General features: G+C 70.7%; 100 protein-coding genes and 1 tRNA gene (2 of these 101 running past the window's edge). 55 read left to right on the top strand and 46 right to left on the bottom strand.

Annotation, left to right across the window (positions count from 1 at the left end):
- On the top strand, nt 1–782 hold the 3' portion of the coding sequence (locus E1B00_RS12465) for an alpha/beta hydrolase (RefSeq protein ID WP_139449267.1). 946 nt of this gene lie to the left of the window's left edge; 782 of the gene's 1728 nt are visible here — the last part of the coding sequence; its start codon lies beyond the left edge, outside the window; the stop codon is at nt 780–782.
- On the opposite strand, the gene E1B00_RS12460 is transcribed toward E1B00_RS12465, so the two are convergent.
- Nucleotides 740–1654, bottom strand: coding sequence for a hypothetical protein (locus E1B00_RS12460; RefSeq protein WP_139449265.1), 915 nt, complete (start codon nt 1652–1654; stop codon nt 740–742). The two genes, E1B00_RS12465 and E1B00_RS12460, sit on opposite strands and share 43 nt — an antisense overlap.
- Nucleotides 1654–2085, bottom strand: coding sequence for a PepSY domain-containing protein (locus E1B00_RS12455; RefSeq protein ID WP_139449263.1), 432 nt, complete (start codon nt 2083–2085; stop codon nt 1654–1656). Before E1B00_RS12455 ends, E1B00_RS12460 begins: the two co-directional genes overlap by 1 nt.
- A gap of 107 nt (nt 2086–2192) precedes the next feature.
- Between E1B00_RS12455 and E1B00_RS12450 the strand changes: the two genes are divergently transcribed.
- The 6 genes from E1B00_RS12450 (at nt 2193) to E1B00_RS12425 (ending at nt 10228) form a co-directional block, all read left to right on the top strand.
- Complete coding sequence (locus tag E1B00_RS12450) at nt 2193–2507, top strand: PepSY domain-containing protein (protein WP_246048702.1); 315 nt, start codon at nt 2193–2195, stop codon at nt 2505–2507.
- Entirely contained in the window at nt 2507–3169 is a 663-nt protein-coding gene (locus E1B00_RS12445) for a response regulator transcription factor (RefSeq protein ID WP_139449261.1), read from the top strand. Before E1B00_RS12450 ends, E1B00_RS12445 begins: the two co-directional genes overlap by 1 nt.
- Nucleotides 3166–4488 carry a sensor histidine kinase gene (locus E1B00_RS12440; protein WP_139449259.1) on the top strand — a complete coding sequence of 441 codons (1323 nt, stop codon included), beginning with the start codon at nt 3166–3168 and terminating at the stop codon, nt 4486–4488. Before E1B00_RS12445 ends, E1B00_RS12440 begins: the two co-directional genes overlap by 4 nt.
- 186 nt (nt 4489–4674) lie before the next feature.
- On the top strand, nt 4675–5766 hold the full coding sequence (locus E1B00_RS12435; RefSeq protein WP_176693243.1) for a PAS domain-containing sensor histidine kinase: 1092 nt from the start codon (nt 4675–4677) through the stop codon (nt 5764–5766).
- The gene (locus E1B00_RS12430; RefSeq protein ID WP_139449256.1) at nt 5763–8840 is read left to right on the top strand and encodes an EAL domain-containing protein; all 3078 of its coding nucleotides are present in this window, start codon (nt 5763–5765) and stop codon (nt 8838–8840) included. The genes E1B00_RS12435 and E1B00_RS12430 overlap by 4 nt, the downstream gene beginning before the upstream one ends.
- Before the next feature lie 104 nt (nt 8841–8944).
- Complete coding sequence (locus tag E1B00_RS12425) at nt 8945–10228, top strand: phospholipase D-like domain-containing protein (RefSeq protein ID WP_139449254.1); 1284 nt, start codon at nt 8945–8947, stop codon at nt 10226–10228.
- Between the two features lie 69 nt (nt 10229–10297).
- Here E1B00_RS12425 and rpmG read toward each other — a convergent pair whose 3' ends face one another.
- From rpmG to E1B00_RS12375, 10 genes are all read right to left on the bottom strand, one after another.
- Complete coding sequence (rpmG, locus tag E1B00_RS12420) at nt 10298–10462, bottom strand: 50S ribosomal protein L33 (protein ID WP_034224346.1); 165 nt, start codon at nt 10460–10462, stop codon at nt 10298–10300.
- 13 nt (nt 10463–10475) lie between these two features.
- Nucleotides 10476–10712, bottom strand: a complete 237-nt coding sequence (rpmB, locus tag E1B00_RS12415; protein WP_139449253.1) for a 50S ribosomal protein L28 — start codon at nt 10710–10712, stop codon at nt 10476–10478.
- 280 nt (nt 10713–10992) lie between these two features.
- The gene (locus E1B00_RS12410; RefSeq protein ID WP_139449251.1) at nt 10993–11319 is read right to left on the bottom strand and encodes a lipid-A-disaccharide synthase N-terminal domain-containing protein; all 327 of its coding nucleotides are present in this window, start codon (nt 11317–11319) and stop codon (nt 10993–10995) included.
- 4 nt (nt 11320–11323) lie between these two features.
- Nucleotides 11324–12049, bottom strand: a complete 726-nt coding sequence (locus E1B00_RS12405; protein ID WP_139449249.1) for a glycosyltransferase family 2 protein — start codon at nt 12047–12049, stop codon at nt 11324–11326.
- A gap of 76 nt (nt 12050–12125) precedes the next feature.
- Nucleotides 12126–13100: an NAD-dependent epimerase/dehydratase family protein gene (locus tag E1B00_RS12400; protein WP_139449247.1), complete on the bottom strand. Its 975-nt coding sequence runs from the start codon at nt 13098–13100 to the stop codon at nt 12126–12128.
- Nucleotides 13101–13116: 16 nt separating this feature from the next.
- Nucleotides 13117–14022 (bottom strand): ParB/RepB/Spo0J family partition protein, encoded by a 906-nt coding sequence (locus E1B00_RS12395; protein ID WP_139449245.1) that lies wholly within the window; start codon nt 14020–14022, stop codon nt 13117–13119.
- On the bottom strand, nt 14019–14801 hold the full coding sequence (locus tag E1B00_RS12390) for a ParA family protein (RefSeq protein WP_139449243.1): 783 nt from the start codon (nt 14799–14801) through the stop codon (nt 14019–14021). Before E1B00_RS12390 ends, E1B00_RS12395 begins: the two co-directional genes overlap by 4 nt.
- A gap of 73 nt (nt 14802–14874) precedes the next feature.
- The gene (rsmG, locus tag E1B00_RS12385) at nt 14875–15570 is read right to left on the bottom strand and encodes a 16S rRNA (guanine(527)-N(7))-methyltransferase RsmG (RefSeq protein WP_425456508.1); all 696 of its coding nucleotides are present in this window, start codon (nt 15568–15570) and stop codon (nt 14875–14877) included.
- A gap of 136 nt (nt 15571–15706) precedes the next feature.
- Nucleotides 15707–16150, bottom strand: coding sequence for an SPFH domain-containing protein (locus E1B00_RS12380; protein ID WP_139449240.1), 444 nt, complete (start codon nt 16148–16150; stop codon nt 15707–15709).
- A gap of 138 nt (nt 16151–16288) precedes the next feature.
- Nucleotides 16289–17905: a sensor domain-containing protein gene (locus E1B00_RS12375; RefSeq protein WP_139449238.1), complete on the bottom strand. Its 1617-nt coding sequence runs from the start codon at nt 17903–17905 to the stop codon at nt 16289–16291.
- Nucleotides 17906–18010: 105 nt separating this feature from the next.
- On the opposite strand from E1B00_RS12375, the gene E1B00_RS12370 reads away from it, so the two are divergent.
- A complete protein-coding gene (locus E1B00_RS12370; RefSeq protein WP_139449236.1) occupies nt 18011–19012 on the top strand; it encodes an NAD-dependent epimerase/dehydratase family protein in 1002 nt (333 codons plus the stop codon).
- Here E1B00_RS12370 and E1B00_RS12365 read toward each other — a convergent pair.
- From E1B00_RS12365 to E1B00_RS12355, 3 genes are read right to left on the bottom strand one after another with little or no spacing between them, the layout of a single operon-like run.
- Complete coding sequence (locus tag E1B00_RS12365; protein ID WP_139449235.1) at nt 18982–21609, bottom strand: GGDEF domain-containing protein; 2628 nt, start codon at nt 21607–21609, stop codon at nt 18982–18984. The genes E1B00_RS12370 and E1B00_RS12365 overlap by 31 nt on opposite strands.
- A 43-nt stretch (nt 21610–21652) precedes the next feature.
- Entirely contained in the window at nt 21653–23167 is a 1515-nt protein-coding gene (locus E1B00_RS12360; RefSeq protein ID WP_139449233.1) for an ATP-binding cassette domain-containing protein, read from the bottom strand.
- Complete coding sequence (locus E1B00_RS12355) at nt 23164–24006, bottom strand: ABC transporter permease (protein ID WP_176693242.1); 843 nt, start codon at nt 24004–24006, stop codon at nt 23164–23166. The genes E1B00_RS12360 and E1B00_RS12355 overlap by 4 nt, the downstream gene beginning before the upstream one ends.
- Nucleotides 24007–24194: 188 nt before the next feature.
- On the opposite strand from E1B00_RS12355, the gene E1B00_RS15685 reads away from it, so the two are divergent.
- The 7 genes from E1B00_RS15685 (at nt 24195) to E1B00_RS12325 (ending at nt 29501) form a co-directional block, all read left to right on the top strand.
- Complete coding sequence (locus E1B00_RS15685) at nt 24195–24608, top strand: post-PEP-CTERM-1 domain-containing protein (protein ID WP_176693241.1); 414 nt, start codon at nt 24195–24197, stop codon at nt 24606–24608.
- Entirely contained in the window at nt 24595–26235 is a 1641-nt protein-coding gene (locus tag E1B00_RS12350) for a PA domain-containing protein (protein ID WP_176693240.1), read from the top strand. The genes E1B00_RS15685 and E1B00_RS12350 overlap by 14 nt, the downstream gene beginning before the upstream one ends.
- A 94-nt stretch (nt 26236–26329) precedes the next feature.
- Nucleotides 26330–27319, top strand: a complete 990-nt coding sequence (gene hemB, locus E1B00_RS12345; RefSeq protein WP_139449228.1) for a porphobilinogen synthase — start codon at nt 26330–26332, stop codon at nt 27317–27319.
- Between the two features lies 1 nt (nt 27320).
- Nucleotides 27321–28163 carry a shikimate dehydrogenase gene (gene aroE, locus E1B00_RS12340; protein ID WP_139449227.1) on the top strand — a complete coding sequence of 281 codons (843 nt, stop codon included), beginning with the start codon at nt 27321–27323 and terminating at the stop codon, nt 28161–28163.
- Nucleotides 28163–28423 carry a YkgJ family cysteine cluster protein gene (locus tag E1B00_RS12335; protein ID WP_139449225.1) on the top strand — a complete coding sequence of 87 codons (261 nt, stop codon included), beginning with the start codon at nt 28163–28165 and terminating at the stop codon, nt 28421–28423. The genes aroE and E1B00_RS12335 overlap by 1 nt, the downstream gene beginning before the upstream one ends.
- A gap of 18 nt (nt 28424–28441) precedes the next feature.
- The gene (locus E1B00_RS12330) at nt 28442–28672 is read left to right on the top strand and encodes a DUF350 domain-containing protein (protein WP_139449224.1); all 231 of its coding nucleotides are present in this window, start codon (nt 28442–28444) and stop codon (nt 28670–28672) included.
- A 7-nt stretch (nt 28673–28679) separates the two neighbouring features.
- Nucleotides 28680–29501, top strand: coding sequence for a transglutaminase-like domain-containing protein (locus E1B00_RS12325; RefSeq protein WP_139449222.1), 822 nt, complete (start codon nt 28680–28682; stop codon nt 29499–29501).
- A gap of 46 nt (nt 29502–29547) precedes the next feature.
- Here E1B00_RS12325 and E1B00_RS12320 read toward each other — a convergent pair whose 3' ends face one another.
- Together E1B00_RS12320 and E1B00_RS12315 are read right to left on the bottom strand one after the other, a co-directional pair.
- Nucleotides 29548–29925, bottom strand: coding sequence for a hypothetical protein (locus E1B00_RS12320; protein ID WP_139449221.1), 378 nt, complete (start codon nt 29923–29925; stop codon nt 29548–29550).
- Between the two features lie 161 nt (nt 29926–30086).
- A complete protein-coding gene (locus E1B00_RS12315) occupies nt 30087–30620 on the bottom strand; it encodes a gamma carbonic anhydrase family protein (protein WP_139449219.1) in 534 nt (177 codons plus the stop codon).
- Nucleotides 30621–30679: 59 nt separating this feature from the next.
- On the opposite strand from E1B00_RS12315, the gene E1B00_RS12310 reads away from it, so the two are divergent.
- Together E1B00_RS12310 and E1B00_RS12305 are read left to right on the top strand one after the other, a co-directional pair.
- Nucleotides 30680–32098 carry a coniferyl aldehyde dehydrogenase gene (locus tag E1B00_RS12310; RefSeq protein ID WP_139449217.1) on the top strand — a complete coding sequence of 473 codons (1419 nt, stop codon included), beginning with the start codon at nt 30680–30682 and terminating at the stop codon, nt 32096–32098.
- A 35-nt stretch (nt 32099–32133) separates the two neighbouring features.
- Entirely contained in the window at nt 32134–34176 is a 2043-nt protein-coding gene (locus tag E1B00_RS12305; protein ID WP_139449215.1) for a M3 family metallopeptidase, read from the top strand.
- 4 nt (nt 34177–34180) lie between these two features.
- Here E1B00_RS12305 and E1B00_RS12300 read toward each other — a convergent pair whose 3' ends face one another.
- From E1B00_RS12300 to E1B00_RS12285, 4 genes are all read right to left on the bottom strand, one after another.
- The gene (locus tag E1B00_RS12300) at nt 34181–35137 is read right to left on the bottom strand and encodes a bifunctional helix-turn-helix transcriptional regulator/GNAT family N-acetyltransferase (RefSeq protein ID WP_139449213.1); all 957 of its coding nucleotides are present in this window, start codon (nt 35135–35137) and stop codon (nt 34181–34183) included.
- Between the two features lie 104 nt (nt 35138–35241).
- The gene (locus tag E1B00_RS12295; RefSeq protein WP_139449211.1) at nt 35242–35874 is read right to left on the bottom strand and encodes a methyltransferase domain-containing protein; all 633 of its coding nucleotides are present in this window, start codon (nt 35872–35874) and stop codon (nt 35242–35244) included.
- Nucleotides 35875–35903: 29 nt separating this feature from the next.
- The gene (gene ltaE, locus E1B00_RS12290) at nt 35904–36923 is read right to left on the bottom strand and encodes a low-specificity L-threonine aldolase (protein WP_139449209.1); all 1020 of its coding nucleotides are present in this window, start codon (nt 36921–36923) and stop codon (nt 35904–35906) included.
- A gap of 70 nt (nt 36924–36993) precedes the next feature.
- Entirely contained in the window at nt 36994–37533 is a 540-nt protein-coding gene (locus E1B00_RS12285) for a cytochrome b (RefSeq protein ID WP_246048700.1), read from the bottom strand.
- A gap of 122 nt (nt 37534–37655) precedes the next feature.
- Here E1B00_RS12285 and xth point away from each other — a divergent pair, with 122 nt between their 5' ends.
- Nucleotides 37656–38432: an exodeoxyribonuclease III gene (gene xth / locus E1B00_RS12280; protein WP_139449772.1), complete on the top strand. Its 777-nt coding sequence runs from the start codon at nt 37656–37658 to the stop codon at nt 38430–38432.
- 46 nt (nt 38433–38478) lie between these two features.
- Complete coding sequence (locus E1B00_RS12275; RefSeq protein ID WP_220396283.1) at nt 38479–39036, top strand: DUF1801 domain-containing protein; 558 nt, start codon at nt 38479–38481, stop codon at nt 39034–39036.
- Here the strand turns inward: E1B00_RS12275 and E1B00_RS12270 are convergent.
- Both E1B00_RS12270 and E1B00_RS12265 read right to left on the bottom strand, forming a co-directional pair.
- Nucleotides 38999–41215, bottom strand: coding sequence for a S9 family peptidase (locus E1B00_RS12270; RefSeq protein ID WP_139449207.1), 2217 nt, complete (start codon nt 41213–41215; stop codon nt 38999–39001). The two genes, E1B00_RS12275 and E1B00_RS12270, sit on opposite strands and share 38 nt — an antisense overlap.
- 10 nt (nt 41216–41225) lie before the next feature.
- Nucleotides 41226–41987 carry a glucose 1-dehydrogenase gene (locus tag E1B00_RS12265; RefSeq protein ID WP_139449206.1) on the bottom strand — a complete coding sequence of 254 codons (762 nt, stop codon included), beginning with the start codon at nt 41985–41987 and terminating at the stop codon, nt 41226–41228.
- A gap of 114 nt (nt 41988–42101) precedes the next feature.
- On the opposite strand from E1B00_RS12265, the gene E1B00_RS12260 reads away from it, so the two are divergent.
- The 8 genes from E1B00_RS12260 (at nt 42102) to E1B00_RS12225 (ending at nt 52353) form a co-directional block, all read left to right on the top strand.
- On the top strand, nt 42102–42884 hold the full coding sequence (locus E1B00_RS12260) for an SDR family NAD(P)-dependent oxidoreductase (protein WP_220396282.1): 783 nt from the start codon (nt 42102–42104) through the stop codon (nt 42882–42884).
- 1 nt (nt 42885) lies between these two features.
- Nucleotides 42886–43929: a saccharopine dehydrogenase family protein gene (locus tag E1B00_RS12255; protein ID WP_139449202.1), complete on the top strand. Its 1044-nt coding sequence runs from the start codon at nt 42886–42888 to the stop codon at nt 43927–43929.
- A gap of 79 nt (nt 43930–44008) precedes the next feature.
- The gene (locus tag E1B00_RS12250; protein WP_139449201.1) at nt 44009–44227 is read left to right on the top strand and encodes a DUF3185 domain-containing protein; all 219 of its coding nucleotides are present in this window, start codon (nt 44009–44011) and stop codon (nt 44225–44227) included.
- 21 nt (nt 44228–44248) lie between these two features.
- Complete coding sequence (locus E1B00_RS12245; RefSeq protein WP_139449199.1) at nt 44249–44812, top strand: TIGR00645 family protein; 564 nt, start codon at nt 44249–44251, stop codon at nt 44810–44812.
- Between the two features lie 161 nt (nt 44813–44973).
- Entirely contained in the window at nt 44974–47934 is a 2961-nt protein-coding gene (locus tag E1B00_RS12240; RefSeq protein WP_139449197.1) for a bifunctional diguanylate cyclase/phosphodiesterase, read from the top strand.
- A gap of 27 nt (nt 47935–47961) precedes the next feature.
- Entirely contained in the window at nt 47962–50139 is a 2178-nt protein-coding gene (gene uvrD / locus E1B00_RS12235; RefSeq protein WP_139449195.1) for a DNA helicase II, read from the top strand.
- Between the two features lie 97 nt (nt 50140–50236).
- Nucleotides 50237–51331 (top strand): TRAP transporter substrate-binding protein, encoded by a 1095-nt coding sequence (locus E1B00_RS12230; RefSeq protein ID WP_176693238.1) that lies wholly within the window; start codon nt 50237–50239, stop codon nt 51329–51331.
- A 107-nt stretch (nt 51332–51438) separates the two neighbouring features.
- Nucleotides 51439–52353 (top strand): c-type cytochrome, encoded by a 915-nt coding sequence (locus E1B00_RS12225; RefSeq protein ID WP_139449191.1) that lies wholly within the window; start codon nt 51439–51441, stop codon nt 52351–52353.
- Here the strand turns inward: E1B00_RS12225 and E1B00_RS12220 are convergent, their stop codons facing one another.
- The 4 genes from E1B00_RS12220 to E1B00_RS12205 are packed head-to-tail and all read right to left on the bottom strand — an operon-like array spanning nt 52354 to nt 54983.
- Entirely contained in the window at nt 52354–52779 is a 426-nt protein-coding gene (locus E1B00_RS12220) for a GNAT family N-acetyltransferase (protein WP_139449189.1), read from the bottom strand.
- On the bottom strand, nt 52772–54154 hold the full coding sequence (locus tag E1B00_RS12215) for a TRAP transporter large permease (protein WP_220396281.1): 1383 nt from the start codon (nt 54152–54154) through the stop codon (nt 52772–52774). Before E1B00_RS12215 ends, E1B00_RS12220 begins: the two co-directional genes overlap by 8 nt.
- Nucleotides 54151–54672 (bottom strand): TRAP transporter small permease subunit, encoded by a 522-nt coding sequence (locus E1B00_RS12210; RefSeq protein ID WP_139449187.1) that lies wholly within the window; start codon nt 54670–54672, stop codon nt 54151–54153. Before E1B00_RS12210 ends, E1B00_RS12215 begins: the two co-directional genes overlap by 4 nt.
- Nucleotides 54663–54983, bottom strand: a complete 321-nt coding sequence (locus E1B00_RS12205) for a DUF2782 domain-containing protein (protein WP_139449185.1) — start codon at nt 54981–54983, stop codon at nt 54663–54665. Before E1B00_RS12205 ends, E1B00_RS12210 begins: the two co-directional genes overlap by 10 nt.
- A 106-nt stretch (nt 54984–55089) precedes the next feature.
- Between E1B00_RS12205 and polA the strand changes: the two genes are divergently transcribed.
- Nucleotides 55090–57822: a DNA polymerase I gene (gene polA / locus E1B00_RS12200; RefSeq protein ID WP_139449183.1), complete on the top strand. Its 2733-nt coding sequence runs from the start codon at nt 55090–55092 to the stop codon at nt 57820–57822.
- A 258-nt stretch (nt 57823–58080) separates the two neighbouring features.
- Here polA and hemF read toward each other — a convergent pair whose 3' ends face one another.
- The gene (hemF, locus tag E1B00_RS12195; RefSeq protein ID WP_246048698.1) at nt 58081–59145 is read right to left on the bottom strand and encodes an oxygen-dependent coproporphyrinogen oxidase; all 1065 of its coding nucleotides are present in this window, start codon (nt 59143–59145) and stop codon (nt 58081–58083) included.
- Between the two features lie 68 nt (nt 59146–59213).
- On the opposite strand from hemF, the gene E1B00_RS12185 reads away from it, so the two are divergent.
- Nucleotides 59214–60167, top strand: coding sequence for a chorismate transformation FkbO/Hyg5 family protein (locus E1B00_RS12185; protein WP_139449182.1), 954 nt, complete (start codon nt 59214–59216; stop codon nt 60165–60167).
- Between the two features lie 70 nt (nt 60168–60237).
- On the opposite strand, the gene E1B00_RS12180 is transcribed toward E1B00_RS12185, so the two are convergent.
- Nucleotides 60238–62628 (bottom strand): S9 family peptidase, encoded by a 2391-nt coding sequence (locus E1B00_RS12180; protein ID WP_425456507.1) that lies wholly within the window; start codon nt 62626–62628, stop codon nt 60238–60240.
- Nucleotides 62629–62746: 118 nt separating this feature from the next.
- On the opposite strand from E1B00_RS12180, the gene E1B00_RS12175 reads away from it, so the two are divergent.
- On the top strand, nt 62747–63001 hold the full coding sequence (locus E1B00_RS12175; RefSeq protein WP_139449180.1) for a YcgL domain-containing protein: 255 nt from the start codon (nt 62747–62749) through the stop codon (nt 62999–63001).
- A complete protein-coding gene (locus E1B00_RS12170) occupies nt 62994–66278 on the top strand; it encodes an ankyrin repeat domain-containing protein (protein ID WP_139449178.1) in 3285 nt (1094 codons plus the stop codon). Before E1B00_RS12175 ends, E1B00_RS12170 begins: the two co-directional genes overlap by 8 nt.
- 6 nt (nt 66279–66284) lie before the next feature.
- Here the strand turns inward: E1B00_RS12170 and E1B00_RS12165 are convergent, their stop codons facing one another.
- Nucleotides 66285–68093 (bottom strand): monovalent cation:proton antiporter-2 (CPA2) family protein, encoded by a 1809-nt coding sequence (locus E1B00_RS12165; RefSeq protein ID WP_139449176.1) that lies wholly within the window; start codon nt 68091–68093, stop codon nt 66285–66287.
- Nucleotides 68094–68224: 131 nt separating this feature from the next.
- Between E1B00_RS12165 and E1B00_RS12160 the strand changes: the two genes are divergently transcribed.
- The gene (locus E1B00_RS12160) at nt 68225–69028 is read left to right on the top strand and encodes an energy transducer TonB (RefSeq protein ID WP_139449174.1); all 804 of its coding nucleotides are present in this window, start codon (nt 68225–68227) and stop codon (nt 69026–69028) included.
- Between the two features lie 58 nt (nt 69029–69086).
- On the opposite strand, the gene rho is transcribed toward E1B00_RS12160, so the two are convergent.
- Both rho and trxA read right to left on the bottom strand, forming a co-directional pair.
- Nucleotides 69087–70802, bottom strand: coding sequence for a transcription termination factor Rho (gene rho, locus E1B00_RS12155; protein WP_425456506.1), 1716 nt, complete (start codon nt 70800–70802; stop codon nt 69087–69089).
- Between the two features lie 176 nt (nt 70803–70978).
- Nucleotides 70979–71305, bottom strand: coding sequence for a thioredoxin TrxA (trxA, locus tag E1B00_RS12150; RefSeq protein ID WP_139449170.1), 327 nt, complete (start codon nt 71303–71305; stop codon nt 70979–70981).
- A 171-nt stretch (nt 71306–71476) separates the two neighbouring features.
- Here trxA and rhlB point away from each other — a divergent pair, with 171 nt between their 5' ends.
- The 7 genes from rhlB (at nt 71477) to E1B00_RS12115 (ending at nt 78227) form a co-directional block, all read left to right on the top strand.
- Complete coding sequence (gene rhlB / locus E1B00_RS12145; RefSeq protein ID WP_139449168.1) at nt 71477–73177, top strand: ATP-dependent RNA helicase RhlB; 1701 nt, start codon at nt 71477–71479, stop codon at nt 73175–73177.
- Between the two features lie 123 nt (nt 73178–73300).
- Complete coding sequence (gene ftsE, locus E1B00_RS12140; protein WP_139449166.1) at nt 73301–73987, top strand: cell division ATP-binding protein FtsE; 687 nt, start codon at nt 73301–73303, stop codon at nt 73985–73987.
- Nucleotides 73984–74964, top strand: a complete 981-nt coding sequence (gene ftsX / locus E1B00_RS12135; RefSeq protein WP_139449165.1) for a permease-like cell division protein FtsX — start codon at nt 73984–73986, stop codon at nt 74962–74964. The genes ftsE and ftsX overlap by 4 nt, the downstream gene beginning before the upstream one ends.
- 4 nt (nt 74965–74968) lie before the next feature.
- A complete protein-coding gene (locus E1B00_RS12130) occupies nt 74969–75808 on the top strand; it encodes a response regulator (protein WP_139449162.1) in 840 nt (279 codons plus the stop codon).
- A 4-nt stretch (nt 75809–75812) separates the two neighbouring features.
- Nucleotides 75813–76532, top strand: coding sequence for a uracil-DNA glycosylase (gene ung / locus E1B00_RS12125; protein ID WP_139449160.1), 720 nt, complete (start codon nt 75813–75815; stop codon nt 76530–76532).
- Nucleotides 76533–76652: 120 nt separating this feature from the next.
- Nucleotides 76653–77528: an RNA polymerase sigma factor RpoH gene (gene rpoH, locus E1B00_RS12120; protein ID WP_139449158.1), complete on the top strand. Its 876-nt coding sequence runs from the start codon at nt 76653–76655 to the stop codon at nt 77526–77528.
- A 231-nt stretch (nt 77529–77759) separates the two neighbouring features.
- Nucleotides 77760–78227, top strand: coding sequence for a DUF1203 domain-containing protein (locus tag E1B00_RS12115; protein WP_139449156.1), 468 nt, complete (start codon nt 77760–77762; stop codon nt 78225–78227).
- Here E1B00_RS12115 and E1B00_RS12110 read toward each other — a convergent pair.
- The gene (locus tag E1B00_RS12110; protein ID WP_139449154.1) at nt 78200–79483 is read right to left on the bottom strand and encodes an NAD(P)/FAD-dependent oxidoreductase; all 1284 of its coding nucleotides are present in this window, start codon (nt 79481–79483) and stop codon (nt 78200–78202) included. The genes E1B00_RS12115 and E1B00_RS12110 overlap by 28 nt on opposite strands.
- A gap of 7 nt (nt 79484–79490) precedes the next feature.
- Entirely contained in the window at nt 79491–81683 is a 2193-nt protein-coding gene (locus E1B00_RS12105; protein WP_139449152.1) for a primosomal protein N', read from the bottom strand.
- Between the two features lie 425 nt (nt 81684–82108).
- Between E1B00_RS12105 and E1B00_RS12100 the strand changes: the two genes are divergently transcribed.
- Both E1B00_RS12100 and E1B00_RS12095 read left to right on the top strand, forming a co-directional pair.
- Nucleotides 82109–82993: a sigma factor-like helix-turn-helix DNA-binding protein gene (locus tag E1B00_RS12100; RefSeq protein ID WP_139449150.1), complete on the top strand. Its 885-nt coding sequence runs from the start codon at nt 82109–82111 to the stop codon at nt 82991–82993.
- Nucleotides 82983–83645 carry a DUF3106 domain-containing protein gene (locus tag E1B00_RS12095; RefSeq protein ID WP_139449148.1) on the top strand — a complete coding sequence of 221 codons (663 nt, stop codon included), beginning with the start codon at nt 82983–82985 and terminating at the stop codon, nt 83643–83645. Before E1B00_RS12100 ends, E1B00_RS12095 begins: the two co-directional genes overlap by 11 nt.
- Here the strand turns inward: E1B00_RS12095 and E1B00_RS15680 are convergent.
- Together E1B00_RS15680 and E1B00_RS12085 are read right to left on the bottom strand one after the other, a co-directional pair.
- Nucleotides 83639–83935, bottom strand: a complete 297-nt coding sequence (locus E1B00_RS15680; protein ID WP_176693237.1) for a DUF4286 family protein — start codon at nt 83933–83935, stop codon at nt 83639–83641. The two genes, E1B00_RS12095 and E1B00_RS15680, sit on opposite strands and share 7 nt — an antisense overlap.
- 17 nt (nt 83936–83952) lie before the next feature.
- Nucleotides 83953–85137, bottom strand: a complete 1185-nt coding sequence (locus tag E1B00_RS12085) for a DUF3667 domain-containing protein (protein ID WP_176693236.1) — start codon at nt 85135–85137, stop codon at nt 83953–83955.
- 60 nt (nt 85138–85197) lie between these two features.
- On the opposite strand from E1B00_RS12085, the gene E1B00_RS12080 reads away from it, so the two are divergent.
- The gene (locus E1B00_RS12080) at nt 85198–86559 is read left to right on the top strand and encodes an MATE family efflux transporter (RefSeq protein WP_246048697.1); all 1362 of its coding nucleotides are present in this window, start codon (nt 85198–85200) and stop codon (nt 86557–86559) included.
- A gap of 60 nt (nt 86560–86619) precedes the next feature.
- Nucleotides 86620–88485 carry a signal peptide peptidase SppA gene (gene sppA / locus E1B00_RS12075; RefSeq protein ID WP_139449141.1) on the top strand — a complete coding sequence of 622 codons (1866 nt, stop codon included), beginning with the start codon at nt 86620–86622 and terminating at the stop codon, nt 88483–88485.
- A 63-nt stretch (nt 88486–88548) separates the two neighbouring features.
- Here sppA and E1B00_RS12070 read toward each other — a convergent pair whose 3' ends face one another.
- Nucleotides 88549–88773, bottom strand: coding sequence for a hypothetical protein (locus tag E1B00_RS12070; RefSeq protein ID WP_139449139.1), 225 nt, complete (start codon nt 88771–88773; stop codon nt 88549–88551).
- 59 nt (nt 88774–88832) lie between these two features.
- Here E1B00_RS12070 and E1B00_RS12065 point away from each other — a divergent pair, with 59 nt between their 5' ends.
- Complete coding sequence (locus E1B00_RS12065) at nt 88833–89609, top strand: SDR family oxidoreductase (protein WP_139449137.1); 777 nt, start codon at nt 88833–88835, stop codon at nt 89607–89609.
- A 9-nt stretch (nt 89610–89618) separates the two neighbouring features.
- Here the strand turns inward: E1B00_RS12065 and E1B00_RS12060 are convergent, their stop codons facing one another.
- Nucleotides 89619–90164, bottom strand: coding sequence for a DUF4124 domain-containing protein (locus tag E1B00_RS12060; protein ID WP_176693235.1), 546 nt, complete (start codon nt 90162–90164; stop codon nt 89619–89621).
- An 83-nt stretch (nt 90165–90247) separates the two neighbouring features.
- Here E1B00_RS12060 and E1B00_RS12055 point away from each other — a divergent pair, with 83 nt between their 5' ends.
- The gene (locus tag E1B00_RS12055) at nt 90248–91825 is read left to right on the top strand and encodes an amidohydrolase family protein (RefSeq protein WP_139449133.1); all 1578 of its coding nucleotides are present in this window, start codon (nt 90248–90250) and stop codon (nt 91823–91825) included.
- Nucleotides 91826–91849: 24 nt separating this feature from the next.
- Here the strand turns inward: E1B00_RS12055 and E1B00_RS12050 are convergent, their stop codons facing one another.
- The 5 genes from E1B00_RS12050 to E1B00_RS12030 form a co-directional block, all read right to left on the bottom strand.
- On the bottom strand, nt 91850–94351 hold the full coding sequence (locus tag E1B00_RS12050) for a DNA topoisomerase I (RefSeq protein WP_139449131.1): 2502 nt from the start codon (nt 94349–94351) through the stop codon (nt 91850–91852).
- Nucleotides 94352–94511: 160 nt separating this feature from the next.
- Nucleotides 94512–95180: a pilin gene (locus E1B00_RS12045; protein ID WP_139449129.1), complete on the bottom strand. Its 669-nt coding sequence runs from the start codon at nt 95178–95180 to the stop codon at nt 94512–94514.
- Between the two features lie 88 nt (nt 95181–95268).
- On the bottom strand, nt 95269–95742 hold the full coding sequence (locus E1B00_RS12040; protein ID WP_139449127.1) for a DUF494 family protein: 474 nt from the start codon (nt 95740–95742) through the stop codon (nt 95269–95271).
- A gap of 35 nt (nt 95743–95777) precedes the next feature.
- Nucleotides 95778–96893 (bottom strand): DNA-processing protein DprA, encoded by a 1116-nt coding sequence (gene dprA, locus E1B00_RS12035; RefSeq protein WP_139449125.1) that lies wholly within the window; start codon nt 96891–96893, stop codon nt 95778–95780.
- A gap of 64 nt (nt 96894–96957) precedes the next feature.
- The gene (locus E1B00_RS12030; RefSeq protein WP_139449123.1) at nt 96958–98064 is read right to left on the bottom strand and encodes a LysM peptidoglycan-binding domain-containing protein; all 1107 of its coding nucleotides are present in this window, start codon (nt 98062–98064) and stop codon (nt 96958–96960) included.
- 138 nt (nt 98065–98202) lie between these two features.
- Here E1B00_RS12030 and def point away from each other — a divergent pair, with 138 nt between their 5' ends.
- The 6 genes from def (at nt 98203) to E1B00_RS12000 (ending at nt 105583) form a co-directional block, all read left to right on the top strand.
- The gene (gene def / locus E1B00_RS12025) at nt 98203–98715 is read left to right on the top strand and encodes a peptide deformylase (RefSeq protein WP_139449121.1); all 513 of its coding nucleotides are present in this window, start codon (nt 98203–98205) and stop codon (nt 98713–98715) included.
- A gap of 7 nt (nt 98716–98722) precedes the next feature.
- Complete coding sequence (gene fmt, locus E1B00_RS12020) at nt 98723–99643, top strand: methionyl-tRNA formyltransferase (RefSeq protein ID WP_139449762.1); 921 nt, start codon at nt 98723–98725, stop codon at nt 99641–99643.
- The gene (rsmB, locus tag E1B00_RS12015) at nt 99640–100950 is read left to right on the top strand and encodes a 16S rRNA (cytosine(967)-C(5))-methyltransferase RsmB (RefSeq protein WP_139449119.1); all 1311 of its coding nucleotides are present in this window, start codon (nt 99640–99642) and stop codon (nt 100948–100950) included. Before fmt ends, rsmB begins: the two co-directional genes overlap by 4 nt.
- A 36-nt stretch (nt 100951–100986) precedes the next feature.
- Entirely contained in the window at nt 100987–102678 is a 1692-nt protein-coding gene (locus tag E1B00_RS12010) for an ArnT family glycosyltransferase (RefSeq protein ID WP_139449117.1), read from the top strand.
- Nucleotides 102679–102746: 68 nt separating this feature from the next.
- Entirely contained in the window at nt 102747–104126 is a 1380-nt protein-coding gene (gene trkA, locus E1B00_RS12005) for a Trk system potassium transporter TrkA (protein ID WP_139449115.1), read from the top strand.
- Nucleotides 104126–105583, top strand: coding sequence for a potassium transporter TrkG (locus E1B00_RS12000; protein ID WP_139449113.1), 1458 nt, complete (start codon nt 104126–104128; stop codon nt 105581–105583). Before trkA ends, E1B00_RS12000 begins: the two co-directional genes overlap by 1 nt.
- Before the next feature lie 3 nt (nt 105584–105586).
- Here the strand turns inward: E1B00_RS12000 and E1B00_RS11995 are convergent, their stop codons facing one another.
- The 3 genes from E1B00_RS11995 to E1B00_RS11985 are packed head-to-tail and all read right to left on the bottom strand — an operon-like array spanning nt 105587 to nt 108490.
- Nucleotides 105587–107077: a PH domain-containing protein gene (locus E1B00_RS11995; protein ID WP_139449111.1), complete on the bottom strand. Its 1491-nt coding sequence runs from the start codon at nt 107075–107077 to the stop codon at nt 105587–105589.
- Nucleotides 107061–107570, bottom strand: coding sequence for a PH domain-containing protein (locus E1B00_RS11990; RefSeq protein ID WP_139449109.1), 510 nt, complete (start codon nt 107568–107570; stop codon nt 107061–107063). The genes E1B00_RS11995 and E1B00_RS11990 overlap by 17 nt, the downstream gene beginning before the upstream one ends.
- Nucleotides 107567–108490: an LpxL/LpxP family acyltransferase gene (locus E1B00_RS11985; RefSeq protein ID WP_139449107.1), complete on the bottom strand. Its 924-nt coding sequence runs from the start codon at nt 108488–108490 to the stop codon at nt 107567–107569. Before E1B00_RS11985 ends, E1B00_RS11990 begins: the two co-directional genes overlap by 4 nt.
- Nucleotides 108491–108552: 62 nt before the next feature.
- On the opposite strand from E1B00_RS11985, the gene dtd reads away from it, so the two are divergent.
- The 4 genes from dtd to E1B00_RS11965 form a co-directional block, all read left to right on the top strand.
- Entirely contained in the window at nt 108553–108990 is a 438-nt protein-coding gene (dtd, locus tag E1B00_RS11980) for a D-aminoacyl-tRNA deacylase (protein ID WP_139449105.1), read from the top strand.
- Nucleotides 108991–109099: 109 nt separating this feature from the next.
- Entirely contained in the window at nt 109100–110950 is a 1851-nt protein-coding gene (gene rpoD, locus E1B00_RS11975; protein WP_139449103.1) for an RNA polymerase sigma factor RpoD, read from the top strand.
- Between the two features lie 85 nt (nt 110951–111035).
- Nucleotides 111036–111111, top strand: a tRNA-Ile gene (locus tag E1B00_RS11970).
- A 71-nt stretch (nt 111112–111182) separates the two neighbouring features.
- On the top strand, nt 111183–111199 hold the start of the coding sequence (locus E1B00_RS11965; RefSeq protein ID WP_220396280.1) for an energy transducer TonB. It continues 916 nt past the right edge of the window; 17 of the gene's 933 nt are visible here — the first part of the coding sequence; it begins with the start codon at nt 111183–111185; its stop codon lies off the right edge, out of view.

The following is a 111199-nucleotide window of genomic DNA, read 5'->3' as shown; positions in this document are numbered from 1 at the left end:
CCGACGCGCCGCTGCTGGTGACGCGCCTGCGCGTGCAGGGCTATCTGGACCAGGCCTGGCAGCTTCTGGATCCGGAAGGCGACGACCCGGCGCGCCGCGGCATGGTGCTGGTCGGCCACAGCATGGGCGGCGTGGTGTCACGGCTGTTGAGCGTGGACACCGGCGACACGCTCTGGAACGCCGCGTTCACCGTGCCGCCGGAGCAGTTGCCGGGCGAGGCCGCGGACCGCGAGGGCATCCTCGCCACGTTCCGCTTCACGCCCTACCCCGGTGTGACGCGCGCGATCTTCATCGCCGCACCGCATCGCGGCAGCCCGACGGCCGACGGCTGGCTGGGCCGGCTGACGCGCTTGCTGGTCGGGCGGCGCGTGCCCGAGGTGCAGGCGCTGCGCCGCCTGGCGAACCGCCATCCGGACGCGGTGCGGGAAGAGGTTCGCGAGAGCTATCGCCTGGGCGCGCTCAACTCCATCGCCACGCTGCAAAGCGCACAGCCGGTGCGCCGTGCCGGCGAGAAGCTGATGCCGGTGCCGTGGATCCCGCACCACAGCATCGCCGGCGCCCTGCCGGGGCGTGAGCCGAAGACCGATGGCGCGGTGCCGCTGGAGAGCACGCAGCTGGCGAGCGCCGCGTCGACCCTGGTGATCGCCACCGGGCACGACGTCTACCGCCACGACGAAGCGATCGCCGAGGTGCTGCGCATCCTGCACCTGGAGCTGGCCGCCGCCGAAGCGGCGGCGGCTCAGGGGGCAGCCGTCATGCCGCCGGCACCGGCGTCGGAATAGCGACCGACCCACAGCGGCGTCGGCCGCTTCTCGGAGCCGACCAGCACCGTGCCGGGCGTCGGCGACAGCGCCATGGCTTCGGCCTTGCGCATCGCCGGGCGCGCCAGCACGGCGGGGTCGCGCTGCAGCACCTGCGACCAGTGCTCGCCGTCGGCGCGCCGCCACAGGTACAGGCCGCTGTAGGTGAGCACCGCCAGCTCGCGGCCGTCTTCGCTCAGGTCCAGGCCGGTCACGGCGCCCTCGATGGAGCCACTGCGCGGCGAGCCGAGGTATTCGGCAGTGGCCGGGGCGCTGCCCGCGGCGGCCAGCGGCACGCGGTACAGCCGCGCCGGCTGGTCGCGCTTGCTCAGCACCAGCAGATCGCCGCTGGCCTGGTCCACCGCGATGCCCTCGGCGTCGCGGGCGCCGTCGGGGTAGCGGAAGCGCAGCGACCAGGCGATGCGCGCATGGGTCGCCTGCGCGTCCGGCTCGGGCACGGCGTGCACCACGACGTGGTCGCGGCGCGCGCGGTTGTCGCCGACGTCGCCGATCAGCAGCCAGTCGCGTTCGCGCTGGCGCCAGCGCGCCAGGGTTTCGGTGTCATGCAGCCAGGCGCCCGACACCCAGACCCGGCCCAGGGCCTGGCCTTCGCTGCCCAGGCGGTAGAGCCGGGCGAAGCTGCCGCTGTCGTTGATGCTCCACAGCACGCCGGGCTGGCGGTGCGAGGCGACCAGGCCGCTCATTTCCGCCAGCGCCCGGTCCTGGACGCGGTGCGCGCCCTCCGGAAACGGCTCGGCCCCGCCGCCCGAACAGGCGGCGAGGCAGAGCAGGGCCAGCGGCAGCAGGCTCCGTCCGGGCGCGGCGCCCGGGGGAGTGGGGCCGGGGCCGGCCATCAGTCGTCGTTGTCGTGGCGGACGTTGAGGATGCGGCCGTCGTAGCCGCTGATGCGCAGTTCGACGCGCATGCCCTGCGCGTCCAGCGCCTCGGCGTCCCACAGCGCGCCTTCGCGGTCGAGGTCGTGCACCTGGGTATAGCCGGCGCGCTCGAGCGAGGCCAGCACCTGCGGCAGCTCGATCAGCGGGCGCGTCGACATCGCGTCGAACACTTCGCCGCTGGCGGCGTCGATCGCCACTTCGCCCCAGAGGCCGTTGGCGCGGCGGACTTCGGCTTCCCACAGGCCGTCGTCGTATTCGAGCTCGCGGACTTCGGCGTAGCCGGCGGCGTTGAGGGTGCGGGTGACGTCGGCCGGGCTGCCGATCGAAGCGAAGGCGGCGGTGCTGAGACTGGCCAGGGCCAGGGCGGTCGTCAGGCGGGTCTTGTTCATGGGGGTCTCCGTGGGCTGCGTCGGATGACGCGGTGAGGGCCAGTTTCCGGAGCCGGCCTAACGCGGGAATGATCGCTCCGTTCACCCAAGAGTTAGGCCGCTGGGGCATGCTGCCGCCCATGCGCGCCTGCCTGCTCCTGCTGCCCCTGCTCTGCCTGCTGCCCCTGGCGGCCCCGGCCCAGTCCACGCTGTCGGACCGGGACCACGAGCGCGTGCGCGCCGCCGTCGCGCGCGGCGAGATGGTGCCGCTGGCCGACGTGCTGGCCGACGCCCAGCGCCGCCACCCCGGCACCGTGCTCGAGGTGGAGCTGGAGGACGACGAATACGAAGTCGAGATCCTCGGCGACGACGGCGTGATCCGCGAACTCGAGTACGACGTGCGCACCGGCGCGCTGCTCGAGGTCGAGATCGAGGTCGACTGATGCGGGTGCTGCTGGTCGAGGACGACGCCGAACTGGCGCAGCGCCTGGCCGCCGCGCTCACCGAGGCCGGCTACGCGGTGGACCACGCCGCCGACGGCGTGGACGCCGAATTCCGCGGCCAGACCGAAACCTACGACGCCGCCGTGCTCGACCTGGGCCTGCCCGGCATGGACGGCCTGAGCGTGCTCGACGCCTGGCGCGGCAACGGCCGGCGCCTGCCGGTGATCGTGCTGACCGCGCGCGGCCGTTGGCACGACAAGCTGGCGGGTTTCGACGCCGGCGCCGACGACTACCTGGTCAAACCCTTCGCCACCGAAGAGCTGGTGCTGCGCCTGCGCGCGATCATCCGCCGCAGCGGCGGCCACGCCCATCCGCAGTTGGCCTGCGGCGCGCTGGCGCTGGACGACAACGCCGGCCGCTTCACCCTGCGCGACGAGGTGCTGGCGCTGACGGCGCAGGAGCACCGCATCCTGGCCTACCTGATGCACCGCCGCGACGCGGTGGTCAGCCGCAGCGAGCTGGGCGAGCACGTGTACGAGCAGGGTTACGACCCGGATTCGAACGTGCTGGACGTGCTGATCGGGCGCATCCGCCGCAAGATCGGCGCAGAGCGCCTGGTGACCGAACGCGGCAAGGGTTTCCGGCTGGTGGAGCTGCCGTGATCGACCGCCGCTCGCTGCGCCTGCGGCTGCTGCTGGCGGGTGGGCTGGGCGTGCTGGTGGCGTCGCTGGCGGTGGCGCTGTGGCTGGGCCAGGCCTTCGCCGAAGCGAGCGAACGGGCCTTCGACCGCGAGCTCGCCGACGAGCTGCAGACCCTGATCGTGATGGGCGAAGTGGACGAGGCCGGCGGCTTCGCGCTGCAGAGCGAACCCGAGGACCAGCATTACGCGCGGCTCTATTCCGGCCATTACTGGCGCGTGATCGCCGGCGACCGCCAGTTCCAGTCGCGTTCGCTCTGGGACGGCAGCCTCGACGTCGCCCTGCCGACCGCGCCGGGCCGGCCGCAGGTGCGCGAGGTGCGTGGTCCGCGCGACGTCGAACTGCGTGCGCTCGTGCAGGCGGTCGCCTACCCGGGGTTGGACCAGCCAGTTGTCTTCCTGGTCGCCGCCGACCGTGCCGAGCTCAGCGCCGAGGCCGCCGATTTCCGCCTGCTCGCCGGCGGCGCAGTGGCCCTGGTCGCGGTCACGCTGCTGGCCCTGCTCGCCCTGCAGGTCGGTTTCGCACTGCGGCCGCTGACGCGCCTGGCCGATACCGCCGCGCGCGTGCGCCGCGGCGAGAGCGCGAGTTTCCCGACCGAGGGCCTGCCCTCGGAAGTGGCGCCGCTGGCCAACCACCTCAATGAGCTGCTCGAACATCACGACCGCTCGGTGCAGCGCGCCCGCACCGCCGCGCAGGACCTGGCGCACGCGCTGAAGACGCCGCTCGCCGTGCTGGCGCTTGAGGCCGAGCGCCCCGGCCCGCAGCTCGCGCCGCGCGTGCAGGCCGAGGTGGCGCGCATGCGCGCTTCGGTGGATCGGCACCTGGGCCGCGGCATCGCCGCCGACCCGCGCGGCCGCACGCCGGTGGCGCCGGTGGTGGACGCGCTGCTGGCGCTGATGCAGCGCGTGCACGGCGCGCGCGGCCTGCGCTTCGAACGTGTGGCCGGCGACGATGCGGTGTTCGCGGGCGGGCGCGAAGACCTCGAGGAAATGCTCGGCAACCTGCTCGACAACGCCGGCAAGTGGGCCGAGGCCGGCGTGCGCGTGGAGGTGGCGGCCGACGCCGGGCGCCTGCGGATCGCCGTACGCGACGATGGCCCGGGCCTGCCCGCGGAGGCTCGCGACCAGGTGACCCGGCGCGGCGTGCGCCTGGACGAGCAGACGCCCGGATCGGGCCTGGGCCTGGCCATCGTCCAGGACATCGCCGGCGGCTACGGCGGCCAGCTGCGGCTGGCGGACGGCGCGCCGGGCCTGGTCGCCACCCTCGACCTGCCGGCCGGCTGATCCCACCCGGACCGGCGATTGCCGGTCGGACCGCGCTTTCCCGTGTGCACGAGGAATGCCGGTCGAAACTGCGCCGGTTCAGAGACCGGTTCAGGCACGCCCGGACCGGTGGGGACTAGACTCGACGCGTCGACCGCGCCACCGGATCGGCGGCCGGTCCGCCGAGAGGGAACCAGGATGCCCGGGATGATCGACAGGACCCTGAACGACCTGATCGAGGCCATGCCCGATGCCATCGTCATGATGGATGGCGAAGGGCGGATCGCGCTGGCCAACGGCCAGGCCGAAAAACTGTTCCGCTATCCACGCGCCGATCTGGTCGGCCAGCCAATCGAGACCCTGCTGCCCGAGCGTTACCGCGCCAAACACGCCGGGCACCGCAACGGCTTCTTCGCCCAGCCGCGCACCCGCGGCATGGGCGCCGGACTGGAGCTGTACGGTCGCCGCGGCGACGGCGAGGAGTTCCCGGTCGAGATCAGCCTCAGCCCGGTCAACACCGCCGCCGGCCCGATGGTGCTCAGCGCGATCCGCGACGTCACCGCGCGCAAGCGCGTCGAAGCCTCGCTGCTGCAGGCAAGCCGGCTCAAGAGCCAGTTCCTGGCCAACATGTCGCACGAACTGCGCACGCCGCTCAACGGCATCATCGGCTTCTCCGAGCTGATGGTGGACGGCAAGGCCGGCGAGCTGAGCGCGCGCCAGCGCGCCTTCCTGCAGGACATCCTCGACAGCGGCCGGCACCTGCTGCACCTGGTGAACGACCTGCTGGACATCTCCAAGATCGAGGCCGGGCGCATGGAGCTGCACGAGGAAGAGTTCGTGCTCGCCGACGCGATGCAGGAGGCCTGCGCGGTGCTGGCGCCGGCGGTCGCGGAAAAACGCCTGGACCTGGCCTGGTCGGTCGAAGCGCCGCTGGACCGGGTGCGGCTGGACCGGCAGAAGTTCAAGCAGGTGCTGCTCAACCTGGTCTCCAACGCGGTCAAGTTCACCGACGCCGAAGGCGTCATCCGCATCGTCGCCTCGCGCCCGCAGCCCGAGGAGCTGGTGCTTAGCGTGCGCGACAACGGCATCGGCATCGCCGAGGCCGACCAGCGCCGGCTGTTCGTCGAGTTCGAGCGGCTGGACCCGGCGGAAACCAGCCGCCGGCCCGGCACCGGCCTGGGCCTGGCGCTCACCCGCCGGCTGGTGGAGCTGCAGGGTGGCCACATCGGGCTCGAAAGCGAGCTGGGCCACGGCAGCTGCTTCATCGTGCGCCTGCCGCTGCGAGGGGACGCGGCATGAGCCGGATCCTGATCGTCGACGACAACCCCACCAACCTGCGCCTGGCCGCCAGCGTGCTCGAGCTGGAGGGCCATCAGGTCGACCAGGCCGCCGACGCCGACCAGGCCCTGGACTACCTCTCCGGCACCGTGCCGGACCTGATCCTGATGGACATCGCCCTGCCCGGCACCGATGGCCTGACCCTGACCCGCCGCATCAAGGCCGAGCCGCGGCTCGCGGCGATCCCGGTGGTGGCGCTGACCGCATTCGCGATGAAGGGCGACGACCAGAAGGCGCGCGAGGCCGGCTGCATCGGTTACGTGACCAAGCCGATCGACACCCGCGAGTTCGGCCGCCAGCTCGCCGGTTTCCTGGCGCCGCCGGCGCAGCGCCTGCTCATCGTCGACGACAACCCCACCAACCTGCGGCTGCTGCGCGCCCAGCTCGAGGCCGAAGGCAAGCAGGTGGTCGAGGCCGCCAACGGCGTCGAGGCGCTGGAGCTGCTGGCGGACACACCCGTGGACGGCGTGATCTCCGACATCCTGATGCCGCGCATGGACGGTTACCGCCTGTGCCTGGCGCTGCGCCGCCATCCGCGCTTCGGCGCGCTGCCCTTCGTGCTCTACACCAGCACCTACAACTCGCCGGCCGACCGAGATCTCGCCACTTCAGCCGGCGCCGACGCCTACGTCGCCAAGCCCGCGCCGGTCGGCGTGCTGCTGGCGGCGCTGGATGCGGCCCGCGGCCGGCAGCGCGCGCCGTCGGCGCCGGGCGCCGAGCTTGAGACGCCGGTACTCAAGCAATACAGCGAGATCCTGATCCGCAAGCTCGAGGAAAAAAGCGAGCAGCTGGGTCTGGCCTACGAAGGCCTGGCGCAGATCGAGGCGCGGCTGTCGGGCCTGGTGGAGTCGGCGCTGGACGCCATCATCGCCATCGACCAGCAGCAGAAGATCGTGCTGTTCAATTCGGCGGCCGAGAAGCTGTTCGGCTGCCCGCGCGAGCAGGCGATGAACCGCTCGCTGGACCAGTTCATACCGGTGCGTTTCCAGCGGGCGCACCACAGCCAGGTGGAGAAGTTCGGCGAAGGCGCGGACACGGGACGGCGCATGGGCGCGCGCATGGTCTGGGCCCAGCGCCTGGACGGCACCGAATTCCCGGTCGACGCCTCGATATCGAAGCTCGCGACCTCTCACGGCTGGTTGTACACGGTGTTCCTGCGCGACATCAGCGAGCGTTACCAGGCCGAGCAGGCGCTGGCCAAGAGCGAGGCCCGACTGCGCCGCGTCAACCGGGTGCTGTCGGTGCTCAGCGGCATCAACACCCTGATCGTGCGCGCCGGCAACCAGGAAGAGCTGCTGACCGAGGCCTGCCGCATCGCCGTGGATTCGGGCCACTTCCCGCGGGCCTGGATCGCCCTGATGGACGGGCCCGACGACCGGCTGCGCTTCCGCGCGGGGCAGGGCGACGACCCGGCCTTCTTCACCGAACTCGAACAGCTGCTCGCCGACCAGGACTCGCCCCGCTACGCCGCCTGGCTGGCGGCGGTGAAGGGGCGCCAGCCCCTGGTCATCAACGACCTTGCCGCCGAGCCGCTGATGCTGCCGTCCACGCGCGCGTCCGGCGCGCGCTCCCTGGCCGCCCTGCCGCTGTCCATCGACGGCGCGGCGGCGGGCGTGATGGTGCTTTACGCGGCCGAGCCCGGCTTCTTCGACAGCGAGGAGATGAAACTGCTGTCGGAGCTGGCCGGCGACGTCTCCTACGCACTCGAACACCTGCGCAAGTCCGAGCAGATCCACTACCTGGCCACGCACGACGAGCTGACGGGACTGCCCAATCGCAGCGCCTTCTCGGACCGGCTGGCGCGTTCGCTCAAGGACCGCAACGGCGCGGGTGCCCAGATGCTCTCGGTGCTGGTGATGGACCTCGAACGCTTCCGTCTGGTCAACGAAACCCTGGGGCGCGAGGCCGGCGATGAACTGCTGCGGCAGGTCGCGCGGCGGCTGACGGCGGCGGAGGACAGCGTCGCGCGCCTGAATGGCGACGTGTTCGTGATGAAACTGCGCGATCCGCAATCCGCGGCCGAAGTCGCGCATGCCGTCAACGCCCTGGTCGAGCGCTGCTTCGGCGCGTCCTATGCCGTGGCCGGCGAAGAGCTGCGCATCGGCTGCCGGATCGGAATCGCGGTGCATCCCAGTGACGGCAGAGATGCCGAGACCCTGCTGCACAACGCGGAGGCGGCGCTCCGGCGCGCGCGCGTGACCTCGGAGCGGCTGGCCTTCTACGCGCCCGAGCTCAACGCCCGGGCCGCCGAGGCCCTGAACCTGGAATCGAGGCTGCGGCGGGCGATCGAGCGCAACGAATTCGTGCTGCACTACCAGCCCAAGGTGGGAATGGCCGACCGCCGGATCACCGGCGTCGAGGCCCTGATCCGCTGGCGTTCGCCCGACCAGCCCCACCTGGTGCCGCCCGGGCAGTTCATCCCGGTGCTGGAGGAATGCGGCTTGATCGGCGAGGTCGGCGACTGGGCGCTGCGGCAGGCGCTGGCGGACCAGGACGACTGGTGGTCGCGCGGGCTGGTGGCACCGCGGGTGGCGGTGAACGTGTCGCCGCTGCAGCTGCGGCGGCCGGGTTTCGCCGAATCGGTGGCGGCGCTCACCTCCGGCAGCAGCATGGCCGAGCTGGAGCTGGAGATCACCGAGTCGGTGATCATGGAAGACGTGGAGCGCAACATCGTCGCGCTGTCCGCCGCGCGCGACGCCGGCATCACGGTGGCGGTGGACGATTTCGGCACCGGCTATAGTTCGCTGGCCTACATCGCCAAGCTGCCGGTGAACGCGTTGAAGATCGACCGCTCCTTCATCGTCGGCATGACCGATGGCCCCGAGGGCCTGGCGATCGTCTCGAGCATCATCGCGCTGGCGCATGCGCTGCGGCTCAAGGTCGTCGCCGAAGGCGTGGAGACCGAGGAACAGGCGCGGCTGCTGCACCTGCTGCGCTGCGACGAAGCCCAGGGCTACCTGTTCACCCGGCCGGTGCCGGCCGCCGATATCGTCGCGCTGCTGATGCAGCGCAAGCCGCTGGGCGGCCCGAAATAAGGCGCGACCGCGTGTAAAAATTTCCCTTGCCGCGAGGCGGCGCGACCGGCGACGGCAGCCGCCGATGCTGGCAGACTCGGGGCCACGACGGACAGGAGACGGGCATGGCCTGGAGCAGGCGCCGGCTGTGGACGGTGGCGGTCACCGCGCTGGCCACGGTGGTCATCGTGCTGTTTTCGTTCAACTTCACCCGGCCCGAGAAGACGCTCGACCGCGCGGTCGAGCACGACTACGCCGTCGCCGACCCGCAGTTCCGGCGCGAGCTGGGCGTGCTGCTGGGCCCGGCGGTGCTGGCGGGCAACCAGGTCGATCCGCTCAACAACGGCGACGAAATCTTCCCGGCGATGCTCGAGGCGATCCGCGCGGCCGAGCGCACGATCAACTTCGAGACCTACATCTACTGGTCCGGCGACGTCGGCCTGGAGTTCTCCGAGGCGCTGGCCGAACGCGCGCGCGCCGGCGTGCAGGTGAACGTGGTCATCGACTGGGTCGGCGGCCTGAAGATGGATTCCTCGCTGGTGACGGCCATGCGCGCGGCCGGCGCACGCGTGGAGCTGTTCCGGCCGCTGCGCTGGTACAGCTTCTCGCGGCTGAACAAGCGCACGCACCGCAAGCTGCTGGTGGTCGACGGCGAGACGGCCTTCACCGGCGGCGTCGGCATCGCCGACCAGTGGGGCGGCCATGCCCAGGACCCGCTGCACTGGCGCGACATGCATTTCCGCGTGCGCGGACCGGTGGTGGCGCAGATGCAGGCGGCCTTCATCGACAACTGGATCAAGGTCACGGGTCGCGTGCTCAACGGCGACGAATACTTCCCGTCGCTCGCGCCGGCCGGGGCGATGGACGCGCACATGTTCATCAGCTCGCCCGAGGGCGGCAGTGAAAGCATGCACCTGATGTACCTGATGGCGATCGCCGCCTCGCGCGAGTCGCTGGACATCCACGCCTCGTACTTCGTGCCCGACGAGCTGGTGGTGCGGGCGCTGCGGATGGCGCTCAAGCGCGGCGTGCGGGTGCGGGTGCTGGTGCCGGGGGAGCACATCGATTCGGAGACTGTGCGCATCGCCTCGCGGGCGATCTGGGGCGAGCTGCTGAAGGCCGGCATGGAGATCCACGTCTACCAGCCGACGATGATGCACGTGAAGACCCTGATCGCCGACGGCCTGCTGGTGTCGGTGGGCTCGACCAACTTCGACATGCGCAGCTTCAGCCTCAACGACGAGGCCAGCCTCAACGTCTACGACCGCGGTTTCGCGGCGCACATGACCCGCGTCTTTGAAAACGACCTGCGCAGCGCGAAGCCCTACACCTACCAGCAGTGGCTGGACCGCCCGTGGCACGAGAAGTTCAGCGAGATGGTGATCTGGCCGATCAAGTCGCAGCTGTGAGCGGCCGGGCAAAAGAAAACCCGCCACGGGGGCGGGTTTCCTGGGGGGAAGCGATCGAAGCCCGGGGGCTTACTTGATCTTGCCTTCCTTGTACATCACGTGCTTGCGGACGACGGGATCGTACTTCTTGATCTCCATCTTGTTCGGGGTGGTCTTCTTGTTCTTGTCGGTCGTGTAGAAATGACCGGTGCCGGCAGAAGACGTCAGGCGGATCTTGTCGCGCTTGGATGCCATGGTTCAGTCCTCCTCAGATCTTTTCGCCGCGGGCGCGCATTTCGGCCAGGACGGAGTCGATGCCGTTCTTGTCGATGGTGCGCAGGGCGTGCATGGAAAGGCGCAGCTTCACCCAGCGGTTCTCAGAGGCAACCCAGAAGCGGCGCTCATGCAGATTGGGAAGGAAACGGCGGCGGGTCTTGTTGTTGGCGTGCGAGACGTTGTTGCCGGTCTGCACGCGCTTGCCGGTAACTTGGCAAACTCGGCTCATGGTCAAACTCCTGGGTCGGACTGGCCGCCCATAGCCCGGGCGGCGGCGGCCCCGCGCGGCTGGCCTTTCGGCTGGCTGGCGCATGCGATGCGGGATGTTGCGGGCGCTCCGCCACCGGACGGGATCGCATTCCCGGGGCCGGAGACCAAAGGCAGGGTGCGGAGCGAGCCGCGCATTATGCCCATCAAACCCTTGCCGGGCAATCACTTAGGCGCGGAAATCGCGGCGGGGCGGCCCGGGCGCTTGTCCCGGGCCTGAAAAAACAAGGACTTGGCGGCCCTCAGTGCTCGGCCCGGTCCCGGTTCCAGCCCCGGTGCTGGATGTCCAGCCACAGGCTGTAGGCGGCGGTGAAGGTGGGGAACAGGTTCTGCAGCACCCCCACCGAGTCCTGCTTGGCCGAGAACAGAAAGTAGCTGAGCGTCATCAGGGCGCCGACCAGGCTCATGTACCAGAACACCCGCGGGATCACCGGCTTGCCGGCCCGGCGCGAGGCGACGAACTGCACCACCCAGCGGCCGCCGAACATCAGGGCGCCGGTGTAGCCGATCAGCTTCCAGGCGGTCACGTGCAGGCCGGTCCACTCCAGCCAGAGGATTTCGGCATTCATCGGCTCACTCCAGTTCGCGCACGCCGGTGAGCCGGCTGCGCTTGATCAGCCAGGCCACGCCCATCAGGTCGCGGATGCCGACGAGGGCCCGGCCCAGGTTGGTGTACTTGGAGGCGCCGGCGCCGCGGGGGCGGTGGTTCACCGGCACGCTCACGGTCTTCCAGCCGGCACGCTGCATCAGGGCCGGCAGGTAGCGGTGCATGTGGTCGAAATACGGCAGGTCCAGGAAGGCCGCGCGTTCGAACAGCTTGGTGCCGCAGCCGGTATCGGGCGTGGCGTCGTGCAGCAGGCGCGAGCGGATGGCGTTGGCCCAGCGCGAGGCCCACTTCTTGCTGCCGGTGTCCTGGCGGTTGACCCGCCAGCCGGCGTAGAGCTTCACATCGGCCGCGCCGGCGTCGCGGGCGGCCAGCAGCTTGGGCAGGTCGGCCGGATCGTTCTGGCCGTCGCCGTCGAGCGTGGCGATCCATTCGCCGCGCGCGGCTTTCACGCCCGTGCGGATGGCGGTGCTCTGGCCGCTCTGGCGCTCGTGGCCCAGCACGCGCAGCTCCGGCACCTGCGCCAGGGCGGACTGCAGCGCGGCCCGGGTGCCGTCGCGGCTGTGGTCGTCGACGAAGATGACCTCGAAGGGCGTCACGCCGCGCAGGGCCGCGACGATCTCGTCGAGCAGCGCCAGCACGTTGCCCTCTTCATTGAAGGCGGGAACGACGACGGACAGCGGCGGTGCACTCACGCGGAACTCCAGGGACGGGCCAGTTGCGGCGGCATAGTCTCAACCCGGGTGTTAAATCTTTCTTGAACGTCCGCAGTCAGTGTGCGCTGAAATACTCCCGGCACCAGGCCACGACCTCGGGCAGCCCGGCCTCGATCGGCGTCGCCGGCTCGAAGCCGAAGGCCGCCTTCGCGGCCCGGGTGTCGGCCATGGTTTCGACCATGTCCCCCGGCTGCATCGGCCGGTAGGTCTTGTCGGCGGGCCGCCCCGCGGCCTGTTCGATCACGGCGATGAAGCGCTCCAGCTCGACCGGGGTGTGGTTGCCGAGGTTGAACACGCGATGCGGCGGCGCGTCGGGCCCGCCGTCGGCCGGCGGGTGGTCGAGCGCGCCCAGCACGCCAGCGACGATGTCGCTGACGTGGGTGAAGTCGCGGCGCATGCGCCCATGGTTGAACACTTCGATGCCGCGGCCCTCGAGCACCGCGCGCGAGAACAGCACCGGCGCCATGTCCGGCCGGCCCCAGGCGCCGTACACGGTGAAGAAGCGCAGCCCGGTCGCGCGCAGCCGGAACAGGTGCGCGTAGGTATGTGCCATCGCCTCGTTGGCGACCTTGGTGGCGGCGTAGAAGCTCAGCGGCTTGTCCACGCGCTGGTCTTCCGAAAACGGCGGCGTGGCGCTGCCGCCGTACACCGACGAGGACGAGGCGTACACCAGGTGCTGCACGCCGCGGTGGCGGCACAGCTCGAGGATGTTGGTGAAACCGGTCAGGTTGCTGTCGACGTAGGCCTGCGGGTTCTGCAGCGAGTAGCGCACGCCGGCCTGGGCGGCCAGGTGCAGCACGCGGGTCGGCTGCTCGCGGTCGAACAGGGCCTCGAGCCCGGCGCGGTCGGTCAGGTCGAGTTCGGCGATCGCCACGTCCGGGCACAGCGCGGCGACGCGGTCGCGCTTGATCTGCGGGTCGTAATAACGGTTGTAGTTGTCCAGGCCGACCACGCGCTCGCCGCGGGCCGCCAGGGCCCGACAGGCATAGGCGCCGATGAAACCCGCCGCGCCGGTGACCAGGATCGTCATGCCCGTATGCCCTGGCTCAGCGGCGCAGCAGCTCGAGGATGCCGTCGAGCGCGTCGAGGCCGTGGTAGGCGATCACCAGCTTGCCGCGGCCGCCGCGGCCGTGCTGCACGGCGACCTTGGCGCTGAGTTTTTCCGACAGTTCGCGCTCGAGCGCGGCGATGTCGGCGTCGGTCTTCTTGCCGGCGGGTTTGGCCGGCTTCTTGCCCGGCAGCTGGCCCTTGCCCAGCAGCTGGGCGCGGCGCTCGACCTCGCGCACCGACCAGCCTTCGGCCACGGCTTCCTTGGCCAGCGACAGCGCGGCGGCGGGTGCCAGGGTCAGCAGGGCGCGGGCGTGGCCCATCTCCAGCTGCTTGTTCTCGAGCAGGGCGCGGATGCCGTCGGGCAGCTCCAGCAGGCGCAGCAGGTTCGACACCGCGGCGCGCGAGCGGCCGACGGCCTCGGCGGCCTGCTGATGGGTGAGGCTGAATTCGTCGATCAGGCGGCTCAGCGCCTGCGCTTCTTCCAGCGGGTTGAGGTCCTCGCGCTGGATGTTCTCGATCAGCGCCATGGCGATGACGGCGCGGTCGTCGACCTCGCGCAGCACCACCGGCACGTCGTCCAGGCCGGCCTGGGTGGCGGCGCGCCAGCGGCGTTCGCCGGCGATGATCTCGTAGCGTGGGCTGCCGTCCTTGTGCTTGCCGATCTCGCGCACGACGATCGGCTGGATCAGGCCCTGGGCCTTGATCGATTCCGCCAGCTCGGTGAGCTTGTCCGGGTCCATGCCGGTGCGCGGCTGGTACTTGCCCGGCTGCATCGCCTGGATCGGCAGGGTGCGCAGGCCCTCGCCGGACGCGGCCGGCTCGGCCTCGGGCGCGGCGCCCTTGTTGCCCGTGCCCAGCAGGGCCTCCAGGCCGCGGCCCAGGCCGCGCTTCTTGGTGCTCATGCCAACTCCTTGGACAGCTTCTTCTCGCGCCGCACGATCTCGCCCGCCAGGCCCAGGTAGGCGATGCCGCCACGCGACGCCCGGTCGTAGCCGACGATGCTCTGGCCGTGGCTGGGCGCCTCGGCCAGGCGCACGTTGCGCGGGATGATCGAACGGAACACCTTGTCGCCGAAATGTTTGGTCAGCTCGGCCGACACCGCGTTGGCGAGGTTGTTGCGCACGTCGTACATGGTGCGCACGATGCCCTCGATCTCGAGCGCCGGGTTGAGCTTGCCCTTGAGCGCGTTGATGGTGTCGACCAGCGAGCTCAGGCCTTCGAGCGCGAAGTATTCGCACTGCATCGGCACGATCACGCCGTCGGCGGCGGCCAGCGCGTTGAGCGTCAGCAGCGACAGCGAGGGCGGACAGTCGATCAGGATGTAGTCGTAGTTGCCGCGCTGCGGCCCCAGCGCCGTCTTGAGCCGCTGCTCGCGCGCGCTTTCGTCCATCAGGCGGATCTCGGCCGCGGTCAGGTCGATGTTGCCGGGCAGCAGGTCGTAGCCTTCGGGGGTCTTGACGATGGCGCCGGCGGCGTCGCATTCGCCCAGCAGCACCTCGCAGGTGGAGTTGGCCAGTTCGCGCTTGTCCACGCCGGACGCCATGGTGGCGTTGCCCTGCGGGTCCAGGTCCACCAGCAGCACCCGGCGCGGCGTCACGGCGAGCGCGGCGGCCAGGTTGACGGCGGTGGTGGTCTTGCCGACGCCGCCCTTCTGGTTGGCTATGGCGATGATGCGACCCATGCAGGCTCCTTGCGCCGGACCCGTGCGGGCCGGTGGGTGGGGGTTCGAACGGGAGGTTGGCCCGAGCGGGGGATTATGCCGCCTCGGCCGGGTCGCGGGTGACGGTGACCAGGTGGCGGTCGCCCTCCAGGCCGGGAACCGTGAGGGCCTGCACCGATTCGACGCGCCAGCCGGGCGGCAGCGCCGCGATCTCGGCGTCGGGCCGCTGGCCCTTCATCGCCAGCAGGCGGCCGCCGGGCGCGAGCAGGTGGCCGCCGACCGCCAGGATGCCGGCCAGCGTGTCCATGGCGCGGGCGGTGATCTGGTCGTAGGCGCCGGGCTCGGCCACGGCCTCGGCGCGCGAATCGAGCACCCGCACGTTGTCCAGGCCCAGCTGGCGCACCACTTCGCGCAGGAAGCGGGTCTTCTTGCTGATGCTTTCCACCAGGGTGACCTGCAGGCCGGGAACCGCCAGCGCCAGCGGAATGCCCGGCAGGCCGGGGCCGGTGCCGAGGTCGGCCAGCTTGCCGGGCGCGACGTGCGGCCACATCGACAGCGAATCGAGCAGGTGCTTGGCCAGCATCTCGCGCGGCTCGCGCACGGCGGTGAGGTTGTAGGTCTTGTTCCAGCGGTCGAGCAGGGCCAGGTAGTCGAGCAGACGGTCGGCCAGCGGCCGGGGCGGCAGGCCGAGGGCGCTCAGGCCGGACTCGAGCTCCGGCAGCAGGTGGGTCAACGGATTCATGCCGCGCATTGTCGCGGAAAAGTCCGGGGTCAGAGTGCACTTATCCACGTTGCCGCGGCGGCCGCAGGCTCGGATAAATGCACTCTGACCCCGGATTCAAGGGGCGTCTGGCTACGTTTCCGGCAGGACACGACGGCGTCCGTGATGGCCGCATCCTGCGGAAACGTAGCCGCACGCCCCTGGATCAGGCGGCGTGCAGCGAGCAGCGGATGACGCGCAGGCCCAGCCGGGCGACGCGCCGGTTGAGTTCGGCCTTGAGGGCTTCGGCCATCGGCCGGGTGGAGTCGGCCAGGGCCTGCAGGGAGGCCAGGGCGTCGCGGGCCTGGTCGCTGACCAGGGCGTCCACGCGGTCCAGGGCTTCGCCGGCCTGGGCCGGGTCGAGGATCTGGTAGTGCAGCTCGGCGTGGGTACCGCGGCTGCCGGCCACGTCCAGGTGGTGGCCGATCAGGCAGACCGGTTCGCCGAGGCGGTCGAGGCCGGGCACGGTCCAGCGCCAGCCCGGGCCCAGGGCGCGCACGAAGCGGCCGAAGCGGTGCACGGTGACCACGCAGTTGTCGGGGATGCGGCGCAGGCCCGTCAGCCACGCGATCGGGGCCAGGGGCAGGGGGAGCGGCAGCAGGGAGCTCATCATTGCCATATTTACCGGGGGGTTAGGCAGTGTTGCTGAAGTATAGCCTTTGAAACGTGACCGGTTTCACAATACGGTCAGAAGCGGGTTGACAGCCGGACTGCCCGGGCCGCGCGGGCGGGGCCCCGGGGGGCGGGCTCAGCCCGGGTAGACAGAGACGCCCAGTGACCGGCTCTTGGCCTGGTACATGGCGGCGTCGGCGGCCCGCAGGTAGTCATCGGTGGTGGCGAGGCCCGGCTGACTCATGACCACGCCGATGCTCGCGCCGCTGGCCACGGTGTGCGGGCCGATCCGATAGGGGGCCGCGAGCACGGCGGCGATCTGCCGGGCCCGGGCCGTCGCACTGGCGAGATCGACGGCCTCCAGCAGTACGTTGAACTCGTCGCCACCGGTGCGGGCGACCAGGTCCGCCGCGCGCACGCTCGATTCGAGCCGGCGTGCGACCTGCTGCAGCAGTTGGTCGCCGGCGTGGTGACCCAGGCTGTCGTTGACCGCCTTGAACCGGTCCAGATCCAGCATCAGGACGGCGAACATCGTGGCCTCGTCCGGCGCCTGCCCATCCCGCAGGCCGTCCTGGTGCAGCGCGATGGCGTGCTCGAGGCGGACGCGGAACAGCGGCCGCCCGGGCAGGTTGGTCAACGAGTCGTAGGAGCTCGCGCGTTCGGCCAGGTCGCTCAACGATCCCGCCATGCGCACCGCTGCGCCGCCCTCGAACCGGGCGACCCCGCGCCAGTTGACCCAGATCAGCCGGCCAGAGCCGTGGCGGGCCCGGAAATCCACCGAAAAGTTCGGGCAGTGGCCCGACAGATGCCGGCGATAGGCAGCCTGCACGCGTTTGCGATCCTCCACGTCGATGATCTGCTCGAGGAACGTCCAGCCGCGCGCGTGCAGGTTGCCGATGTCGCCCAGTCCGACAATCTCGTGGAATCGCGGAGAGGCGTGCAGCACGTCCGTCCTCAGGTCCCAGTCCCAGATGCCGTCATTGGACCCGCGCGTGGCCAGCGCATAGCGGTTGTCGGACTGGGTCAGCTCCAGCTCGGTGTTCTTCTGCCGGCTGACGTCGATCATCAGGCCGATCATGCGGTTCGGCCGGCCCGGTTCGACGATCGCCCGGCACAGGTCGCGTACCCAGACGGTCGCGCCGTCCTTGGCGATCAGGCGGTAGCTCATCTCGTAGGCATAACTGTGCGTCGCGCGGTAGGCGGCGTCGTCGATGGCCCTTGCCTGCTCGAAGTCGTCGGGGTGCACGCGCGAACGCCAGAACCCCGGGTCCGACCGCCACTCCTCCACCGTGTATCCGAACAGCCGCTCGACCTGCGGGCTGAGGAAGGTGTTGCCGACGCCGAACTCGGCTTCCCACACCACGCCGTCGATCGTCTCGAGCAGCCGCAGGAACCGCTGGCGGACTTCCACCAGCACCTGCTCGGTGACCTCGGTGATCTCAAGAAGCACGCCCTGGCGACCGAGCACGCGGCCGGCGGTGTCGGATTCCGCCTGCAGCTGCAGGCGCACCCAGCGATAGTCCGAATCGGCGAAGCGGAGCCGGAATACGGGCATGCCCGACCGGACGGTTCCCCGGTCGTCGGGGTGCACGAAGTCGAGCAGCGACCGTCCGAGCGAACCGTCCAGGGGATGGCCGGTGAGCTTGTGCCAGGCGGGGTTCAAGAACGTGAGGGTCCACTGCGCATCCGTCTGCACCACGGCCTCGGGTAACAGCTGCAGCAGTTGTCCGGACAGCGTCGAATCAGGCGGCATTTGGCTATAGTCACCGAAGGCTGAACGTACAGTCCAGCGCGTGCGGCCTGCCGGGCGCCATGCCAGGGATGGGGCGCCCACCCTCACCTCACGCCGAGAATCGCCATGCCCACCCTGCTCGTCACCGGCGCCACCGGATTCCTCGGCCGACACCTCGTGCGCGAACTCGTCGCGGCCGGCAACCTCGTCCGCGGGCTGTCCCGCTCGGCGTCGGGAGACGCGGCCCTGGTGGCGCTGGGCGCCCAGCCAGTGCGCGGCCATCTCGGCGACACCGCCGCCCTGGCCGCGGCGACCGCCGGCTGCGAGGCCGTCTTCCACACCGCCGCCGACACCAACAACTGGGGACCGGGCGACGCCGCGCAGACCGACACCAATGTCGGCGGCACCGCCCGGCTGATCGCGGCGGCGCGCGCCGCCGGTGTCGCCACCTTCGTGCACACCTCGAGCGTGTCGGCCTACTCGCACCGCGTGCACGGCACACTGCGCGAGGACGTGCCGCAGCGCGGCGCCGAATCGTGGATCAACTACGAGCGCACCAAACACGCGGCCGAGCGCCTGGTGCGCGAATCCGGCCTGCCCTTCCTGGTGTTCCAGCCCGCGCACATCCTGGGGCCGGGCGACTACAACAACTGGTCGAACCTGATCCGCCTGATCGACGCCGGCAAACTGCCCGGCGCGCCGCCGGGCTCGGGCGCCTTCGCCGACGTGCGTGAAGTCGCGCGCGCGCAGGTGCGGGCCTGGCAGGGCCCGCGCCGCGACGAGGCCTGGCTGCTGGGCGGCGAACACGCGACCTTCCTGGCCCTGATCCAGGAAGTTGGACGGCAGCTCGGCAAGCCGACGCCGTCGCGGCCGATGCCGGCACCGGTGCTGCGCATCTATGCCCGGGCGCTGGACCTGGTGTCGCGGATCACGCGCAGGCCGCCGTCGGTGACGCCGGTGGCGGCGGCGTTCACCAGCCACCACCTGAAGGTCGACTCATCCAAGGCCGAACACGAGCTCGGCTACCGCAGCACGCCGCTGCCGCAGCTGCTGGCCGACACCATCGCCTGGCTGCGCGCCGAGGGGCTGATGCCCGCTCAGGCGGTGCCGCCGTCCGACATGCCGTAACGCGCCAGGATCTCGCTGGCCGAGGCCGGCCGCGAGAACAGGTAGCCCTGGCCCAGGCTCAGGCCGAGCAGGCGCAGCTGGTAGCGTTGTTCTTCGGTCTCGATGCCTTCGGCGATCACTTCCAGGCCCAGCGAATCGGCCAGCAGCCGGATCGCGCGCACGATCGCCGTGCTGCCCCCGCTTTCGCCGCTGCGCAGTTCCGCCACGAAGCTGCGGTCGATCTTCAGTCCGTGCAGCGGGAATCGGTGCAGGTAGCTTAGCGAGGAGTAGCCGGTGCCGAAGTCGTCGAGCAGGGTCAGCACGCCGGCCTCGCGCAGGCGGCCCAGGCAGGCCTGCACCTGTTCGGGCTGTTCCAGCAGGGCTCCCTCGGTCACCTCCAGGCGCAGGTGTGCCGGCTTCACTGCATGCCGCGCCATCATCTCCAGCAGGCGTGACTCGAAGTCGGGCGCGCGCAGGTGCCGCGGCGAGACGTTGAGCGTGATGTAGGCGTTGCGTGCCGACAGCCGCTTGGTGTCGCGGCAGACCAGCTCATAGACCTGCCAGTCCATGTGCTCGAGGCTGCCGGTCTCCTCGGCGATGCCGATGAAATCGCCCGGCGCGCTGAGCCCGCGCACCGGGTGGTGCCAGCGCATCAGGGCCTCGAAGCCGACCAGGCCGCCGTCGGCCAGGCTGATGATCGGCTGGTAGTGCGGCTCGAACTCCTGGCGCTGCAGCGCGCGGCGCAGGTCGCCCTCGAGCTCGAGCAGCTTGAGGGCGGCCTCGTGCAGGTGTTCGTCGAACAGGGCGTAACGCTGGCGGCCGGTGGCCTTGGCGCGGTACATCGCCACGTCGGCGTCGCGCAGCAGTTCTTCCGGGCTGCGGTAGCGGCCGTCCACCAGCGCGATGCCGATGCTGGCCGAGGTGTAGAGCTCCTTGCCGGCGATGCGCATCGGCTCGGCCAGCGAGCTGATCACGCGGTCGGCCACCGCCACCGCGTCGTCCGCGGTGTGGATGAAGTCGAGCACGATCGCGAACTCGTCGCCGCCCAGGCGCGCCACCATGTCCGGGTCGCGCACGCAGCGGCCGATGCGGCGCGCGGCCTCCTTCAGCAGCTCGTCGCCGACCAGGTGGCCGACCGAGTCGTTGACCACCTTGAAGCGGTCGAGGTCGAGGAACAGCACCGCGAACAGCTGGGTCGGGTCGTAGCGGTAGCGCGACAGCGCCATGCCCATGCGGCCCAGCAGGTGGCTGCGGTTGGGCAGGCCGGTGAGCGTGTCGTGCATGGCCTCGTGCTTGAGCTTGTGCTCCATGCGCTCGCGCACCGAGATCTGGTCGAGCAGCTCGCGGTTGGCGTCGGCCAGCTCGCTGGTGCGCGAGGCCACGCGCTGCTCGAGCTCGGCGTAGGCCAGGCGCAGCGATTCGTTGGCCTGGCGGCGCTCCAGCGCCTGGGCGATGTGGAAGGAGACGAAGCTCAGCAGCTCCTGGTCGCGCTTGGTGTACAGGTAATCGGGCGTGTAGGACTGCACCGCGATCACGCCGACCGGCTGGCCGCCGATCTGCAGCGGCACGCCCAGCCAGCACACCGAGGGCGTGCCGAAGGACTGCACCTTGCCCTCGGCCACCAGGTCGTGGATGCCGTCGCGGTCGGCCAGCAGGGGCTGGCCGCTGGCCAGAACGTATTCGGTCAGGCCCTTGGCCAGGCGGCGGCGCGGGCGCTTCTGGTCGCGCTCGTCCACCGAGTAGGGGAAGTCGAGCTCGCGGCCGTCGTCGGTGAGCAGGGCGATGAAGAAGTTCCGCGCGTCGAGCAGGGCGCTGACGATGCCGTGCACCTCGGCGTAGAACACCTCGATGCTTTCGCTGCGGCCGGCCTGTTCGGCGATGCGGAACAGCGCCGCCTGCAGCCGCTCGCTGCGCTCGCGCTCGGCGATCTGCTGGCGCAGCTCGCGGGTGCGTTCGTCCACGCGCCGCTCCAGCTCTTCCTGGGCGTCGCGCCGGGCCAGGGCGGTGAGGATGTGCTGGGCGACGTAGCCGAGCAGGGCCCGGTCGTCCTCGCTGTAGCGGGTTTCCGGGTCGTAGCTCTGCACGACCACGGCGCCGCGCACCACGCCTTCGTCCACCATCGGCACGCCCAGCCAGTCCTCGCTGTCCGGGCCCAGGGTCTCGTCGCGCGGAACGTTCAGGGCGCGGCGCACGTCGTCGGACGGGCCCAGCACCGGCCGGCCGTGGCGGATCAGGGCCAGGGTGAGGCTGTTGCCCATCTGCGACGCCGGCAGTTCTTCGGTCGGATCCGGCTTGATCGGGTCCAGGCTGTCGGCGAAGTAGATGAAGCGCATCGTGTCCGTCTCGGGCGAGTAGCGGACGATGTAGAAGTTCTCGGCGTACATCAGCCGGCCGACGATCTCGTGCAGGCCGTGCAGCACGGTCGCGGCGTCCTGGTCGGAGCTGGCCAGGTCGGAGATGGCGAACAGCGCGCGCTGCAGGCGTTCGGCGCGGCCCAGCCGCTCGACGTCCACCCGCAGGCGTTGGACCTCGGCGGCGAGCGCGGAGGTGTCGTCGGTGCGAGGCAGGGCCTGGACCGTGGGTTTTAGCTCGCCTGGAGACAGCGGGTGATGCGGCATCGGTCTTCGTACTCCCCCTCCCCGGGGGTTCGGCCCGAGTGTATCAGCCGGCCCGGGCCGTTCCCGCCAGCACGGTCGCGGTATCGCCGACCGCGACCAGGCGGCCGTCCCTCATCAGGGCGGTACGGTCCGCGAGGGCATGGGCGGCCGCGAAGTCGTGGGTGATGAACAGCAGGGCCAGGCCGCGCTCGCGCTTCAGGCGCGCCAGCAGGGCCAGCACGCCGGCCCGATGGTGGGCGTCGAGCGCCGATACCGCCTCGTCGCAGACCAGCAGGTCCGGGCCGGTGGCCAGGGCTCGAGCGATCGCGACGCGCTGACGCTGGCCGCCCGAGAGCTGATGCGGGTACCGGTCGGCGAGCGCCGCGTCCAGCCCCACGGCCGCCAGCCCGGCCAGCGCCTGCGCGCGGCGGGCCGCCGGATCGCCGAGGCCGTGGATGCGCAGCGGTTCGGCGACCAGGTCGACCAGGCGCATGCGCGGGTCCAGCGACGCGTAGGGGTCCTGGAACACCACGCCGATGCGCCGCCGCAGCGCCCGCAGCCGGTGGCGGTCGGCACCGAGCAGATCCTCGCCGTCGAGCAGGATGCGGCCGCCCAGGCCCTGTTTCGCCAGCCGCAGCACGGCCCGGCCCAGGCTGCTCTTGCCGCTGCCGCTCTCGCCGACCAGGGCCAGGCACTGGCCGCGGTGCAGCTCCAGGCTGGCCTCGGCCACCGCCGGCGCCGCAGCGCGCGGATAGGTGACGCTGACCGACTGCAGCTCCAGCAGCCGCGCGCCGGCGGGTGCCGGCGCCAGCACCGGCAGCCGGTCGGCGGCCAGCAGTTCGCGGGTGTAGTCATGCTGCGGCCGGGCGAACACCGCGCCGCACTCGCCGCGCTCGACGACCTCGCCGCCGCGCAGGATCAGCACCTGGGCCGCGTGTTCGGCGACCGCGGGCAGGTCGTGGCTGACCAGGAGCACGGCCAGGCCGAGGTCGCGGCGCAGGCCGTCGAGCAGCTGCAGCGCCTCCTGCGCCAGGCGCGGGTCCAGCGCCGAGGTCGGTTCGTCGGCGAGCAGCAGTCGTGGCCGCCCGGCCAGGGCCATGGCCAGCAGCGCGCGCTGGCGCTGGCCGCCCGACAGCTGGTGCGGGTGCCGGGCCAGCAGGGTCGCCGGATCGGGCAGCTGCAGGCGTTCGAACAGCGCGATCGCCTCGCGCCGCGCCGCGCCGGCGTCGAGGCCTCGCAGCACGCGCAGGCTCTCGACCAGTTGGGCACCAACGCTGCGCAGCGGATGCAGGCTGGCCTGCGGGTCCTGCGGCATCCAGGCGATCACCCGGCCGCGCAGCGCGTGGTGCGCGCGGCTGCCGAGCTCGAAACGCTCGCCGTCCACCAGCAGTTCGCCGCGCGCCTGCAGGCCGGGCGGCAGCAGGCCGAGCAAGGACAGCACGGTCAGGCTCTTGCCGCTGCCGCTTTCGCCAACCAGGCCCAGGCACTGGCCGGGCGCGATGTCCAGGTCGATCGGACCCAGCAGCCGGCACGCGCCGGCCGACACCTGCAGTCCGCGCAGCGCCAGCCGCGCGCTCATGCCGGCGCCCCGCGCACGTCCAGCCAGTCGCGCAGGCCGTCGCCGAGGAACTGGAAGGCGGCCAGCGTCGCCACCAGGAAACCGGCCGGGAACAGCAGCGACCAGGGCGCCGTGTCGAGCTCCTGGCTGCCTTCGTGCAGCAGGCTGCCCCAGCTGGCCGAAGGCTCGTCCAGCCCCAGGCCCAGGAAGCCGAGGAAACTTTCGACCAGGATCGCCTGCGGCAGGATCAGCCCGAGATAGACCAGGGCCAGCGGCAGCAGGTTGGGCAGCAGGTGCCAGCGCAGCACCTGGCCAAAGCTGGCCCCGGCGGCGCGCGCGGCCAGCACGAACGGCGCCTCGCGCAGGCGCGCGGCCTCGGCCCGCACCACCCGCGCCAGGTCGATCCAGACATAACCGCCGATCGCCGCCAGCAGCAGCCACAGCGAGCGCCCGAACAGCGCCAGCAGCAGGATCACGATCAGCAGGAAAGGCAGCGCCGAGAGCACGTCGAGCAGCCGCAGCATCGCGCGTTCGGTGCGGCCGCCGGCATAACCGGCGATGGCGCCGTAGGCCAGGCCGATCGCCAGCGCCACCACCGTCGCCAGCGCGCCGATGGTCAGCGACAGCCGGCCGCCGGCGAGCGTGCGCGCCAGGATGTCGCGGCCGATCGCATCGGTGCCGAACCAGTGGCCGTTGGCCAGGGAGGGCGCAGACGACAGCGCGCCCCAGTCCGGGCGGTGGGGGTCGTGGCCGCCCAGCAGCGGTCCCAGCCAGCAGGCCGCGGCCAGCAGGGCGATCAGCGCCAGGCAGGCGCGGGCGCCGGACGGCAGGCCTTGACGCGGTCCTAACGAGGTCTTCATTCCACGCCGATGGGGCCGGAGTAGGCTCCGCTGCGGGGGAGCGGGGACCAGCGAGGGAGCAGCATCGGTCCGGCGCGCCTCCATTCGTTGCAGGGGTCGAAAGAGAAGTGACGTGCCGGCCCCGGGCCGGCGCCGCACAGCGTCCTTGCTTTTGCTTCCTGCGTCCACCCTCTGTTCTGGAGAAAGGCATGCAGATGTCCGCACTCAAGCCACTCGCCGTCCCCCTGGCGCTGGCGCTCACCCTGTCCGTCCCGGCCTTCGCGGCCGATACCGCATCCTCCGAACCCGGCAGCAAGACCGGCATCGACCGCGAAACCGGCCGTCTGCGTGCGACCACCGCCGCCGAGGACCGCGAACTCGAACGCGATGCCGAACGCCTGCGCCAGTCCGCGCGCGCGAAGGCGGGCCCCGGCGTCGGCGGCCTGCTGCGTCCGGCCACCGAAGCCGAGGCGCAGCAGACCCTGGTCCGCCACGCCGACGGTTCGGTGTCGATGCTGGTTCCCGAAAGCCTGGACAGCCAGGTACTGGTCACGCGCGACGCGCAGGGCCAGCTGGTGGTCTCCCACGCCGGCGACGTGGAGGTGGACCATGTCGAGGAATAAGTCCGCACTCGCCATCGCCCTGGTGGCCGCGTTCGCCGCCGCCCCGCTGTCCGCCGCCGAACTGGTGGTCGTCAACCTCGACGCCGGCACCGGCGCCGGCCTCGATGACCCGACCCCGCGCGCCCCCGAGGGTGGCAACCCGGCCACCACGCTGGGCGAACAGCGGCAGGTCGTCTACGCGTACGCCGCCCGCATGTGGGGCGCGATCATGCAGAGCGAGGTCCCGATCATCGTCGGCGCCCGCTTCATCCCGCAGGCCTGCACGGCCACCGGCGCGGTGCTCGGCTCGGCCGGCACCACCTCGGTGTTCCGCGACTTCCCCGGGGCGATCGCGCCGGGCACGTGGCACAACGTGGCGCTGACCGAGGCGATCGTCGGCTTCGACGCCAACCCCGGCGCGCTCGACATCAGCTCGCAGTTCAACAGCCGCATCAGCGGCGACCCGGCCTGCCTCGGCGGCGCCGACTGGTATTACGGCCTCGACGGCCAGACACCGGCCGGCAGCGTGAACTTCCTCAACGTGGTGATGCACGAGATCGGCCACGGCATCGGCTTCCAGAGTTTCCTCAACGTGAGCACGGGCTCGATGTTCGCGCCGGATGCCGCCAACCCGTCCGGTTATCCCGATGTTTACCTGCGCAACGCCTTCAACAACACGCTGGGCAAGGCCTTCCCGGTGATGAACAACGCCGAGCGCGCGTTCTCGGTGCGTGACGCGGGCCGCACCGTGTGGACCGGCGGCAACGTCGCCTCGGCCGCGCCCGACTTCCTCGACCCGCGGCTGGCGATCAACATCAGCGCGCCGGCCGGGCTCGAGGGCCCGCGCGAAGCCGGCCGTTCGACCCTGGGGCCGTTCGTGACGCCGGGCAGCTTCAGCGGCGAGGTCGTGGTGGCCGACGATGGCATCGGCGCCGGAGGCGACGCCTGCGAACCGCTGGCGAACGCAGCGGCCGTGGCCGGTCGGATCGCCCTGGTGGACCGCGGCACCTGCACCTTCGACGTCAAGGCGTTGAACGCGCAGTCGGCGGGCGCCAGCGGCGTGCTGGTCGCCAACAACGTGGCCGGGCTGGTCGAGCCGGGTGGTGTCAACGCGGCGGTGGCGATCCCGGTGCTGGGCCTGAGCCAGGCCGATGGCAACGTGGTGCGCGCTGCGTCGCCGGGCGTGCAGGTCGAGGCCATCACCGACCCCGACCGCCTGGTCGGCGCCGACGACGCGGGCCGCGTGCGGCTCAACACGCCGACCACGCTCGCCCCGGGCTCGACCTTCTCGCACTACGACACCGCGCTGAGCCCGAACGCGCTGATGGAACCGTCGATCACCGGCACCCTGCGCGCCGACCTCGATGTGGACCTGACGCCGGCCCTGTTCCGCGACACCGGCTGGGGCACCAACCCCGGCAACGCCCGGCTGGGCAACTGCGACACCGGCGTGCCGGTGGTGGACCCGGCCGGCGTCGCGGTGGGTGCCAGCATCGAGGCGCGCAGCCTGATTTGCCGGGCCTTCGCCCCGAACCACGGCAAGTACGTCGGCTGCATGGCCGCGTACGCCGACGGCCTGGTGGCCCAGGGCCTGATCGAAGGCCGCGACAAAGGCCGCGTGACCAGCTGCGCCGCCCGCAACAAGTAGTTCCCCGGAGCCGGGGGCCGGTCACCGGCCCCCGCGCCTCCGCGGCGCCAGGCGTATCATTCCGGCACGCGAACTGCACCGGAATCCGCCCGCCATGTCCTTCCCCTACACCCGCCTCCGCCGCATGCGCCGCGACGACTTCTCGCGCCGGCTGATGCGCGAGCACCGCCTGAGCGCCGACGACCTGATCCTGCCCGTGTTCATCCACGAGCTGCAGGGCCGGGCGCCGGTCGCGTCGATGCCCGGCGTCGAGCGGCAGTCGGTGGACGAACTGCTGCGCACGGCCGAGCAGGCGGTGAAGCTGCGGATCCCGGCGATCGTGCTGTTCCCGGTCACCGCGCCGGAGGCCAAGTCGCTCGACGCCGCCGCCGCCTGGGATGAAAACGGCCTGGCCCAGCGCGCCATCCGCGCGCTGAAGAAGAACTTCCCCGACCTCGGCGTCATCACCGACGTCGCGCTCGATCCCTACACGACCCACGGCCAGGACGGCCTGGTCGACGCCGGCGGCTACGTCACCAACGACGACACCGTCGAGGCGCTGGTGAAACAGGCGGTCTCGCACGCCGAGGCCGGCGCCGACGTGGTCGCGCCCAGCGACATGATGGACGGCCGCATAGGCGCCATCCGCGAGGCGCTGGAAGGCGCCGGCCACGTCAACACCCGCATCCTGGCCTACGCGGCCAAATACGCCTCGGCCTACTACGGCCCCTTCCGCGACGCGGTCGGCAGCGCCGGCGCCCTGGGCAAGGGCAACAAGTACACCTACCAGATGGACCCGGCGAACTCCGACGAGGCCCTGCGCGAAGTCGGCCTCGATCTGGACGAGGGCGCCGACATGGTGATGGTCAAGCCGGGCCTTCCCTACCTCGACATCGTGCGTCGGGTGAAAGACCACTACGGTGCGCCGACCTTCGTCTACCAGGTCAGCGGCGAGTACGCGATGCTCAAGGCCGCCGCGCTCAACGGCTGGCTGGACGAACGCGCCTGCGCGCTCGAGGCGCTGGTGTCGATCAAGCGCGCCGGTGCCGACGGCGTGCTCACCTATTTCGCGCTCGACGCGGCGCGCTGGCTGAAGGAGGAGTGACATGACCGCTGCTTACGCCGTGTTCGGACACCCAGTGGCGCACTCGCTGTCGCCGCGCATCCACGCCGCCTTCGCGCGCCAGACCGGAGTCGAGATGCAGTATGTCGCGATCGACGCGTCGCCCGGGGACTTCCAGGGTGCGATCGAGCGTTTCTGGCGCGCCGGCGGCCGCGGCGCGAACATCACCCTTCCGCACAAGGAGGCGGCGATGGCGCTTTGCGCGACCCACAGCGACCGCGCCCGGCGTGCCGGTGCGGCCAACACCATCACCGCGGCGCCGAACGGCTGGCACGCCGACAACACCGACGGCGTCGGCCTGGTGCACGACCTGACCGAGCGCCGCCGCCTCGACCTGCGTGGCCGCCGCGTGCTGCTGCTGGGCGCCGGCGGCGCCGCGCGCGGCGTCGCGCCGGCCCTGCTCGATGCCGGCATCGGCGAGCTGTGGATCGTCAACCGCACGCCGGAAAAAGCCGACGCGCTGTCCGACGCGCTCGGTGAACCGGGCCGCGTGCACACGCGTTATCCCGCCGACCTGCCCGACCTGGGCGCCTTCGACATGCTGGTCAACGCCACCTCGGCCGGCCGCGGCGCCGGTGGCCTGGACCTGCCCTTCTCGCTGGCGACCGCGCGCACGCTGGCGGTGGACCTCAGCTACGGTGAAGCCGCCATTTCCTTCCTGGCCTGGGCCGGTGCCGCGGGCTGCGAACACCGTCTCGACGGCCTGGGCATGCTGGTCGAGCAGGCGGCGGAAAGTTTCGCGCTCTGGCACGGCCAGCGCCCCGACACCGACGCGGTTTACGACGCCCTCAGCGCACGCGCCGACGCCCTGCTGACCGCCGACTGATGGACTGCCGCGCCCGCTGCGGCGCCTGCTGCATCGCGCCGTCCATCAGCTCGCCGATTCCCGGCATGCCGCAGGGCAAGCCCGCCGGCGTGCCCTGCGTGCAGCTGGACGACCAACAGCGCTGCCGGATCTTCGGTTCGCCCGAACGCCCCGCCGTCTGCGCCTCGCTGCGTCCGCACGAAAGCATGTGCGGCACCGGCCGCGACGCCGCGATGGCCTATCTGTCGAAGCTGGAACAAGATACGCGTACGCCGGCCTGAGCCCGGCCGGAGCCCCGCATGACCACCGACTTCCTGATCGCCACCTTCTTCAACCTCGGCGTCAACATCGTGCAGACCCTGGTCGCGCTGGTGGTGGCGGTGCTCGGGCTGCAGTTCATCGACCGCAAGCTGCTCAAGCACATCGACATCGAGCAGGAGCTGCAGAAGGGCAACCTGGCGGTGTCGATCTTCGCCTCGACCATCCTGCTGTTCGTGGCGGTGGTGACGGTGTTCGGCCTGCGCGGCTGAGCGGCCGATGATCGGCGGCGATCGCGGCAGCGGGTCCCTGGTCTGGATGGCGCTGCTGGCGGCGCTGTTCATGGGCCTGCGCGCCTGCGACCGGCCGTTGGCGCCGGTGGATGCCGGTGGCGTGCCGCTGGACTGGCAGGCGACCGTTCCGGACGATCCGGGCGCCGATTTCGCCGCCCCGCCGGAGACGCGCCGCATCGAACTGCCGGGCGGCGAACAGCTGCACGAAGGCCAGGTCGCCGAGGCGCTGGCCGCGGCGGGACACGCCCGCACCTGGTCGTCCTTCACCTGGCAGGTCGAAGACGCGCCCGTCACCACCATCGCGCCGGGCCTGGACCGCCGGCACCACTTCGCCAACGCCTACCTGGTCGGCTACGTGCCGTTCGCTCAGGTCGAGGCCTGGGTGCCCCTGGCGGCGCTGGCGCAGCGCAAGCGCTACCAGTTCGACCACGAGCAGTACCCGGGGGCGCCCGAGCTGTGGCAGACCTCGCGTGAGGCGTTTTTCCATCCGCGCGGTGATTGCGAGGACCACGCGCTCGCGCTCGCCGACTGGCTGATCGGCCTGGGCCACGATGCGCGCGTGGTGATCGGCACGATGCGCGGCGGCGGCCACGCGTGGGTCGTGCTGTTCGACGGACCGCGCACGTATCTCCTGGAAGCTACCGACAAACGGCCGGCGCGCGCCCTGCCGCTGGCCTCGCAGCTTCCGGACTACCGGCCCGAGGCGATGTTCAACCGCGAGCAGTATTGGGTGAACTCAGGCAGTCCGCTCACCACCGACTACCGCGGCGAGCGCTGGCAGCCGCGCTCGCGTTTCCGCCGCGGCTGAGCGCAGCGACGTCGCCCGGCCCGCGTGGGGCCGGGCGACCGCACGCTTACTCGGCGTCGAACTTCACGCGCACGGCCTGCACGGTGTTGTGCACCAGGCGCACCTCGAACAGCTGCGCGCCGTCGCGGCGCTTGAGCAGCACGTCCTCACCGTCGTCGCGCTCGACGTAATAGTCCTGGCCCACCGCGATGGTGAAGGCCTCCGTGGCCTTGTCGGCGATCTCGTTCTCGCCATCGGCCCGGCCGATCGTGACCACCACGTCGGTCGGCACGCCGCCGTCCGGGGTCACGGCGAAGACCAGCTCGCCGTCGGATTCGGCGGCGCCGCTGAACTCCAGCCGCCATTTGTTCGAGGGCACGGCCTGGGCGGCGCTGGCCAGCAAGGCCAGGATCAGCACGGAAACGATACGGCTCACACGGTTCATGGCGTTCTCCTTGGGGGAAGGGAGGAACGCGGCCGGCAGGCGGCCGGCACAGCGTCCGCGGCCAGTCTGGGCGGCGGAAAATTTACCGGAGATGACGCGCGGGCGCGGACATGAACGCGCGCCGCCGCCTGTCTTCACGCCGCCGCGATGCGGAGGCGGAATCAGCCGGCGAGGTATTCGTCCTTCAGGCGCACATAATGTTTGGCGCTGTAGTAGAGCTGCTCGATCTCGCGGTCGGAGAGCCTGCGCACGGGCTTGGCCGGATTGCCGAGCCAGAGCTCGCCACTTTCCACCGTCTTGCCCGGCGGCACCACGGCGCCGGCGCCGACGAAGCCGTGGTCCATCACCACTGCGCCGTCGAGCACGGTGGCGCCCATGCCGATCAGCACCGCATTGCCGATGGTGCAGGCGTGGATGATGGCGCCGTGGCCGATGGTGACGTCGTCGCCGATCAGGGTCGGCCAGCCGCCGGGACGGGTGAACGGGCCCTCGTGGGTGACGTGCACGATGCTGCCGTCCTGCACGTTGGTGCGGGCGCCGATGCGGATGTGGTTGACGTCGCCGCGCACCACGCAGCCGGGCCAGATCGAGGCGTCCTCGCCCAGGTGCACGTCGCCGATGACGCAGGCGGCGGGGTCGACGTAGGCGCGGGCGCCGAGGGTGGGGACGATGCCCCGGAAGGGTCGCAGGTTCATGCCGGCATTCTACCCCCGGGCCTGGCGCCGGGACGCCCGGATCGCCGTACACTGGGCCCATGGACACGCCCGCCCACCCCGACCAGGACCTGCGCCCGCTGCTCGCGCAGCTGCGCGCCGCGCACCGCCGCCAGCCGCCGGACTACGCCCAGCGCATGGCCGACCTCGAACGCCTGGCCGAGGCCGTGCGCCGCCACCGCGACGAGCTGACCAAGGCGGTCTCGGCCGACTTCGGCCGCCGCTCGCGCCACGAGACTCTGGCCGCCGACGTGATGACCACGCTCGACGAGATCAAGCACCTGCGCGCGAACCTGCGCCGCTGGATGCGCCCGCAGCGCCGAGGCGTCAACCTGACCTTCCTGCCCGCGCGCGGCGAGATCCGCCAGCAGCCGCTGGGCGTGGTCGGTATCGTCGCGCCCTGGAACTATCCGATCCAGCTCGCCCTGATCCCGCTGGCCGATGCCATCGCCGCCGGCAACCACGTGATGGTCAAGCCGTCCGAGCACACGCCGCGCACGTCCGAACTGCTCGCGCGACTGGTCGGCGAAGCCTTCCCGCCCGATCGCGTGGTGGTGGTGCAGGGTGACGCGACGGTCGGCGCCGCCTTCACCCGCCTGGCCTTCGACCACCTCCTGTTCACCGGTTCGACCACGGTGGGCCGGGCGGTGATGGCCGCCGCCGCGCCGAACCTGACGCCGGTGACGCTGGAGCTGGGCGGCAAGTCGCCGGCCCTGATCGCGCCGGGTTATCCGATCGAACACGCGGCCGAACGCATCGCCGCCGGCAAATGCTTCAACGCCGGCCAGACCTGCGTAGCGCCCGACTACGTGCTGGTGCCGCGCGCGCAGCGCGACGAGTTCGTGCGCGCGTACCTGGCCAGCGTGAAGCGCCGTTACCCTGCCCTGGCCGCCAATCCCGACTACAGCGCGGTGGTGAACCACCGCCAGGCCGAGCGCCTGCGCGCCTGGCTCGACGACGCCCGCGACCGCGGCGTCACGGTGATGCAGCACCGCCCCGACACCGACCCGCCGCCGCCCGGCGTCGAGGTGATCCCGCCCACCGTGCTGCTGGATCCGCCGGATGAGGCGATGGTGATGAAGGAGGAGATCTTCGGGCCGCTGCTGCCGGTGAAGTCCTACGACGAGCACGGCGCCGCCATCGCCTACATCCAGGGCCGCGACCGGCCGCTCGCCTTCTACGCCTTCGACCGGGACCGCAGGCGCCTGCAGCGCACGCTCGATTCGATCGTCGCCGGCAGCGTCTGCGTCAACGACACCATCATCCAGTTCGGCCAGCACGACCTGCCGGTCGGCGGTGTCGGCCCCAGCGGCATGGGCCACTACCACGGCCACGCCGGTTTCCTGACCTTCAGCAAGCCGATGTCGGTGATGTACCAGTCGCGCCTGAACGGGATGAAGGTCTTCGATCCGCCCTACGGAAAGCTGGCCGATTTTGTCGTGAAACTGCTGACCCGCTGACTTGAATCGGCCGTTCCGGCCGCCATTTCCAGACCATGACCCAGACCAACCCCCTGCTCGCCGCCGGTGAGCTGCCCGCCTTCTCCGCGATCGCGCCGGAGCACGTCAATCCCGCCATCGACGAAGTGCTGGCGGGTTTCCGCGCCGCCGTCGACCGCCTCACCGCCGATCCGGCCGCGCGTGACTTCGCGACGCTGATGGCGCCGCTGGAGCGCTGGGAAGAACGCCTCGGGCGCACGTTCGCGCCGGTCTCGCACCTGCACGGCGTGAAGGATTCGCCCGAACTGCGCGAGGCCTATTCGGCCGCGCTGGAGAAGCTGACCGAACACGGCACCGAGCTGGGCCAGAACCGCGGCCTGTACGCCGCCGTGAAGGCGCTGGCCGACGCGCCGGCTTTCGCCGCGCTCGACCGCACCCGCCGCACCGTGGTCGAGGACAGCCTGCGCGGCTTCCGCCTGTCCGGCGTGGCGCTGGAAGAGCCGGCGCGTTCGCGCTTCAAGGACATCCAGAACCAGCTGAGCAAGGTCGAGACCGAATTCGAGGAAGCGGTGCTCGACGCCACCGACGCCTGGACCCGGCCGGTGACCGAGGCCGAGCTGGCCGGCCTGCCCGAATCCGCGCGCGCCATGCTGCGCGCCATGGCGCAGGAAAAAGGCCTCGAAGGCCACCTGGCCACGCTCAAGGGCCCGGTGGTCCAGGCCATCCTGACCTTCGCCGACACCCGCGCGCTGCGCGAAGCGCTCTACACCGCCTACAACACCCGCGCCTCCGACCAGGGGCCCGGCGCCGGAGCGCACGACAACAGCCGGCGCATCGAAACCATCCTCGCGCTGCGCCACGAAGCCGCGCAGCTGCTCGACTTCGCCTCCAGCGCCCACGTGTCGCTGGCCGACAAGATGGCCGGCACGCCCGAGCGCGTGCTGGGCTTCCTGCGCGAGCTGGTCGCCAAGGCACGGCCGGTGGCGCAGCGCGAGCTGGCCGAACTGCGCGAATTCGCCGCCGCCGAACTCGGCATCGCCGACCTGCAGCCCTGGGACGTCGCCTACAGCTCGGAGAAGCTGCGCGAACGCCGCTTCGCCTTCAGCGAGGAAGACCTCAAGCCTTACTTCCCACTGCCGGCGGTGATGCAGGGCCTGTTCACCGTCGCCGAGCGCGTGTTCGGCGTGCGCCTGGTCGAACGCCCGGGCGTGGACACCTGGCATCCGGACGTGCACTTCTTCGATGTCGTGGATGCGGATGGCACGGTGCGCGCGGGTGTTTATCTCGACCACTACGCGCGCGCCGGCAAGCGCGGCGGCGCGTGGATGGACGTCTGCCGTTCGCGCCTGAACGACGGCGAGTCGGCGTTCAAGCCGGTCGCTTACCTGACCTGCAACTTTGCACCGCCGGCGGAAGGCAAGCCGGCCCTGCTGACGCACGACGACGTGATCACGCTCTTCCACGAGTTTGGCCACGGCATCCACCATCTGCTCACCGAAGTGGACTGGCCCAGCGTCGGCGGCATCCATGGCGTCGAGTGGGACGCGGTCGAGTTGCCCAGCCAGTTCATGGAGAACTTCGCCTGGCAGCGCGAGGCGCTGGACCTGTTCGCCAGGCACCACGAGACCGGCGAACGCCTGCCCGACGACCTGTACGCCAAGATGCTGCAGGCCCGGCATTTCCACGCCGGCCTGTACCTGGTGCGCCAGCTCGAGTTCGCGCTCTACGACTTCCGCCTGCACCTGGAATACGACCCGGCCCGCGGCGCCCGCGCGCTCGAGCTGCTGGCCGAGGTGCGCGACGAGGTGTCGGTGCTCAAGCCGCCGGCCTGGAACCGCAGCCCGCACGCCTTCACCCACATCTTCTCTGGCGGTTATTCCGCGGGCTACTACAGCTACCTGTGGGCCGAGGTGCTCAGCGCCGACGCCTTCAGCGCCTTCGAGGAGGCCGGCGTGTTCGACGCCGCCACCGGCGCGCGCTACCGCCGCGAGATCCTCGCGGTCGGCGGCTCGCGTCCGGCCCTGGAAAGTTTCGTCGCCTTCCGCGGCCGCGAGCCCGAGCCCGACGCCCTGCTGCGCAGCTACGGCCTGGCGGCCTGAGGCCTCACCCGCCGCGGTAGATCATGTAGACGTCGGCCCGCTGGTAGTGCGTGCCGGGTTTGACGCCGGGCTGCATCTCGAAGCCGACGCTTTCGTAGAGCTTCAGCGCGGCCTGCAGCTTGCGCTGGGATTCCAGGAACAGCTCGGTGCCGCCGGCGCGGCGGAACTCGGCGATCACTGCCTCGATCAGCCGGCGGCCCAGGCCCAGGCCCTGGTGGCCTTCGGTCACCGCCATCTTGGTCAGCTCGTACACGCCGGGTGATTCCGGCATCAGGGCGCAGGTGCCGACCACCTCGTCGCCGACCAGGGCGAAGAAGATCTGGCCGCCGGGGTCGAGGATGTGCTTCTCCGGCTCGGACAGCACCGCATGGTCGATGGGTTCGATCTTGTAGTACTTGCCCAGCCACTCGGCGTTGAGGCGATAGAAGTGCTCGCGGAATTCGGGCCGGAAGCGCTCGATGCGCACCTGCGCCGCCGCCTGCTCCTGCAGCCGCACGCGGCGCGCGAATTCGGCCGGCAGCGGCTCGGCGTCCAGGCTCTGCTCGTAGCGCGACAGCGTGTCCAGCAGGTCGCCGCCGATCGCCTGCAGCCGCGCCTCGACGGTGTTGCGCATCGCCAGCCACAGCGGCCGCGCCGCCTTGAGTTCCGCCTGCGCCCGGGCGCTGAGCTGCAGCATCCGCTGCCGGCGGTCGCCGCCGCGGCCTGGCTCGAGCCAGCCTTCGCGGCTGAGCTTGTTGGCCAGCTGGCTGACGGCGGAATGGGTCAGGCCGATCTCGCGGGCGATCTCGCCCACGGTCAGCGGGCCGCGCTGCTGCAGCAGGCGCAGCAGCGGGAACCAGCGCGCCTGCAGACCCAGGCCGTGTTCGCGGTAGGCCTGGTCCACCAGGTCGTAGGAACGCTCGCTCAGGACCTTGAGGCGGCTGGCGAGGGCGAGGGCGCCCTGGTCGGAAAGGAAGCTCATGAAAGGCTCCGGCATGTGTTGCGTAAGCGCTAACATATTGCCGGAGCCAGGACATGGCAAGTGCCGGATCCGCCATTTCGACGGCTCCGGCCCTGGCCGGGACTTCAGGGTTTGACCGCCTCCAGCTCCCACAGCAGCCAGGCCGGGCCGAGCTGGGCGCGCTTGCCGCGCAGGAAGCGGATCCAGCGGCGCAGGCTGCGGGCCGCGCGTTTGGCCGGGCCGTGGTTCTGCGGCGAGCCGGCCGCGGCGCTGTAGGCGCTGGCGCGTTCGGTGCGCTGCACGCGGATCACCCGGAAGCGGCCGCGGAAGCCGTACATGCGGCCCAGCGGCGTCTCGCCGCAGAAATAGGTGTGGCTTTCATCGGTGATGATGTTGACGTGGGTCGGGTCGACGAAAGCCTCCGGGTGCGGATAGGCCGGCGTCAGCGCATAGAGCCGTCCGCCCGGCGCCAGCACCCGCCAGATCTCGTCCATCAGCTGCACGAAGGGAAAGCGCGTGCCGCCGCGGCCGTCGGGGAACAGGCGCGGCACGTGCTCGAGGTAGTCGAAGGCCGAGACCGAGCCCAGGCTGCTGTCGGCGAAGGGAATCGGCTCGAGCACGAGGTTGGCGACGCGGTGTTCGTAGGCGACCGCGCCCTCGGGCGCGCGGATGTCGACACCGTAAAGGGTGCCGCGGCCGTAGGGATTGCGCGGGTGTTCGCCGCAGCCGAGGTCGAGATGGGAATCGGGAAGGCTCATGGCGCGATTATGCCCGGCCCGCGCGCGCTTCAGCCGAAGAAGCCGCGGAAGCCGGCGATGGTGCGGGCCAGGCCGGCGTCGTCCACGTCCAGGTGGGTGACCAGGCGCAGGCGCGGTCCGCGACCGGCGGCGATGCGGATGCCGGCCTCGGCCAGGTGCGTGGCGAGCGCGGCTTCGCGGCCGGCGGGCACGGTGACAAAGACCAGGTTGGTGAAGGCGCCTTCGACCACCAGCCCGGGCAGCGAACGCAGCGCCGCCGCGAGCTCCGCGGCGCGGCGGTGGTCGTCGGCCAGGCGCAGCACATGGTGGTCGAGCGCGTGCTGCGCCATCGCCGCGAGGATGCCGGCCTGGCGCCAGCCACCGCCGAGCACCTTGCGCCAGCGGCGCGCCTTGTCGATCAGCGCCGCCGGCCCGACCAACACCGAACCGACCGGCGCACCCAGGCCCTTGGACAGGCAGACCGACACGCTGTCGAAATGCCGCGCGATCTCCCGCGCCGGCACGCCGTCGGCGACCGCGGCGTTGTACAGCCGCGCGCCGTCGAGGTGGTAGGCCAGGCCGTGTTCGCGCGCCAGCGCGCCGGCCGCGGCCAGGTAGGCATGGGGCAGCGGACGGCCGTGCCAGGTGTTCTCCAGCGCCAGCAGGCGGGTGCGGGCGAAGTGCGGGTCGCCCACCGGCTTGATCGCGGCGCGCACCGCATCCAGCGGCAGGGTGCCGTCCACCGCATGCACGATCGGCTGCGGCTGGATCGAGCCCAGCACCGCGGCGCCGCCGCCTTCGTACTTGTAGGTGTGCGCGTCCATGCCGACCAGGTATTCGTCGCCGCGCTCGCAGTGCGCCATCAGCGCCAGCAGGTTGCTCTGGGTGCCGCTGGGCAGGAACAGCCCGGCCTCGAAGCCGAGGTCGCCGGCAAGGCGGTCCTGCAGCGAGTTGACGCTGGGGTCGTCGCCGAACACGTCGTCGCCGACCGGCGCGCGCAGCCCGGCCTCGCGCATCGCTGCGGTGGGCTGGGTGACGGTGTCGCTGCGCAGGTCGACCCAGGCGGTCATCGGCGGTCCTCGGGGATGTGTCGGGCGAGCCGGAAGGATGCCGGCCGCCCGTGCGGACGTCCACCGCGGCTCAGCGCATCCGCACCAGGGTGTCGTCGCGGCGCAGCAAGTGGTGGTAGAGCGCGGCCGCGACGTGCAGGCCGATGACCCAGTAGAACAGGCTGCCGAGGGTGCCGTGCAGGTCCTCGAGGCGGTGTGCCAGGTCCGGGTCGGGTGCCATCAGCGGGGGCAGCACCGCTTGCGTAAACGGAACCATGACCTGTTTGCCGTCGGTCCAGGCCGTCATCAGGCCCAGCACCGGCTGCACCAGCAGGAACGCGTACAGCGCCAGGTGCAGCAGGCGCGCCGGCCAGGCCTGCCAGGCCGGCAGCGCGGGCGTGATCGGCGGGGCGCCGCGGCGCAGGCGCAGCCAGATCCGCGGCAGCACCAGGGCCAGCACCGCCAGCCCGGTCCAGAAATGGCCCTGCACGGCCAGTGTGCGCGCCAGCGAGCCGCGTTCGAAACAACCGCGGGTTTCGATGGCCAGGTAGGCCACGGCCACCAGGACGAACATCAGCCAGTGCAACCGGCGCTGGGCCGGGGAATAGCGGGTGGATTCGGTCGTGGTCACGCATGGCTCCTGGGATGCCGGTAACCCCTGCAGCGTATCGCCGCCACGGCCGCGGCGCTTGACCGGGATCAAGGGTTCGATGCGGTGGCAGGAACGGTTAGCATTCGCCCATGGACACGCCCATCACCATCGCCAGCTGGAACGTCAACTCGCTCAACGTCCGCCTGCCGCACCTGGAGCAGTGGCTCAAGACCGCCGCGCCCGACATCGTCGCGCTGCAGGAAACCAAGCTCGAGGACAGCCGATTCCCCGACGACGCGCTGGCCGCGCTGGGCTACCGCAGCGTGTTCTGCGGGCAGAAGACCTACAACGGCGTGGCGATCCTGGCGCGCGAGCCGATCCACGAGGCCAGCTGCGTCATGGCCATCCCGGGTTTCGCCGACGAGCAGAAACGCGTGCTGGCGGCCACCGTCGGCGACCTGCGCATCGTCGACCTGTACGTGGTCAACGGCCAGGACGTGGGCACCGAAAAGTACGACTACAAACTGCGCTGGCTCGACGCCGTGCACGGCTGGCTGGCGGCAGAGATCAAGCAGCACCCGAACCTGGTCGTGCTGGGCGACTTCAACATCGCGCCCGACGACCGCGACGTGCACGATCCCGCGGTCTGGAACGACAGCAGCATCCTCACCTCCACCGCCGAACGCGCGGCGCTCAAGCGCCTGCTCGACCTCGGCCTGCACGACAGCTACCGCCTGCACCACCAGGACGGCGGCGTGTTCAGCTGGTGGGACTACCGCGCCGCCGGCTTCCGCCGCAACCTCGGCCTGCGCATCGACCTGTGCCTGGTCAGCGACGCGCTGAAGTCCCGCTGCGTCGGCGCCAGCATCGACCGCGAACCGCGCGAGTGGGAGCGGCCAAGCGACCACGCGCCGGCGCTGGTGCAGATCGCGCGCTGACGGGCGCCGCAGCCTTCGCCATCGCCGCGAACGGAGGGGTAACGAGATGGCCATGCAGAAGATAAAGCCCGCCGAGAGCCCCGATGCTTATGTGGCGGCGCTGGGCGGTTGGCGGCGCGAGCTGGTCGAGTCGCTGCGCGATGCGGTGCGGAGCGCCGGAACGTTCGACGAGATGATCAAGTGGGGTCACCTGGTGTACCTCGACCACGGGCCCGCGCTGCTGATCCGCGCCGAAGAGGAGCGGGTGCTGTTCGGATTCTGGCGCGGACAGCGTCTTCGTGGGATCGAGCCGATGCTCAAGCCCGGCGGCAAGTACGAGATGGCGTCGATCGAGCTGCGCGAGGGCATGGGGCTGGCCCCGGCGGTCGCGAAGAAGCTGGCGAAGGCGGCGGCCGCGCTCAACCGCCAGCTCGGGGATCCGGCCGCGCTAGTGCCGAGCAGGGGCGGCGCGAAGAACGCAACGGCGAAGAAAGCGACGACGAGAAAAGCGGCATCGTTAGGAACCGCGACCGCCACGCGCGCAAGCAAGGCCGCGACCCAGAAGGCCGCGGCCCGCAAGCCGCCGCTCAGCCCTTCAGGCAGCGCGCGAAAAAGGCCTCGCTGAGGCGGTAGCGGTGCAGCAGGTCGGCGCCCTGCAGGCCGTGCTTGGCGCCGGGGTAGGTCATCAGCTCGAAGGGCGTGCCGCGCTTCTGCAGCTCCGACATCAGCTTGGTCGAATTCGAGAACAGCACGTTGTCGTCGGCCATGCCGTGGATCAGCAGCAGCTTCGAGCGCAGGCCGTCGAGGTGGGCGAACACCGCACCCTGGCGATAGCCCTCGGCGTTGCGCGCCGGGTGGTCCATGTAGCGCTCGGTGTAGTGGGTGTCGTACAGGGCCCAGTCGGTCACCGGCGCGCCGGCGATGCCGCAGGCGTAGCGGTCGCTGGCCTGGGCCAGCAGCATCAGGGTCATGTAGCCGCCGTTGCTCCAGCCGTGCACGCCGATGCGTTCGCCGTCGACCCAGGGCTGGCGGCGCAGGAAATCCACGCCGGCCTTCTGGTCCTCGACTTCCACCGTGCCCTGCTTTCCGTACAGCGCGCCGCCAAACCGGGCGCCGCGCCGCGGCGTGCCGCGGTTGTCGAGCGAAAACACCACATAGCCGTTCTGCGCCAGGTACTGATTGAAGAAGTGGTCGCCGCGGCTGGGCCAGCCGCGGGTCACGGTCTGTGCCGCGGGGCCGCCGTAGACGTAGACGACCACCGGGTACTTCTTGGCCGGGTCGAAACCTTCGGGCTTGATCAGGCTGTAGTGCAGGGTCTCGCCGCTGGCGGCCCGGAGTTCGCCGAACTCGACCGGGCGATGCGCCGCGCGATAGCTCGCATAGGGATGCGCCGGGTCGCTGGGGTCGTTGGCGACCAGGGTGGCGAGTTTCTCGCCGCTGGCCTTGAACAGTTCGGTCTGCGGCGGCGTCGCCGGGTTCGACCACAGGTCGACGAAGACGCCGGCGTTGGCGCTGAACACGGCCTCGTGCATGCCCGGCTGCGCGCTCAGGCGGCGCGGCTCGCCGCCGGCCAGCGGCACCGCGTAGACGTGTTTTTCCAGCGGCGAATCCTTCGTGCCGGCGACATAGGCGAAACCCGCGGCCTCGTCCACGCCCAGCAGCGCGTCCACGGTCCAGTCGCCCGCCGTCAGCGCGCGCAGCGGGCGGCCGTCGGCCTCGTGCAGGTAGAGGTGTTCGAAGCCGCTGCGTTCGGAGATCCACAGGAAGCGGCCGTCGGCGAGGAAACGCAGGCCGTCGTGCAGCGGCACCCAGGTGCTGGAGGTCTCGGTCAGCAGGGTGCGTTGCGTACCGGCGCCCAGGTTGGCCTCGATCAGCTCGAGGCGGCGCTGGTCGCGGGTCTGGCGCTGGAAGGTGAGCCGCTGCGGGCCGCGCCAGTTCACGCGCGCGAGGTAGATGTCCGGGTCGGCGCCCAGGGAGATCTCACGGCGCTCGACCGTCCCGTCCAGGGTCGCCACGTGCAGCGACACGCGCACGTTCGGGTCGCCGGCCGCGGGGTAACGCTGCTCGACCACTTCGGTGCGGTCGGGATAGACCTCGTAGCGCTTCTGCACCGGCACCGGCGACTCGTCGATGCGCGCGTAGGCGATGGCGGAATCGTCCGGCGCCCACCAGTAGCCGGTGTGGCGGCCCATCTCCTCGTCGGCGACGAATTCCGCGACGCCGTTGCCGACCACCTCGCTGCCGTCGTCGGTCAGGCGGATCTCGCGGCCGCTGGCCAGCTCGATCACCCACAGGTCGCGCCCGCGCACGAAGCTCACATAACGCCCGCGCGGCGACACTTTCGGATCGGTCGCGAATCCGTCGCCCGTGGTCAGCTTGCGCACCGGATTGGGCTGCGAGATCCGCAGGTCGTACAGATACAGCTGGCCGCCCAGCGGGAACAGCAGCGACTCGCCGTCGGGCGCCCACTGGTATTCGACGATGCCGCGGAAGGCGGCGATGCGCTGGCGCTCGCGCCGCGCCTTCTCCTCGTCCGACAGCGTTTCGTCGGGTAGCACCACCGCCGAATCCACCAGCAGGCGCTGCTGGCCGTCGGCGACGCTGTATTCCCACAGGTCGAGCCGGAAGCGGTCGCTGTCCTTGCCGCGCAGGAAGGTGACGCGGCTGCCGTCGGGCGAGATCGCCGGTTTCATCAGGGTCGGGCCCGACAGCGGCGCGCCGCCGGTGATCGCTTCGAGCGTGAGTTTCTGGGCGTGCACGGCGGGGGCGAGGCTCATGGCGGCGAACAGGAGTATCGATTTCATGGACAAGGGCTCAGGACAGGTAGCCGCCGTCCACCGGCAGCGCGGCGCCGGTGAGGTAGGACGAGGCGGGCGAGGCGAGGAAAAGCACGGCGGGCGCGATCTCGTCGGGCTGGGCGACGCGGCCCAGCGGGATCAGGCGCAGCATCATCTCCAGGATCTTCGGGTTGCCGGTCAGCGCCGAAGCAAACTTGGTGTCGGTCAGTCCCGGCAGCACCGCGTTCACGCGCACGCCCAGCGGCGCCAGTTCCTTGGCGAACCCTTCCGTCATGTTGACGATGCCGGCCTTGGTCATCGAATACACCAGCTGGCCCGGCGCGGCGCGCCTGGCGTTCACCGAGGCGATGTTGACGATGCTGCCGCCGCGGCCCTTCATGCGCTTCGCGGCCTGCACCGTGGTCCAGAAATACCCGCGCAGGTTCACTTCGACGGTCTTCTCGTAGGCGTCGAGCGTCATGTCCACGGCCGGTCCGAAGTAGGGGTTGGCGGCGGCGTTGTTGATCAGGATGTCGACCGTGCGGCCAGCGCCGTCGAGCGTCGCGAACAGGCCCTCGATGGCGGCGGTGTCGCCGACGTGCACCGCGTGCGCCTCGGCCGAGCCGCCGTTGGCGCGGATGTCGGCGGCCACGGCCTCGCAGCCCTCGAGCTTGCGGCTGGTGCAGATGACGTGGGCGCCGAAGCCGGCCAGCAGCTTGGCGATGGCCTCGCCGATGCCGCGGGAGGCGCCGCTGACCAGGGCGGTCTTGCCGGAGAGGTCGAACAGGGAATCGGGCACGTGAAGACTCCGTGGAATGCGCGGGGAACGTACGGCTTGGTATGCTCCGGAGCCTAGCACAGGCCCTTCCGGGACCTGGCTGCATCCGGGGAAGCAATGATGGCGCAACGTCGCGTGTTGATCACGGGGGCCGGCAGTGGCCTGGGCCTGGCCTTGGCCCAGCGCTACGCGAAGGCGGGCGACCGCGTCGCCTGCGTGGACCTGGACGCGGCCCGCGCCGAACTCGCGCGCGCCGCGCTGCCGGGCAGCGGCCACCTGGCGATCGCCGCCAATGTGGCCAGCGACGACGCGATGGAGCAGGTGCACGAACGCATCGCCGGCGAATGGGGCGGCATCGACGTGCTGGTCAACAACGCCGGCATCGCCACCGGCGGCGCCATGGTCGAAACCACCATGGCCGAATGGCGCAACGTGCTGGAGATCAACCTGCTGGGCGTGGTGCGCGGCTGCCGGCTGTTCCTGCCCGGCATGATCGCCGCCGGCCGCGGCCAGGTGATCAACACCGCGAGCTTCGCCGGCCTGGCCGGCGCGCCCAGCATCATGAGCTATGGCGTGTCCAAGGCGGCCGTGGTCGCCCTGTCCGAGCAGCTGCGCGTCGAACTGCACGACAAGGGCATCCGGGTCAGCGTGTTGTGCCCGGCCTTCTTCCGCACCAACCTGCTCGAGAGCTGGCAGGGCAATCCGCGCCTGAAGTCCTTCGCCGACAAGATGATGGAGACCTCGCCCGACACGCTCGACAGCGTCTCGGACGCGGTGTTCGCGGCGGTCGAGCGCGGCGAGTTCCTGGTGCTGCCGACCAAACGCGAACCGATGCGCTGGCGCCTCAAGCGCTGGTTCCCGAACCTGTATTTCAACCAGGTGCTCAAGCTGGTCAAAGCGCGTTCGGCGGGGCACTGACATGGACTGGATGATCTACGGCGCCAACGGCTACACCGGCAAGCTGGTGGTCGACGAAGCGGTGAAGCGCGGGCTGCGGCCGGTGCTGGCCGGCCGCAACGCCGCCGCGCTGCAGGCGCTGGCGGCGCCGCACGGCCTGCCGGTGCGCGCCTTCGGCCTGGACGATCCGCACGTGGTCGCCAAGAACCTGCACGGCATGGGCCTGGTGCTGCACTGCGCCGGGCCGTTTTCGGCCACCTGCGCGCCGATGCTCGAAGGCTGCTTGGCCGAGGGCGTGCACTACCTGGATATCACCGGCGAGATCGACGTGTTCGCGCACTGCCATGCGCAGCACGTGCGGGCCAGCGAGAAGGGCATCGTGGTGATGCCGGGTTCGGGCTTCGACGTGGTGCCGACCGACTGCTTGGCCGCGATGCTCAAGCGCGACCTGCCGACCGCGACGTCACTGGTGCTGGCCTTCGAGGCCGGCGGCGGGCCCAGCCCCGGCACTGCCAAGACCAGCGTCGAAGGCCTGGGCAAGGGCGGCCGCGCCCGCATCGACGGCGTGCTGACCCGCGTGCCCCTGGCCTGGAAGACACGCAGCTTCGAGCGCGACGGCGAACAGCGCTTCGCGATGACCATCCCCTGGGGCGATGTCTACACGTCCTTCGTTTCCACCGGCATCCCGAACGTCGAGGTCTACATGGGCGTGCCGCCATCCACCGCGTCGCGCCTGCGCCGCCTGCGGATGCTGGGCCCGCTGCTCGATACCGGCCTGGTGCAGCGCTGGCTCAAGCGCCAGGTCGAGAAGAAGGTGCGCGGCCCCTCCGACAGCACGCGCGGCAAGACCGGCTGCGTGGTCTGGGGCGAGGTGCGCGACGCCGAAGGCCGCGAGGCGCGGCGCCGACTGCGCACGCCCAACGGCTACGAGATCACCGTCACCGCGGCCCTGGGCATCGTGGCGCGCCTGCGCGACGGGGAGCGTCCCGGTGGCGGCTATTACACGCCCTCGAAGCTGATGGGTGCCGACTACGTGCTCGGCCTGCCTGACGTGCGGCTGGACTGAGGGCCGCGGCGCTTGGCAGGGCCGCACATTGCCTCTACCCTTCGCTGGCCCGTCCCCGGGCACACCTGGAGTTGAAACCATGCGCACCCCTGCCCTCGTCATCGGCGTGCTCCTGCTCATCATCGGCGGCCTCATCACGGCCGGCGTGTTCAAGTTCCAGACCACCGAGAAGGTGGCCGACATCGGCCCCATCGAAATCAGCAAGACCGACACCAAGACCCCGCCCATCAACCTCGGCTGGATCCTGCTGGGCGCCGGCGCGGTCGCCGTGGTGATCGGCGCGGTCAGCAAGAAGTAAGCCCCCAGCCACGGAATCCACATGCCGCACGACAGCCACGACGTCCCTTCCACCAAGCTCGGCCCGCTGCCCACGCTGATCTTCGCGTCGCGCTGGCTGCAGTTGCCCCTGTACCTGGGCCTGATCGTTGCCCAGGGCGTCTATGTGTTCCTGTTCATGAAGGAACTCTGGCACCTGGTGCACGACGCCACCGGGCTGACCGAGCAGAAGATCATGCTGGCCGTCCTGGGCCTGATCGACGTGGTGATGATCTCGAACCTGCTGGTGATGGTGATCGTGGGCGGTTACGAGACCTTCGTCTCGCGGCTCGGGCTGCAGGGGCATCCGGACCAGCCGGAGTGGTTGAGCCACGTCAACGCCAGCGTGCTGAAGGTGAAGCTGGCGATGGCCATCATCGGCATCTCCTCGATCCACCTGCTCAAGACCTTCATCGACATCAGCAACCTGGGCGCCGAGGGTTCGAAGTTCACCGAGGCGGGCGTGCTGTGGCAGACCATCATCCACATGGTCTTCATCCTCTCGGCGATCGGCATCGCTTGGACGGACAAGCTGATGTCGCAGGCGGGCAAACCTAAAGGGCACTGATCCGGCCCACTAGTCGGACTGGCCTGAGGCCAGGCCGCCCTGCGTTGGCAAACAGACCGGCCCGGCCCTGACGGGGCCGGTCTTCCACCCGAGGTGACCGCCTGACCCCCCGCCGCGCTGCCGCCGCCGACCGCCTCCGCCATCCGGACAGCCTCCGGGGCGTGCTGGGTTATGGCCTGCTGCTGACCCTGCTGCTGGCTTCGGCGCTGGGTTTCGTACTCTGGCGCGATTACCAGGGCAAGCTCGAATCGGCGGCCCGGCAGTCCGAAGCCCTGGCGCAGGGCAGTGCCCGCCTCATCGCCTTCCAGCTGCGCAACCTCGACCGGGCGATGCGCGGCATCGTCGCCGATGTCGAGACGTTGGCGCAGGCGGCGCCGGACCGCGTCATCGGCCTGGAGCCTGCCTTCATCCGCGGCGTGGTCGAACGCCATGCCGAACTCGAGTCCATCGTGCTGGTGGATGCGGCGGGCCGTGCCCTCACGCCCGGCGGCGACGAACCGCGGCTGGCCGCCTGGGCCGGCATCGCGCGCCGCCAGATCGGCGCGTCCGGCCTGAGCCTGGGACCGCCGCGCCGCGAGGCCGACGGCGGCGAATGGCTGCTGCCCATGGCCCGGCCGCTGCCGGCGGCGGTGGGCGGCGGCTGGGTGGTGGCGCGCCTGCGCGTGTCGGCCCTGCAGGACGTGGTCGAAGGCATGGCGCTGGGCCCGCACGGCGTCGCGGCGCTCGTCGCACGCGATGGCACCGTGTTGGCGCGCAGCCGCGACGCCGAGCGCCAGGTGGGCCAGCGTTACCCGGAGCTGCCCGTGCTGCGCGGCGACCCGCCGCCGGGCAGCCACGGCGTTGTCGAAGAACGCAGCGGCATCGACGGCGTGACCCGGATCCGCGCGTATCGCGCGCTCGACGACTATCCCCTGCTGCTCTCGGTCGGCCTGGCGCGTCAGGACGTGCTGGCGTCCTGGTGGCCTTTCGTCGGTGTCGCCCTGCTGGCCGGCCTGCTGTACGTGCTCGGCTGGCTCTACCTGGTGCGCAGCCTGCTGCGCGGCAACGCCCAGCAGCGCATCCTGCTCGACGAAGTCGGGCGCAGCGAGGGCCTGCTTCACGAAGCCCAGCGCATTGCCGGGCTGGGGTCGTGGACGGTGGTGCGCAACCGCAACTGCGTCGAATATTCGCCGGAGGCCAAACGCATCCACGGCCTGCCCGACGACGGCGAGCCGGTCGACCTCGCCACGGCGCTGAGCCTGGTGCACCCCGACGATCTTCCGCTGGTGCAGGCCTGGCGCGCGCGCTTCACCGATACCGAGCCGGTGGAATGCGAGTTCCGCCTGGTCCGGCCCGACGGTACGCAGCGGGTCGTGCGCTGCCGAGGCCGCACCGTGCACGACGAAGACGGCGGCGTGCGCGAGGCCGGCACCGTGCTCGATGTCTCCGAGCGCGCGCGGGCGCACGAGGCGCGCAACGCCGCCGAACGCCAGTACCGCTTCATGTTCGACCGCAACCCGCTGCCGTTCTGGGTTTATCGGCGCGACACCCTGCAGTTCATGGCGGTCAACGACGCTGCGGTGGCCAGCTACGGCTACAGCCGCGGCGAGTTCCTGGGCATGACCCTGTTCGACATCCGCCCGGCGGAGGACGCCGAGGACCTCAAGCGCGCCGTGCGCCGGCGCGAGGAGGGCGGCCGCGGCCAGCTGTGGCGGCACCGACGCAAGGACGGCAGCCTGATCGACGTGCGCATCTATGCCGCCGACATGGAGTTCGAGGGACATTCCTGCCGCCTGGTGCTGGCCGAAGACGTCACCGAGCGGCTGCGCGTGCAGCGCGACCTCGCCCATCGGGCCAGCCACGACGAACTGACCGGCCTGGGCAACCGCGTCGCCGTGCTGGAGCAGCTGGCCGGCCTGATCGCCCGGGCGCGCGAGCAGCGCAGCCGGGTGCTGGTCCTGCACCTGGACCTGCGCCAGTTCAAGCTGGTCAACGACAGCCTGGGCCACGAGGTCGGCGACGAAGTGCTGAAGGTGGTGGCGGGGCGGCTGTCGCAGCTCGATCCCGACCTGGTCGTCGGCCGCCTGGGGGGCGACGAGTTCGCGCTGCTGGCGCCGAGCACGGCCGCCGACGGCGTCGCCGCGGCCGAAGTCCTGGCGGCTCGCGTGCACATGCTGCTGTCGGAGCCGGTCGAGGTGATGGAAACGCTGCACTACCTGCACCCCGACATCGGCTACGCCCTGCACCCCGACGACGGCGAGGATCCCGATCGCCTGCTGCACAAGGCCGGCGTCGCCAACCACGAGGCCAAGCGCCGCGACCGCCCGCAGACCGTGCGCTACCAGGCCGAGCTCGACCGGCGGGTGCAGGGGCGGCTGCAGATGGTGGCGCGCCTGCACGAGGCGATCGAGCGTGAGGAATTCGAGCTGCATTTCCAGCCGCAGTATTTCGCCTCGGGCCGCGAGCCGGTCGGGCTGGAGGCACTGGTGCGCTGGCGCCATCCCGAACGCGGCCTGGTGCCGCCGGGCGAATTCATCCCGGTCTGCGAAGACAGCGGCCTGATCGTGCCGTTGGGCCGCTGGGTGCTGCGCGAGGCCGCGCGCCACCACCGCCTGCTGGTCGAGGCCGGCTGGCAGGGCCTGACGATCGCGGTGAACGTCTCGGCGATCCAGTTCCGCAGCGGCGAGCTCGAGGCGGACGTCGGCGCCCTGGTGCAGGAGTTCAGCCTGCCGCCGGGCGTGCTCGAGCTGGAGCTGACCGAGAGCATCGTGATGGACGACCCCGAGGCCGCCATCGCCGTGCTCGAGCGCCTGCGCCAGTTCGGCGTGATGCTGTCGATCGACGATTTCGGCACCGGTTATTCGAGCATGGCCTATCTGCACCGGCTGCCGGTGGACAAGCTCAAGATCGACCGCAGCTTCATCGCCGACGTCGAGGAGGACAGCCACAACGCGGCGATCTGCGAGTCGGTGCTCAGCCTGGCGCGCAGCTTCGGCCTGAAGGTGATCGCCGAGGGCGTCGAGACCCGGGCCCAGATGGACTGGCTGCGCCAGCGCGGCTGCGACGAGGTCCAGGGCTTCCTGCTGGCCCGGCCCATGCCCTTCGCCGACGTGCTGCGGCACCTGGGCCATCCGCCGCGGTGACCGCGCCGGCGCCGGTACAATGGCGCCATGGATGTTTCCCACCTGCTAGACGAACTCAATCCGGCCCAGCGCGAAGCGGTTTCCGCACCGCCCGGCCACGTGCTGGTGCTGGCCGGCGCCGGCTCCGGCAAGACCCGCGTGCTCACGCACCGCATCGGCTGGCTGAACGAAGTGGTCGGGGTGCCGGCGCACGGCATCCTGGCGGTCACCTTTACCAACAAGGCGGCGGCGGAAATGCGTGGCCGCGTCGAGGCGCTGCTGCGCCACGGCAGCCGCGGCATGTGGATCGGCACCTTCCACGGCCTGGCGCACCGGCTGCTGCGCCTGCACTGGCAGGAGGCCGGCCTGCCCGAATCCTTCCAGGTGCTCGACCAGGACGACCAGGTGCGGCTGCTCAAGCGCATCGCCGCCGACCTCGAGCTGGACGAGGGCCGCTTCCCGCCACGGCAGATGGCCTGGTGGATCAACGCGCAGAAGGACGAGGGCCGGCGCCCGAAGCATATCCAGCCGGCCGGCGGCGATCTGTTCGGCTCGACCATGCTGCGCGTCTACGAGGCCTACCAGGAGCGCTGCCAGCGCGCCGGCCTGGTGGATTTCGCCGAACTGCTGCTGCGCGCGCACGAACTCTGGCTCGAACATCCGGCGCTGCTGCACCACTACCAGCAGCGTTTCCGGCATCTGCTGGTCGACGAGTTCCAGGACACCAATGCCATCCAGTACGCCTTCATCCGCGTGCTGGCCGGCGAGACCGGCGAAGTGTTCGTGGTCGGCGACGACGACCAGGCCATCTACGGCTGGCGCGGCGCCAAGGTCGAGAACGTGCAGCGGTTCCTGCACGACTATCCCGGCGCGCGCACGCTCAAGCTCGAGCAGAACTACCGCTCCAGCGGCAACATCCTGGCCGCGGCCAATGCGGTGATCACCCACAATCCGGACCGCCTCGGCAAGCAGCTGTGGACCGCCGACGGCGAGGGCGAGCCGATCGACCTGTTCGCGGCCTACAACGAAGTGGACGAGGCGCGATTCGTGATCGAACGCATCCAGTCCTGGATCCGCGACGGCGGCAGCGCCGGCGACAATGCGATTCTCTACCGGTCGAACGCGCAGTCGCGGGCGATGGAAGAACAGCTGGTGCAGGTCGGCCTGCCCTACCGCGTCTACGGCGGCCAGCGCTTCTTCGAGCGCATGGAAATCAAGGACGCGCTGGCCTACCTGCGCCTGGTCGCCAACCGCGACGACGACGCCGCCTTCGAGCGCGCGGTCAACACCCCGCCGCGCGGCATCGGCGGCAAGACGCTCGACGAAGTGCGCCGGCATGCGCGCGAACAGGCCGTGTCGCTGTGGCAGGCGTCGGTGGCGCTGTCGGGCGGCGGCGCGCTGCCGGGTCGCGCACGCAACGCCCTCAAGGCCTTTTCCGACCTGGTGGACGGCCTGCAGTCGGGCATCGCCGATTCGCCGCTGCACGAGCAGTTCGACCACGTGATCAACACCTCGGGCCTGCGCGCGCACTATGCCGCCGAGTCCAAGGGACAGCTCGACTCGCGCACGGAGAACCTGGACGAACTGGTGTCGGTCGCCAGCCGTTTCGAGCGTCGCGACGACGAGGCCAGCCAGCAGATGAGCGAGCTGGTCGCCTTCCTCAGCTATGCCGCGCTCGAGGCCGGCGAAGGCCAGGCCGAGGCCGGAGAAGACGGCGTGCAGCTGATGACCCTGCACAGCGCCAAGGGCCTGGAGTTCCCGCAGGTGTTTCTGGTCGGCATGGAGGAGGGCCTGTTCCCCAGCGGAAAGTCCACCGAAGAAAGCGGGCGGCTGGAGGAGGAGCGGCGCCTGGCCTACGTCGGCCTGACCCGCGCGCGCCAGAAGCTGGTGCTCAGCTATGCCGAGTCGCGGCGCCTGCACGGCATGGAGATGTTCGGCACGCCATCGCGTTTCCTGCGCGAGATACCGCCGGCGCTTCTGCGCGAGGTGCGGCCGAAGGTGAACATCAGCCGCCCCGTTTCCTACGGCGCGCCGCGCGCGGCGGCGCTGGAGGCCGCGCCGGGCATGAGCCTGCGCCTGGGTCAGCGGGTGCTGCACCCGAGCTTCGGCGCCGGCGTGGTGATGGACGCCGAGGGCAGCGGCGCGCATGCGCGCGTGCAGGTCAACTTCGAACGTGGCGGCGCCAAGTGGCTGGTGCTCGGCTACGCCAACCTCACCCCGGCCTAGCCAAGTCCGGGGTCGGATGAACTTAACGATTGAAGCGCCAGATTCAATCGTTAAGATCATCCGACCCCGTACCCCCAGCCTGCTTCCGGAGCCATTGATGAAACGACGTGAACTTCTGCGCGGCGCCGGTCTGGCCGCCGTCGCCACCGGGCTGGCGGCCTGCACGCCGCGCGAACAGGGAGCCGCCGCCGGCGTGTCGGCCGAACGCCTGCAGTGGAAGATGGTCACCTCCTGGCCGACCAACTTCCCGGGCCTGGGCACCGGCGCCGCGAAACTAGCCGAGATGATCACCACCGCCACCGGCGGCCGCCTGACCGTGAAGGTCTACGGTGCCGGCGAACTGGTGCCGGCCTTCGAGGTGTTCGACGCGGTCAGCCGCGGCACCGCCGAGATGGGCCATTCCGCCGCCTACTACTGGAAGGGCAAGGCGGCCGCCGCGCCCTTCTTCTGCGCCGTTCCCTTCGGCCTGAACGCGCAGGAGATGAACGGCTGGCTCTACAGCGGCGGCGGCCTGGAGCTCTGGCGCGAGCTGTACGCGCCCTTCGGCCTGGTGCCTTTCCCGGCCGGCAATACCGGCGTGCAGATGGCCGGCTGGTTCCGCAAACCGCTGGAATCGCTGGCCGACCTCAAGGGCCTGAAGATGCGCATCCCGGGCCTGGGCGGCGAAGTGATGGCGCGGGTCGGTGCGGCGCCGGTGAACGTGCCGGGCGGCGAGATCTTCAGCGCGCTGCAGTCGGGCGCGATCGACGCGGCTGAGTGGGTGGGACCGTACAACGACCTCGCTTTCGGACTGCATCGCGCTGCGAAGAACTGCTACTACCCGGGCTGGCAGGAACCCGGCCCGACGCTGGAATGCATGATCAACCGGGCGGCGTTCGAAGCGCTCCCGGCGGACCTGAAGGCGATCGTCGAAGCCTGCTGCCGCGCGCTCAACGACGCGATGCTGGCCGAATACACCGCGCGCAACCAGCAGGCGCTCGACGCGCTTGTGCGCGAACACGGCGTGCAGCTGCGCCAGCTGCCCGACGACGTGATGCTGGCGTTGCGCAAGGCCTCCGACAAGGTGCTCGAGGAAGTCGCCGCCTCGGACCCGATGGCGCGCCGCGCCCTCGATTCCATGCGCGCCTTCCAGGCGCAGGCCAAGGCCTGGCACGCGGTGTCGGAAGAGGCCTACTACGCCACCCGTGGCTGACCGCGCCCGACCCCTGCCGAAGGTCACGGAACGACGTTTCCAGCCCAATCCTCGCTGAACGCGCCCCGGCCGGCATCGGCCGGAACCTGCGTATTCCGGGGCCTGGAATGGAGAACACGATCATGGGCAAGTGGTTCAAGCGGTCGGCCTGGTTGGCCGGCCTGTTCATCGGTCTGATGGCGACGCTGTACGCGGCGGCCTGGGCCAAGACCGAAAACGCGCTGGCAAAGCGCTACGAGATCGCCGACGCGCCGCTGCAGTTCCGCGGCGATGCCGGCGAGCTCGCCCGCGGCGCGCATCTGTACACCGTGCTCGGCTGCGTCGAGTGCCACGGCGAAGGCGGACGCGGCAAGGTGGTGTTCGACGCCGGCCCGGTCGCGCGCGTCACCGCGCCCAACCTCACGCCGCCCGCCGTGGCCGAACGCTACAGCGCCGACCAGCTGGCGGCGGCGATCCGCCACGGCGTCGGTCCCGACGGCCGTCCGCTGCGCTTCATGCCCGTCGGCGACTTCAAGGATCTTTCCGATGCCGACACCGCGGCCCTGGTCGCGCACCTGCAGATGCTTCCGGACTCGGACAACGCGCCGCCGCCGTTCGAGATCCGGCCGCTGGGCCGCGTGCTCTATCTGCTGGGCAAGCTAGAGCTGGTACCGGCGGAACGCCTGGACCACACGCCGCGCGTGCGCACCTCGCCGCCGCAGGGCCCGAACGCCGAATACGGCGCTTACCTGGCCCAGACCTGCACCGGCTGCCACGGCCAGGACCTGGCCGGCCAGCGCGTGCCGGGCACGCCGCCGGAGCTGCCGGAAGCCGCGAACCTCACGCCGCACGCCAACGGCCTGGCGGGCTGGACCGAGGCCGACTTCGTCAAGGTGATCCGCCAGGGCCAGCGTCCGGACGGCCGCGAGCTGCACGGCTTCATGCCGTGGAAGGTCTATGCCGCGATGACCGACGACGAGCTGCGCGCGATCTGGCTGCACCTGTCGGCGCTGCCGCCGGCGCCCGGCACCGGCAAGGGCTGATCAATCCAGGTAGGCGTCGGGCTTGTAGCGTTCCATGAAGGTCTGCGGCCGCGCCAGCGGCGTGAAGCCATATTGCGCGTAGAGCGCATGCGCATCCGAGGTGGCCAGCGCGAAGCGGCGCAGCTTCTGCGTATCCGGGTGCGCCATGATCGCCGCCATCAGCGCCTTGGACACGCCCCGGCCGCGCGCTTCCGGCAGCACGAACACATCGGCGAGGTAGGCGAAGGTGGCCCGGTCGCCGATCACGCGCGCGTAGCCGACCTGCCGGCCGTCCAGCAGCGCGCTGAAACACAGCGAGTTCGCGGCCGCGCGTTCGACCACCGCGCGCGGGATGCCCGGGCACCAGTAGGCCTGGGTGCTGAGGAAACCGTGCACGACGTCGAAATCGATGTCGGCCGGGTCGGTGCTGATGCGCAGTTCAGCCATACAGCCACTCCGGAAGGGCGGTCGCCAGGCCCGGGAAGGTCGCGACCAGGGCCAGCACCAGCAGCTGGATCACGATGAAGGGGACCACGCCGCGGTAGATGTCGCCGGTGCGCACTTCCGGCGGCGCCACGCCGCGCAGGTAGAACAACGCGAAGCCGAAGGGCGGCGTCAGGAACGAGGTCTGCAGGTTGACGGCCATCATCACGCCCAGCCATACCGGGTCCACGCCCAGGGCCAGCAGCGCCGGTCCGACGATAGGCACGACCACGAACACGATCTCGATGAAGTCGATGACGAAGCCCAGCAGGAACATCAGCAGCATCACCGCGACGATCGCGCCCCACTTGCCGCCGGGCAGCGAGGCCAGGGCCTCGTGCACGAGGTCGTCGCCGCCGTAGCCGCGGAAGACCAGCGAGAACAGCGCCGCGCCGACCAGGATGGCGAACACCATCGCGGTCACCTTCACGGTTTCCCGGCCGACCTCGAACAGGCGCACCGCGCCGAGGCGGCCGTAAAGAGCGGCGAACAGCGTCGCGCCTACCGCGCCCACCGCCGCCGCTTCCGTCGCCGTGGCGTAGCCACCCAGGATCGAGCCCAGCACCAGCGCGATCAGCGAAAGCGCCGGCAAGATCGCCTTGGCCAGCTGCGCGAGCGAGCGCGACTGCGTTTCCTTCAGCGCGGGGGCGCGCTCCGGCTGCCGCCAGGCCACCCACAGCACGTAGGCCAGGTAAAGCGCCACCAGCGCCAGGCCCGGCACCAGCGCGCCGGCGAACAGGTCGCTCACCGACACCGTCTCGGGCGCGTAGATACCCTGCTTGAGCTGGGCCTGCTGGTAGGCGTTGCCGAGCTGGTCGCCGAGCAGCACCAGCACGATCGAGGGCGGGATGATCTGGCCCAGCGTGCCGGAAGCGCAGATGGTGCCGCTGGCGAGGCGCGGGCAGTAGCCGTGGCGCAGCATGGTCGGCAGTGAGATCAGGCCCATCGCCACCACCGTGGCGCCGACGATGCCGGTGGAGGCGGCGAGCATCGCGCCCACCAGCAGCACCGCCACCGCCAGGCCGCCGCGCACCCGCCCGAACAGCGCCGCCACCGCCTCGAGCAGCGATTCCGCGATGCGCGAACGCTCGAGCATCACGCCCATGAAGACGAACAGCGGCACCGCCACCAGGGTCTCGTTGCCCATCACGCCGAATAGGCGGTTGGGGAAGGCTTCCAGGAAGCTGGGGTCGAAGTTGCCCATCAGCAGGCCCAGGCCGGCCGCCAGCAGGGCCACGCCGCCGAGCACGAACGCCACCGGAAAACCGCTGGCGAGGCCCGCGAACAGGCCCAGCACCAGCAGCACGATCATCAGGATGTGCTGGTCGTGCAGGCTCATGCCGCCCCGCCGGCCAGGGCGCGGCGCAGCGCGCGCAGGGTCTGCGCCAGGCCCTGCAGGGCCAGCAGGGCCGCCGAGAGCGGCATCAGCGACTTGAGCAGGTACCAGCCGGGCAGGCCGCCCGGATCGCGCGAGCCTTCATCCGCCGCCCAGCTGGCGGCCACGTAGTCCCAGCTGATGATCACCATGAACACGCAGAAGGGCAGCAGCAGCGCCAGCCCGGCGCCGAACTCGACCCAGGCGCGGGTGCGCGCGCTCCAGCGCTGCGAGAATACGTCCACCCGTACGTGCGCATCGTGCTTGAAGGCATAGGACAGGCCGAGCAGGAAGATCGACGCGTGCAGCCACAGCACGGCCTCCTGCGCCGCCACCGAGCCGGCGCCGAAGCCGTAGCGGGCCAGCACGAGGCCAAAGACCACCGCCACGACGGCAACGGCGAGTACCGCCGCGATCCGTCCCGCGGCTTCGCTCAGCGCATCGGCGAGGCGCTCGATCGGCGCCACGGCGCTCAATCCCATTCGTAGATCGTCCAGTACACCGGCGAGACCTTGGGCAGGCGGTCGTCCCGGTTCAGGCGGCCATTGCCATCGGTGTCGTGCAGGTAATAGGCCGGCCCACGTTCGGGCGTGACCTTGACCATGTAGAGCTGGCCGTTCTGGCGGTATTCCTCGACCCGGTCGCCGTTCTCCTCGACGCGGATGGCGACGGTGGGCGGCTCGTCCTGCATGGCGGGCGCCTCGGCCTTCTCCGGGATCGGCACGTCGCCCGACCGGCCCGTGTCGGCGTCCTGGGCGAGCAGGGCCAGCAGCAGCGGAAGCAGGGGGGACATGGCGGATTCTCCTGTGACGCGGGGGGCTTGCAGAATGGCAAATGCGCCGGGGGCGCTCAAGGCCCCGCCGGCTTAGAATCGCGTTCTGCCCATGCCAGGCCACGCCATGTCCCGCCTCGTCCTGATCGACGGCTCGTCCTACCTCTACCGCGCCTTCCACGCGCTGCCGCCGCTGACCGCGCCCGATGGCTCGCCCAGCGGCGCCCTGTTCGGCATCGTCAACATGCTGCGCGCGACGCTGAAGGAGAACCCGGACTTCACCGCCTTCGTGGTGGACGCCTCCGGCCCGACCTTCCGCGATGCGCTTTACCCCGAGTACAAGGCCAACCGGCCGCCCATGCCCGACGAACTGCGCGCCCAGGTCGAGCCGATGATGCAGATCGTCGAGGCCCTGGGTTTTCCGATCCTTCGTGTGTCGGGCGTCGAGGCCGACGACGTGATCGGCACGCTGGCCCTGCAGGCGCACGCCGCCGGCATCCCGGTCACCATCTCCACCGGCGACAAGGATTTCGCCCAGCTGGTGCGGCCGGGCATCACGCTCACCAACACCATGACCGGCAGCGTGCTCGACGACGCCGGCGTGTTCGAGAAGTTCGGCGTGCGCCCGGACCAGGTCGTCGACCTGCTGGCCCTGATGGGCGACACCGTCGACAACGTGCCCGGCGTGGACAAGTGCGGCCCCAAGACCGCGGCCAAATGGCTGGCCGAATACGGCACGCTGGAGGCGGTGATCGCCGGCGCGGAGAAGATCGGCGGCAAGATCGGCGAGAACCTGCGCGCCGCACTGCCGCGCCTGCCGTTGAACCAGCAGCTGGTGACGATCAAGACCGACGTGCCGCTCGACCAGGGCCCGGCCGACCTGAAGCTGCGCGCACGCGACGTCGAGGCGCTGCGCGGGCTCTACACCCGCTACGGCTTCAACGCCGCGCTCAAGGAACTCGACGGCGGAGCGGCCGCGCCGGCGCGCGGCGCGAAGGCCGCCGCACCCGCGGCGGCTCCGGAAGCCGCGCCGGCGGCCGAACTTTCCGCTCCGGGCGAGTACGAATGCGTGACCACGCCCGACCGCCTGCAGCACTGGCTCGCCCAGCTGGCGGCGGCGCCGCTGGTCGCCTTCGACACCGAAACCGACTCGTTGGACCCGATGCGCGCCAACCTGGTCGGCCTGAGCTTCGCGATCGAAGCCGGCAAGGCCTGCTACATCCCGGTCGGCCACGATTACCCGGGTGCGCCGGCCCAGCTGCCGCGCGACTCGGTGCTCGGGGCGCTGCGCCCGGTCCTGGAAGATGCCGGCAAGGCGAAGCTCGGCCAGCACGGCAAGTACGACCTGCACGTGCTGCGCCGGCACGGTGTGACCGTGCGCGGTTATGCCGAGGACACGATGCTCGAGAGCTTCGTGTACAACGCCGGCGGCCTGCGCCACGACATGGATACGCTGGCGCAGAAGTACCTGGGCTACGAGACCATCAAGTACGAACAGGTGGCCGGCAAGGGCGCCAAGCAGATCCTGTTCTCGCAGGTGGCCCTGGATGACGCGACGAAATACGCCGCCGAGGACGCCGACATCACCCTGCGCCTGCACCAGGTGCTGTCGGCGAAGCTGGCCGCCGTGCCCTCGCTGCAGTCGGTCTACCGCGACATCGAGATGCCGCTGGTGCCGGTGCTCGAGCGCATGGAGTTCACCGGCGTGCTGGTGGATGTGGCCGAGCTGCGCCGGCAGAGCGCCGACCTGTCGCAGCGCATGCTGGCCGCGCAGCAGCGCGCGCACGACATCGCCGGCCGCGCCTTCAACCTCGATTCGCCAAAACAGCTCGGAGCGCTGCTGTTCGAGGAACTGAAACTGCCGGCGCTGGTGAAGACGCCGACCGGCGCGCCCTCCACCAACGAGGAGGCGCTGGAGGCGATCGCCGACCAGCACGAGCTGCCACGCCTGATCCTGGAGTACCGCGGCCTGGCCAAGCTGCGCAACACCTACACCGACAAGCTGCCGGAGATGGTCAATCCCGACACCGGCCGCGTGCACACCAGCTACCACCAGGCCGGTGCGGCCACGGGCCGCCTGAGTTCGAACGACCCGAACCTGCAGAACATCCCGATCCGCACCGAGGACGGCCGCCGCATCCGCACCGCCTTCATCGCGCCGCCGGGCAAGCAGATCGTCGCCTGCGACTATTCGCAGATCGAGCTGCGAATCATGGCCCACCTGTCCGAGGACCCCGGCCTGCTGCGCGCCTTCGAGAGCGGCCAGGACGTGCACCGCGCCACCGCCGCCGAAGTATTCGGCACCACGGTGGACAAGGTCACGGGCGACCAGCGCCGCGCCGCCAAGGCGATCAACTTCGGCCTGATGTACGGCATGAGCGCCTTCGGCCTGGCGCGTCAGCTCGGCATCGGCCGTGGCGAGGCGCAGGACTACATCGCGCTCTACTTCGCCCGTTACCCCGGTGTGCGCGACTACATGGAGCGCGTGCGCCAGCAGGCGCGCGAGCAGGGCTATGTCGAAACCGTGTTCGGCCGCCGCCTGCAGCTCAACGAGATCCACTCGCGCAACCAGGCCCAGCGCGCCGGCGCCGAACGCGCCGCGATCAACGCGCCGATGCAGGGCACCGCTGCCGACATCATCAAACGGGCCATGGTGAGCGTGGACGCCTGGCTTGCCGGGCAGGGCGGGCGCGCGACGATGCTGATGCAGGTGCACGACGAACTGGTGTTCGAGGCCGAGGCCGACTTCGTCGACGTGCTGGTGCCGGAGGTGCGCCGCCGCATGGCCGCTGCGGCGGAACTGAAGGTCGCGCTGGTTGTGGACGTGGGAACCGGCAAAAACTGGGACGAAGCGCACTGAACGAGTGACGGATTTCGCCTTGTTTTTCAGGTGTTTGCCAGCGAATGAACGCGTCCTGAATCCAACATTTGCTTAACGTGCCCGTTCACGAACTTCTCATGCTGGCGGATGTCTACTAGGCGCGTCGGATGCAAGGTCCGGCGCAAGGATCACTCCCTCCCCTGAGTGGATCCACCCGGAGCCAGGTTCTCCCCAACCTAGGTCTCCACCTGCCCCGCGGACTTCCCCTGGTCCGCGGGGTTTTTATTTGCGCGGCGCTCAGGCCGGCAGTTCGGCCAGCCAGTCGCGCGGCCGGAGGTAATCGGAAAGCCGCGCCTCGGCGCTGCCCGGTTCGGGCATCCAGGCGTATTCGAAGCGAACGCGCGGCGGCAGGCTCATCAGGATCGATTCGGTGCGGCCGCCGCTCTGCAGGCCGAACAGCGTGCCGCGGTCCCAGACCAGGTTGAACTCGACGTAGCGGCCGCGACGGTAGAGCTGGAACTCGCGTTCGCGCTCGCCGTAGGGCGTGCCGTGGCGGCGGCGCACGATCGGCAGGTAGGCGTCGAGGAAGGCGTCGCCGACCGCGCGCGTGTAGGCGAAGCAGCGCTCGAAGCCGTCGGCGTGCAGGTCGTCGTAGAAGAGCCCGCCGACGCCGCGCGCTTCGTCGCGGTGCCGGAGGAAGAAGTAGCGGTCGCACCAGGCCTTGTGTTCGGCGTAGCGGGTTTCGCCGAAGGGCGCGCACAGGTCGCGCGCCACCGTGTGCCAATGCCGGACGTCGGCATCCACCGGGTAGAAGGGCGTCAGGTCGAATCCGCCGCCGAACCACCAGATCGGGTCGCGGCCTTCCGGCCGCGCCTCGAAGAAGCGCACGTTGGCGTGGGCGGTCGGCACATGCGGGTTGCGCGGGTGGATCACCAGCGACACGCCGACCGCGCGCCAGGGCGCGCCGGCGAGCTCGGGCCGGTGCGCCGTGGCCGAGGGCGGCAGGGTGGCGCCGGAAACGTCGGAGAAGCCGACCCCGGCCTGCTCGAACACCGCCCCCTCCTTGAGGACGCGGGAGCGGCCGCCGCCGCCCAGGGACGGGCCAGTGTCACGGGAGGCAGGATGCCGGGAGTGACCGCCGCCCAGGGACGGGCCAGTGTCACGGGAGGCAGGATGCCGGGAGTGACCGCCGCCCAGGGACGGGCCAGTGTCACGGGAGGCAGGATGCCGGGAGTGACCGCCGCCTTCCGGACGGATCCACTCGTCCTGGGCGAAGCGGCCCCCGTCCACCCCCTCGAAACCGGCGCAGAGGCGGTCCTGCAGGTCGCGCAGGTAGGCGTGGACGGCGGCGAAATCGGACATGGCGGGGCCGGAAGCGGGGGACGCGACATGATAGCCGCCCGTGCCGGCCGCTATAATCGCGCCCAGCAATGACTCCCGCCGCCCTCGCCCCCGCCCGCCTGCGCATCCTCACCGAGCGTCAGGACGAGGCGCTCATCCCGTTCACCTTCGAAGCCGCCGCCGAATCGCCGCTGGCCATCGCCTGCGCGCCACTGGCCGGGCCCCGGGCCGAGGCCTGGCTGGCCGGCGCGATCGGCGAATCCGCGGAAACCCGCGGCGCGGCCTGGGCCCACGGCGAGCACTACGCCCTGGTCGCCGTGGTCGTGGACGAAGCCGGAGGCGACATCGAGGCTGCCGCGACCTGCGCCTACGAACGCCTGCTGGTGGCCGTGCGTCCGTCCGCGCATCCCTACCTGCTGCGGATCTGGAACTACTTCGCGGCGATCAACCGCGGCGACGGCGACGACGAGCGCTACCGGCGCTTCTGCGTCGGCCGCGCCGGCGCCGTGGACGGCATGTTCAACGACCCGCCGCCGGCCGCCACCGCGATCGGCACCGTCGGCGAACCGGGCCGGCTGCAGGTGGTCGCGCTATGTTCGCGCGCGCCGGCGCTGGCGCTCGAAAATCCGCGCCAGACCCCGGCCTGGCGCTATCCGCGCGAACACGGCCGGGTGTCGCCCGGCTTCTCGCGCGGCGCCGTGCTCGATGCCGACACCGCCACGCCGCGCCTGCTGGCCTCCGGCACCGCCAGCATCGTCGGCCATGTCTCCCAGCACCTCGGCGACTTCGCCGAGCAGCTGCGCGAAAGCCTGCGCAACCTCGAGGCGCTGATGGCGGAAGCCGCGGTCAAGACCGGCCGAACGTTCCGGCCCGAAGGCTGCGAGGCCCTGCGCATCTACCTGCGCCACGACGCCGACCTGGCGGCGGCCCAGTCCGTGATGGCCGGCAGCGGCATCCCCACCGAACGCATCAGCTACCTGCGCGGCGACGTCTGCCGGCGCGAGCTCGACGTCGAACTCGAAGGCGTATTCGCCGCCAGCTGATACCGGCGGGCTTCCCAGAATGAAAAGGGGCGGACCGTTGCCGGTCCGCCCCTTCGTATTGCGCGGAGCCTCAGGGTTTGAGGCTGCGCTCGAACAGCTGCAGGATGCGCCGGTACTGGTCGTACCAGCTTTCCGGATGCTGGTAGGCGTGGCGCTCCAGCGGATAGCTGGCCATCTCCCAGTGGTCCTTCTTGAGCTCGATCAGGCGCTGCGCCAGCCGCACCGAGTCCTGGTAGAAGACGTTGTCGTCGATCATGCCGTGGCTGATCAGCAGGTGGCCGCGCAGGTTCTGCGCGTATTCGATCGGCGAGGACTTGCGGAAGGCCTCGGGGTCGAGCTCGGGCGTGTTGAGGATGTTCGAGGTGTATTCGTGGTTGTAGCTGGTCCAGTCGGTGACCGGGCGCAGCGCGGCGCCGGCCTTGAACTCGTCCGGCGCCCGGAACAGCGCCATGAAGCTCATGAAGCCGCCGTAGCTGCCGCCGTAGATGCCGACGTTGGCGGCGTCGCCCTGGTGCTGCGCCACCATGTACTTCACGCCGTCCAGGTAGTCCTCCAGTTCCGGGTGGCCCATCTGGCGGTAGATCGCCGTGCGCCAGTCGCGGCCGTAACCCTCGGAGGCGCGGTAGTCGAGGTCGAGCACGATGTAGCCGCGTTCGACCAGCAGCTGGTGGAACATCTGCTCGCGGAAATACACCGGGAAACGCGCGTGCACGTTCTGCAGGTAGCCGGCGCCGTGCACGAACATCACCACCGGGTACTTGCGGCCGGCCTCGAGCGTCGCCGGGCGGTAGAGCTTGCCCCAGATCGTGCCGGCGCCGTGCGTGGACGGCACCTTGACGATCTGCGGCGCCAGCCAGTCACGCGACTTGTAGTCTTCGCTGCGGGTGTCGGTGAGCTTTACCGCCTCGCCGCCGGCGACCGGCTGCACCGCCAGCTGCGCCGGCGTGTGGTGCGCCGACCAGCGCAGCAGCAGGCGCGAACCATCGGGCGAAAGCGCGTACGACTCGACGCCGTCGAGCGCGGTGACTTCGCGCACTTCGCCGCCGGTGCTGGGCACCGCGCAGACTTCGTAGTCGCCCGGCCACTCGCGGTTGCAGACGAAATAGGCGGTGCTGCCGTCGGGCGACCACTGCGGCGAGGAGGCTTCCCAGCTGCCGCGCGTCAGCGCATTGGCGCGCTGGCCCGGCACCACGGTGTACAGGTGCGAATAGCCGGTTTCCTCAGACAGGAACCAGAGCGTGCGACCGCCCGGCAGCCAGCCGAAATCGTTGAAGTTCCAGTTGATCCAGGCCGGGTCGGTGAGCCGGTGCGTGGGCACCAGCTTGCCGGCGCCCAGGTCCACGGTGGCGATCCAGCGGTCCTTGTTGTCGACCGCGCGCGCCATCACCGCGGCATTGGCGCCGTCGTCGCTCCAGCTGATGCCGTCCAGGCGCACCGGGCGGTCGCCCTTGAGCGCATCGAGCTTGGCGGCCTTGCGCAGGTCGGCCAGCGGGTCGCTGCCGATGCCGGGCAGGTTCGACAGCGCCAGGTCGCGCACGCTGCCGTCGCGAAGGTCCACCAGCTTGAGCTGCTGGCCCTGCGGCGGATTGCGGCCGACGCGCACGCGCACGTCCTCGGCTTCTTCGTAACCCGATTCGGTGACGTACTTGGGCATCTTGCCGCCGCGGCCGCGGTCGCCGCCCTTGGGCTGGACCACCACCAGCAGCCAGCGGCCGTCGGGCGAGAGCGCGGTGTTGGCGATCTCGATCTTGTCGCCGAGGAACACCGGCGCGGCAGCGCGCGTGGGGTCGGCCTTGCGGTTGGCTTCGGCCTGGTCGCGCAGCTGTTCGCGGAACTGTTTTTCGCGCGCCAGCGCCGCGCTCAGGCGCAGCTGGTGGTCGCGCAGGGCGTCGGCGTCCGGGGCGGCGGCGGGATCCTTCTCGGCACGCGGCAGCGCCACCGGCTGCGCGAGGCGGGTATCGGGCGACCAGCGGAACCAGTCGTTGCCGACGCGCCAGATCACGCCGCGGCCGTCAGCGGCGAAGCGGGCCTCGCCCTCGGCCTCGGCGCTGCGGGTCAGCTGGGTCAGGGCGCCGCCGAGTTCGCGCAGGAAGACGTCGCCGTTGCGCACGAACACCGCGCGACGTCGGCTGGCGTCGAATTCGACCTGGGCGGTGTCCAGCGTCGCCAGGTCGGCGCCTTCGACCTTGACGGCCGCGCCGCCGGCGATCGGCTGGCGCCAGGTGTCGCGCACCGGCGAGCCGGCGCGCTTGAGCGTGAAATAGGCCTGCTGGCCGTCGAGCGCCCACCACGCGGTTTCCACCGGCGGGCCGATCCAGTCCGGATGGGCCATGGCCTGGTCCAGCGTCAGGGCCGGCGCCGATGCCGGTGTCGAAGACGGGCTTTGTGCGCCGGCCATCGTCGCGCAGGCGGCGAAGGCGACGGCGGTCAGCCGGGCGAGGGCGGTGGGGCGGTGGCGCATGGCGGCTCCGGGGTTCAGGCAGGCCGGCAAGACTAACAAAGGCGGCCGCGCCGTCGCCCGTGCTGCTTCTCCCATGCGCCGTTTGCGGCGACAATCCCCGGATTCCGCCGGCGCGCCCATGCAAACCTTCATCTACAAGTCCCTGCGCAAGCCCGATACCTATCTCTACCTGCGCAAGCGGGACGATTTCGCCGTGCTGCCCGAGGCGGTGCGGGCGCCGCTGGGCGATCTGGTCTTCGTGATGGAGCTGGCGCTGACCGAGGAGCGTAAGCTGGCCCGCGCCGACGCCGCCGTCGTGCGCCTGAACCTGGCCACGCACGGCTTCCACCTGCAGTTCCCGCCCACCGTGCTGGACCCGATGGTCGATGGCTGAAGCCCGCCGTCCCGGTCTCGCCTGGGCCTGGCTGGCGCTGGGCGCCGGCCTGTCCCTGTTGCCGCTTTGGGCCCATCCGGCAGCGCTGCTGGGCACCTGGTTGGCCCAGCCGGCCCTCGTGCGGGGCCTGGCGCTGCAGCGTGGCCTGCGTGTCGATGCCGGCGGCCGCGACGATGTCCTGCCGCTCGCGGCGCTGTGGGCCGTGGGTTTCGCCGGCCTGGCCCTGGCGGCGGGCTGGCCCCTGTCGGCGCTGCGCGACACCGGCTCGCTGGCGGCTGCGCTGGCGCTGAGCGGCATGGTCGGCGCCGCCCTGCTCTGCCTGTGGCGGGCCTGGCCGGCCTTCGGCCTGGCCGGGCGTGAAGGCGGCCGGCTGCCGGCGCTGGTGGCTGCGGTCGGCTCCGGAGGACCGGCCGACGCCGGTCGCGGCTTCGTGGTCGCCGTGGCCGTGCTGGTCGTGCTGGCCGGCGGCCTGCTGCTGGCCTGGCCCGGCCTGGTGCCCGCGGGCTGGCGTCCGGCCGCGGTGCTGGCGCAGCTCGCGAGCACGCTGCTGGCCCATGCCCTGGTCCAGCGTTTTGGCGCCGCGCCTTCACCGCCGCCGGTGCTGTCGCTGCCGATCTACGGCGACGAGGTCGACGACGAAGTTCCCGCGCCAATCGCAGTGGACGACGAAGATCCCGATGCGCAGCTGTATGCCGCCGCGCGCGCCGGCCGGATCGAGGCCGCCCTGGCGGCGCTGGAGGCCGGTGCCGACCCCGCCGCCGAACCGCTGCCCGAAGATCGCGACCAGCGCACGCTGCCGATGCTCGCCGCGCTGCTGGGCGACCTGCGCCTGCTGCGCGAGCTGATCGCGCGCGGCGTGGACCTCAACGAGGAGCACGGCGGGCTGACGCCGCTGCTGGCCGCCACCCGCGACAGCTGGCACGGCCGTCCGGAAGCGGTGATGACCCTGCTCGCCAACGGCGCCGACGCCCGCCGCGCCGACGCCGACGGCAACACGCCGCTGCACCACGCCGCACGCAGTACCGATCCGGCAGTCGCGGCCCTGCTGCTCGACGCCGGCGCTTCGCTCGAGGCGCTCAACGCCGAAGGATTCAGCCCGCTGGGCATCGCCTGCGCGGCCGGCAACTGGCGGCTGGCGCGCTTCCTGATCGAGCGCGGCGCCAAGCCCGAGCCCAAGGACGGCCAACCGGCCCTGCTGGCCGCGGTCGCCGGCGACGATGATCCAGCCGGCGTGCAGCTGCTGCTGCGGCACAAGGCGCGCGTGGATGCCCGCGGCGCCCGTCAGCGCACGGCCCTGCTGCTGGCCTGCGCGGCCGGCAACGCCGATATCGTCGGCGAGCTGCTCGACGCCGGCGCCGACCGCAACGCCCGCGACGCCGACGACATGACGCCGCTGCTGGAAACCGCCCGCGGCGGGCACGCTGCGGTGCTGTCGCGCCTGGCGCAGGCCCGTCCCGACGTCACGACGGCGGACGCCCGCGGCCGCAACGCCCTGGTGCTGGCGGCCGAAGCCGGCGTGCCGCCGGAGTTCCTGCGCCATCTGATCGCGCTCGGCGTCAGCCCCGAACAGCGTGACGGAGACGGCCGCCGCGCGCTCGAACACGCGCTGGGCAGCGGTCGCTGGCCCCTGGTCGCCGTGCTCGATCCGACCTACCCGCTGCCGGCGAGTGTCGCCGAAGGCCTGTCCGAGGGCCATTTCGAAAAGACCCCGCGCGAACTGCTGCGCGAGGCCCTGCTCGCCGACCGCCGCGAATCCGCCGAAGCCATGCTGCGCCTGGGCGCCGGCCCGGACGAACGCGGCATGGCCTCGCTGCTGCTGGAGTTCGCCGGTGAAGGCGACGGCGTCGCGCTGGAGTGGCTGCTGCGCCATGGCGCCAGCGCCGACCGCATCATCGATGGCGAGGACAGCGTGCTTTTCCACCTGCTCGGCCGCGGCGGCCATGCCGCCGGCGCGCTGCACCGCCTGCTCGAGCGCGGCCAGCCGGTCGGCGGCGTCGGCGGCCTGGCGCGCTGGCTGCAGGCCTGCATGGACGCCGAACACACCAGCCGCGGCCACGAGCAGATGGCGCTGATGCTGCTCGATCGCGGCGCCGACGCCTTCGGCGGTGCGCCCTCCGACCCGCCGCTGGGCCTCGCGATCCGGCTCGGCTGGCTGCGCCTGGCCGAAGCCCTGCTGGCCGCCGGCGCCGACCCGAACGCCCGTGACAGCCGCGGCCACACCGCGCTGCACTGCGCTGCCACGCTGGGCCGCGAAGGCGCGCTGCGCGTACTGATCCGCCATGGCGCCTCGCCGGCGCTGTCGGCGCCCGACGGCCAGACGCCGCTGGGCCTGGCGCTGGCGGCGGACCGGCGCGAACTGTCGCACTGGCTGGAATGGCGACAGTGGCAGCTGCCGGGCCGCGCCCTGCAGCCGGCCGACCTGCCGTCGGCGGCCATGGCGGGCGACGCCGAAGCGGTGCTGCGCCTGCTCGAGCTGGGCTTGCCGGTGGACGGTATCGACGCCCAGGGTTGCAGCGCCCTGCTGCGCGCCGCCGGCGGTGGCCACGACGTGGTGGTGGCCCTGCTGCTCGAACGCGGCGCCGACACCGCGCTGTCGGCCCGCACCGGCGCCACGCCGCTGTCGGCGGCGATCAGCATGCGCCATGTCGGCGTGGTCGATCAGCTGCTGCGCGCCGGCGCGGCGCCCGACCTGCCGCTGCCGGGCGACGTGACGCCGCTGATGCTCGCGGCCGCGCTGGGCCAGCCCGAACTGATCTCGCGCCTGCTCGCGCACGGTGCCGACGCCCAGGCGCGCGACGCGCAGGGCCTGGGTCCGCTGCACTGTGCGGCCCTGCATGCGTTCTCCTCGCGCGACCGCCAGCGCGTGCTGGCCCTGGTGGACGTGCTGCTGTTGGCCGATGTCGGTGCCGACGAAGCCAACGGCAGTGGCCAGACGCCGCTGCTCCTGCTGCTGGGCGCGCGCGCCGAACCGGGCACCGCCTGCGACGAGGACGTTCTGCTGGCGGCGCTGGAGCGGCTGCTGGGCGAAGACGTCAGCCTCGACGCGCAGGACCAGCGCGGGTTCACCCCGCTGCACCTGGCGGCCATGCACGGCCTGCCGCGGGTCGTGCAGCGCCTGCTGCGCGAAGGCGCGAATCGCCAGGCCCGCGATTCGCTCGGGCGCACGCCGCACGACATCGCGGTGCTGCGCGGTTTCGTCGACGTGGCGGCGGAGTTCGAGCCGGCGCGTGGCGGGGCGCCGTCGCTGGCGCGGTTCCTGCGTGATCCGCGGAACTGACCGCGGCTAGCGCCCCGCGTCGCCGTCGTCGTCCGACGGAACGTCCGCCTCGAACAGCGTCTCGAGCTCGCGCTGCGCCTCCTGCGCCGAGGCCACCAGGGCCGCTTCGTCGTCGTAGACGAGGTGCTGCTGGCGCAGCAGCTTCTCGTCGTGCTCGCGGAAGCGTTCGGTGTTGCGCGCGGCCTCTTCCGGCGGCACGCCCAGGGCCTCCATCACGCGGCGGCCCATGACCAGGCTGGAATGGAACGTCTCGCGCGTCACCTGCACGTCCATGTCCATCAGCTTGAAGGCGTGCTGGCGGTTGCGCGCCCGTGCGTAGATCTTCAGGTGCGGGAACAGGCGCTTGACGATGCGCGCGGTGCGCACGTTGGCTTCCGGATCGTCGGTGGTGAGCACGAACACCTCGGCGCGGTCGGCGTGCGCGGCGCGAAGCAGTTCGGGCCGGGCCGGGTCGCCGAAGTAGATCTTGTTGCCAAAGCGGCGCAGGAAATCGACCTGGTCGGCGCTGGTTTCGAGCGCGGTGAACGGGATCTTCTGCGCCCGCAGCATGCGCCCGACGATCTGACCGACGCGGCCGAAGCCGGCGATGATCACCCGCGGGTGTTCGTGGTCGATCGGGTCGTGCGCGCGCTCGGGCCCGGCGTCGGGTTCCCGGGTCAGCCAGCGGGAGACGCCGATCAGCAGCAGCGGCGTGGCCGCCATCGACAGGCCGACCATCGCGAACAGCTGGTCGCGCAGCGCGGCGTCGATCAGGCCCGCCTTCAGCGCCTCGGCGAACACCACGAAGCCGAACTCGCCGCCCATCGACAGCACGGTCGCCAGCATCAGTGCGCGCCGCAGCGGCAGGCCGCCCGCCAGCGTGCCGGCCAACACGAGCATCGTGCCCTTGAGCAGCAGCAGGCCGCACACGCCAAGGGCGATCAGGCCCGGGTTGTCGCCGATCACGTTCAGGTCGATGCTCATGCCGACCGCCATGAAGAACAGGCCCAGGAACAGGCCCTTGAAAGGCTCGATGTGCGATTCGAGCTCGTGCCGGAATTCGGAATCGGCGAGCAGCACGCCGGCGAGGAAGGCGCCCAGGCCCATCGACAGCCCGGCGAACTGCATCAGCCAGGCATTGCCCACCACTACCAGCAGGGCCGTCGCGGTGAACAGTTCGACCAGTTTCGCCCGCGCGACCAGCCGCAGCAGGAATCGGATGACGAAGCGCCCGCCGATCACCACCGCCGCGATCACCACCACTGCGTTGAGCACCGCGTCCAGCGGCGGCACCGAGCGCTCCAGCGCCTTGGCCTGGCCCAGCAGCGGGATCGCCGCCAGCAGCGGGATCGCCACCAGGTCCTGGAACAGCAGGATGGCGAAGGCGACGCGACCGTGTTCGGCGCTCAGCTCCTTGCGCTCGGCCAGCAGCTGCAGGCCGACCGCGGTGGACGACAGCGCCAGGCCCAGGCCCACCACCACCGGCGCCTTCCAGCCCGGCAGCAGGAAGAAGGACAGCCCGGCCGCCAGCGCCAGTCCGGTCAGCAGGACCTGCAGGCCGCCGGTGCCGAACACCTGCCGGCGCATCACCCAGAGCCGTGGCGGGCTCAGCTCCAGGCCGATCACGAACAGCAGCATCACTACGCCGAATTCGGACGCGGCCAGCACGTCCTCCGGGTCGGGCACCAGCTTCAGCCCGTCCGGGCCGATCGCGACGCCGGCCACCAGGTAACCCAGGATCGCGCCGAGTCCCAGGCGCCGGAACAGCGGCACGGCGATCACCGCGGCGACCAGGAAGACCAGGATGATGCCGAGGTAGCCGTCGGATCCGTGCATGGACCGATTATGCGCCAACGGCGTGATGCGCTGAATCGCCAGCCCACCCGGCCGGGATCCGGTCCGCGCGTTGAAACCGGGCAGGGAGCAATGCTGTACTGCGGTCCTGTCCACACCATCGGGAATCGGGAATGAGAGCTGTCTTCGCCGCACTGTTGCTGGGCTGTTCGCTGGGTTCGCCGCCGGCCGCCGCTGCGCCCGACCTGGAGATCTACACCGCCGGCACGACCGGCGAACTCACCATCGACGCCGAGGGCCGGGTGGTCGACCTGTCGCTCGACCGCAAGAAGCTGGGCGACGAGGTGATGCAGGGTTTCGAGCAGCAGATCCGGACGTGGCGGTTCGAGCCGATTGTCGAAGACGGCCGGCCGGTGCGCGCGAAGGCCTACATGTCGCTGCGCCTGCTCGCGATCCGGCAGCCCGGCGTCGACGGCATCCGACTGGCGTTCGAAAGCGTGCGGTTCCGCGATCCTCCCGCCGGCGACGAGGGGGTCGACGAGGCGATCTCCGACAGCCTGGCGCCGCCGCGCTACCCGACGCCGCAGGTCAAGCAGGGAATCGGCGCCCAGGTGGTGCTGATGCTGCGGCTGGATGAACAGGGCCGCGTGGCGGAGGTGGCGACCGAAAGCGTGGACCTGTTCGGCAACGACGTCGGTCGCCGGCCGGGGCAGCACGCCGCCAGCTTCCAGCAGGCCTCGGAGAAAGCTGCGGCCGAGTGGCGGATTCCAAGGTTTTCCGGCCAGGTGGTTTCCGTGCCGGTGCGCTATTCGACCATGAGCGCGCGCGGCGAGCGCTGGATGCGCACGCGCAGCGTGCCGGTCGACGTGCCGGCATGGGTGGAGCTGGAGCGGTCTTCGGCCGGCGTGGTGAGCCTCGGCCCCGACGGCTCGCGGTCGTCGGAACGCTGGAAACTCCTGACCTCGCTGGACGGCTGACGCCCCAAAAGAGAAGGCCCCGCGCGAGCGGGGCCTTCTGCTTTCCGGAGCCGGAACCTTAGCGCTTCATCGAACTGAAGAACTCGTCGTTGGACTTGGTGTTCTTCATCTTCTCGAGCAGGAACTCCATCGCGGCCAGCTCGTCCATCGGGTGCAGCAGCTTCCGCAGGATCCAGATCTTCTGCAGCATGTCCGGCTCGATCAGCAGCTCCTCGCGGCGGGTGCCGGAGCGGTTGATGTTGATGGCCGGGTAGACGCGTTTCTCGGCGATGCGGCGGTCCAGGTGCACTTCCGAATTGCCGGTGCCCTTGAACTCCTCGTAGATCACCTCGTCCATCTTCGAGCCCGTTTCCACCAGGGCTGTCGCGATGATCGTCAGCGAGCCGCCTTCCTCGACGTTGCGGGCCGCGCCGAAGAAACGCTTCGGGCGGTGCAGCGCGTTGGCGTCGACGCCGCCGGTCAGCACCTTGCCGGAGCTCGGAACGACGGTGTTGTAGGCACGGGCCAGGCGGGTGATCGAGTCGAGCATGATCACCACGTCCTTCTTGTGCTCGACCAGCCGCTTGGCGCGCTCGATCACCATCTCGGCGACCTGCACGTGGCGCGCGGCCGGCTCGTCGAAGGTGGACGAGATGACTTCGCCGCGCACGCTGCGCTGCATTTCCGTCACTTCCTCCGGGCGCTCGTCGATCAGCAGCACGATCAGGTGCACGTCCGGATGGTTGTGCAGGATGGCCTGGGCCACGTTCTGCATCAGCATGGTCTTGCCGGCTTTCGGCGGCGAGACGATCAGGGCGCGCTGGCCCTTGCCGATCGGCGACATCAGGTCCATCACGCGGCCGGTGATGTCTTCCGACGAGCCATTGCCGCGCTCGAGCCGGAAGCGCTCGCGCGGGAACAGCGGCGTCAGGTTCTCGAACAGCACCTTGCCCTTCGACGCCTCCGGCGGTTCGCCGTTGATGGTGTCGACGATGTTGAGCGCGACGTAGCGCTCGCCGTCCTTCGGGCTGCGGATGCGGCCGGCGATGTGGTCGCCGGTGCGCAGGTTGAAGCGGCGGATCTGGCTGGGCGAGATGTAGACGTCGTCCGGGCCGGCCAGGTAGCTCGCATCGTCCGAGCGCAGGAAGCCGTAGCCGTCGGGCAGGATCTCGAGCACGCCGTCGCCGGCGACGCCGGCGGGGTGGCGGGTGAGCACCTTGAGCAGGGCGAAGTTGACGTCCTGCTTGCGCATGCGGGCGACGCCCTCATGCAGATTCAGCTTGTCGGCGATCTCCAGCAGCTTGTGCGCCGGCATCCGCTTGAGGTCGTTGAGGCTGTAGACCGGGAAGTCGGGCGGCAGCTGCGGCATCGGGCGGTCGTTGCGCTCGCCGCCGCCGCCGTTGTTGCCGTTGCCGCCTTCCTCGTCGGCGCCGCCGCCACCGCCGCCGCCTTCGCGGTTGCGGAAGCGGTCGCGCTTGTCGCGGAAGCGGTCGCGGCGATGGCGGTTGCGGCCTTCGCGGAAGCCGCCTTCTTCGCCGCCGCCTTCACGCGGGGCGCCGCCCTGGCCTTCCTGTCCGCCACCCTGCGGCTCGCCGCCGCCACCGCCGCCCGATGAGGCGGGCGCAGCCGATGGCGCCTGGCTTTCGGCGCTGCGTTCGGGGGCGGGAGAGGGAGCAGAGACGGGTGCGGGAGCGTCGCTGGAAGGGGCATTGCCGGGATTGGCGGCACGCGGCTTGCGCGGGCGCTTCTCGGCGCTGACGCCGGATTCGTTTTCGTTTTCGGACACGGAATTCACCTCGCGAACGCGAGCGTGGGGGAGGAAGGGGATCTTGCAGAAGAACGGCGCCAGGGGCGCCTGAGTGAGGTAACGCTACCACCGCCAGGGCCGCGCCGACAAGCCGCGCGATGTTCATGTCCCGGCCGGAGCCGGGCTCGCGGGCGCGCCTGGCGGGCGCCCGCGACCGGTTTTGCTCAGAGCGCCTTGTCGATGAACTGGGCGAGCTGGGCCTTGCCGACGGCACCGACCTGGGTCGCCTGGACCTTGCCGTCCTTGAACATCAGCAGGGTCGGGATGCCGCGCACGGCGTAGGCGCGCGGGGTCATCGGGTTGTGGTCGATGTTGAGCTTCACCACCTTCACCTTGCCGGCGTAGGTGTTGGCGAGCTCGTCGACCATCGGGCCGATCATCTTGCAGGGGCCGCACCACTCGGCCCAGAAATCCACCAGCACGGGCGTATCGGACTTGAGCACCTGGGCCTCGAAGTCGGCATCACCCACATGAAGCACCTGGTCGCTCATGCGTCAAACTCCTGATTTTCTTGGGGGATGCGGCCGGTTGCGGCCGCCGTTGGGGTAAACTGGGGCGCTTTCGACCGACTTTCAACCGTCTAGCCGCCGCCCCGGATGCCCGCAGTTTGCGACCCGCCGGGCTGGCCGCGCAAGCGCAGAGCCGCGCACCCAGAGAGACCCATGTCCGATAAACCGCTGACCGATATCGCGTTTTCCAACTTCGAGCTGCATCCGGCGCTGCAGGCCGGCCTCGAGTCCGCAGGCTTCACCCGCTGCACCCCCATCCAGGCCCTGACCCTGCCGATCGCCCTGGCAGGGCGCGATGTCGCCGGCCAGGCCCAGACCGGCACCGGCAAGACCCTGGCCTTCCTGGTCGCCCTGATCAACCGCCTGCTGACCCGCCCGGCCCTGGCCGACCGCAAGCCCGAGGACCCGCGCGCCCTGATCCTGGCGCCGACCCGCGAACTGGCCATCCAGATCCACAAGGACGCGGTGAAGTTCGGCTCCGACCTGGGCCTGCGCTTCGCCCTGGTCTACGGCGGCGTGGACTACGACAAGCAGCGCGAGCTGCTGCAGCAGGGCGTGGACGTGATCATCGCCACCCCCGGCCGCCTGATCGACTACGTGAAGCAGCACAAGGTCGTCTCCCTGCACGCCTGCGAAGTCTGCGTGCTCGACGAAGCCGACCGCATGTTCGACCTGGGCTTCATCAAGGACATCCGCTTCCTGCTGCGGCGCATGCCGATCCGCACCGAGCGCCAGACCCTGCTGTTCAGCGCCACGCTCAGCCACCGCGTGCTGGAGCTGGCCTACGAGCACATGAACGAGCCCGAGAAGCTCGTGGTCGAGACCGAGTTCATCACCGCCGCCAAGGTCCGCCAGGTGGTCTACTTCCCGTCCGACGAGGAGAAGATCCCGCTGCTGATCGGCCTGCTGACCCGCAGCGAGGGCCACCGCACCATGGTGTTCGTGAACACCAAGGTCTGGGTCGAGCGCGTGGCGCGCGGCCTGGAGCGCGCCGGCTTCCGCGTCGGCGTGCTCTCCGGTGACGTGCCGCAGAAGAAGCGCGAGACCCTGCTGGCGCGCTTCCAGAAGGGCCAGCTCGACATCCTGGTCGCCACCGACGTGGCCGCCCGCGGCCTGCACATCGACGGCGTCTCGCACGTCTACAACTACGACCTGCCGTTCGACGCCGAGGACTACGTGCACCGCATCGGCCGCACCGCGCGCCTGGGCGCCGAGGGCGACGCGATCAGCTTCGCCTGCGAGCGTTACGCGATGAGCCTGCCGGACATCGAGGCCTACATCGAGCAGAAGCTGCCGGTGGCCCAGGTCGAGAAGGAGCTGCTGATCCCCGTACCGCGCGCCCCGCGCGCGCCGGTCGAGGGCGACGACGGCGAAGGCGAGAGCGTCAGCGCCATCTTCCGCGAAGTGCGCGAGGCCAAGGCCGCCGAGGACGAACGTCGTGGCGGCCGCGGTGGCCGCAGCGGTTCCGGCGGCGGTGGCCGCGGCGGTCCGGGCGTAGGTTCGCGCGAACGCAGCGGCCCGCGCCCCGGCGCGCACCGCGAGCGCAAGCCGCCCGTGGTGGCCGAAGCCGCCGCGGACGCCGCGCCCGAGCGTCCGGCCCAGCGCCCGGCGCCCTCGTCGCCGATGCAGGTCGATCCGAACGCACCGGCACGCAAGCGCCGCCGCCGTCGCGGCGGTCGTCCCGTCGGTGATGCCGCAGCCGGCGCCGAAGCGGCTGGCAAGCCGCGCGCCGAGCGCAAGCCGGAAGGTTCGGCGGCGCCCGCCGCGCCGGCGTCCGAGAAGCCTTCGCTGCTTGGCCGCATCAAGGCCGGCCTGAAGTCCCTGGTCAAGCGTTCGCCGCCTTCGGGCCACTGATCCGCCGATCGGTCGGGAGGGGCTTCAGCCGCGGTGCTTTCTCCGGAAGCATCGGGGCTGAAGCCCCTCCTACATCTGGTGCCGTCTGCTAGATTGCCCGTGTCCCCGCCACCCGCGATCCGAATGGCCCTGCTCCGCTTCGACAACGTCACCAAGGCCTATCCCGGCAATCCACCCGCGCTGAGCGAGGTCAGCTTCAGCGTGGACGAGGGTGAGATGCTCTTCGTCACCGGCCACTCCGGCGCCGGCAAATCCACCCTGCTGCGCCTGGTGCACCTGTCCGAGCGGCCCAGCCGCGGCACCGTGCTGGTGAACGAACGCAACCTGGCCAAGGTCCGCGGTGGCAAGGTGCCGCTGCACCGGCGCCAGGTCGGCGTGGTGTTCCAGGACCATCGCCTGCTCACCGACCGCAGCGTGTTCGACAACGTCGCCCTGCCGCTGCTGATCGCCGGCACGCCCGGCGCCGAAGTCGGCAAGCGCGTGCGCGCGGTGCTCGACAAGGTCGGCCTGGGCGAACGCGAACGCTCGCTGCCGCTGCAGCTGTCCACCGGCGAGCAGCAGCGCGTGGGCATCGCCCGCGCCATCGTCGCCCAGCCGCAGCTGCTGGTCGCCGACGAACCCACCGGCAACCTCGACCCGCAGCTGGCGGGCGAGATCATGCAGCTGTTCGCCTCGCTGCCTGCGCTGGGCACCACGGTGATTGTCGCCAGCCACGACCTGGGCCTGGTCAAGCGCATGCGCCGCCGCGTGCTCGTGCTCGACCACGGCCGGCTGATGGACGACATCTCGCCCGAGGACCTGGCGGCATGAACACCAAGGTCGCCAAACCCGCCGCCAAGCCCGCGGCCGCCGAGCGCGTGAAGTCCGGCGGTGTCGGCGCGCGCTTCCGCGCCTGGCGCGAACAGCATCTGTATTCCCTGGTCTCGAGCCTCGGCCGCCTGGCCCGGCGCCCCTTCGCCACTGGCCTGACGGTCGGCGTGATGGCGATCGCGATCGCGCTGCCCCTGGGTCTGGGGCTGGCCCTGGGCAACATCGAGCGCTTCTCGGGCAGCGTCAGCGAGTCGCGCGAGATCGGCGTGTTCCTGAAGTTCGAGGTCACCGAGGACCAGGCGCGCGAGCTGGCCACCGGCATCGGCCAGCGCCCCGACGTCGCTGCCGTCACCGTGCGCACGCCGGAGGAGGGCCTGGAGGAATTCCGCGCCATGAGCGACCTTGCCGGCGCGCTCGACGTGCTCGAGGAGAACCCGCTGCCGACCGTGCTGGTGGTCCAGCCCAAGGGCGACGGCGACACCCTGGCCGCCGACCTGCGCGAACTGCCGCAGGCCGACATCGTCCAGCACGATGCGGTCTGGCGGCAGCGGCTGTCCGCCTGGCTGGCCTTCGGCGAACGCGTGGTGCAGGTGGTCGCGGCCCTGCTGGGCCTGGGCGTGCTGCTGGTGGTCGGCAACACCGTGCGCCTGGACATCGGCGCCCGCAGCGAGGAGATCGGCGTGCTGCAGCACCTGGGCGCCACCGACGCCTTCGTGCGCCGCCCCTTCCTTTACCTGGGCGCCTGGTACGGCCTGGCCGCGGGCCTGCTGGCCGGCGCCCTGCTGCTGGTGGCCGGCGCCCTGATGCAGGGCCGGCTCTCGGCCCTGGTCGCCAGCTACGGCAGCCAGTTCGCCCTCTCCGGCCCCGGTTGGCGCGGCAGCCTGGCCCTGCTGGCCGGCGCCGTGGCCATGGGGTGGCTGGGCGCGTGGCTCGCAACCGGGCATCATCTACGCCGGACCCGTCCCACGGACGTGTGAAGACATGAACAGCCCCGCCTTCCGCAGCTTCGACACCACCAGCCCGCGCATCATGGTCGTGGACGGCTCCAAGGTCGTGCGCAAGATGATCGAGGGCGTGCTGCGGCAGCAGCTGCCCGGCATGGAATTCGTGGGCTGCGAATCGGGCGACGAAGCCAAGGCCGCGCTGCAGGCCGGCGCGGTCAACCTGGTCACCACCGCCCTGCGCCTGCCGGACATGGACGGCCTGGACCTGGCGCGCTACCTGCGTGAGCACACGCCGCAGGCCTACATCCCGATCATCGTGGTCTCCGGCGACGTGCAGGAGCGGCTGGAAAGCCGTTCGATCAGCGATGACGTGACCGACTATTTCGACAAGTCGCTGGGCTTCAATGCGCTGGCGGCCTTCATCAAGGGCTACGTGGCGCCGGAATCCGAGTCCGGCGGCGAGGTCCTGTACGTCGAGGACAGCCGCGTCGTGGCCATGGCCACCCGCCGCATGCTGGAAAAACACGGCCTCACCGTCATCCACGCCACCGGCGTCGAGGACGCGATCGCGCACCTGGAAACCGCCAAGGCCCAGGGCAAGGTGCCGGGCCCCGACGTGGTGCTGACCGACGTCTACCTGAAGGGCGAACTGACCGGCAAGGACCTGCTGCACTCGATCCGCCATGATTTTGGCTACGCCAAGGGCCTGCTGCCGGTGCTGGTGATGACCGGCGACGCCAATCCGGCCAACCAGAGCGACCTGCTGCGCGCCGGTGCCAACGACCTGGTGCAGAAGCCCATCGAGGAACGCCTGCTGGTGACCAAGCTGCTGTTCCAGCTGCGGGTCGGCCGGATGCTGCGCGCCAAGCTCGGCTGAAGGCGTGGGCGAGGACCGGACCCGCCTGGAGCCTTCCTGGAAGGCGCGCATCGGCGACCACCTGCAGCGCCCGGACATGCAGGAACTGTCCGCCTTCCTGCGTGAGGAAAAGGCCCGCGGCAAGCGCATCTTTCCGCCCGGCCCGCAGATCTTCGCGGCCTTCGACGCCACGCCCTTCGACCAGGTGAAGGTGGTGATCCTGGGCCAGGACCCCTACCACGGCCCCGGCCAGGCCCACGGCCTGTGTTTTTCGGTCCTGCCCGGCGTGCCGGTGCCGCCCTCGCTGCAGAACATCTACAAGGAACTCAAGGCCGATCTGGGCCTGCCCGTGCCCGATCACGGCTGCCTGCTGCCCTGGGCCCGGCAGGGCGTGCTGCTGCTCAATGCGGTGCTGACGGTCGAGGATGGCCGCGCCGGCGCCCACCAGGGCAAGGGCTGGGAAGGCTTCACCGATGCCGCCATCCAGGCCCTGGACCGCGAGCGCGAGGGCCTGGTCTTCCTGCTCTGGGGCAGCTACGCCCAGGCCAAGGGCAAGCTGGTCGATGCCCGCCGGCACTGCGTGCTGCGGGCCCCGCACCCCTCGCCGCTGTCGGCGCACCGGGGCTTCTTGGGCTGCGGCCATTTCGGCAAGGCCAACCGCTGGCTGCAGGGCGGGGGGCGGGCGCCGGTGGACTGGAGCTTGCCGCCCCGGGCCGAGGTCGAGGCCCTGCTGGCCGGCCCTTGAACCGGTGGTGTCCGGCCCCAGATGAATCCGACCGGCCGGAACCTAGCTGTTCCATGAATGGAACGTACAGGGAACTTCCGGCCTATTTAGCGCTCCAAGTCGGGTGCTAAACTCCTGCCCATGAAAGAGGACCGCATGACCACCACTGCCCTGATCGCCAACAACCTGCCGATCCCGAGTGCGCTGGGATCGCTGGACGCCTACATCGCGGCGGTCAACCGTGTGCCCGTGCTCACCGTCGAGGACGAGCAGGCACTGGCCCGCCGCTACCGCGACGAAGAAGACCTGGACGCCGCCAAGGCGCTGGTCATGTCGCACCTGCGTTTTGTCGTGCACGTGGCCCGGGGCTACCAGGGTTACGGCCTGGGCATGGGCGACCTGATCCAGGAAGGCAACATCGGCCTGATGAAGGCGGTGAAGCGCTTCGACCCGGACCAGGGCGTGCGCCTGGTGTCCTTCGCCGTGCACTGGGTGCGCGCCGAGATGCACGAGTTCATCCTGCGCAACTGGCGCATCGTCAAGGTCGCCACGACCAAGGCGCAGCGCAAGCTGTTCTTCAACCTGCGCAAGTCCAAGAAGCGCCTGGGCTGGATGAACGATGCGGAAGTGACCGCCGTGGCCAAGGACCTCAACGTCTCCAAGCGCGAAGTGCTGGAGATGGAGTCGCGCCTGAGCGGCCGCGACATCGGTTTCGACGCGCCGGACGATGCCGACGACGATGCGCCGCCGTCCCCGGTCGCCTACCTGCGCGACCACGGCGACGACCCGGCGATGGCCTACGAGCGTGCGAGCCACGAGGACGACCAGCTCGAGCTGCTGCGCGAGGGCCTGTCCGACCTCGACCAGCGTTCGCGCGACATCCTCAAGCGCCGTTTCCTGGGCGAGCCGAAGGCGACCCTGCAGGAGCTGGCCGACGAGTACGGCGTCAGCGCCGAGCGCATCCGCCAGATCGAGGCCAACGCGCTCAAGAAGATGCGGGCTCTGTTCGCGGCCTGAGCCGCGGCGTCCCGGAAGGAAAAACGGCCCCGCTCGCGGGGCCGTTTCTTTTTGATGATGGCCGACGCCGTGCCTGCCGCCAGCATCGACGCGTCCCGCGCGCAGGTCCAGCAGTTGCGGGCACGTGCAGGGCCGGGCGACGCAAAGGCGGCCGGAAACTGCGCAGGATCCGGATAGCGGCCTGCGCGTCGCCGGCCGACCATGGCAGCCACCCTCGCACTGGAGCCCGCCATGTCCTTCCGCATCACCGGCCTGCCGGCCGACGCCTTCGCCGACCTGCGCGGCCTCGACGACGCGGCCCTGGCCGCACGCGGCGTCCGCCGCGTCATCGCCGACGCCTTTCCGGGTTATCCCTGCCGCATCACGCTCGAAGACGCCCAGCCCGGCGAGCCGCTGCTGCTGCTCAACTGGACCCACCTGGACGGCGACACGCCCTACCGCGGCAACGGCCCGATCTTCATCCGCGAGAATGCGCTCGAAAGCTTCGACGCCGCGGACGTGGTGCCGCTGCAGCAGCGCCGGCGCACGCTGTCGGTGCGCGCCTACGACGCCGCAGGCTTCATGCGCCACGGCCGCGTGGTCGAGGGCGAGGCGCTGGCGGTGCAGATCGCGCAGCTGTTCGACGACGACGAGGTCGCCTTCCTGCACGTGCACAACGCCGGGCGCGGCTGCTACGCGGCGCGCGTCGATCGCGCCTGAGGATCGCCGCCGCGGACGATGATCCGGGCGTGCCGCTGGTAGGTCCAATACGACCAGCCCCAGTTCACCAGCACGATGATCCGGTTGCGGAACCCGATCAGGAAGAACAGGTGCGCGACCAGCCAGAACCACCAGGCCAGGATGCCCGAGAAGCGCAGGCGCCCGAAGTCCACCACCGCGGCCATGCGGCCGATCGTCGCGAGGTTCCCGTAGTCCCTGTAGCGGAAGGGCTTGCCTGGCAGGCCGCGCAGGCGGTCGCGGATCACGCCGGCGACATGCGCGCCCATCTGCTTGGCCGCCGGCGCGACGCCCGGCACCGGCTTGCCGTCCTGCTGCACGCTGGCCAGGTCGCCGACGACGAAGACTTCCGGGTGCTCCGGCAGCGACAGGTCCGGCGCCACCGGAACGCGGCCGGCGCGGTCGGTCACCACGCCCAGCTGTCTGCCCAGCGGCGACGCGGCGACGCCGGCGGCCCAGAGCACGGTGCGGCTTGCGATGCGTCGCTCGCCCATCGACACGCCCTCGGCGTCGATCTGCGTCACCGGCGCGCCGGTGTGGACCTCCACGCCCAGCCTGAGCAGCTGCGCGCGCGTCTTTTCCGAAAGCTCCGGCGGCATCGTCGCCAGCACGCGCGGACCGGCTTCGACCAGGTGCACGCGGGCGTTGCGCACGTCGGCGCGGCGGAATTCGCGCGGCAGGGTGTGGCGCGCGATCTCGGCCAGCGTGCCGGCCAGCTCGACGCCGGTCGGGCCGCCGCCGATCACCACGAAGTTCATCAGCGCCTCGCGCCGCGCCGGATCGTCCTCGCGTTCGGCGGCCTCGAACGCCGAGAGCACGCGCGCGCGGATCGCCAGCGCGTCGTCCAGCGTCTTCAGGCCCGGCGCATGCTCGGCCCATTCGTCCCGGCCGAAATAGGCGTGGGCGGCGCCGGTGGCGACCAGCAGGTAGTCGTAGCCGATCCGGCCTTCGGCCAGCGTGACCTCGCGCGCCGCCAGGTCGATGGCGAGGGCTTCGTCCATGCGCACGATGACGTTTTTCTGGCCGCGCAGGATGTGCCGCAGCGGTGCGGCGATGTCCGGCGCCGACAGCCCGGCCGTCGCCACCTGGTAGAGCAGGGGCTGGAACAAGTGGTGGTTGGTGCGGTCCACCAGCGTGATGCGCACCGGCGCAGAAGCCAGCGCGCGGGTCGCCCACAGGCCGCCGAAGCCGCCACCGAGGATGAGTACGTGCGGTTGTTCATTCGTAGTCATGGTCAAGGGTCCGTCAGTAGAGATCCGTGGGATCCACATCCAGCGACCAGCGCACGCGGCGCGCCGACTTCAGCACCTGCAGCCGCGGCAGCCAGTCGTGCAGCGCCGCATGCAGCGGCGCGCGCTGGGCGGCGCCGAGCAGCAGCTGGCCGCGCGCCATGCCGGCGCGTCGGGCCATCGGTGCGGGCATCGGGCCGTTGAGGAAAACGTCGTCGCGGGCGGCGAAAAGTTCGCGCGCCTCGCGCAGGAAGGCCTGCATGTCGGCTTCGGTCGGCGCTTCCGCGCGCAGCAGCGCCAGGTGGGCGTAGGGCGGGAACGCCGCGGCCTCACGCTCCGCCAGCTGCAGCGCCGCCACCGCGGGATAGCCGCCGGCGAGCAGGGTGTTGAGCATCGGATGGTCCGGGTGGTGCGTCTGCAGCAGCACTTCGCCCGGCAGTTCGGCGCGGCCGGCACGGCCGGCGACCTGGATCAGTAGCTGGGCGAGTTTTTCACCGGCGCGGAAGTCGGCGCTGAACAGCCCTTCGTCCACGCCGACCACGGCGACCAGGGTGAGCCGCGGCAGGTCGTGGCCCTTGGCCAGCATCTGGGTGCCGACCAGGATGCCCGACTGTTCGCCGAAGTCGGCGAGGATCTTCTCGATCGCATCGCGGCGCCGGGTGGTTTCACGGTCCACGCGCACCATCCGCGCGTCGGGGAAGCGCTCGGCCAGCGCCTGTTCGATGCGCTCGGTGCCGGCGCCCTGCGGCATCAGCGCCAGGCTGGCGCAGTCGGGGCAGGCATTGGGCGGCGTTGCCCGCGCGCCGCAGTGATGGCAGATCAGGCGGCGGCCGCCGGTGTGCACGGTCATCGCGGCGTCGCAGCGCTTGCAGTGCGCGCTCCAGCCGCAATCGTGGCAGATCAGCACCGGGGCGTAGCCGCGGCGGTTCTTGAACACCAGCGCCTGTTCGCCGCGGTCCAGGCAGGCGCCGACCGCCGCCAGCAGTTCCTCCGACAGGCCGTCGCGCAGCGGCCGCTTGCGCACGTCCAGAACGCGCACCGACGGCGGCCGCGCCTTGCCGGCCCGCTGGCCCAGGCGCAGGTGCCGGTAGCGGCCCTGCAGGGCGTTGTGCAGCGATTCCAGCGAGGGTGTGGCGCTGCCCAGGATCACCGGCACGCCGAGCTTGCTGGCGCGCACCAGCGCCAGGTCGCGGGCGTGGTAGCGGATGCCGTCCTGCTGCTTGTAGGAACCGTCGTGTTCTTCGTCCACCACGATCAGGCCGGCCTCGGGCAGCGGGCAGAACACCGCCGATCGCGTGCCGACCAGCACCCGCGCCTCGCCGCGCGCCATCGCCGTCCAGGCGCGCGCGCGTTCGCCGTCGGCCAGGCCGGAGTGGTAGGCCAGCACCGGCACGCCCAGGCGGCTGCGGAAGCGGGCGAGCGTCTGCGGGGTCAGGCCGATCTCGGGCACCAGCACCAGGGCCTGGCGACCGGCCGCGAGCGTGTCGGCGATCGCCTGCAGGTAGACCTCGGTTTTGCCGCTGCCGGTCACGCCCTCCAGCAGCAGGGTGCGGAAGCCCTGGCCGGCGCGCAGCACCGACAGGGCGTCGGCCTGCCCGGGCATGAGGGTGGGTGCGGCCGCGGAGGGGGCCGGTTCGGGCGCACCGGCCAGGACGATCCGTTCGGCCAGTCCGCGTTGGGCGAGGGCGCGCGCGGAGGCCCGCCAGTCGGCATCGTCCTGCTCGAGCTGGTCTTCGCCCAGGACGTGCGCCACCAGCCGCAGCAGCAGGCGGCGCGGCTTGCCGTCGCGGCCGTGACCGGCCGCAGCCTGCTGCCCCGCCTCGGTCAGGCGCCAGCCGTGCCGTGCGGTCTCCGGCAGCGGCTGGCCGCCACGCAGGGTGGCCGGCATGGCGGTGGCCAGGACCTCGCCCAGGGGCGCGTGGTAGTAGCCGGCGGTCCAGCGCAGGCTCTCGAGCAGTTCGCCCCCCAGCAGGGGCTCGACGTCGAGGCGGGCCTGGACCGGCTTCAGCGCCTCCGGATCGGCTTCGGAAGGCCCGATGCCGGCGACCACGCCGATCTGCTCGCCCTCGCCGCGTCCGAAGGGCACCCGCACCCGGCAGCCGATCCAGTCCGGCCCGGCCGACTGCCCAGCCGGCGGCCGGTAGTCGAACAGGCGCGGCAGCGGCACCGGCAGGGCGACGCGCAGCACGGGTTCGGGGGCAACGGGCATGGGCGCCAGTCTAGCCTGTGCGCCCTCGGTCCGGCCTGTGGATGAACTTGCGCGTCATTGCTGCCAACGGGGTCACGAATGCTGGCTAAGCTACTGTTCACAAAACCGAAAAGCCCTTATCCACACGGATTGTGGATAAGTCTGTGGAAGGGCCTTCCGGGACGCTTGCGCACCCCCTGTGTGCACGGCCCCGCAGCCGGGTTGGCGATTTTTTAACCAAGGCGTCATAGTGATTTGAAATCAAAGGCTTAGCTCCATCACATTTCAGTCATGGCGATCTTCACGGCCCGGCGGCCGGCATCTCGGCGGATGGTCTTGGCGCTGTGCACAACGTTTCACGCCGGAACCCGCGCGGGGCTTGGCGGAGCAAGCTTTTTCCTACTGTCAACCGGGGCGGTCGCCGGCCTCGCTGGCTAGAATGGGCCGTGACTTCGAGCCCCCCGCTTCCCGCCGCCCCCGCCCCCGTGTCGTCCGCGCTGTCGGCCTTCCTGCGGGGCATCGAGCGCCGCGCCTTCGTGTTCGCCGAGGTCCAGTGCGGTGATGCCGGGCAGGCGGAGGCCGCCGTGGCGCGCGCCATGCGGGCTTTCCGCGGCGTATCCGTCGTCAGCCCCCTGTCGGCCTGGCCGGCGGCCTTCTGGGCCCTGCTGATGGCCCAGGCGGAGCTGTCCGAGGGCCGCAGCCAAGTGCCGGAACTGGGCGCCCTGAGCAGCGGTCCGCGCGCCGCCCTGCTGCTGCGCATCGTCGCCGGGCTGGATTTCCCGCACGCCGCCCAGGTCCTGGGCGTGAGCGAAACCACCTACCGATTCGCGCTGCAGCGGGCGCTGCAGCAGCTGGGCGAGGGTGGAATCAGCTATGCGGCGCTGGGCGTGCTGCGCGAACGCCTGCATCGCCAGGTCAAGACGCTGACCGAAGAGCGCACCGCCGCGCTGGCCGAGCTGCGCACGCGGGTCCTTCAGGACCAGCCCGATCCGGTGCCGGAACCCGCACCGGTATCGCCCTGGCCGCGGCGCTTGCTGTGGGCGGTGCTGGCCCTGCTGGCGCTCGCCTTCGCCGCGACCTGGCTGCTGCCCGGGCCCGCGCCGGTCGCTACCGGCCCGCAGACGCTGCCGGTGGAAACGGTGTCGGCCGCGCCCGCGGAGCCCGACCCCGTCACCCACCCGGACTTCGGCTTGCTCGCCGCCCCCGAGGACGAAGCGCTTGCGGGGGACCTCGCCCTGTTGAGCTGGATCGCCTCCGGCCAGGCCGACCCGCTGCCGGAACCGCCGGCGGCCCCGGCTGCCGCCACCGAGGAGGCTGCCGATGCGCGCTGATTCCCGCACGCTGCTGACCGGCCTGCTGCTGTGCCTGCTGGTGCTGCCGGCTTCCGCGTTCCAGACCCTGGCGCCGGCCGAACGCCGGCTGCTTGCGCCCCTGGCCGGCGCCTGGCCCGGACTGGATGCGGACACCCGCCAGCGCCTGCAGTCCAATGCCCGGCGATGGCTGGCGCTGCCTCCGGCGCAGCAGCGGGAGATGCTCCAGCGCATGCGCGACTGGGATTCGCTGCCGCCGGCCGAACGCGCGCGCCGCCGCGGCGCTTTCGCTGCCTGGGAGGCGCTGTCGCTGGCCGAACGCGAGCGCGTGCGCACTGCCGCGGCGCGCCTGCGGACGCTGCCGCCGGCCCAGCAGCAGGCGGTGCGCGATGCGTTCGAGGCGCTGCCGCCGGACCAGCGCCAGGACTGGTGGCTGGGGCCCGACCTGGGCGGCGATTTCGCGCGCCTGCGGCCGCTGTTCGCCTATACCCCGGAAGAACAGCGCGCCGGCTTGCTGGCCATGCTGCGCGGCCTCGGCCCCGAGGCCCGCGCCGACCTCGCCCTGCTGGCGCGGCGGTTGCCGGCGAGTGAACGCGAGCGCCTGCGCCGCGACCTGCTGGCGGCTCCGCTCGACGCTCGTCCCGCCCTGATCCGCGAACGCCTGGGTCAGTAGTCGCCCAGGACCGCCAGCACGCGCCGCGAGGCGCTGAAGCGGTCGCCGAAGCGGGCGACGCCGTCGGCACGCATCCGTGCCGCATGCTCCCGCAGGTAGTGCGCGAGAGCGGCCGCGTCGCGCAGGCGGTAGTGGCAGCAGAACACCACGTCGCCCGCGGCCGGCTCGGGTTCGTCCTGCCGCGACAGGCGCGCGTCCAGGAAACCGGGCAGCGCCAGCATCTCGCGCATGTGCTGCTCGAGCCAGGCCCGGTAGTCGCCGGCGATCGCCACGTCGACCCGCAGCGTCACCTCGTACAGGACGGCGCTCAGATCGACACCAGGTTGATCATCAGCGCCGCGGCGGCGCCGAGGGAAAGCAGCACGATGTAGCAGTAGCCCAGCACGCTGTACTTGAGGGTGGTCATGATCCAGCCCTGGCGGTAGACCCGCTTCTGCATCAGCAGCAGGTAGATCGGCATCCAGGCGATCAGCGCCACCTCGATCCAGCCCAGCGGACGCGAGATCCACGCCGCGCCGGCGGTCCAGGTCGCCAGCGCGTCCAGCAGCAGCACCAGCAGCAGCGACGCGCACAGGAAGCTGTGGCTGTGCAGGGCGACGATCAGGTGCTCCATGTAGAGGCGCCGCTTGAACACGTAGGCGATCTTCAGCAGCAGGGCGAACAGCGGCAACACCACGAACAGCGTGGTCGGCACTGTCGACAGGAAGGCGTCCTTGAGCAGGTTCGGATCCTTCTGGATGCGCTCGATGTTGCCTTCGGCGCGGCCGATGCGTTCGTTGAGCTTGCGGTTCATGCCATCCGAGAACCAGCTGATCTCCAGCGGATTGCTCTTCGCATCCCAGGGCGTGCCGTTGAAGCTGATCTTGCCCTCGTCGTCCTCGGCGATCGCCAGCGGCCTGCCGCTGCGCTCGCTTTCCTCGATCTCGCGCAGGCGCCGGGCCGCTTCGGCGGCGATGCTCTTCTCGGCCACGTCCAGGCCGATGGCGACGCCGGGCACATTGGCGGACTCGGCGCGGGCCTTCTTGATCTCGGCCAGCGCCTCGTCGCGGATGCGCTCCACCTCGGCTGCCGTGGTCGCCGTGCGCAGGCCGCGCGTGCGGGCCTGGTCGGCACCGGCCTCCGCCTTCGTCTCGGCCGCGTCCGGCTGGTCGGCGGCGATGTCGAAGCTGAGCTGGGCCGCGAAGAAGGCGAAGATGCTCAGGAACACGAACAGCCGCACCGGGCTGACATAGCGCACGCGGCGTCCGGCGAAATACTCCTCGCTCAGGTAGCCGGGTTTGAACAGCAGCGGGCCGAGCGTGCGCAGGATGCGCGAGTCGAGCTCGAACACCGAATCCATGAAGTCGCCGATGATGCTGCTGAAGTGCCGCACCAGGCCCTTGGTCGGCTGGCCGCAGGCGTAGCAGTGTTCGCCGAGCAGCAGCTCGCCGCAGTTCTGGCAGCGGCGCTGCGGTGCCGGGTCGGCGGCGGGAACGGGTTCCGGGGCGGACATGCGGGGCTCCTGGTCGGCAGCGCGTAATATACCGGGCATCCGGCCCGCGACCCCTTTCCGATGAGCCACAATGAAACCCGCGCGGCCCGCCTGCTGCGCGAGATGCGCGTGAGCTTCGCCCTGGCCTTGCCGCTGGTGCTGAGCCAGATCTCGTCCATGGCCATGAACATCGTCGACACCGTGCTGGCCGGCCGCTATGGCCCGGTCACCCTGGCGGCGGTCGGCGTCGGCAGTGCGGTGTGGTCGGTGGTGATCCTGGTCAACATCGGCGTGCTGATGGCGGTGCCGCCGACGGTGTCCCAACTCAATGGCGCCGGCCGCCGCGGTGAGATCGGCGCGGTGTTCCGGCAGGCGCTGTGGCTGGCGCTGATGCTGGGCCTGGCCCTGATCCTGGTGGTGCGCGGCGGCGCGATCGCGCTGACGCCGCTGGGCATCACCCCGGAAGCGCGGCCCGAGGCGGTCGCCTTCCTGCATGCGATCAGCTGGGGCGCGCCCGGCCTGGCGCTGTACTTCTGCCTGCGCAACCTCAGCGACGGCGTGGCCTGGACCTTTCCCTCGATGGTGGCCGGCCTGTGCGGGCTGGCCGGCCTGGTGCCGCTGGGCTATCTGCTGATGTTCGTCGCCGATCTCGGTGCGGCGGGCCTGGGGTATGCGGTGGCCAGCGTGCTGTGGGCGCAGGCTGCGGGGCTGGCGGTCTACCTGTGGCGGGCGCCGCGTTTTGCCGACCTGGGCCTGTTCGCGCGCTTCGACCCGCCGCGCTGGGGGCCGATCCGCGACCTGCTGGCGCTGGGGCTGCCGATGGGCGTGTCGGTGTTCATGGAGGGCAGCCTGTTCGTCGCCACCGCGCTGATCATCGGCACGCTCGGCACGACCCAGATGGCCGCGCACCAGATCGCCATCCTCGCCGCCAGCCTGTTCTTCATGGTGCCGCTGGGCGTGGCGATGGCGACCACCGTGCGGGTCGGCCACGCGGTCGGCGCCGGCGACGCGGGCGGCGTGCGCTGGGCGGCCGCGGCCGGTTATTCGCTGGCGATGCTGGCGCAGACGGCTTCGGCAGTCGTGCTGGTGCTGGGCGGCGCCGCACTGGCCGCCCTGATCTCGCCCGACCCGGCGGTGATCGCGCTGGCCGCCCTGCTGATGGTCTACGCCGCGGTCTTCCAGTATCCCGACGGCTTCCAGGCGCTGTCGGCCGGCGCCCTGCGCGGGTTGAAGGACACCCGGGTACCGATGTTCATCACGGTGCTGGCCTACTGGGGCCTCGGGCTGCCGCTGGGCTACTGGCTCGGCATCGTGCGCGGCCAGGGTGCGCCGGGTCTGTGGACCGGCCTGATCCTGGGCCTGAGCGCGGCGGCGACCCTGCTGGGCTGGCGCTTCTGGCGCCTGGCGCGGCGGCCGCTCGCGCCCGTGGGGACAGTGACCTAAGGCTTATGCGGTTTTCACCCGGGCTGGGTATGCTGCGGGCTGGAATTACCGGAGTTTCCCATGTCTGAGTCGCAGCCCGGCCCGATCCGCCGTGTCCTGGTCGGGGTCTGGAACACCGTCAACTTCACCCGGCAGCTGGTCTTCAACCTGATCTTCCTGCTGGTGCTGTTCTTCGTGCTGATCGCGATCATCGCCAGCCCGGGCGCGCAACCCCTGCAGGAGAAGACCGCCCTGGTCCTGCCGCTGGACGGCCAGTTGGTCGAGCAGTACACCTCGGCCCCGGTCGAGCGCGTGCTCAACCAGGCCACCGGCGACGCCCGCCCCGAAATGCAGCTGCGCGACCTGGTGCGCGCGATCGAGCGCGCGCGGGACGACAAGCGCATCGACCGGATCGTGCTGCTGACCGACGGCTTCAGCGCCACCGGTTTCGCCGCCATGCGCGACCTGGCCGCCGCGCTGCGCGATTTCCGCGCCTCCGGCAAGCAGATCGTCGCCTTCGGCACCGACATGGAGCAGAAGCAGTACTACCTGGCGGCGCAGGCCGACGAGGTGTTCCTGGATCCGCAGGGCGGCGTGCTGCTGGAGGGTTTCGGCCGCTACCGCATGTATTACCGCGAAGGCCTGCAGGACAAGCTCGGCGTGGACGTGCACCTGTTCAAGGTCGGCGAATACAAGTCCGCCGCCGAACCCTACGTGCTCGACGCCGCTTCGCCCGAGGCGCGCGAGGCCGACCTGTACTGGATGAACGACGTCTGGCAGCGCTTCCTCGCCGACATCGCCCAGGCCAGGAAGCTCGACGCCGCGGCGCTCACCGCGATGATCAACGAACTGCCTGCCCGCGTGCAGGCCGCCGGCGGCGACCTGGGCAAGCTGGCGCTCGACGAGAAGCTGGTGGACGGCCTGAAGACCGGCCACGAGCTCGAGCAGTTGCTGATCGAGCGCGGCGCGCTCGACGACGAGAACAACACCTTCCGCCAGGTCGACCTGCGCGCCTACCTGCAGCACATGGCGCGCGAGAACCTGGGCATCGACAGCCGCCCGCAGGTGGCGGTGGTGGTGGCTCAGGGCGAGATCACCTACGGTGAGCAGCCGCCGGGCACCGTCGGCGGTGAGTCGACTTCGGCCCTGCTGCGCCAGGCGCGCGAAGACGAGAACGTCAAGGCCGTGCTGCTGCGCGTGGACTCCCCGGGCGGCGGCGTGTTCCCGTCCGAGCAGATCCGCCGCGAGGTCGAGCTGATCAAGGCCGCCGGCAAGCCGGTGGTGGTGTCGATGGCCAATGTCGCTGCTTCGGGCGGTTACTGGATCTCGATGAACGCCGACACGATCTACGCCGACGAATCCACCATCACCGGCTCGATCGGCATCTTCGGCCTGTGGATGACCGCGCCGCGCGTGCTCGACAAGATCGGCGTCAACACCGACGGCGTCGGCACCACGCCGCTGGCCGGCGCCTTCGACCCGACCCGTCCGCTGGACCCGAACGTCGGTGCGCTGATCCAGTCGGTCATCGACAAGGGTTACGCCGACTTCACCGGCAAGGTCGCCGCCGCCCGCGGCACCACGCCCGAGCAGATCGACGTGCATGCGCGCGGGCGGGTCTGGAGCGGCGCGCAGGCCAAGGACCGCGGCCTGGTCGACGAGCTGGGCGGTTTCGAGGCGGCGCTGGCCGCCACCGCCGAGCTGGCCAAGCTCGAGCCGGAAAAATACGGCGTGACCTACATCGAGAAGCCGCTGACGGCCTTCGAGCAGGCCATCGTCAACATGGGCGGCAACTCCCGCATGCGCGGCCTGCTGCGCGTGCTGGCGCCGACGCCGCTGCTGCTCGATCGCCGCACCCTGGCCAAGGCCGAGCGCGAGCTCGCCTGGCTCGACAGCCAGAGCCGCTCGCCGTTCCGCGCGGTCGCGCACTGCCTCTGCGACTATTGATCCACGGGTCTTGACCACGAACGCCCGGGCCTTGCCCGGGCGTTCGCGTTTGCGGCGCCGCGGTCAGCCGCCGGCGTTCTCCAGCGCGTCCTGGCGTTCGGCTTCGTCGGCGGCCTGGATGTCCTCGACCGCCTTCGCCTTGTCGATGGGTGCCTGGATGGCGTCGCGCAGCTCGGTGGCTTCGGCGGTCTGCGGGTCTGGCGAGGGCTCGGGCAGGGGCTCCTGCACGGGGTCGCTGCAGGCGGCCGACAGCAGGACGCAGGCGGTCAGGATCGACAGTCGGTGCATGGACGCTCTCCGGGTGGCGGTTGCCCGTTATCCTACGCCCGGGACCTCAGGAGACGCCGATGAGCGCGAACCGCTGGCGACTGGATGGGCAGGTGGCGCTGGTGACCGGCGCCAGCGTCGGCATCGGCCGCGCGGTGGCGGCGGAGCTGCTGGGCCTGGGCGCGGACGTGCTGCTGGTCGCGCGCGACGGCGCCCAGCTCGAAGCGAGCCAGCAGGAGCTCGAGGAACAGTTCCCCGACGCCGACGTGCGCGCCTTCCCGGCCGACCTCGCCGATCCCGAACAGCGGCGCGAGGTCTTCGACTGGATCGAGGACCTCGGCACAGGCCTGCAGATCCTGGTCAACAACGTCGGCGCCAACACGCCGCGGCCGGCGCTGGACTATTCCGACGAGGAATGGCGCGCGCTGTTCGAGACCAACGTCTTTTCGGCTTTCGACCTGTGCCGCTTCGCGTTTCCGCTGCTGAGCCAGCACGCGGCTTCGAGCATCGTCAATGTCGGCTCGGTATCTGGCCTGGTGCACGTGCGCACCGGTGTGGGTTACGGCATGAGCAAGGCGGCCCTGCACCAGATGACCCGCAACCTGGCCTGCGAGTGGGCCGAGGACGGCGTACGGGTGAATGCGGTGGCGCCCTGGTACATCCGCACGCGCCGCACCTCGGGCGCGCTGGCCGATCCGGACTATCTGGACGAAGTGATCGAGCGCACGCCGATGGGCCGCATCGGCGAGCCGGAAGAGGTGGCCTCGGCGGTCGCCTTCCTGTGCCTGCCGGCGGCGAGCTACGTCACCGGCGAGTGCATCGCGGTGGACGGCGGTTTCCTGCGCTACGGCTTCTGAGCCGGCGGCTCAGCGGCAGCTGTCGTTGACGATGCGCTCCAGGCGCTGGACTTCCGACTTGCGGTAGGCGGCGGTGTCGCTGAAGGCATGCAGCGCGTCCGAGCGCGCCTGCTTCAGCCGGGCGATGAACTGTTCGCAGGCGCTGGCGTCGTCGAGCCGCAGGCAGGACTCCTGCACCCAGCGGCAGCTGGCGGCCGCCTGCGGTGCGCCGCGCACGTCGTAACCGAGCACCGAGAGCGGCACGCAGCGGGTGTTCGGATCGTAGTCTTCGCTGTAGCGCACTTCGCCGTCGTAGTCGGTGCACTGGAACAGCGGCGGCGGCGGGTAGGGCGTCCATTCGGCCTGCGGCGCCGGCTCCGGCGCGACCGGTGGTTCGGCGGCGACCGTGGTCGGCGCGGGGCGCGGCGGCGGATCCTGCGGCCGCACCATGCTGCGGGTGCTTTCGGTCTGGCCGGCGGGGCAGGGCTCGTCCTGCAGGGTCACGCGGCCCTTGTCGTCCTGGCAGCGATAGACGGTGATCTCCTCCGCCGCGGACGGGCCGACGGCGATCAGCAAAATGGCTAAGCTTGGCCACCACCATGCGCGCATGGCGGCATTCTCCGCCCGCGCCGCCGCCACTTCCAGCCCCGGGAAACGCCATGACTCGCCTGCTGTTCATGCTCGCCCTGCTGTTCGCCCACGACGCACGGGCGGCCATTCCCGCCGCGCCCGACCGGAGCGAGGGCGAGGGCCCCTATCCGCAGCTGATCCTGCGCGGCGCCACCGTCATCACCGGCACCGGCGCGCCGGCCTACGGACCGGTGGACATCGTGATCGAGGGCGAACGCATCGTTTCGGTCACCATCGTCGGCAGCGCCAACGCGCCGATCGACCCGAAGAACCGCCCGGCGTTCAAGGCCGGCGGCCGCGAGATCGACCTGGCGGGGCAGTTCGTGATGCCCGGCCTGGTGGACCTGCACGGCCACATCGGCGGCGACGAGCAGGGCGTGTCCGCCGAGTACGTCTACAAGCTCTGGCTCGGCCACGGCATCACCACGGTGCGCGATCCGGGCTGCGGCAACGGCGTCGGCTGGTGCGCGTCGGAAGCCAGGCGCAGCGCGAGCAACGCCATCACTGCGCCGCGCATCTTCCCCTATGCGTTCTTCGGCATGGGCCGCGACACCCCGATCACCACGCCCGAGCAGGCGCGCCAGTGGGTGCGCGACATGAAGGCGCAAGGCGCGCTGGGCATGAAGTGTTTCGGCTACCGGCCGGAGATCCTGGAGGCCGCCTTCGACGAGCTGAAGAAGCAGGGCATGCGCAGCGCCTGCCACCACGCCCAGCTCGACGTCGCGCGCGTCAACGTGCTGACCACCGCGCGCTGGGGCCTGACCACGATGGAGCACTGGTACGGCCTGCCGGAGGCGCTGTTCGACGGCCAGACCGTGCAGCAGTACCCGGCCGACTACAACTACATGAACGAGCAGCACCGCTTCGGCCAGGCCGGCCGGCTGTGGGCGCAGGCCAGCGAAAAGGGCAGCGAGCGCTACGAGGCGGTCATCCAGGAGCTGCTCGAACTCGACTTCACGCTCGACCCGACCTTCACCATCTACCAGGCCACGCGCGACCTGATGCGCGCGCGCCGCGCCGAATACCACGACGCCTATACGCATCCGGCGCTCTGGGATTTTTTCACGCCCAACCGCGACAACCACGGCAGCTTCTTCTTCGACTGGGGCAGCGAGGAGGAGGCCGCCTGGAAGGACAACTACCGGCGCTGGATGGCCTTCGTGAACGACTACAAGAACCGCGGCGGCCGGGTCACGGTCGGCAGCGATTCGGGCTACATCTACAAGACCTACGGTTTCGGCACCATCGAAGAGCTGGAGCTGCTGCGCGAGGCCGGGTTCCATCCGCTGGAGGTGATCCGCGCCGCCACGCTGTCGGGCGCCGAGGCGCTGGGTGCGGCCGACCGCATCGGCTCGATCGAGCCCGGCAAGTACGCCGACCTGGTGGTGCTGTCGGAAAATCCGCTCGCCAACCTCAAGGTGCTCTACGGCACCGGCCACATCCGCCTGGGCGCCGACGGCCAGCCGCACCGCGTCGGCGGCGTGCGCTACACGATCAAGGGCGGGCTGGTGTACGACGCGCCGGCCCTGCTGGCCGATGTTCGCCGCATCGTCGCGGACGAGAAGGCCAAGCGCGGCATCACGGTGTATCCGCAGCCCGGCGACTGACCGGGCGGCGGAGGCGGCCCAAGATCAGGCCGCCTTGGCGTCCTTCTTCGCGGCCTTCTTGGCGGGCGCCTTCTTCGCGGCCTTTTTCACGGCCTTTTTCGTAGCCTTCTTGGCGGTTTTTTTCGCCGGTGCCTTCTTGGCCACGGCCTTCTTCGGCGCGGCCTCGGCCGCGACCTTGGCGGCCTTCTTGGCCGGCGCCTTCTTGGCGGCGACCTTCTTGCCGAAACGGCCACCCTTGCGCACCGGCTTGCCTTCGGCCAGCAGCGCCTCGCATTCGGCCTGGGTCAGGCTGGCGGGGTCGCGGTCCTTGGGGATCTTGCCGTTCTTCTCGCCGTCGGTGATGTACGGGCCGTAGCGGCCGTTCAACACCTGGATGTCGGTGCCCGGGAACACCTTGATGGTGCGGTTGGCGATCATCTCGAGCTTGGCGCGCACCAGTTCGATCGCGGCCTCGAAGCTGATGGTGTACGGATCGTCGGTCTTGCCGAGCGAGGCGTAGGTGTCGCCCAGCTTCACGAACGGGCCGAAGCGGCCGATCGCGACGGTGACGTCCTTGCCCTCGTGCTGGCCGAGGCTGCGCGGCAGGTTGAACAGCGGCAGCGCCTCCTCCAGCGTGATGGTGTGCATGCTCGTGCCTGGCCGCAGCGAGGCGAACTTGGGCTTGTCCTCGTCCTCGGCGGTGCCGATCTGGGCGAAGGGCCCGTAGCGGCCCAGGCGCACCGAGACCGGCTTGCCCGACTTCGGGTCGGTGCCGAGCAGGCGCGCGCCGGTGGCTTCCGAACGGTCGACCGACTCGCTCTTTTCGTCCACCGTGGTCTTGAAGGATTTCCAGAAGCGCTCCAGCAGCGGGATCCACGCCGCCTCGCCGGCCGCGACCGAGTCGAGCTCGTCCTCGAGCTTGGCGGTGAAGTCGTAGTCCACGTACTGCATGAAGTGCCCGGTGAGGAACTTCGCCACCGCGCGGCCGACGTCGCTGGGCTTGAAGCGGCGGTTGTCGAGGTAGACGTATTCGCGGTTCTGCAGCACCTGGATGATGCTGGCATAGGTGGACGGACGGCCGATGCCGTACTCCTCCAGCGCCTTCACCAGCGAGGCTTCCGAGAAGCGCGGCGGCGGCTCGGTGAAGTGCTGGTCGGTGTGGATGCTGCCCAGCGGCACGCTCTGTCCGGTTTTCATCGGCGGCAGCTTGCGGCCTTCGTCGTCGTCCTCGGCGGTCTTGGCGTCCTTGCCTTCCTCGTACACGGCCAGGAAGCCCGGGTCGATCACGGTGGTGCCGCTGGCGCGGAAGCTGTGTTCGCTGCCGGCGGCGAGTTCGACCGACACGGTGTTCATGGTCGCCGGCACCATCTGCGAGGCGACGGTGCGCTTCCAGATCAGTTCGTACAGGCGGCGGGCGTCGTCGTCGAGGTACCTGGCGACCGAGGCCGGCGTGCGCAGGGCGGAGGTGGGCCGGATCGCCTCGTGCGCTTCCTGCGCGTTCTTGGACTTTGACTTGTATTCGTTGGGCTTGTCCGGCACCGCGCCGGTGCCGAAGTCGCGGGCGATGACGTCGCGGATCTCGACCACGGCTTCCTGGGAGAGGTTCACCGAGTCGGTACGCATGTAGCTGATCAGGCCGACCGCGCCCTCTTCGCCGATCGCCACGCCTTCATAGAGCTTCTGCGCCACGCGCATGGTGCGCGAGGTGGTGAAGCCGAGCTTGCGCGCGGCTTCCTGCTGCAGGGTCGAGGTGATGAAGGGCGGCGCCGGACGGCGCTTGCGCTCCTTGCTGACCACGTCGGTGACGCGCAGCGCCTCGCCGGCGGCCTTCACCAGCCGCGCGCGCGCGGCCTCGGCGGTCTTGCTGTCGGTGATCGTGAACTGTTCGAACTTCTGCCCGTCCAGTTTCACCAGCCGGGCCGTGAAGGCCTGCTGCGGGTGGTTGAGTTCGGCCTCCATCGACCAGTACTCGCGCGGCACGAAGGCTTCGATCTCCTCCTCGCGCTCGACGATCATGCGCAGGGCCGGCGACTGCACGCGGCCGGCCGACAGGCCACGCTGCACCTTGCGCCACAGCACCGGCGACAGGTTGAAGCCGACCAGGTAGTCCAGGGCGCGTCGCGCCTGCTGCGCGTCCACCAGGTCGGAGGCGACCTGGCGCGGGTTCTGCACCGCCTCGCGGATGGCGCGCGGCGTAATCTCGGTGAACACCACGCGGTGCAGGGCCTTGCCCTTGAGCAGGCCGCGTTCCTTCAGGATCTCTGAGATGTGCCAGCTGATCGCCTCGCCCTCGCGGTCCGGGTCGGTGGCGAGGTAGATGGCTTCGGCGCCCTTGGCGGCCTTGGCGATCGCGTCCACGTGCTTCTCGTTCTTGTCGATCAGCTCGTAGCGCATGGCGAAGTGATTGTCCGGGTCGACCGCGCCCTCCTTGGGCACCAGGTCGCGGACGTGGCCGTACGAGGCCAGGACGTGGAAGTCCTTGCCCAGGTACTTGTTGATCGTCTTGGCCTTGGCAGGCGACTCGACGATGAGGAGGTTCTTGGCCATGGCCGGGGGATGCTCCGTGGGGCCACTTTTCGGGCGCCCAGATGGCTCGGCCCGCGGGGGTCGCGGGCCGGGGGTCTTTTTTCATTAAGGCACCAGCCCGGCCGACCCTGTCAAGCAAGGGCGGCCAGGGAAGGGCCCGGGGCCGGCCGCCGGCAGGACCTCAGCGGCAGGTGGCCGGCAGGTATTTCTGCTGGACCAGGTCGCTGGTACAGGACCAGCTGCCGTCCTGCTCGCGGCGCAGGTAGATCCGGCTGTCGGCCAGGGTCGCGGCCTGGGGCAGGGGGCCCAGGGTCAGCTCGATTACGCACACGCCGTCGCCCAGCGGGACCACGTCCAGGGCGGCCAGGCCCTCGCTGTAGGGCGCCCCCAGCTGCAGCTCCGCGGCGTCCCGCGGGCAGCGGTCGGTGTTGGCCACGAATTCGGATACGTGCACCTTGGCCGTCTGCGCTTCCGCCAGGATCGTGGCCACCTTGGCCCGCACCAGATAGTCGTTGTAGGCAGGGATGGCGATGGCCGCCAGGATGGCGAGGACCGCGATCAGCGCAACGCCGACGCAGGCTGCGACGATCGCGATCGGGCCGCAGCCGCTGTTTTTTGCCGGCGGGGCCGGAGCGACGGAGGGCGCCGGAATGCCCGGTGCCGGCAAGCCCGGCGGCTTGAGGCCCAGCTCAGATTGGAACTGGCCCAGCGGCGCCCATTCCGCCATGCCTTCGCGCCAGACCAGGCTGTTGTAGTCCAGCCGGCCCTGGCGGTGGGCTTCGGCCAGGGCCTCGGCGTCCACCGGCCCCTGACGGTTGTGTCCGTGATCGACGAAATACCAAGTGCTCATCGGCGTTCTCCACGCGGCGCGCCCTGCGGCGCGCTCCCCAAAAACAAAAGCCCGGCCGGGGCCGGGCGCTGCGCTTTCCCGCCCGGCCTCAGTGGACCGGTTCGGGTTCGTCCTCGAACATCTGGCTTTCCATCCAGGCGTAGGCGGCTTCGGAGCCGGGCTGGTTGAACAGCACCATCAGCACGACCCACTTCAGGTCGTCCACGTCCACTTCGTCCTGGTCGAGGGCCATCACGCGGTCCAGCACGAGTTCGCGCTGGTCGGCATCGATCACGCCGCTGTGTTCCAGGAACATCAGGAAGCCACGGCATTCGATGTCCAGCCGGTCCAGCTCGGGCTCGGAGTAGACGCGCACCGGGGTGTCCAGGCGTGGCGCGGCCGCGGCCGGGCGCTGGCGGGCGAGCTCGTCGAGCCAGTCGAAGGCCTTGTTGATTTCCGCGGGGCTGAAGCCGGCCTGGATCAGGCCGTTCTGGAGCGAGTCGCGATCCCGGACGGCATCGGGGTCGTCGTAGAAGTAGTGCTCGAACAGGTACAGCAGGACGTCCAGTATGGTCTCTTTCATTACCCTCAGCCTGCGCCTGCGGCGCGGTGGGAAGGTCAGGGCCTCCGGGCGTACCGTCCGTGGTCGTTCACCACGTGCCCTTCCAGCTCCATTATCAGCAGCATGGAGGACAGGGCGGCGACCGTCAATCCTGTCCGCTCGGCAAGGACATCCATGCCGGTGGGGTCATGGCCCAGGGCCGACCACAACCGGCTGTGGTCCGGATCCCCCGGCGACTGTCCGTCGGCTGACCGGTAAACCGGCGTGGCGGCGCAGTCGCCGAGCTGTCCGCGCAGCATCTCGGCCAGCCGCAGGGCCAAGGGCGCCAGGGCAGCGACGACTTCCTCCGGCCCCTCGACCAAGGCCGCGCCATCCCGGATCAGGCGATGGCAGCCGCGGGCCAGAGGGTTGTCGATCGAGCCCGGCAGGGCGAAGACCTCCCGGCCCGCTTCCGCGGCGAGGCGGGCGGTGATCAGGGCGCCCGAGCGCGACGCCGCCTCGACCACCAGGGTGCCCAGGCTCAGCCCGGCAATGATGCGATTGCGGCTGGGAAAGTGCGTCGACAGGGCGCCGGTGCCGGGGGGGTGTTCGCTCACGACGGCGCCATTGGATGCTACCCGGGCCATCAGCGCGGCGTTCCCCGGGGGGTAGGCGAGGTCGAGGCCGGTGCCCACGACGGCGATGGTCCGCCCTGTGTCGAGCGCCCCTTCGTGGGCAGCGCGATCGATCCCCTGCGCCAGCCCGCTGGTGATCGTCCAGCCCGCTCCGGCCAACGCCCGCGCGAACCGCCGCGCATGATCGTGGCCACCGGCGCTCGGTCGCCGACTGCCGACGATGCCCACCTGGGCGGACCACAACAGCGCCGGATCCCCGTCGACGAAAAGCAGGGGCGGTGCCGCCGGACTGCGGCGCAGCAGGGCCGGGTAGTCGGCATCGTGCCAGCCAAGGAGTCGCCGCCCCGGGCGCGACAGCCAGGCCAGGTCGGCATCCAGCCGCTGCCGATCCGGCTGCCGCAGCCACGCGTGGCTGGCCGCAGGCAGGTCCAGCCCGGCCCCGTGGCCGGCGGCAGCCAAGGCGGCTGCGGGGTCGGGGTGCTGGTCCAGCAGCTGGCGCAACAGCGCGTCGGGCAGTCGGGCCCGGGAGAGCGTGAGCAGGGCGAGGTCGGGACTCATGGCCCCAAAAGCATCGCGGCGCCCGAAGGCGCCGCGATGTAGGAACTTTACGCTGCGACCTGTCTTACTGGGTCGCGTCCGGGTGTTTGAGAAGATCGCCCTGGCGCACCGGGCGGATGCCTTCCATCACCAGCGCGTAGCTGACCTTGTCGAAGGTGCGGAACACCATCAGGCGGCCCAGGAAGTCGTCCGGCATTGCCACCTTGTCGGCATTGGCAGCCAGCTTGTTGCGATGCGCGACCACGTCGGGCCGGTTCGCGCCGTCATGCCAGATCGACATCACGTGGCCGTTGCGGATACCGTCGCGGGCGCCGGCGGAGATCGCCACGACCACCTTCGGGCCCGCTTCCATGCCGTCCGCGACCGCGAGGATGCGGGCCCGTTCCGGAATGCTGTCCGGAGCGCGCGGCATGAACTGCAGGTCGTAGGGCTGGGCCTCGGTCGGCAGCACGCGGTCGCCGACGCGGATCTCGCGGCCTTCCTCGCGCAGCACCACCACGGTCACTTCGCCCTGGATCTGGGTCACTTCGCCGGTCGCGTGGATCTGCAGTTCGTGGCCCAGGAACTCGCCGCCGGCCTCGCCGAAGCCCTTCGGGTTGGTCCAGTGCTTGTGCTCGCGGTCGCCGCGGAAATTCAGGTCGGAATGGCCCGGCTGTTCCTTGCCCTTGCCGCCGCCGAAAACATAGACCGGTCGCGCCAGGTCGACCACCTGGCCGGGCTGGGCGCCTTCCAGGCCGCGCACGTAGACCAGCTGGCCGGCGGTGCTGTACAGGCGGTCCTCCTCGAGGCCGACCACATAGGGCAGCGACTTGACGTCGTCGACCACGGTGAACTGCTTCAGGAAGGGCTCGATGTCGGACAGCGGGATCGTGTCGATCGCCTCGCCGATCTGCGGGCCTTCGGACTGGATCACCGGCTCACCGTCGATGTAGACCAGGCTGAGCACGTCACCCGGATAGATCAGGTGCGGGTTCTTGACCTGCGGATTGGCCTGCCAGATCTCGGGCCACAGCCAGGGCTTCTTGAGGAAGCGGCCGGCAATGTCCCAAAGGGTGTCGCCCTTTTTGACCGTGTAGGTCGTCGGATGGTCCCCGCGCAGCTCATCCGCGATCGCGGCGGTGGCGAGGGTGAGCAACATCGCAGCGCTAACTGCAAGAAGCCGTTTAAACATGGCAGCTATCCACCTGATTTTCCCCGGACAGGTTGGGCGAATATAGCCCAAATCCGGCCCGGGATTGCAAGCCCGCCCCGGGGTATGATGATGCACCGGCCCTTGAGGTCCGGTCCCGTATTCCCCAAATACCCCTCCATGGCCAAGCTATCCATCCTGGAATTCCCCGACCCCCGGCTGCGAACCGTCGCCAAGCCGGTCGAGCAGGTGGATGACACCCTGCGCCGTCTGATCGACGACATGTTCGAGACCATGTATGCCGCCCCCGGCATCGGCCTGGCGGCGACCCAGGTGGATGTCCACCTGCGCCTGCTGGTATTGGACGTAAGCGAAGACAAAAGCCGGCCAATGGTGTTCATCAACCCGGAAATCCTCGATTCCGAGGGCAGCCAGGTCTACCAGGAAGGCTGCCTTTCGGTGCCGGGCATCTATGCCGACGTGAAGCGTGCCGACCGGGTCCGCGTCCGGGCGCTGGACCGCGACGGCAAGTCGTTCGAGACCGACGCCGACGGCCTGCTGGCCGTGTGCATCCAGCACGAGATGGACCACCTGGCGGGCAAGGTGTTCGTCGATTACCTGTCGCCGCTAAAACGCGAACAGGTCCGCAAGAAGCTGGCCAAGCAGCAGCGCAATTCCGACGCGGCCGCCTGACGTGGCGCTGCGCATCGTCTTCGCCGGCACCCCCGGCTTCGCGGTGCCCTGCCTGCGCGCCGCCGCCGGACGCGGCGAAGTGGTGGCCGTCTACACCCAACCCGACCGGCCCGCGGGCCGCGGCCGCCAGCTGGCGCCGTCGCCGGTGAAGGTCGAGGCGCTGGCTCGCGGCCTGCCGGTGTTCCAGCCCGAGAACTTCAAGGCCGCCGAGGCGCGCGAGGCGCTGCGGGCACTGCAGCCGGACCTGATCGTGGTGGTGGCCTACGGCCTGATCCTGCCGCAGGCGGTGCTCGACATTCCGCGGCTGGGCTGCTGGAACGTGCACGCCTCCCTGCTGCCGCGCTGGCGCGGCGCGGCGCCGATCCAGCGTGCGATCGAAGCGGGCGACACCGAAACCGGCGTCTGCCTGATGCAGATGGAAAAAGGTCTCGACACCGGCCCCGTACTGCTGTCGCTGGCCACGCCGATCAGCCCCGAAGACACCGGCGGCAGCCTGCACGACCGCCTCGCCGCGCTTGGTGCCGAAGTGTTGGCCGACGGCCTGAAGCTGGTGCGCGCCGGCATGCGCCCCGTGCCCCAGCCGCAGCCGGCCGAAGGCGTGACCTATGCGCACAAGTTGGACAAAGCCGAGGCGCGCCTGGACTGGTCGCTGCCGGCCGAGGTGCTGGCCAATCGCGTCCGCGCGTTCGATCCCTGGCCGGTGGCGGAAGCCGAACTTGCCGGCGAGCGGTTGCGCATCCATGCCGCCCGCGCTGTATCGGGCGAGTCCGGTCGCGCGCCGGGAACCGTGCTGGCCGCCGGCCGCGACGGCCTGGACGTCGCCTGCGGCCAAGGTTCGCTGCGCCTGCTGCGGGTGCAGCGCGAGGGCGGCCGCCCGGTCGCCATCGCCGACTACCTCAACGCCCGCCCGGCGCTCAAGGCGCCATGACGGCAGCCACCGGTTCGGCCCTGCGCGCGCGCGCCGCGCGGGCGCTGGCGGCAGTGTTGGCGGAAGGGCGCTCACTGAAGGCAGTGCTGGCCGACGTGCTGCCCGCGTTGCCCGACGTGCGCGACCGCGCCCTGCTCGAGGCCATCTGCTTCGGCGCGCTCCGGCACCGTCGCCGCTACGAGTTCGCGCTGTCGCGCTGGCTCGCCAAACCGCTGGGCGGTCGAGACCATCCCGTGCATTGCCTGCTGCTGGCCGGCCTCGCTCAGCTCGATGCGCTGGGCCTGCCGGCCCATGCGGCGGTGGGCGCCACGGCCGAGGCCACCCGCGACCTCGGGCGCGCACCGCTGGTCGGCCTGGTGAACGCGGTTTTGCGCCGCGCCAGCCGCGAAGCCTGGCCGGTCAGCGACGACGCGGCGGTGATGGCCAGCCATCCGGACTGGCTGGTGGATGCGCTGCGCGCGGATTGGCCCGAATTTTTCCAGGCCATGCTCGACGCCAACAACCGCTCAGCGCCGCTGTGGTTGCGCGTGCACGCGGGGCAGGATGCGGAAGCCTTAACTCGCGACTTCGAGGCTGCCGGCATCTCCGCGCAGGCCGTATCCGCGGTACCCGGCGCACTGCGGCTCGACGAGCCGGTGCCGGTCGACCGCCTGCCCGGCTGGCGCGAAAACGCGCTCAGCGTGCAGGACGGCGCCGCCCAGCTGGCGGTGCTGGCGCTGGATCCGCAGCCGGGCGAAAGGGTGCTCGACGCCTGCGCGGCGCCCGGCGGCAAGACCGTGCAGATCGCCGAGCGCATCGGCGACGGCGCACTGCTCGCGCTCGACCTCGAGCCGCGCCGCCTGCGCCAGGTGAGCCAGCGCCTCGAACGCCTCGGGCTGGCGGGTGCGCGGATCGAATCCCGCGCCGCCGACGCCGCCGCGCCAGACACCTGGTGGGACGGCCGCCGCTTCGACGCCATCCTGCTCGACGCGCCCTGTTCGGCCACGGGCATCATCCGCCGCCAGCCTGACATCAAGTGGCACCGGCGCGCGGCCGACATCCCCGCCGTGGTCCAGGCGCAAACGCGCCTGCTCGACGCGCTCTGGCCGCTGCTGCGGCCGGGTGGGCGGATGGTCTACGCCACCTGTTCGGTGCTGCGCGACGAGAACGAACGCCAGGTGGCGGCCTTCCTCGCCCGCACCGCGGACGCCCGTGCCGAGCCGCTCGGTGCGCGCTTCGGCCGCGCCAGCGGCCCCGGGCGCCAGCGCCTGCCCGGCGAGGACGGCATGGACGGCTTCTTCTACGCTCGCCTGGCCAAGACAGGCTGAGGCCGTCCGCCGGCGGCGGTGTTATCTTCCGCCGCCATGACCGGAACCGACCGCCGCCAGGCCTGGATTCTCTTCGCGCTCGCCTTCTTCGTGCTCGCGGCCGGCTACGGGCTGCGCGAGCCCTGGCCTGCCGACGAGCCGCGCTTCGTGCTGGTCGCCAAGCAGATGGTCGAAAGCGGCGATTTCCTGTTCCCGCATCGCGGCGGTGAACTGTATCCGGACAAGCCGCCCTTCTATTTCTGGCTGCTGTCGCTGGCCTATTTCGTGGTCGGCAGCTGGCGCTGGAGCTTCCTGCTGCCGTCGCTGCTGGCAGGCCTGGGCACGCTGGGGCTGGTCTACGACCTCGGCCGCCGGCTCTGGACGCCGCGCGCCGGCTGGTGGGCGGCGACCGCGGTGCTGGTGAGCCTGCAGTTCGTCTACCAAGCCAAACGCGCGCAGATCGATCCGACCCTCGTCCTGCTGACGACGCTGTCGTTCTACGGGCTGTGCCGTCATCTGCTGCTGGGTCCGGCCTGGCGCTGGTTCTGGGCCGGGTGTTTCGCCGCGGGCCTGGGCGTGATCAGCAAGGGCGTGGGGTTCCTGCCGCTGCTGGTGCTGCTGCCGTTCGCGGCGATGGTGCGCTGGCGCTGGCGCGGACTGGCGGAGCTTGGAAACGGCAACGGCGGCCGCTGGGCGCTGGGCGGCCTCGCCTTCCTGGCCGCCATCGCGCTGTGGCTGGGACCGGTGCTGGCGGTGGGGTTGGGCAGCGGCAATCCGGAACACCAGGAGTACCTGGGCAACATCCTGTTCAAGCAGACGGCACAGCGTTACGCCGATCCCTGGCACCACCATGAACCGGCCTGGTATTTCCTCCAGGTGGTCGCGCTGTTCTGGCTGCCGTTCTCGCTGGCCCTGCCATGGCTGCTGGAGCCGTGGAAGCAGGCCTGGCGCGATCGTGATGCGCGGGTCTGGCTACCGCTGGCCTGGTGCGTGCTGGTGCTGCTGTTCTTCAGCGCCAGCGCCGGCAAGCGCGACATGTACATCCTGCCGGCGCTGCCGGCGCTGGCGCTGGCCGCGGCGCCCTTCCTGGAGTCGACCAGCCAGCGCGCCGGGTTCCGGCGGGCGGTGCTGGCCTTCGTGCTTGCGCTGTCGGCGCTGCTGCTGGCTGCGGGCGCGGCGGCGCTGGTCTCGGACCCGGGCTTCGCCCGGCGGCTCGTTGCCGAACGTGGCCTGGGCGACGAAGCGCGCTGGCTGTGGTGGATGCTGGCGACGGTGGGTGCGGGCGGTCTGGTCGCCGCGCTGTGGGGACGCGTGCGCGGCGCGCTGCCGGCGTGCGCGGCGCTGCTGGTGCTGCTGTGGAGTGGCTATGGCTTCGTGGTGCATCCCCTGCTCGACGACGAGAACTCCTCGCGCGCGGTGATGCGGCAGGCGCGCCAGTTGGCGGGGCAGGCCGGGATCGGCCTGGTGGACTGGAAGGAACAGAACCTGCTGCAGGCGCGGGGGCCGGTCGCCGAGTTCGGCTTCCGCCAGCCGCCGGCGACGCAGCTGGCGCGCGGCGTGGCCTGGCTGCGCTCGGATCCGCAGCGGCGGCGGCTGTTGGTCCAGCGCAGTGACGCCCTGGCCTGCATCGCGTGGGAGGTTCCGGGCGCGGCGCAGCGTGTCGGCACCGCCAACCGGCGCGACTGGTGGCTGCTGGGCGAAGCCGCAGTCACCGACTGCGCCGTGCCCGCGCCGGCTCCGGCCCGGTAGACTAGCCGCACCGGCCGGACCGGGATGCGGCTTCCAGCGGAACCAGATCACCAGAAGGTCATGGCGTCATGAAGATCCTCATCCTGGGCGCGGGCCAGGTCGGTACGTCGGTGGCTTCGGCCCTGGCGTCGGAAAACAACGACATCACGGTGGTCGACACCGACCACCAGCGCCTGCGCGAACTGGCCGAGAAGCTCGACATCCGCACCGTGGTCGGCCACGGCTCGCTGCCCAGCGTGCTGGCCCAGGCCGGCGCGGAGGAGGCCGAACTGCTGGTGGCGGTGACCTCCAGCGACGAGGTGAACCTGATCGCCTGCCAGGTCGCCCAGCACCAGTTCCGCACCCCGACCCGCGTCGCCCGCCTGCGCGAGGCGCAGTACCTGGACGTCGCAGCCCTGGCCGACCCGGACCATTCGGCGGTGAGCGCCGCGATCAGCCCCGAACAGCTGGTCTGCCGGCACGTCGAGCGCCTTATCGAATATCCGGGCGCGCTGCAGGTGCTGGATTTCGCCGACGGCCGCGCCCAGCTGGTGGCGGTGCGCGCGGTTCCCGGCGGCGCCCTGGTCGGGCACGAGATCCGCGAACTGCGCGAACACCTGCCGGCCGGCGTGGACGCGCGCGTGGCCGCGATCTTCCGCCAGGGCAAGCCGGTCAAACCCGAGGGCAATACCGTCATCGAAGTCGACGATGAAGTGTTCTTCCTCGCCGACCGCAAGAACATCCTCACGGTGATGAGCGAGCTGCGCAAGGTCGATCCGCGGCCGGCGCGCCGGCTGCTGATCGCCGGCGGCGGCAACATCGGCCGCAACCTGGCGCGCAGCCTCGAGTCGCGCTATTCGGTGAAGGTGCTGGAACGTTCGCGCGAACGCGCGCGCGGCATCGCCGAAGACCTGCTGAACTCGATCGTGCTGGTCGGCGACTGCGCCGACGAGGACCTGCTGCGCGAGGAGAACATCGACCAGACCGACGTCTACTGCGCGATGACCAACGACGACGAGGCCAACATCCTCTCGGCGATGCTGGCCAAGCGCATGGGCTGCCCGCGCGTGATCTCGCTGATCAACCGGCCGTCGTACGCCGAGCTGGTCGAGGGCGGCCCGATCGACATCGCGGTCAGTCCGCAGCTGGTCACACTGGGCGCGCTGCTGGCGCACATCCGCGAGGGCGCACCGGCGCGCGTTTATTCGCTGCGCCGCGGCGCCGCCGAGGCCATCGAGGCCGTGGTCCGCGGCGACCGCCGCACCTCGCAGGTCATCGGTCGCTCGCTCGAAGAGCTCGAGTTGCCGCCGGCGACGACGATCGGCGGCATCGTGCGCGGCGACATGCTGCTGATCGCGCACCACGACGTGGTGATCGAACCGGGCGACCACGTCATCCTTTTCGTGATGGACAAGCGCGAGATGGCGCAGGTGAGCGTGCTGTTCCAGACCGGAGCGACGTGGCTGTGATGAGCCAGCGCTTCCGAGCGATCCAGCGCATCCTGGGCGTGATCATCGTCCTGTCGTCGCTGACCAAGTTGCCGCCGGCGCTGCTCGCGCTCGCTTGGGGCGAGAAGGGCACGCCGGGGGTGTTTTTCGGCAGTTTCCTGGTCAGTTTCATGATTGGCGTCGCGCTCTGGGTGCCGGCGCGGCGGGTCAACTACGACATGCGCCTGCGCGACGGCTTCCTGATCGTCACAATGACTTGGGTCTTCGCCAGCCTGGTGTCGGCGCTGCCCTTCGTGCACGGGCCGCCTTTCCTGAGCTACTCCGACGCGATCTTCGAGGCCACGTCGGGTTTGACCACCACCGGTGCGACGGTGATCGTCGGTCTCGACGACCTCCCGCGGAGCGTTCTGTTCTACCGCCAGCTGCTGCAGTTCCTTGGCGGCATGGGCATCGTGATCCTGGCGGTGGCGATCCTGCCGATGCTCAAGATCGGCGGCACCCAGCTGTTCCGCGCCGAGAGCACCGGCCCGACCAAGGACACCAAGCTGACGCCGCGCATCGCCGAGACGGCGAAGGCGCTGTGGGGCGTGTACTTCGGGTTGACGCTGCTGTGCGCTGTCTCGTTCTGGGTCGGTGGCATGAGCCTGTTCGACGCCATTTGCCACGCGATGAGCACGGTCAGCACGGGCGGCTTCTCGACCTACGATGCCGCCTTCGGGTTCTGGAACAGCCCGATCCTGGAGTGGACGGCGGTGCTGTTCATGATGCTGGGCGGCGTCAACTTCGGCCTGCACTTCGTCGCGTGGCGGAGGGCGTCGATGGCGGTCTACGGCAGCGATTCCGAGCTGCGCTCCTTTCTGCGCATCGTCGCCGCCGCCAGCCTGATAGTGACGCTGATGATCTGGTTCGGCGGCGACTACGCCGGATTTGGCGATGCCTTCCGCTTCGCGACGTTCCAGGTCGTCTCGAGCATCACCACCACCGGGTATGCCGTGTCGGGTTTCGACCAGTGGTCCGGCGCGGCGCCGCTGCTGGTCCTGGGTGTTGCCTTCATCGGCGGCTGCTCCGGCTCGACGGTCGGCGGCCTGAAGGTTGCCCGCGTGGTGATGGTCGTGCGCCAGGGGTATCGCGAGATCAAGCAGCTGGTGCATCCGAAGGCGCAGTTCCTGGTGAAGATGGGGGGGCGGCGCGTCTCCGAGAGCGTGGTGTTGTCGGTCAGTGGCTTCATTGCCATCTGGATGCTGTGTTTCGTGATGCTGATGCTGGGCATGAACCTCACCGGCCTGGACGTCGAGTCTTCGTTTGGCGCCGCCGTCGCCACGATGACCAACCACGGTCCGGGCCTGGGCGCCGTCGCCACGAGCTTTTCTGGCGTCAACGACGGGGCCGTCTGGCTGGGCACATTGGGCATGATCCTGGGCCGCCTTGAGGTGTTCTCGCTGCTGGTATTGCTTACGCCGCAGTTCTGGCGCGAGTAGCGGCTAGCGGTCCATCGCGGCGGCGAGCTGGTCGTGCAGGCGGCGCGCTTCGTCCTCGGGCAGGTAGCGGATGCGCAGCGCGGGCTCCATCGGACTGGCGCCGGCGGTGTCCAGCACCAGGGTCGCCATGCCGTGGCGGCGGTCGAAGGGCGAGCGGCTGAGCTTGATCGCCTGCAGCTTGCCGGTTTCGGCGAATCGCCAGGACTTGTCGAGCCATCCTTCGCGCACCGCGATCAGGCCGCCTTCCAGGCTGTAACCGGCGTGCCGCGCCCACACCTTCGCGCGCAACAGCAACAGCGGCAGCAGCGAAAGCGTCGCCAGGCCCCAGGTTCCTTCGCGCAAGGTCAGGACGGCGGTCACCACCAGGGTCACCAGGGCCGGCACGGCGAACTGCCGCCGCCAGGCCCTGGGATGCAGCGGACGCCACTCCCGGAGCGGCCAGTGCGCGCCGGGCAGCAGGTGCCGGATCAGCCGGTCCATGACCTCCGGGCTCGCCAGCGGCACCAGGTCGCGCACGGAGCGCTGGTCGTTGACCGCTTCCATCGACGCGCTGTCCACGCGCAGGCTGCGGCGGCCGAGCCAGCGGTGCGTCAGCCCTTCGCGCAGGCTCCAGGCCTGGATGCGCCCGCGCGGCATGTTGGCGCGCACTCGGGTGAGCAGGCCGCGCTGGACGCTCAGGCGCCGGCCGGTTTCGGTCAGGCTGAAGCCATGGAACTGCAGCAGCGCCAGCAGCACCGAGAGCAGGCGCAGGGCGATCACCGCGACCACCAGCAGGGTCAGCGCGCCGATCAGCCAACCGGCGATGCCCAGGTGCAGCTCCTTGCCCCAGCCCATCAGCAGCTTGATCCAGGACTCGATCGCGTCGCCCAGGAAATCCGAGCCCGACTGCGCCAGCACACCGAAGGCGGCGGCGACCAGGATCATGCCGCGGTTGGAGATCAGCCCCAGGCGCACCACTTCACTGGTGGGCAGAGCCAGCAGTTCGTCGGCGCTGGGCTCTGCGCGACCGGCGCCGGTCGCGCCTTCGTTTCGCGATGCCGGTCCGTGCCCGCGCACCAGCTCTTCCAGCGCGTGGGCATCGGCCAGCGACAGCACGCGCATCTCGCCTTCGGCCTTCATGCCGCCCGCAGACTCCAGTTTCACCTCGGCGACGCCGAAAAAGCGGTGCAGCAGCGACTGGTGCAGGGCGACGTTGTGGATGCGCTGGAAAGGGATGTGTCGCAGGCTTTTCTGGAACAGGCCGCTGCGGATGACGATGCCGTCGCCTTCGACCCGGAAACGGTACGTGAAGTACTGCGCCAGCGACACCAGCACCAGCGCGCCCGCGCCTACCAGCCCCCAAAGTTCCCAGGAATTTCCACGCCCGGTGAACAAAAGCACGAGCAGCGGCAGCGCGAAGCTCCGGATCTGCTGGATCAGGACGAACAGCCAGGACAGCGGATGCAGACGCCGCTCGGGACCGCCTTCGACGATGGCGTCAGACGGCGTCGTCATGGCGCGCGGCCTCGGGCAGCAGGGCGTCGCGCAACGCGACTGCGTCGGCATCCACGAAGCCGGACTGGCGCAGCGCGTACAGCCGGGTGCCGGCGGTATGCACGACCAGGGTCGCCAGGCCGTGCCGGCGTTCGATCGGCCCGCGCTCGAGGTCCAGGTGCTGCACTCGGCTGCGCGGCACCAGCACTTCGCTGCGCCAGACCAGGCCACGCCGGACCTGCAGTCCGCGCGAGTCCAGGCGCCATCCGGTCCGGCCCCAGCGGAGCCGGCCCAGGGCCGCGCCGGCGGCGACCACGGCGGCGACGACGAGCAGGGCCACGGCGATGCGGGCCGGCCAGCCCGGCACCAGCGCGAAGGTGGGAATCACCAGGCCCAGGCCCACCGGCAGGGCGCTCAAGCCGCCGACGATGCTGAAGACGCGCCTGGCCGCCTCTGGAAGGGACTGCCAGTCGGCGGGGGCGACGGGTTCATGCGGGGGCTGGGCTTCGGTCATGCGCGTGGACGCCTGTAGCAGTCAGGGTGATAGGGGTTGGTTTCGCCGCTTCCGGGCGGGCGAAGGGTCCAGCGCTTGTAGGTCCACTGGTATTGCGATGGGTCCCGGCAGGCGATGGCCTCGACGCCGGCGTTCATCGCCGCTGTCGCTTCGGCCAGGTCGGGCGAGGCGATCGACGCCGGCGCCGGATCGAAGTGGAGATCGAAGTGGCCATCCTCATGGCGTTCGGCATAACCGAAGATCACGGTCGCGCCGCTGCGTTCGGCCAGGCGCGGGATCAGGCTCAGCGTCAGTGCCTGGCGGCCGAAGAAGGGCGCGAACTCGCCACCGCCGAGCTTGGGCTGCTGGTCGGGCGTTATGCCGATGGCGCCGCCGGCCTGCAGGGCTTTCCACAGGGGCCGCATGGCATTGGCCTCGGCCGGCACCAGGCGGATGTTCTCGCCCCCGCGGGCCAGGCGCAGGAACGCGTCGCCGGCCTCGGTCTCGGGGGTGCGGTAGACCAGGGCGAAGGGGCCGCGGGCGGCCATGAACTCGATCACCAGCTCCAGGTTGCCGTAGTGCGGCGCCGCGACGATGACGCCGCGACCGGCGGCTTCGGCGGCCGCCAGAAGCTCGAGACCATGCACGCTCCGGACAAGCCGCAGGTTGTCGGCGCGCGGGCGGGTCCAGATGCGCAACGACTCGAGTGCGTTGCGGCCGGTCTGGCGAAGGATCCGCCGCAGCATCCGGTCGCGCTCGCCGGCGTCGGCCGGGTGGCCCAACAGCTCCAGATTGCGCCGCGCCACCTTGCACTCGCGGGTATTGAGCCGGTGCGAAAGCGCGCCGACCGCGTCGCCGAGGCGGTGCGCCCACGCCAGCGGCAGTCGGCCCACGCACCACGCGGCGGCATACATCAGTCGGCTGGACAGCGGAAATCCCATCACCCGAGTGTAAGCGAAGGGTCGCGACGACCACACGCGCGGCGCTGTTCTACACTCGCGCCATGATCGCCCTCATCCAGCGCGTCACCGAAGCCCGCGTCCGCGTCGAAGGAGAAACCGTCGGCGCCATCGGTCCCGGGCTGCTCGCCCTGGTCGCGGTCGAGCCCGATGATGACGAGGCGCGGATCGCCCGGATGGCGGAGCGGCTGCTCGGCTACCGCGTATTCGCCGATGCGGCCGGCAAGATGAACCGGTCGCTGGCGGACACCGGCGGCAGCCTGCTCCTGGTCAGCCAGTTCACCCTCGCGGCCGATACCTCCAGCGGCATGCGGCCCAGCTTCACCTCGGCGGCGCCGCCGGAGGCCGGGCGGGCGGGCTTCGACCGGCTGGTCGCCCTGTGCCGGCAGCGGCATGGCCGGGTTGAAACCGGGCGCTTCGGCGCCCACATGGTGGTCAGCCTGGTCAACGATGGCCCGGTGACCTTCCGCCTGCAGTCCTGAGCCCGAATCCAGCGGGCCGTTTCTCCTTGGTTAATCAAATACTTATCCAAGGCCTACGGGCTCCTGTATACTGCGCGGTTCCATTTTCCCAGTCGCGGGATGCTTTTTCATGGCCAACGATCGTCCGGCTCAGTCCGAAATCAAGCAGCTGATCAGCAAGGGCCTGGAGCAGGGTTATCTGACCTATGCCGAGGTCAACGACCACCTGCCCGACGACATCGTCGATCCGGAACAGATCGAAGACATCATCGGCATGATCAACGGCATGGGCATCGAGGTGCACGAAGTTGCCCCCGATGCCGAGACGCTGCTGCTGTCGGACACCTCGAGCAGCCGCGAGTCCGACGAGACCGCCGCCGAGGAAGCCGCCGCTGCGCTGACCGCGCTCGACACCGAAGGTGGTCGCACCACCGACCCCGTGCGCATGTACATGCGCGAGATGGGCTCGGTCGAACTGCTCACCCGCGAAGGCGAGATCGCCATCGCCAAACGCATCGAGGAAGGCCTGAACCAGGTCCATTCCTCGCTGGCCAGCTTCCCGTGGTCGATCCAGCTGCTGCTCGAGGACTACGACCAGCACCTTGAGGGCAAGAAGCGCCTGAACGAAGTCGTGGTCGGCTTCCTGGACATGGAAGAGCCGGAAGAAGTCATCCCCGAGGCGGCGCTCGACGAAGACGCCGAGATCGAGGTCGAGGACGAAGCGGCCGCGGGCGAAGATGGCGAGGAAACCGCCGCCGTGGATACCGGTCCGGACCCGGCCGAGGTCGGCCGCCGCATGGACACGCTCAAGGGCCTGTACACCAAGTTCCAGAAGACCCACGCCAAATACGGCGCCGCGGACAAGAAGACCATCAAGGTCCGCGAGGAGATGGCCACCGAGTTCCTGCGCCTGAAGCTGCCGCTGGCGCTGATGGACGCGTTCGTGCGCAAGCTGCGCGAAGTCGTCAACGCCATCAAGGAACACGAGCGCCGGATCCTCGACATCTGCACCCGCAACGCCAAGATGCCGCGAAAGGACTTCCTGCGCGCCTGGCCGGGCAACGAGATCAACCTGGACTGGGCCGACGACGTCATCCGGCGCAAGCAGAAGTGGTCGTCGGGCATGCGCGAGTTCAAGGACTTGATCGTCGCCGAGCAGCACAAGCTGGTCGGCATCGAGCAGTCGCTGTGGCTGACCCTGCCGGATATCAAGGAAATCAACCGCGCGATGGCCTACGGCGAGGCCAAGGCCCGCAAGGCCAAGAAGGAGATGGTCGAGGCGAACCTGCGCCTGGTGATCTCGATCGCCAAAAAGTACACCAACCGCGGCCTGCAGTTCCTCGACCTGATCCAGGAAGGCAACATCGGCCTGATGAAGGCGGTGGACAAGTTCGAATACCGCCGCGGCTACAAGTTCTCGACCTACGCCACCTGGTGGATCCGCCAGGCCATCACCCGCTCGATCGCCGACCAGGCGCGCACCATCCGCATCCCGGTGCACATGATCGAGACGATCAACAAGCTCAACCGCATTTCCCGCCAGATGCTGCAGGAAATGGGTCGCGAACCGACCCCGGAAGAGCTGGCGAAGAAGATGGAGATGCCGGAAGACAAGATCCGCAAGGTGCTCAAGATCGCCAAGGAACCGATCTCGATGGAGACGCCGATCGGCGACGACGAGGATTCGCACCTGGGTGATTTCATCGAGGACACCAGCATCGAGTCGCCGATCGAGGCGACCACGAACCTGGGGCTGATGGAAACCGTGCGCGATGTGCTCGCCGGTCTGACGCCGCGCGAAGCCAAGGTGCTGCGCATGCGCTTCGGCATCGACATGAACACCGACCACACCCTCGAGGAGGTCGGCAAGCAGTTCGACGTCACCCGCGAGCGCATCCGCCAGATCGAGGCCAAGGCGCTGCGCAAGCTGCGCCACCCGACGCGCTCCGAGCAGCTGCGGTCCTTCCTCGATCTCGAGTAAGCCACCTCGCTTCGGCACGAAGCCCCGCTCCGGCGGGGCTTCGTTGTTTCCGGCCGCCGGAAAGCCGTCATAATCGCGCCGCGCGGGGCCTATAGCTCAATGGTTAGAGCAGGGGACTCATAATCCCTTGGTTCCAGGTTCGAGTCCTGGTGGGCCCACCATCCGCATCCCGCTGCCGCATTCCCGTCACGCACGCCGCCTAGGCTGTGCGGCTTTCCACAGGGGAATGTCCATGCCGCCGGTCCGCCC

Origin of the sequence: Arenimonas terrae (assembly GCF_006265115.1) — a bacterium.
In the GTDB taxonomy this organism is placed as follows: domain Bacteria; phylum Pseudomonadota; class Gammaproteobacteria; order Xanthomonadales; family Xanthomonadaceae; genus Arenimonas; species Arenimonas terrae.
Note: the sequence above shows the minus strand (reverse complement) of the source record. Positions and strands in the feature narration are given on the sequence as shown.

What these genes read in the sequence shown, in the direction of transcription:
- sppA (WP_139449141.1), top strand. Translation starts at nt 86,620, where the DNA reads ATGTCTGAGTCGCAGCCCGGCCCGATCCGCCGTGTCCTGGTCGGGGTC.
- E1B00_RS12410 (WP_139449251.1), bottom strand. Translation starts at nt 11,319, where the DNA reads ATGAATGCCGAAATCCTCTGGCTGGAGTGGACCGGCCTGCACGTGACC.
- E1B00_RS12445 (WP_139449261.1), top strand. Translation starts at nt 2,507, where the DNA reads ATGCGGGTGCTGCTGGTCGAGGACGACGCCGAACTGGCGCAGCGCCTG.
- E1B00_RS12030 (WP_139449123.1), bottom strand. Translation starts at nt 98,064, where the DNA reads ATGTTTAAACGGCTTCTTGCAGTTAGCGCTGCGATGTTGCTCACCCTC.
- E1B00_RS12010 (WP_139449117.1), top strand. Translation starts at nt 100,987, where the DNA reads ATGACCGGAACCGACCGCCGCCAGGCCTGGATTCTCTTCGCGCTCGCC.
- E1B00_RS12115 (WP_139449156.1), top strand. Translation starts at nt 77,760, where the DNA reads ATGTCCTTCCGCATCACCGGCCTGCCGGCCGACGCCTTCGCCGACCTG.
- E1B00_RS12315 (WP_139449219.1), bottom strand. Translation starts at nt 30,620, where the DNA reads ATGAACCTGCGACCCTTCCGGGGCATCGTCCCCACCCTCGGCGCCCGC.
- E1B00_RS12330 (WP_139449224.1), top strand. Translation starts at nt 28,442, where the DNA reads ATGACCACCGACTTCCTGATCGCCACCTTCTTCAACCTCGGCGTCAAC.
- E1B00_RS12210 (WP_139449187.1), bottom strand. Translation starts at nt 54,672, where the DNA reads ATGGGATTGAGCGCCGTGGCGCCGATCGAGCGCCTCGCCGATGCGCTG.
- E1B00_RS12360 (WP_139449233.1), bottom strand. Translation starts at nt 23,167, where the DNA reads ATGAGCGCGCGGCTGGCGCTGCGCGGACTGCAGGTGTCGGCCGGCGCG.
- E1B00_RS12275 (WP_220396283.1), top strand. Translation starts at nt 38,479, where the DNA reads ATGGCCATGCAGAAGATAAAGCCCGCCGAGAGCCCCGATGCTTATGTG.
- E1B00_RS12350 (WP_176693240.1), top strand. Translation starts at nt 24,595, where the DNA reads ATGTCGAGGAATAAGTCCGCACTCGCCATCGCCCTGGTGGCCGCGTTC.
- E1B00_RS11995 (WP_139449111.1), bottom strand. Translation starts at nt 107,077, where the DNA reads ATGACGACGCCGTCTGACGCCATCGTCGAAGGCGGTCCCGAGCGGCGT.
- aroE (WP_139449227.1), top strand. Translation starts at nt 27,321, where the DNA reads ATGACCGCTGCTTACGCCGTGTTCGGACACCCAGTGGCGCACTCGCTG.
- E1B00_RS11990 (WP_139449109.1), bottom strand. Translation starts at nt 107,570, where the DNA reads ATGACCGAAGCCCAGCCCCCGCATGAACCCGTCGCCCCCGCCGACTGG.
- E1B00_RS12130 (WP_139449162.1), top strand. Translation starts at nt 74,969, where the DNA reads ATGAACAGCCCCGCCTTCCGCAGCTTCGACACCACCAGCCCGCGCATC.
- rsmB (WP_139449119.1), top strand. Translation starts at nt 99,640, where the DNA reads ATGACGGCAGCCACCGGTTCGGCCCTGCGCGCGCGCGCCGCGCGGGCG.
- E1B00_RS12270 (WP_139449207.1), bottom strand. Translation starts at nt 41,215, where the DNA reads ATGAAATCGATACTCCTGTTCGCCGCCATGAGCCTCGCCCCCGCCGTG.
- E1B00_RS12255 (WP_139449202.1), top strand. Translation starts at nt 42,886, where the DNA reads ATGGACTGGATGATCTACGGCGCCAACGGCTACACCGGCAAGCTGGTG.
- E1B00_RS12050 (WP_139449131.1), bottom strand. Translation starts at nt 94,351, where the DNA reads ATGGCCAAGAACCTCCTCATCGTCGAGTCGCCTGCCAAGGCCAAGACG.
- E1B00_RS12065 (WP_139449137.1), top strand. Translation starts at nt 88,833, where the DNA reads ATGAGCGCGAACCGCTGGCGACTGGATGGGCAGGTGGCGCTGGTGACC.
- E1B00_RS12160 (WP_139449174.1), top strand. Translation starts at nt 68,225, where the DNA reads ATGAGAGCTGTCTTCGCCGCACTGTTGCTGGGCTGTTCGCTGGGTTCG.
- hemF (WP_246048698.1), bottom strand. Translation starts at nt 59,145, where the DNA reads ATGTCCGATTTCGCCGCCGTCCACGCCTACCTGCGCGACCTGCAGGAC.
- E1B00_RS12080 (WP_246048697.1), top strand. Translation starts at nt 85,198, where the DNA reads ATGAGCCACAATGAAACCCGCGCGGCCCGCCTGCTGCGCGAGATGCGC.
- hemB (WP_139449228.1), top strand. Translation starts at nt 26,330, where the DNA reads ATGTCCTTCCCCTACACCCGCCTCCGCCGCATGCGCCGCGACGACTTC.
- dprA (WP_139449125.1), bottom strand. Translation starts at nt 96,893, where the DNA reads ATGAGTCCCGACCTCGCCCTGCTCACGCTCTCCCGGGCCCGACTGCCC.
- E1B00_RS12400 (WP_139449247.1), bottom strand. Translation starts at nt 13,100, where the DNA reads ATGACGATCCTGGTCACCGGCGCGGCGGGTTTCATCGGCGCCTATGCC.
- E1B00_RS12040 (WP_139449127.1), bottom strand. Translation starts at nt 95,742, where the DNA reads ATGAAAGAGACCATACTGGACGTCCTGCTGTACCTGTTCGAGCACTAC.
- E1B00_RS12455 (WP_139449263.1), bottom strand. Translation starts at nt 2,085, where the DNA reads ATGAACAAGACCCGCCTGACGACCGCCCTGGCCCTGGCCAGTCTCAGC.
- E1B00_RS12325 (WP_139449222.1), top strand. Translation starts at nt 28,680, where the DNA reads ATGATCGGCGGCGATCGCGGCAGCGGGTCCCTGGTCTGGATGGCGCTG.
- E1B00_RS12245 (WP_139449199.1), top strand. Translation starts at nt 44,249, where the DNA reads ATGCCGCACGACAGCCACGACGTCCCTTCCACCAAGCTCGGCCCGCTG.
- E1B00_RS12085 (WP_176693236.1), bottom strand. Translation starts at nt 85,137, where the DNA reads ATGTCCGCCCCGGAACCCGTTCCCGCCGCCGACCCGGCACCGCAGCGC.
- E1B00_RS12355 (WP_176693242.1), bottom strand. Translation starts at nt 24,006, where the DNA reads ATGAAGACCTCGTTAGGACCGCGTCAAGGCCTGCCGTCCGGCGCCCGC.
- E1B00_RS12250 (WP_139449201.1), top strand. Translation starts at nt 44,009, where the DNA reads ATGCGCACCCCTGCCCTCGTCATCGGCGTGCTCCTGCTCATCATCGGC.
- E1B00_RS12220 (WP_139449189.1), bottom strand. Translation starts at nt 52,779, where the DNA reads ATGGCTGAACTGCGCATCAGCACCGACCCGGCCGACATCGATTTCGAC.
- E1B00_RS12180 (WP_425456507.1), bottom strand. Translation starts at nt 62,628, where the DNA reads ATGCGCCACCGCCCCACCGCCCTCGCCCGGCTGACCGCCGTCGCCTTC.
- E1B00_RS12370 (WP_139449236.1), top strand. Translation starts at nt 18,011, where the DNA reads ATGCCCACCCTGCTCGTCACCGGCGCCACCGGATTCCTCGGCCGACAC.
- E1B00_RS12310 (WP_139449217.1), top strand. Translation starts at nt 30,680, where the DNA reads ATGGACACGCCCGCCCACCCCGACCAGGACCTGCGCCCGCTGCTCGCG.
- E1B00_RS12450 (WP_246048702.1), top strand. Translation starts at nt 2,193, where the DNA reads ATGCTGCCGCCCATGCGCGCCTGCCTGCTCCTGCTGCCCCTGCTCTGC.
- E1B00_RS12185 (WP_139449182.1), top strand. Translation starts at nt 59,214, where the DNA reads ATGACTCCCGCCGCCCTCGCCCCCGCCCGCCTGCGCATCCTCACCGAG.
- dtd (WP_139449105.1), top strand. Translation starts at nt 108,553, where the DNA reads ATGATCGCCCTCATCCAGCGCGTCACCGAAGCCCGCGTCCGCGTCGAA.
- E1B00_RS11985 (WP_139449107.1), bottom strand. Translation starts at nt 108,490, where the DNA reads ATGGGATTTCCGCTGTCCAGCCGACTGATGTATGCCGCCGCGTGGTGC.
- E1B00_RS12305 (WP_139449215.1), top strand. Translation starts at nt 32,134, where the DNA reads ATGACCCAGACCAACCCCCTGCTCGCCGCCGGTGAGCTGCCCGCCTTC.
- E1B00_RS12335 (WP_139449225.1), top strand. Translation starts at nt 28,163, where the DNA reads ATGGACTGCCGCGCCCGCTGCGGCGCCTGCTGCATCGCGCCGTCCATC.
- ltaE (WP_139449209.1), bottom strand. Translation starts at nt 36,923, where the DNA reads ATGACCGCCTGGGTCGACCTGCGCAGCGACACCGTCACCCAGCCCACC.
- E1B00_RS12425 (WP_139449254.1), top strand. Translation starts at nt 8,945, where the DNA reads ATGGCCTGGAGCAGGCGCCGGCTGTGGACGGTGGCGGTCACCGCGCTG.
- E1B00_RS12175 (WP_139449180.1), top strand. Translation starts at nt 62,747, where the DNA reads ATGCAAACCTTCATCTACAAGTCCCTGCGCAAGCCCGATACCTATCTC.
- E1B00_RS12000 (WP_139449113.1), top strand. Translation starts at nt 104,126, where the DNA reads ATGAGCCAGCGCTTCCGAGCGATCCAGCGCATCCTGGGCGTGATCATC.
- E1B00_RS12380 (WP_139449240.1), bottom strand. Translation starts at nt 16,150, where the DNA reads ATGAGCTCCCTGCTGCCGCTCCCCCTGCCCCTGGCCCCGATCGCGTGG.
- polA (WP_139449183.1), top strand. Translation starts at nt 55,090, where the DNA reads ATGTCCCGCCTCGTCCTGATCGACGGCTCGTCCTACCTCTACCGCGCC.
- E1B00_RS12070 (WP_139449139.1), bottom strand. Translation starts at nt 88,773, where the DNA reads ATGCACCGACTGTCGATCCTGACCGCCTGCGTCCTGCTGTCGGCCGCC.
- E1B00_RS12045 (WP_139449129.1), bottom strand. Translation starts at nt 95,180, where the DNA reads ATGAGCACTTGGTATTTCGTCGATCACGGACACAACCGTCAGGGGCCG.
- E1B00_RS12230 (WP_176693238.1), top strand. Translation starts at nt 50,237, where the DNA reads ATGAAACGACGTGAACTTCTGCGCGGCGCCGGTCTGGCCGCCGTCGCC.
- E1B00_RS12295 (WP_139449211.1), bottom strand. Translation starts at nt 35,874, where the DNA reads ATGAGCCTTCCCGATTCCCATCTCGACCTCGGCTGCGGCGAACACCCG.
- E1B00_RS12300 (WP_139449213.1), bottom strand. Translation starts at nt 35,137, where the DNA reads ATGAGCTTCCTTTCCGACCAGGGCGCCCTCGCCCTCGCCAGCCGCCTC.
- E1B00_RS12055 (WP_139449133.1), top strand. Translation starts at nt 90,248, where the DNA reads ATGACTCGCCTGCTGTTCATGCTCGCCCTGCTGTTCGCCCACGACGCA.
- ftsE (WP_139449166.1), top strand. Translation starts at nt 73,301, where the DNA reads ATGGCCCTGCTCCGCTTCGACAACGTCACCAAGGCCTATCCCGGCAAT.
- E1B00_RS15685 (WP_176693241.1), top strand. Translation starts at nt 24,195, where the DNA reads ATGCAGATGTCCGCACTCAAGCCACTCGCCGTCCCCCTGGCGCTGGCG.
- E1B00_RS12430 (WP_139449256.1), top strand. Translation starts at nt 5,763, where the DNA reads ATGAGCCGGATCCTGATCGTCGACGACAACCCCACCAACCTGCGCCTG.
- rhlB (WP_139449168.1), top strand. Translation starts at nt 71,477, where the DNA reads ATGTCCGATAAACCGCTGACCGATATCGCGTTTTCCAACTTCGAGCTG.
- E1B00_RS12105 (WP_139449152.1), bottom strand. Translation starts at nt 81,683, where the DNA reads ATGCCCGTTGCCCCCGAACCCGTGCTGCGCGTCGCCCTGCCGGTGCCG.
- E1B00_RS12095 (WP_139449148.1), top strand. Translation starts at nt 82,983, where the DNA reads ATGCGCGCTGATTCCCGCACGCTGCTGACCGGCCTGCTGCTGTGCCTG.
- uvrD (WP_139449195.1), top strand. Translation starts at nt 47,962, where the DNA reads ATGGATGTTTCCCACCTGCTAGACGAACTCAATCCGGCCCAGCGCGAA.
- def (WP_139449121.1), top strand. Translation starts at nt 98,203, where the DNA reads ATGGCCAAGCTATCCATCCTGGAATTCCCCGACCCCCGGCTGCGAACC.
- E1B00_RS12435 (WP_176693243.1), top strand. Translation starts at nt 4,675, where the DNA reads ATGATCGACAGGACCCTGAACGACCTGATCGAGGCCATGCCCGATGCC.
- rpoH (WP_139449158.1), top strand. Translation starts at nt 76,653, where the DNA reads ATGAAAGAGGACCGCATGACCACCACTGCCCTGATCGCCAACAACCTG.
- rpoD (WP_139449103.1), top strand. Translation starts at nt 109,100, where the DNA reads ATGGCCAACGATCGTCCGGCTCAGTCCGAAATCAAGCAGCTGATCAGC.
- E1B00_RS12170 (WP_139449178.1), top strand. Translation starts at nt 62,994, where the DNA reads ATGGCTGAAGCCCGCCGTCCCGGTCTCGCCTGGGCCTGGCTGGCGCTG.
- E1B00_RS12390 (WP_139449243.1), bottom strand. Translation starts at nt 14,801, where the DNA reads ATGGGTCGCATCATCGCCATAGCCAACCAGAAGGGCGGCGTCGGCAAG.
- E1B00_RS12205 (WP_139449185.1), bottom strand. Translation starts at nt 54,983, where the DNA reads ATGTCCCCCCTGCTTCCGCTGCTGCTGGCCCTGCTCGCCCAGGACGCC.
- E1B00_RS12165 (WP_139449176.1), bottom strand. Translation starts at nt 68,093, where the DNA reads ATGCACGGATCCGACGGCTACCTCGGCATCATCCTGGTCTTCCTGGTC.
- rpmB (WP_139449253.1), bottom strand. Translation starts at nt 10,712, where the DNA reads ATGAGCCGAGTTTGCCAAGTTACCGGCAAGCGCGTGCAGACCGGCAAC.
- E1B00_RS12365 (WP_139449235.1), bottom strand. Translation starts at nt 21,609, where the DNA reads ATGCCGCATCACCCGCTGTCTCCAGGCGAGCTAAAACCCACGGTCCAG.
- E1B00_RS12375 (WP_139449238.1), bottom strand. Translation starts at nt 17,905, where the DNA reads ATGCCGCCTGATTCGACGCTGTCCGGACAACTGCTGCAGCTGTTACCC.
- E1B00_RS12395 (WP_139449245.1), bottom strand. Translation starts at nt 14,022, where the DNA reads ATGAGCACCAAGAAGCGCGGCCTGGGCCGCGGCCTGGAGGCCCTGCTG.
- ftsX (WP_139449165.1), top strand. Translation starts at nt 73,984, where the DNA reads ATGAACACCAAGGTCGCCAAACCCGCCGCCAAGCCCGCGGCCGCCGAG.
- trkA (WP_139449115.1), top strand. Translation starts at nt 102,747, where the DNA reads ATGAAGATCCTCATCCTGGGCGCGGGCCAGGTCGGTACGTCGGTGGCT.
- E1B00_RS12320 (WP_139449221.1), bottom strand. Translation starts at nt 29,925, where the DNA reads ATGAACCGTGTGAGCCGTATCGTTTCCGTGCTGATCCTGGCCTTGCTG.
- trxA (WP_139449170.1), bottom strand. Translation starts at nt 71,305, where the DNA reads ATGAGCGACCAGGTGCTTCATGTGGGTGATGCCGACTTCGAGGCCCAG.
- E1B00_RS12225 (WP_139449191.1), top strand. Translation starts at nt 51,439, where the DNA reads ATGGAGAACACGATCATGGGCAAGTGGTTCAAGCGGTCGGCCTGGTTG.
- E1B00_RS12460 (WP_139449265.1), bottom strand. Translation starts at nt 1,654, where the DNA reads ATGGCCGGCCCCGGCCCCACTCCCCCGGGCGCCGCGCCCGGACGGAGC.
- E1B00_RS12215 (WP_220396281.1), bottom strand. Translation starts at nt 54,154, where the DNA reads ATGAGCCTGCACGACCAGCACATCCTGATGATCGTGCTGCTGGTGCTG.
- rpmG (WP_034224346.1), bottom strand. Translation starts at nt 10,462, where the DNA reads ATGGCATCCAAGCGCGACAAGATCCGCCTGACGTCTTCTGCCGGCACC.